Below are 113,341 nucleotides of genomic sequence, written 5' to 3' on the forward strand. Positions count from 1 at the left end.
GCGTTGCGCAGGGCGCCGAGGACGACGACGGCGGTGCCGTGCTGGTCGTCGTGGAAGACCGGGATGTCGAGCAGCTCGCGCAGCCGGCGCTCGATCTCGAAGCAGCGCGGCGCGGCGATGTCCTCCAGGTTGATGCCGCCGTAGCCGGGGGCGATCAGCTGGACGGTGCGGATGATCTCCTCGGTGTCCTGGGTGTCGAGGCAGACCGGCCAGGCGTCCACGTTGGCGAACTGCTTGAACAGCGCCGCCTTGCCCTCCATGACCGGCATCGCCGCGGCGGCGCCGATGTTGCCCAGGCCGAGCACCGCGGACCCGTCGGTGACGACGGCGACGGTGTTGCGCTTGATCGTCAGGCGCCGGGCGTCGGACGGGTTCTCCGCGATCGCCATCGACACCCGCGCGACGCCCGGGGTGTAGGCGCGCGACAGGTCGTCACGGGTGCGGAGGTTCACCTTGGACCGCACCTCGATCTTGCCGCCGAGGTGGAGCAGGAAGGTCCGGTCCGAGACCTTGCGGACCGAGAAGCCCTCGAGCTGCTCGATGGCCGTCTTGATCTCCTCGACGTGCTCGGTGTTGCGGGCGTTGACCGAGATGTCGACGACGAGACTCTCGGTGCGCGCCTCGACGACGTCGAAGGCGGTCACGACGCCACCGACCTGGCCGACGGCGGCGGTGAGGTCACCGGCCGAGGTGGGGTGGGCGGGGGCGTCGACGCGTGCGGTGATGGCGTAACCGGGACCGGGAATGGACACGGCCCGGAACAGTACCGCCGGGAGTGTGGTTACCGTGGCGTCAACGATGTGATGACGCGCGTCACCGCTCGTCGGCGTCGTCCGCGGGGATCCGCGGCAGCGGCCCGGTGGGGGCGTCGGCGACGGCCATCTTGGCCGCCGAGTCGGTCGGGGCGTGCCCCCCGAGGGCGGCCAGCGCGGTCTCGTTGCCGACGTCGGCGCCGGCCCGTTCGGACAACAGCCAGCGCACCTCCAGCAGGTCGCAGTACGCCTGCACCGGATCGCCGGCACCGCCGAGCGCGGTGTGCGCGCGGGCCGATCCGGGCTCGAGGCAGTGGTCGATCCAGCTGCGGGCGGCCGCGCGCTCCGACACCGGGTGACCGGTGCGCCGCTGCATCCAGTCGCGGTGGGCGTTGAGGTCGCCCAGCAGGATCCGGGCCTGGCCCTCCCCCACGCCGACACCGGTCAGCCTGCGCAGCGTCTCGGAGTGGTAGTTGCGGTCGCCGACGGCGATGTGCAGCCGCGACCGGCCGTCGCCGATCGGGAGCAGGGACACCTCGTCGACGGCGAAGCCCAGGTCGTTGAGCTCCCGGATGGCGCCCTCGACGCGGTAGCGGTCGCCGAAGGCGAAGACCGGCGAGGTGTGCAGCGCCTCCCACAGCTCCCGGTAGCGCTCGGGCAGGGCGGTCGCCTCGTCGATGAGCTGCGGGATCATCTCCGGCGGGCGCTCCAGCGAGGTCGCGAGGTCGATCATCCCGGCGGCGACGTTCTCGACCAGGATCGTCACGTCGTGCTCGCGCTGACCGTCGGACAGGCCGTCCGGGTGCACCTCGCTGGTCTCGGCGTCGACGAGGAAGGCCTGCAGGGTCTGCCCGTCGCGGGTGAACAGGGTGTTGTTGAGCGAGCAGTCCCCCCAGAACACGCCGTGCCGGTGCAGCTCGACCAGCAGCGAGATCATCGCGTCGAACAGCCGGGCGCGGTGCCGCGGCCGGTTCGGGGGCAGCCGCAGGAACAGCCTGCGGTACTGCCAGGACCCGGCGAGGTAGCGGGTCACCAGGATCGCGGTCTCGTGCGCCGGCTGGTTCACCAGCCCGGCCGGGCGGACCGCGGGCAGGCACTGGTGCTCGAGGCGCCGCAGCACGTCGTACTCGCGACGGGCGATCCGCTCCGGCATGTCCTTGAGCGCCCACAGTGCACCGTCGGCCTCGACGAAACGGACGAGGTGCCGGCTGGGGCCGACCTCCATGTCGCGCAGCGGGACCCGCATCTCGTCCCACCGTTCCAGCGGCTCGTTCCAGGGCAGCGCGATCAGCTCGGGGCCGGGGGCCCGCAGCACCAGCTCCGGCGGAGCGTCCATTCAGGACACCCCCCGCACGCCGCGGGCCGGTGGGGCGGTGGAGCCGCGGATGACCAGCCGGGTCGGCAGGGTGGCGAGCGGTTCGACCGGCTCGCCGGCCAGCGTCGCCAGCGCCATCCGGGCCGCCACGGCACCCTGCTCGGCCGCCGGCTGGGCCACGGTGGACAGATCGGTCAGCGCGGCCAGCGGGTGGTCGTCGATACCGATGACCGACACGTCGCCGGGCACCGCGAGCCCGGCCCGGCGCAGCGTGCCGACGGCGCCGAGGGCGACCTCGTCGGTGTGGGCGTAGACCGCCGTCGGCGGGTCGGACAGCCCGAGCAGCTCCCCCATCGCCCGCGCCCCGCCCTCCGGGCTCCAGGGCACGCTCACCGTCAGGGCGGCGTCGTGTTCCACGCCGGCGTCGGAGAGCGCCGCCCGGTAGGCGGCGGCACGCCCCTCGGGCTGGCCCGGGTCGAGCTCCGGGTCGGTGGTGACGATCATCCCGATCCTCCGGTGTCCGAGGTGGAGCAGGTGGTCGACGGCCTGGCGACCGGCGACGCACTCGTCGATCGACACCGAGGGGTGATTGCCGATCCGGGTCCCCGCCGACACGATGCCGACGCCGATCCGCTCCAGCCGGGCGCGCTCGGCGTCGTCGACCCCGAACCCCAGCAGCACGACGGCGTCGGCACGCCGGCGGGCGGGCAGCTCGGCGAAGAACGCGCGCCGGGCCGCGGCGTCGCCCAGGTGGTAGAGCAGCACGTCGCGCCCGGCCTCGCGCACCACCTCGGACAGCCCCTCCAGCGCCGCCCCGAACCACCACCGCGACAGGTGCGGGACGACGACGGCGATCCGCCCCGTCGTGCCCCGCGCGAGCCCGGAGGCGTCCGGGCTCACGACGTACTCCAGGGCGCGCGCGGCCTCCCACACGCGGGCGCGGGTGGCCTCGGCGACGTGGGGGTGATCGCTGAGCGCGCGTGACGCGGTGGCCGGTGAGACCTTGGCCAGCCGGGCCACGTCGGCCAGGTTGACCGGTTCGGGCACGACACATGTATGCCCAAAGCTGGAAGCGATTGCAAGAGCGGATGTTATCCGACTGCGCTGGACCATCGCCTGTCGATCAGTAAGGATCGTCGGCTACCAGCCTGACCGATGTGAGTCTTGACACTCCTGGGTGAAAGGCCCACAGTCTCGGTTGGAAACGCTTCCAACGTCGCCGACGAGCGACGGGACCCAAGCAGCGGTATCGGACACGGGAGTTCGGAGTTGACCATGCGTCGCACACGGTGGAGGAGGACGCTGGCCGCCGGTGCGGCCACCGTCGCCCTCGCCCTGCTGGCGGGCTGCGGAGGCGCACCCGCGGGCCCGCCGGTCCTCAACTGGTACATCAACCCCGACGACGGGGGGCAGGCGGAGATCGCCCAGCGCTGCTCGGCGGCGTCGAACGGGCAGTACCAGATCGCGGTGTCGGTGCTGCCGCGCCAGTCCGCGGAACAGCGTCAGCAGTTGATCCGCCGGCTCGCGGCCAACGACAGCTCGATCGACATCATGTCCATCGACCCGCCCTACATCCCCGAGTTCGCCGAGGCGAAGTTCCTGGCCCCGGTGCCCGAGGAGGTCGCGCAGCGGACCACCGCCGGGATCGTGAACTCCGCGAAGGAGGGCGCGAGCTGGAACGGTGAGCTCGTCACGGTGCCGTTCTGGGCCAACACCCAGCTGCTCTGGTACCGCAAGTCGCAGGTCGCCGGCACCGGGCTGGACCTGTCGAAGCCGGTCACCTGGGACCAGGTCGTGCAGACCGCGCAGGCCAAGAACTCGATCATCGCCGCGCAGGGCATCCGCGCGGAGTCGCTGACCGTCTGGCTGAACGCGCTGGTCGAGGGCGGCGGCGGGCAGATCGTCACCAACGCCTCGCCGCAGAACCCGGAGGGCGTCCAGCTCGGCCTGGACTCCCCCGCCGCGACGAAGGCCGCCGAGATCATGAAGGCGGTCTCGGCCGTCGGTGGTCCCGGCTTCTCGACCAACTCCGAGGACGAGAACTCCAACGCCTTCCAGTCCGGTGACGCGATGTTCCAGGTGAACTGGCCGTTCGTCTGGGGCAAGGTCAACAGCGCCGTCGAGGAGGGGACCGTCCCCCAGTCCACGCCGGACGACTTCGGCTGGGCGCTCTACCCGCAGACCGAGGCCGGCAGGCCCTCGGCCCCGCCCTACGGCGGCATCAACCTCGGCGTCGGCGCCTTCAGCAGGCACACCGACCTGGCCTACCAGGCCACCGAGTGCATCACCTCGACCGAGAACCAGAAGCAGTACTTCCTCACCAACGGCAACCCGGCCGCCCGGATCTCGGTGTTCACCGACCCGGACGTGGTGCAGAAGTTCCCGATGGCCCCGGTCATCGCGCAGTCGCTGCAGCAGGCCAAGCCGCGCCCGCAGACGGCGTACTACAGCGAGGTCTCCGAGTCCATCCAGCGCACCTACCACCCGACCGCGGGCATCGACCCGCCGACCGTCGGCCCCGCGACCGCCGCGCTGATCAAGGCGGTCCTCGCCAAGGAGGAGCTGCTGTGACCACGACGACCGAGCGGCCCGGGACCGGGACCGGGGCCTCCCCGGCCCCGCGCGGTGCCAGTGACCGCAGCCGGGCCGAGCAGAAGCTCGGCTGGTACCTCGCGGGCCCGGCGTTCGCGGTGATGCTGCTGGTGACGGCCTACCCGATCATCCAGGCCGTCTACTACTCGCTGTTCGACTACCGGCTGACCGACCCGGACAACATCTCCTTCGTCGGCCTGAAGAACTACGCGGTCATCCTCACCGACTCGATCTGGTGGACCTCCTTCGGCGTCACGGTGTTCATCACCGTGGTCACCGTCGCGGTCGAGCTGGTCCTGGGCTTCCTGCTCGCGCTGGTCATGATGAACGCGCTCAAGGCGATCCGGCCGGTGCTGCGCGCTGCGATCCTGATCCCCTACGCGGTCATCACGGTCGTGTCGGCGTTCGCCTGGCAGTACGCGTTCTCCCTCGACTCGGGCTTCGTGAACTCCTGGTTCGGCTGGCTGCCCGGGATCTCGGCCGACACCGACTGGTTCGGCTCGACCGGCTCGTCGCTGTTCGTGATCTGCCTGGCCGAGATCTGGAAGACCACCCCGTTCATCTCGCTGCTGCTGCTCGCGGGTCTGGCCCAGGTGCCCGACGTGCTGCAGGAGGCCGCCCGCGTCGACGGCGCGACCTGGTGGCAGCGGATGTGGAAGGTCACCCTCCCGAACATGAAGGCGGCGATCATGGTCGCCCTGCTGTTCCGGACCCTGGACGCGTTCCGCGTGTTCGACTCGGTGTTCGTGATGACGGCCGGGGCGAACAGCACCGAGACGGTGTCGTTCCTGGCCTACCGCCAGACCATCGCCCGCGTCGAGATCGGACTCGGCTCCGCGGTGTCGGTGCTGCTGTTCCTGTCCGTCGTGATCATCTGCATCGGGTTCATCAAGGGGTTCAAGGTCGACCTGTCCCAGGCCCGAGGGGAGAAGTGATGTCCACCCGCGAGAGAGTCCTCTGGATCGTCGCCGGCATCGCGATCGTCGTCTACGCCCTGTTCCCGGTGGGCTGGATCGTGTCGCTGTCGCTGAAGTCGAGCGACGACATCGCCAACAAGCAGTTCCTCCCGACCTCGGTGTCGTGGAGCAACTACTCCCAGATCCTCGTCGGGGACGCGGCCGGGCTGTTCCTGCCCGCGCTGCGCAACTCCTTCGGCATCTGCATCATCGCGACGTTCCTGGCGTGCGTGCTGTCGATGTTCGCCGCCTACGCGATCGCCCGGCTCGACTTCCGGGGCAAGAAGCTGATCCTGTCGACCGCGCTGGCGGTGGCGATCTTCCCGGTCATCTCGATCGTGACGCCGCTGTTCAACCTGTGGCGCCAGATCGGGCTCTACGACACCTGGCCCGGCCTGATCATCCCCTACCTGTCGCTGACCCTGCCGCTGTCGATCTGGACCATGTCGGCGTTCTTCCGCGAGATCCCGTGGGAGATGGAGCAGGCCGCGCAGGTCGACGGCGCCACCACCTGGCAGGCGTTCCGCAAGGTGATCGTCCCGCTGGCGACGCCCGGGGTGTTCACCACCGCGATCCTGGCGTTCTTCATCGCCTGGAACGACTTCGCCTACGGCATCTCGCTGACCTCGACCGGCGCGTCCCGCCCGGTCCCGGCCGCGCTGGGCCTGTTCTCCGGGGCCTCGCAGTTCGAGTCGCCCAACGGCCCGATCGCCGCCGCCGCCGTGATCGTGACCATCCCCGTCGTCGTGCTCGTCCTGCTGTTCCAGCGGCGCATCGTCGCCGGTCTGACCAACGGCGCCGTCAAGGGCTGACACCCCGTACACAGAGAGAGGAACCGACCGGCCATGGCGTCGATCGAGATGAAGAACATCGTCAAGAAGTACGGGGACGGCTTCCCGGCCGTGAACGACGTGAGCATGGACATCGCCGACGGCGAGTTCATGATCCTCGTCGGCCCGTCCGGCTGCGGGAAGTCGACACTGCTGCGGATGATCGTCGGTCTGGAGGACATCACCTCCGGCGACATGGTCATCGCCGGCAACCGCGTCAACGACAAGGCCCCGCGGGACCGCAACCTGTCGATGGTGTTCCAGAACTACGCGCTCTACCCGCACCTGTCGGTCTTCGAGAACATCGCGTTCCCGCTGCGCCTGGCCAAGGCGCCCGAGGACGAGATCAAGCAGAAGGTCGACACCGCGGCGAAGGTCCTGGAGCTGGGTGAGCACCTGCAGCGCAAGCCCGCGAATCTGTCCGGCGGTCAGCGCCAGCGGGTCGCGATGGGTCGTGCCATCGTCCGTGACGCCGACGCGTTCCTGTTCGACGAGCCGCTGTCCAACCTGGACGCGAAGCTGCGCGGGCAGATGCGCACCGAGATCGCCCGCCTGCAGCGCCGCCTCGGTATCACCACCGTCTACGTCACGCACGACCAGACCGAGGCGATGACCCTCGGTGACCGGGTCTGTGTCCTGCGCAAGGGCGTCATCCAGCAGGTCGCCTCGCCGCGCGAGCTCTACGAGCAGCCGGTCAACCTGTTCGTCGCCGGATTCATCGGGTCGCCGCCGATGAACTTCCTGCCCGCGACCGTGGCCGGGAACAAGCTGGAGACGCCGTTCGGCCCGATCGAGCTCGACGCCGCGCGCGCCGAGAAGGTCGCCGGACGCGAGCTGGTGCTGGTCGGCATCCGGCCGGAGTACTTCGAGGACGCCTCCCTGGTCGACGAGGCCAAGCGCCACGTCGGGTCGACCTTCACCGCGAAGGTCGACGTGACCGAGTGGCTGGGCGACTCGCAGTACGCCTACATCCCCTACGAGGCCCCGGCCGAGGTGGAGACCAAGCTCAAGGAGCTGTCGCGGGAGCTCGACGCCGATCAGCTGCGTACGCAGGCGATCGTGTCGATCGACTCGACCAGCCGGATCCGGGAGGGCCGCGACGCCGAGTTCTGGCTGGACGCGCGGAAGATCCACGTGTTCGACCCGGAGTCGGGCGAGAACCTGACCCGCGACCCCGAGGCCGGAGCCGAGCTGACCCGGCTCGCGGCCGAGGACCGCGCCGAGCAGGTGGCCCAGGCCCGCAGCCGGGACTGAGGCGCCGCCCCCGTCGCCCCCAGGGGAACTCTCGTGGCTTAGAGCGCTACGAGAGTTCCCCTGGGGGCACCCCGGAGGGGTCAGAGGGCGCGGACGTCGCGCCGGTAGCGGGTCTCGGCGACCCCGGCGAGGGTCCGCGCCATCACGGCGAACACGAAGCGCTGCGACGGGTAGGCCGCCAGCCATCCCAGCCGCCCGGCCATCCCGCGTGGGGTGAACCGCAGGGTCTGGGTGTAGCGGCTGGTCAGCCGGTCGGTCGGGGTGACGGTGAGCTCGAGCCGGGCGTCGCCGGGGAGCCGGTCCGCGGCGCGCAGCACCAGCCGCCGCCCCGGTTCGACGGTCTCGACGGTCCAGCGGTCCAGGGGCTCTCCCGGGACGAGGCGGGCCGGGCCGTCGCCGTGCCGGCGCGGGACGACACCGGGCCCACCGGCGAGGACGTCGAGGTGGCCGGTCAGCGTCGCGACGCCCGGGACGGTGTACCAGCCGTGCGGGCCGCCGAGCGTCTCGATCACCGACCAGACGGCGCGGGCGGGAGCGGCGACGTCGTGGGTGTCGGTCGTCGACCACTCCAGCGGACCGGTGCCGGGCGGGTCGGAGGGCCCCGGCCCGGCCGCGCCGACGCCGTCGAGGGCGCGGCGGACCGCCGTGCGGTACGGGGTCCGGCCGCCGGGCGGGGTGCCGATGAGCGCGTCGAGGGCCGCGAGGTCGTCGGGGTCGGCCACCAGCTCGTGACGCATGGACTCGACCAGCGGCTCGGCCAGCCCGCGGCCGACCGGGGTGAGCGCGGCGACGGCGCGGGCGGTGAGCCGCGGCGCGGACAGCGGGACGGGCACCGGGAACGGCCGCAGCAGTCCTGCCTCGGCGGCGAACTCGCTCATCAGGGACCGGTAGGTGTGCACGTCGGGACCACCGACGTCGAACGCCCGGTCCACCCCGGCGGGCAGGTCGAGGCAGCCGACGAGGTCGTACAGCACGTCGTCGACGGCGATCGGCTGGATCCGGTTCCAGGCGCGGTCGGGCAGCGGCAGGACCAGCGGACCGCCCATCGCGGTCTCGGTGAGGTGCCGGATCATCTCGAAGCTGGCCGAGCCGGTGCCGACGACGATCCCGGCCCGCAGCACGGCGGTCGGGACGGGCCCGGCGAGCAGGATGTCCCCGACCTCGCGGCGCGAGGACAGGTGCTGCGACACCCGCCGGGTGCCGGCCTCGGGCTGCAGCCCGCCCAGGTAGACGATGCGGCGTACACCGGCCGCGGCGGCGCCGTCGGCCAGCGCGTGCGCGGCGGTGCGGTCGCGGTCGGCGTAGCCGGGGCCGTCCATGGCGTGCACCAGGTGGACGACGGCGTCGGCACCCTCGCAGGCCCGGCGCACGTCGGCCGGTTCCCGGGCGTCGCCACGGACCGCGTCGACCGCCTCCCCCCACGGGTGCGCGGCCAGCTTGCCCGGGGTGCGGGCGAGCACCCGGACGTCGTGGCCGGCGTCGAGCAGGCGCGGGACGAGCCGGGAGCCGACGTAGCCGGTGGCGCCGAGGACGAGCACGTGCATGGGTCGATCCTCGCGGGCCCCGGCGCGGGGCGCGCGCCGGGGTGACGACCGGCTCAGCCGATCCCGGCCAGCCGCAGCCCGGCCGTCGTCGCCGCGGCGAGGACGACGACCAGCACGAACGGCACCCGCAGCAGCAGCGCACCGGCGGCCACGGCGACCCCGGCCGGGCGGGCCAAGCCGGCGAACCCGGCCCCCTCGAACCAGGTGCCGGTCGCGACGAGCGCGACGAGCAGCCCGACCGCTCCCAGCTCGACCAGGCGCACGGTGCGCGGGGACAGGGCGACCCGGTCGTGCAGGACCAGCGGCAGCAGCCGCATGAGGTAGGTCCCGCCGGCGAGGACGAGCAGCGCGGCGACGGTCACGGCTGCTCCCCCGTGGTCCGGCCGGCCGCGCCGACGCCGAGCAGGCCGGCCAGCACGGGCAGGCCCGCGGGCAGGAACGGCGCGCAGGCCAGCGACAGGGTGGCGGCGGCTGCGCCGACCCGACGGGCGTCGACCCGGCGCAGCATCGGGACGAGCATGGCCAGCAGCGCGGCCGGGAAGGCTGCGTCGAGCCCGAACGCGGCCGGGTCCGGCACGCTCGCCCCGAGCACCAGACCGGCCGCGGTGCCGAGCTGCCAGCAGAGGTACTTCGCGACGCCGAGGATGCGGAACGCGCGCCATCCCCGCCCGGGGACGTCGGTGCGGGCCAGCACGAACGCCGTCGACTCGTCGGTGACGACGTGCGCCGCGGGCAGCCGCGCCCAGCCTCCGCCCAGGTGACGGGCCAGGGCCAGGCCGAACGGCAGGTGCCGCAGGTTGAGCACCAGCCCCGCGGCGACGGCGGCCCACACACCGCCCCCGGCGGCCAGCACTCCGGTGACGAGCAGCTGGGCGCCGCCCGCGAACACGAGCAGCGACATCGCCATCGTCATGGCCGGGGACAACCCGGCGGCCGGCGCGAGCGCGCCGAAGGAGACCCCGACGACGGCGACGGCCACCGAGATGGTGACGGCGTCGCGGACGTCCCCGCGGGTCGTTCGCTGTATCGAACGCATGCCCGATGCAGTGAACAACAGCGGCTGTGTTCGTCAAGTCGAACGAGGAGACCGATGAATCGAACGCCTGGGCCACCGCTCGCGACGATCGCGGCGGCCATCCGCCGGGAACGGGAGCGCCTCGGCATCTCCTCGGCCGAGCTCGCCCGCCGGGCGGGCATCGCGAAGTCGACGTTGTCGCAGCTGGAGGCGGGGACCGGGAACCCGAGTGTGGAGACGCTCTGGGCGATCGCGGTCGTCGCCGAGGTCCCGTTCAGCGCGCTGGTGGAGCCGCCGTCGTCGACGGTGCGGGTGGTGCGGTTCGCCGACCGTCCCGCGATCCGGTCGGAGGAGGCCGCCTACACCGGAGCACTGCTGTCCCCGTGCCCACCGGGGGCGCGCCGCGACCTGCACCTGGCCACCTGCGAGCCGGGGCCGCCCCGGGCCGCCGACGCGCACTCCCCCGGCACCGTCGAGCACGTGGTGGTGTCGGCGGGCCGGTGGGTGATCGGGCCGGAGGGCGAGGAGGTCGAGCTGGATCCGGGGGACCATCTGACGTTCCCGGCCGACCGCCCGCACTCCTACCGCGCGCTCACCCCGGGCGCGACCGCGGTGATGGTCATGGAGTACCGCTGATCACGTGCCGCTCGCGCCGCGGGTCGCCGAGCCGGGCTCCCGGTCCGGACCGCCCTCGGTGATGCGGTGCAGCAGTCCGTCGAGGAGCCCCTCGTCGTCGCCGCCCGCGTCGCCGGAGCCGTCCCCGCCCTTCCCGGACTCGGGCAGGGCGTACTGGCGGACCCAGTCGACCTGCATCTCCGAAGGCTTCACGTCACCGCCGCCCTTGGGGAACCAGTCGAGCTGGATCGTCAGGTGCATCGGCCCGGGAGGCAGGACCGAGGTGTCGTCGGTGTGCCACCACTGCTTGCCGTCGACGAAGGCGGTCACACCCTTCGGCGTCCACTCGACCGCCCAGTTGTGCCACTGGGTCGCGTCGATGTCGACCGAGCCCTGGACCTGGGAGTTGTCCTCGCCGTAGTGCAGGAACAGGTTGGTCTTCTGCCGGGTGTGGTCGGTCATCTCCATGAAGTCGATCTCACCGCCGACCGGGAAGTCCTCGGCAGTGGGCCAGAGCAGCAGCAGCGCGTTGTACGACGGGTCCGACGCGGGTGCCCGCACCCGGCCCTCCCAGCGGCCGTACTTCTGGCTGCTGTCCGACCAGGCCATGCCGCCGGTGGTGCCGTCGGCGTCGCCGTCGATGGTGAGCAGGCCGTCCTTCACCGAGATCGCCGACGGGGAACGGGTCCCCTTGCCGGCGTGGCCGGGTCCGTCGTAGGGGCTCCAGCCCGTGAGGGCGTCGCCGTCGAAGTCGTCGACCTTGGTGGGCTCGCCCCAGCCGTGCGCGACGGCGGCGGTGGTCGCCGCGCCCGGGTAGGACGGGACCGCCGGGGCCGCGCCGGCGGCGCAGTCCACGGGGGCGGGGGTCGCACCGGGGGCCGGTTCGCCGGCCGGGGTGGTCGCGGCGCCGCCGGGCGCCGTGCCCAGGGTCGCGTTCGCCGAGGTCGTGTCGGCGGGTGACCCCGGGGCGCCGGTCCGGTCGCCCTGGTCGCCGGCCGGACCGCGGTCGCCGTTCGGAGCGCCGTCCCCGCCCGATGTCGTGTCGTCGCCCGACCCCGGGTCGGGGGTCGTGCCGTCTCCGGGGCCCTTGTCGCCGCCGGAACCCTGGTCGCCGCCCGAGCCCTGGTCGCCACCCGAACCGTGATCGTCGCCGGAACCCTGGTCGCCGCCCGAACCGTGATCGTCGCCGGAACCCTGGTCGCCGCCCGGCGTCCGGTCATCGGAGGAGTCCCGCGTCGTGTCGCCGGCGCCGGAGTCGCCCGCGCCCGATGTCGTGTCGCCGGAGTCCCCACCGGAACCCGAGCCCTGGCCGGAGCCGGAGCCTCGATCGTCACCCGAACCGGACCCCGCGTCGTCCCCCGAGCCGCCCGATCCCGACGATCCCCCGTCGCCGCCGGAGCCGGAGTCGTCGCCGCCCGAGCCGCCGTCGCCGCTCCCCGACCCGTCGCCCGAGGAGCCGTGGTCGCCACCGGAGGAGCCGTGGTCGTTCGAGGAGCCCTGGTCGTCGCCCGAGCCGCCCCCGGAGGGGCCGTCCCCCTCGGGCCCGGCCGCCCCGGGGGCGGCGGAGGCGCCGGGCTTCCCCGACCCGGCGCTTCCGTCACCACCGGTGGCCGGACCACCCGAACCGGCTCCCCCACCCGGGGCGGTGCCCGTCGTGGGGCAGTCCGCGGTCGTCGTCGCACCCGGTCGGCCGTCCCCGGTGTCCGCGAACGCCGCAGCCGGAAAGCTGATCAACATCGCGGCGGCGATCGCCACGACCCTCACAGAGCGTCCCATCAGGCTCCTCCGTAACAGTGGTCTCCTGATCCCCACGGAACGCTAGATGCCACAGAGTCACCACGAGCACCTGTGTCACCACATCGAGTAGGCAACCCCTCCACCGAGCGACCGCGGAACGTGGCCGGAACGGACACCCCACGCGTCCGAGGGACCGATCGGGTCACCGGACCGTGGCCCGCACCCGGACCCGTCCCCCGCCACCCGGGGTTCCGGCGTCGCCGCACGGGTCCGGACCCGAGCGGCGCACGGGGACACCTGCGCGGCAGCGGGGCCGGGAACGGCGAGAGCCCCGTCCGGCGGTGTGCCGGACGGGGCTCTCGGAGCGGAGCGGAGGGTGCTTACCAGCCGCGAGCGGCGTAGCGCTGCTCCTCGGGGATGTCGGCGATGTTGATGCCGACCATGGCCTCGCCGAGACCGCGGGAGACCTTGGCGATCATCTCGGGGTCGTCGTGAAAGGTCGTGGCCTTCACGATCGCCGACGCGCGCTGCGCCGGGTCGCCGGACTTGAAGATGCCGGAGCCGACGAACACGCCCTCGGCGCCGAGCTGCATCATCATCGCGGCGTCGGCCGGGGTCGCGATGCCACCCGCGGTGAACAGCACGACCGGCAGCTTCCCGGTGCGGGCCACCTCGGCGACCAGCTCGACCGGGGCGCGCAGCTCCTTGGCCGCGATGTAGAGCTCGGCGGCGTCGAGCGAGGCGAGCCGGCCGATCTCGGCGCGGATCGAGCGCATGTGCCGGGTGGCCTCGACGACGTTGCCGGTGCCGGCCTCACCCTTCGAGCGGATCATCGCCGCACCCTCGGAGATGCGGCGCAGGGCCTCACCGAGGTTGGTGGCACCGCAGACGAACGGGGCGGTGAAGCTCCACTTGTCGATGTGGTGGGCCTCGTCGGCCGGAGTCAGCACCTCGGACTCGTCGATGTAGTCGACGCCGAGGGACTGCAGGACCCGGGCCTCGACGAAGTGGCCGATGCGGGCCTTCGCCATGACCGGGATGGACACGGCCTCGACGATGCCGGTGATCATGTCCGGGTCCGACATGCGGGCCACGCCGCCGTTGGCACGGATGTCGGCCGGGACGCGCTCCAGGGCCATGACGGCGACGGCCCCGGCGTCCTCGGCGATCTTGGCCTGATCCGGGGTGACGACGTCCATGATCACGCCGCCCTTCAGCATCTCGGCCATCCCGCGCTTCACCCGCGCGGTGCCGTGCTGCGGACCGGCGGTGTCGGGGGTGTTCTCAGCTGCGGACACGGGTGATCGGAGCTCCTCACATGACGGTCGGACTGCGTGGCGATTCTACGTGAGGTCGCGCAGGTGAACGCGGCGGTTCCGGATCGGCGATCTCGAAGTACACCGGCTCCGGTGCGGTGCCGTGCAGCCGCAGCAGCCGCACCAGCCGCCGCGACCGCAGGGCACGGGTGTCGCGGACGGCGTCGTTGTGCACCCGGCGGGCCAGCACGACCAGTGCCTCGGCATCGGCGAGGTCGTCGCAGGGCCCCGGCCGGCCCGGCCCCCGCCCGACGACGGCGAGCTGCCTGGTCAGGGCGTTCTCCGCGGCCTCGCGGGCGGCGCGGCTCCCGGCCGGGTCCCGGCCGTCCGGGGCCGGAGCGGGCAGTGCCCGCGCGGCGACGGCGGCCTGTCGCAGGTCCGGCGGTGCGGCGGGACCGAGGGCGTCGGCGACGGCGAGCGCGATCCGGGCCCGGGAGTCCAGCGCCGCGGCGAGCCCGGCCCGGGCGGCGTCGACCCGCACGTGCAGCCGGTGCAGGCGCCGGACCCGTGTCACGCACCACAGGGTGAGAGCCGCCACCAGCAGCGTCGCGAGGACCACTCCCCCGGCGACGACGGCCGCGCTCACCGCGCGCCCCCGCGCACGAGCGGCCGTGGCGCGCCGGCGATCGCGGCCCGGTACACACGCAGCACGTCGGAGGCCACGACCGGCCAGTCGTAGCGCTGCGCCCGGTCCCGCCCGGCGGCGGCGAGCCGGGCGCGGGCGGTCCCGTCGTCGAGCAGGCGGGTGAGCGCGGCGGCCAGGGCGGCGTCGTCGCCGGGTGGGAACAGTGCACCGGCGCGGCCGTCGTCGAGCACGGCACGGAAGGACTCGAGGTCCGCGGCCAGCACCGGGGCGCCCGCGGCCATCGCCTCGGTCAGCACCATCCCGAAGCTCTCCCCGCCGCGGTGCGGTGCGCAGAACACCGCGACCGAGCGCAGCGCGGCGGCCTTGGTCGCCTCGTCGACCGGACCGAGCAGGTCGATCCGACCCGCCAGGCCCGGTCCCGCGGCGCGCCGCAGCCGGTCGCCGTCGCCACGGCCGACGACGAGCAGCCGCACGTCCGGGCGCTCGGCGACGGTCCGGCGCAGCGCCGCCAGCAGCACCGGCATGCCCTTGCGGGGCTCGTCGAAGCGGCCGACGTAGCCGACCCGCACCGCGGGCGGCAGGTCCAGTGCCGGCCCGTGCGCGAACCGGGCGACGTCGACGCCGTTGGGGATCTCGGTGGCGTCGCCGCCCAGGTGCTCGACCTGGACCCGGCGGGCGGTCGCCGACACCGCGATCCGCGCCGTCACCCGCTCCAGCAGGGGGCGCGCCACGGGTCCGAACGCGGCGAGGACCCGGGACCGCTCGGTGGAGGTGTGGAAGGTCGCGACGACCGGCCCGCGGGCGTCGAGCAGCGCGAGCGCCGACACCGACGGGGTCGTGGGCTCGTGGACGTGCAGCACGTCGAAGTCGTGCGCGGCGAGCCAGCGCCGGGTGCGGTGGCGGGTCAGCGGGCCGAACGCGACGCGGGCGACGGAGCCGTTGTAGGGGACGCCGACGGCCCGCCCGGCCGGGGTGACGAACTCGGGCGCGGTGCCGGTCGTCGGGGCCAGCACCTCGACCGTGTGCCCGAGCGCGCGCAGCGCGGCGGCCAGGTCCAGGACATGGCGCTGCACTCCCCCGGCGACGTCGAGGGAGTACGGGCAGACGATCCCGATCCTCATCCCGTGCCGACCGGCTGGAGCATGTGCCAGTCCCACGGGCGGCGGGCGATCATGTCGCCGAACGCGTCGGCGAGGTGCTGGACGGCACCGGGACCGGGCGGGACGGGCGCGCCCACCTCGACGCCCCAGGCGTCGTCGGTGAAGTAGGGGTAGGCCGGGTGGAGCGCGGCGCCGGTGAGCCGGGCGAGCCGCGCAGGGCCGGACGGCAGCCGGGCGGGTCCCCCGAGGAACGTCACGCCGGTCCCGGTGCCGGTCAGGTCGCGGTCGGCGACCAGGCAGACGACCCCGCCGCGGCGCAGCCGCCCGGTCAGCGCGCGGTGCGCGGCGCGGGGGTCGTCGGCGGTCACGACCTCGAACCCGAGCGCGCGCCGGTAGGCGAGGAACCGGCGGAACAGGGCCTCGGGGCGCAGCCGCTGCACGACGGTGGTCAGCGCCGGTTCGAGCCCGAGCCGGTCGAGCTCGCGCAGCAGGTAGAGCCCGGCGAGGTCCCAGTTGCCGGCGTGCGGGAGGGCGAACACGACCCCGCGCCCGGACCGGGTGGACGCCAGCGCACCGGCGACGCCGTGGGCGTGCGGGTGCATCGCGGCGTGCACCGCGGCGGGGTCGAGGCCGGGCAGTGCGAACGCCTCGCGCCAGTAACGGGCGTAGCTGCGCATCCCGGCGGCGACCAGTGCGTCGAGCTCGGCGGGGGTCGCGTCGGGCCGGGCCCGGCGCAGGTTGTGCCGCAGCCGTCGTACCCCGGGGCCGTCGCGGCGGACCGCGAGCGCGGCGCCGGCGTCGAACACCCGTGCGGCGACGCCGGCCGGGAGCCGCCCCGCGACCCGCCAGCCCGCCGCGTACCCGGCGGCGCTCAGCGCAGCGGTGGTGCGCGTCCGCAGGTCAGGCACGCGGTGCCTCGCGGGAGCTGTGCCGTACCGCCAGGATCCGCTGGCCGAGGGTCACCGCCGTCCCGATCGCCAGCACGACGAGGGTGACGGTCAGCGCCCACGGCACCCCGATGCCGGACAGGAACGCCCCGACCAGGCCGAGGATGAGCCGTTCGGCGCGTTCGACGAGGCCGCCCTCGGCGGTGAGCCCGACGGACTCGGCGCGGGCCTTGACGTAGGACACGATCTGGCCGCCGACCAGGGCCACCAGCGCGGCGGCACCCGCCAGGGGCTCGGCCCCGCCGGTCAGCGCCCACCAGGCGAGCCCGGCGAACAGGGCGCCGTCGACGATCCGGTCGCAGGTCGAGTCGAGCACCGCCCCGAACGGGGTGCCGTGCCCGCGGGCGCGGGCCATCGCGCCGTCGATCAGGTCGGTCAGCACGAACAGGGTGACCAGCACCGCGCCGAGGGCCAGCCGGCCGGTCGGCAGGAACGCCAGCGAGCAGGCCACGGCCCCGACGGTGCCGAGCACGGTCACGGTGTCCGGGCTGACACCGCGGTCGATCAGGGCCCGCCCGACGGGGTCGGTGAGCCGGTTGACGTGCGCGCGGGCGAACAGGTTCAGCATCGGCGGCTGCATGCTCCCGTGCAGGACGGCGGCGGTGGGGGACGCTGCCAGCGTAGTCCGACACCGGGTCCGCCCGCCGTCGGCGCGGCCGGAGTCAGCGACGTGGCGGTTCCCACGCCCGCGCCAGCTGGTCACGGGTCTCGGCGAGCAGCTGCGGGATCACCTTCGTCTGCCCGACGACGGCGATGAAGTTCGCGTCCCCGCCCCACCGCGGGACGACGTGCTGGTGCAGGTGCTCCGCCAGCGACCCGCCCGCGACGTGGCCCAGGTTCAGGCCCACGTTGAACGCGTGCGGCGCCGCGACCTTCTTCATGGTCACGACGGCCTGCCGGGTGAACGCCATCAGCTCGCCGGCCTCGGAGTCGGTGAGCCCCTCCAGGTCCGCGACGTGCCGGTAGGGCAGCACCATCAGGTGCCCCGGGTTGTACGGGTGCAGGTTCAGCAGCGCGAACACCTCGTCGCCCCGCGCGACGACGAGGTTGTCCGCGTCCGGGTCCGTCGAGTCGCCCAGGGTGTCCCCCCGGGCGATCCGGCAGAACGGGCAGCCGGTGTCACCGGCGCCCTGGATGTAGGCGAGCCGGTGCGGGGTCCACAGCCGGGCGAAGCCGTCGGGCGTCCCGGTCCCCTCCTGCGGGACCCACTCCTGCTCCATGCGCCGATCCTAGGCGCCGACCCCGAAGCTCTCCGCGGTCGGCGAGGTGTTCGTGCGCGACCGCACCCACTCGATGATCGAGGTGACCGCCTGCTCGACCGGCACCGCGTTGGTCTGCGAGCCGTCACGGAAGCGGAAGCTGACCGCGCCCGCCTCGACGTCGCGCCCGCCGACGAGCAGCAGGAACGGCACCTTCTGCAGCGTGTGGGTGCGGATCTTCTTCTGCATCCGGTCGTCGCCGGAGTCGACGTCGATCCGGATGCCCGCGGCGCGCAGCCGGGCGGCGATGTCGCGGACGTAGTCGTCCTGGGCCTCGGTGACCGGGATCCCCACCACCTGGACGGGGGCCAGCCACGCCGGGAAGGCGCCGGCGTAGTGCTCGGTGAGCACGCCGAAGAAGCGCTCGATCGAGCCGAACAGCGCGCGGTGGATCATGACCGGACGCTGCCGGGAACCGTCGGAGGAGGTGTACTCCAGCTCGAAGCGGTCCGGCAGCATCAGGTCGACCTGGATGGTGGACATCTGCCAGTAGCGGCCGATCGCGTCGCGGGCCTGCACCGAGATCTTCGGGGCGTAGAACGCGGCGCCGCCCGGGTCGTCGCGCAGCTCCAGCCCGAAGCTCTCCGCGGCGTCGCGCAGCGCCTGGGTGGCCTCGCTCCACGACTCGTCGGACCCGATCGACTTCTCCGGGTTGCGGGTGGACAGCTCCAGGTAGAAGTCGTCGAGGCCGTAGTCGCGCAGCAGGTCCAGCACGAACTGCAGCAGGCTGCGGATCTCGCCCTGCATCTGCTCGCGGGTGCAGTAGATGTGCGCGTCGTCCTGGGTGAAGCCGCGGGCGCGGGTGAGGCCGTGCACCACACCGGACTTCTCGTAGCGGTAGACGGTGCCGAACTCGAACAGCCGCAGCGGCAGCTCGCGGTAGGACCGCCCGCGCGAGGCGAAGATCAGGTTGTGCATCGGGCAGTTCATCGGCTTGAGGTAGTAGTCGACGGCCGGCCGCTTCAGCTCGCCGTCGCCGGTGTACTCGGCGTCGAGCTGCATGGGCGGGTACATGCCCTCGGCGTACCACTCCAGGTGGCCGGACTTCTCGAACAGCGCGCCCTTGGTGGCGTGCGGGGTGTAGACGAACTCGTACCCGGCCGCGGCGTGCCGCTCGCGGGACAGGTCCTCCAGCTCCTTGCGGACGACGCCGCCCTTGGGGTGGAAGACGGGCAGGCCCGACCCGATCTCGTCGGGGAAGCTGAACAGGTCCAGCTCGCTGCCCAGGCGGCGGTGGTCGCGCCGCTCGGCCTCGGCGACGCGCTCCAGGTAGGCGTCGTGCGCCTCCTGCGACTCCCACGCGGTGCCGTAGATCCGCTGGAGCTGGGCGTTGCGCTGGTCGCCCCGCCAGTACGCGGCGGCCGAGCGGGTCAGCGAGAACGCCGGGATGAACTTGGTGGTCGGCAGGTGCGGGCCACGGCACAGGTCCGACCAGACGACGGCGCCGGTGTGGGCGTGCACGTTGTCGTAGACGGTGAGCTCGCCGGAGGAGTCGACCTCCATGACCTCGCCGTCGTCGGCGCCGCCCTTGAGGTCGATCAGCTCCAGCTTGTAGGGCTGGTCGGCCAGCTCGGCGCGGGCCTCGTCCCGCGAGGCGTAGCGACGGCGCTCGAAGCGCTGCCCCGCCTTCACGATCTTCTTCATCGCCGACTCGATCTTCTTCAGATCCTCGGGCGTGAAGGGGGTGTCGACGTCGAAGTCGTAGTAGAAGCCGTCGGTGACCGGCGGGCCGATGCCCAGCTTCGCCTTCGGGAACAGCTGCTGGACGGCCTGGGCGAGCACGTGCGCCGCCGAGTGCCGGATGACGCTGCGCCCCTCGTCGGTGTTCGCCGGGACCGGCACGACCTCCGCGTCGGCCTCGGGGGCCCAGGCCAGGTCGCGCAGGACGCCCTCGGCGTCACGCACGACGACGATCGCCTCGGGACCGCTGGTCGGCAGCCCGCCCTCCCGGACACGCGCGCCGGCGGTCGTCCCGGCCGGCACCCGGATCGGGGCGGACGCGGGCGGGGCGGACGGTGCGGACACGGGGGTGCCTCCTCAGGTGGTGCGAACGGATGGACCTCCGATGCTAGTCGGGGGCCGCGAACCGGTTTCGACCGCCGGGAAGACACCCGGCGGGTGCGGGTGTTGGAGCCGTCGTGGTCCCTCTCTCCGTGCTCGACCTGGTCCCCGTGGCCGACGGCTCGTCGGCCACCGACGGGCTGGCGCACAGCACCCGCCTGGTGCGACGGGCCGAGGAGCTGGGCTTCACCCGCTACTGGGTCGCCGAGCACCACGGCATGCCCGGGATCGCCAGCTCGTCGCCGCCGGTGCTGATCGCGCACCTGGCCGGGGCGACCGAGCGGATCACCGTCGGCTCGGGCGGGGTGATGCTGCCCAACCACCGCCCGCTCGTCGTCGCGGAGCAGTTCGGCACCCTCGAGGCACTGCACCCCGGCCGGATCGACCTCGGCATCGGTCGCGCCCCGGGCACCGACCCCCGGACCGCCGCCGCGCTGCGCGGGACCGGGGCGGACCGGCTGCACGCCCCGGACGACTTCCCCGACCAACTCGTGGAGCTCGCGGCCTACTTCCGTGGCGACGCCGGGGTGCTCGCCGTCCCGGCCGCGGGGAACGCGCCGACGATGTGGCTGCTCGGCTCGTCGGGCTACTCGGCGAAGGTCGCCGGGATGCTCGGGCTGCCGTTCGCCTTCGCCCACCACTTCTCGGCCGCGAACACGCTGCCCGCGCTGGAGCTCTACCGCGAGCACTTCCGGCCCTCGGCGATGCTGGCGCAGCCGTACTCGATGATCGCCGCCGCCGTGACCTGCGCCGACACCGACGAGCGCGCCCGCGAGCTGGCACTGCCCTCGGCGCTGCAGTTCCTGCACCTGCGGCTCGGCGACCCGCGCCCGCTGCCCGGCCCCGAGGAGGTCGCGGCCTTCGACTGGACCGACGCGACCCGGGCCTTCGTCGAGCAGCGCCACGCCGACCAGGTCATCGGCTCGCCGGAGACCGTGCGGGCCGGGGTCGAGGAGCTCGTGGCCCGGACCGGGGTGGACGAGCTGATGGTGACGACCTCGACCTTCCGCGGCGAGGACCGGCTGCGCTCCTACGAGCTGCTGGCCGGCGCCGTCGGCCTGCGTCCGGCGGCCGCGGCCGCCTGACCCGGGACGGGTGGGGCATGATCGCCGGCGTGAACGACGCCGCCGCCCGCTTCCGGGCCGCGATCGAGGCCGGAGACCTCGACGCGGCCGTCGCCCTCTGCCGCGACGACGTCGAGTTCCGCTCGCCCGTCGTCCACCGCCCCTACCGGGGCCGGGACGCGTTGCGCCCCATCCTGGGCGCGGTGTTCACCGTCTTCGGCGGGTTCCACTACGTCGCCGAGTACTCCGGCGACGACGGGCACGTCCTCGAGTTCGCCGCGACCGTCGGGGAGCGCGAGGTGCAGGGCGTCGACGTCCTGCGCACCGACGAGGAGGGCCGGATCCGCGAGCTCACCGTGCTCGTGCGGCCGCTGTCGGCCGCGGTCGCACTGCGCGACCGCATGGGCCCGCTGCTGTCCTGACCCGTCGTCGCAGGTCGGCGCCGGGGTTGCCGCCGCCCGGCGATCGACGACGGCCGGTCGTCCCGCCGGATGCGGCCGTCCGGCCGTCCGGCGCTGGGCCGCCCGCGCGTCGTCGCACGCAACCGGCCGTTGCTCGACGCAGTGATCGTATCGCCTGTGCATCCCTTCGGCCGCGGGCACGATGGTCCGCATGCCGCACCATGATCGGGCGATCCGGTCACGGAGCGCGCCATCACCCCGCTGACGTGCCGACATTCGAGTGACGTCGATCAGGTGGGCACAACGCCGCCCTCCGGTCCCTCGTTGACACAGCGAACTCGTTGACCGGGTGAGACCACGCCACCGTCCGGCTCCGCCGGCCGTCGACCAGAAGGGAGAGCCGGTTGCCCGCAGGCCCGCCCCCTCCGCCGCGGTCGCGTCGCTCCCCCGAGTCCGACCCCCACCGATCGTCCGGTTCCGGTCGTGCCGTCGACACCGAGGAGCGCCCGACCGGCCGGCACGGCAGCGACCAGGTCGCCCGCGCCGACTCCGGCGCCCCGGCCCGGCACGGCGCCCCCGCCGGTGGACGGCGCGCGCGGTCCGCCGAGCCGGAGGCCCGTTCCTTCGCCGACGTCGTCCGGGCGACCGGGTCGGCCGGGCGATCCGGCCCGGACGGGGCACGCGGCACCGGGGAGGACGGCGGCACCGGCCGTCGGCGCTCCCGGCGGGCCGGCGAGGCCGCTCCCGCGACCGCCGCCCCCGGTACCGGGGCCACGGCGGACGGCGCCCCCGCACACAGCGCTCCCGCGAACGGCACCCCCGCGAGGAGCACCCCGGCGAACGGCTCGGGCGGCAACGGCCCCGCGGGCAACGGCTCCGCGGGCAACGGCTCCGCGGGCAACGGCTCCGGCGTCAACGGCTCCGGCGTCAACGGCTCCGGGGGCACCACGAAGGTCGGGCTGCGCGTGCGCGGCGGCACCGTGCCCCGCGAGCCCGGCAGCACCCCGCCGCCCGGCGCCACCGGCGCGCCCCCCGCGGGTCCGTCCGCCCCGGCCGAGCCCCGGCACACCACCGGCCCGCAGCGGCGCCCCGGCGCCGGCGCGCCCGGCCGGTCGGGACCCGCACCGTCGTTCCCGCCCACGCCGCGCCCCGCCGCGCCCGGCCCGGCACCGGCCGGTCCCCGCCCCGCCCCGGCGGCACCGGGCGCTTCGGGCCCCGGTCCGCAGGGCGCCGCGCCCCGCCCCGGGCAGCACCCGTCGCTGCCGCCGGTCCCCCGGCCGGCCGTGCCACCGACCGGTGCCGCCCGGCCCGGGCCGGCCTCCGCCGCCACCCCGGCGGCCACCACCGGGGCCACCGGTGCGGCCACCACGGCCGTCGCCGCGCCCTCGGCACCGCTCCCGGGCACGGCGGCCCCGGACGGCACCGGCGCGGCCACCCGCACCGGCCGCCGTCGTCGTCCCGAGCCGGACGAGGGCGCGGAATCCACGATCGACGCCCTGCCCGCACGCGACGGCGGGCGCCGCCGCCGTCCCGGACCCGGCGACGCCGCGACCGCGCTCGCCCCCGCCGCCGAGGCCCCGACCGGGCTCGTGCCCGCCACCGCCCCGCGTAGCGACGGCGGCGCGCCCACCGCCCTGGTCACCGCCCCCGGCGACGGGGCGGACACCGAGTTCGTCGACGCCGCGGCCCCCGGCCCGCGCCGCCGTCGCCGCGCCGAGCCCGACGGGCCGTTCGACCGGGTCATCGCACTCGTCGGGCCGGGCGTGGGTGTCGTGCGCCGCCGCCTCGGCATCCTCGACGCCGACCAGAAGGCCGCGCTCACCCCCGAGGAGCGGCGGACCCGGCGTCGCCGGCAGGTCGTGTACTCGCTGGTCGGGACGGCCGCGTCGATCGTGCTGCTGCCGCTGCTGCTGCTCGGGCTCGGCTGGCTGCTGTTCCCGATCCCCAGCACCGACGACGCGGTGCAGAACCAGATCGCCACCGTCTCCTACGCCGACGGCGGCCAGCTCGCCCGCCTCGTGCCCGAGCAGGGCAACCGGATCAAGGTCGGGATGGACGCCATCCCGGTGCCCGTGCGCGAGGCCGTGCTGGCGGCCGAGGACCGGTCGTTCTACTCGAACCCGGGCTTCGACTTCACCGGCATCCTGCGGGCCATGGTCAACCAGCTGACCGGCGGCGTCGGCGGCGGGTCGACGATCACCCAGCAGTACGTCAAGAACACCCTGGTCGGCAACGACGCGACGTACTGGCGGAAGTACAAGGAACTGATCGTCTCGCTGAAGGTCTCCGGGCAGAAGTCCAAGGACGAGATCCTCAACGACTACCTCAACGCCATCTACTTCGGCCGCGGCGCCTACGGCATCGAGTCCGCCAGCCTCGCCTACTACGGCAAGCCCGCGGCCCAGCTGACCCCCAGCGAGGGCGCACTGCTCGCCGGGATCATCCAGTCGCCGTCCAACTGGGACCCGGCGAACTCCCCGGACCGGGCGAAGCAGCGCTGGAACTTCGTCCTCGACGGCATGGCCGCCCAGGGCTGGATCTCCCAGGCCGACCGGCAGGCAGCAGTGTTCCCGCAGACCATCGCGCCGGCGAACACCTCGCGCTCGTCGTCGCTGACCGACGCCCGCGGCCACATCCTCAACGCGGTCCGCTCCGAGCTGGGCTCGCTGGGCATCTCCGAGCAGGCGTTCGCCCAGGGCGGCCTCCAGGTGACGACGACGATCGACCCGCAGCGCCAGCAGCAGCTCACCGACTCGGTCGAGCAGAAGCTGCGCGGCGAGCCGGAGCTGCTGCGCACCGGCGCGGTCGCGATCGACCCGCGTACCGGCGGCATCCTCGGCTACTACGGCGGGCCGAACGGCACCGGCCTGGACTACGCCCAGGTCATGAAGCAGCCCGGGTCGACGTTCAAGCCGTTCGCCGTGCTCGCCGGGCTCCTGAACGACCCGCCGATCGGCCTGGGCACCACCTTCGACGGGTCCGAGCGGCCGGGGCTGCGCAACGCCGAGGGCGCCAACTGCCCGCGCTGCGACCTCAAGCAGGCGATGACGATCTCCAACAACGTCGTCTTCACCAAGCTCGCCGCGCAGGTCGGCCCGCAGAAGGTCGCCGACGCCGCGCGCCTCGCCGGGATCACCGCACCGCTGGAGAACCCCGACGCGCGGCTCCCGCTGGGCAACAAGGAGGTCACGCCGGTCCAGCTGGCGTCGGCCTACGCCACCATCGCCGCGGGGGGTGTCTGGCACGCCCCGCACATGGTGTCCAAGGTCGTCGACTCCGACGGGCGGGTGCTCTACGAGTACCAGCCGGGCGAGGGCGAACAGCGCTTCCCCGAGCAGGTGGCGCGCAACGTCGCCGAGGCGATGATGAACGTCGTCGACAACGACGGGCTGCAGCTGCCCGACGGGCAGGAGGCCGCCGGCAAGACCGGCACCGTCCAGTCCCGCTTCGAGGGCCAGAACAACGACGCCTGGTTCGCCGGCTTCACCCCCGGGATCGCGACGGCCGTGTGGGTCGGGACCGACCGCAACGACCCGATCCAGGACTCCGCGGGCCGCCCGATCAACGGCGCCGACCTGCCCGGATCGGTGTGGAAGGCGTTCATGTCCGACACCGTGCGCGCCACCGGCACGGCCGAGTTCCCGGCGTTCAGGCCGATCGGCGAGCCGCCCTCCACCCTGGCGCCCAACGAGCCGACCGCCCCGCCGACGCCGACGAGCACGCCGTCGGCCGAGCCCACGCCGGAGCCGAGCGCGGACCCGGTCGCCCCCACCGATCCCCCGGCCCCGGTCGAGCCGACCGGTGTCCCGGAGACGACCGGCGACCCGGTGCCCGCTCAGCAGGACGACACGCAGCCGGGCGCCGACGCGGGCCGCGCCGCCGACCCGACCGTCGGCTGATCCGCCCCGTTCGCGCCGCGGCCGGGCTACCGTGGACGGGTGACCGGTGACCATCACTTCGAGGTGGTGGCCTGGCGGGCGGACCGCAGGCTCACCCTCTACGTGCCGGGCATCGAGGCGTCGACCACCGTCGACGACCCCCGGCAGGCCGAGGACGCGGTCCGCGACCTGATCGCGGACCTCACCGGCGTCGACCGCGGGGTCATCACCTGCGACATCCGCCTCGGACGCCCCTGGCGGTCCGGGATCTGAGACCCCCCGGTCAGCGGGCCGGCGGCACCAGGATCGTCGCCGCCGCCGCGCAGACCGACTCGGTGAGCGCGTCGAGCACCGTGGTGCTGAGCTTCCAGTGCTGCCAGTACAGCGGGACGTCGAGGTGGCGCTCGGCGTCGAGCAGCACGAGCCGCCCGGCGGCCGCGGCCTCCCGGGCCGGGCCGTCGGTGAACATCCCCCAGCCCAGGCCCGCACGGATCGCCTCGTGGTAGCCGTCGGCGGCGGGCACCCGGTGCGCCGGACCGGTGCACGGCCGGTGGGTGAGCCCGCGGACGAACCGGGTCTGCAGCACGTCCTTCGACCCGAAGTCGACCCGCGGGGCGAGCGGGAACGCCTCGGCCGGGTCCCGCCCGGCGAACCACCGGTCGTACACCGGCCGGGCGGCGACGGGCCGGTAGCGGGTCGCGCCCAGCGGCCGGACCGCGCAGCCCTGCACCGGTGCCGACGACGTCGTCACCGCCCCGACCACCGAGCCCTCGCGCAGCAGGGCCGCGGTGTACTGCTCGTCGTCGACGTGCAGGTCCAGCCGGACCCCGTGCCGCGCGGCCAGGGGGACCACCGCGGACAGGAACCAGTGGGTCACCGAGTCCGCGTTCACCGCGATCGGCAGGTGCGTGCCCGCGGTGTCGGCACTGCCGAACCCGGCCTCGACCTCACCCTCCAGCACGGCGATCTGCCGGGCCAGCCGCAGCAGCGCGGCCCCCTCCTCGGTCGCGACGCACGGACGCGTGCGGCGCACCAGGATCCGGCGCGCCTGCCGTTCCAGGGCCTTGATCCGCTGGGACACCGCGGACGGCGTGATCGACAGCCGCGCGGCGGCGGCGTCGAAACCACCCTCCTCCACCACGGCGCTCAGGGTGGCCAGCCGCTCCCGGTCGTACATGAAGCGAATCTACAGTTCATGACGTTCTTTCAGTTCCTGACGTCCTCCTGGCGCGGACGACCTAGCGTCGGTGACGTGAGTGTGCTGGCGGGATTCGGGACGGGACTGTCGCTGATCGCGGCGATCGGGGCGCAGAACGCGTTCGTGCTGCGGCAGGGGCTGCGACGCGAGCACGTCCCGGCGGTGGTGGTGTTCTGCGTGCTGGCCGACCTGGTGCTGGTGACCGCGGCGGTCGCCGGCGTCGGGCTGCTCGTCGACCGCGTACCGGGGCTGGTCGAGGTGGTCCGCTGGGGCGGCGTCGTGTGGCTGGCCGGCTACGGCCTGCTGGCGCTGCGGCGCGCCGTCCGGCCCGGTGCGCTCGACGCCGACCCCCACGGCTCGGCCCGGCCGCTCGTGCCCGTCCTGGGGAGCGCAGCGGCCCTGACCTTCCTCAACCCGCACATGATGCTGGACCTGCTGGTGCTCGGGTCGCTGGCCGCCGCGCACGGCGACGACGGCCGGTGGGCGTTCGGCGCCGGGGTGGTCGTGGCCAGCCTGACCTGGTTCTCCGGGCTCGGCTTCGGCGCGGCGCGGCTCGCGGGGCTGTTCGCCCGGCCGACGGCGTGGCGGGTGCTCGACGGGCTCGTCGCCACGGTGATGCTCGGCCTCGCGGTCGCGCTGGCCGCCGGGTGAGGAGTGGGGGTACAACATCGTCCATGTCCGCCGAGTACGTGCCGGGGCGGCCGCCCGCCGCACTGCGCGGGCACGTGCTGCGCTACCTCGGCTACCGCGAGCACGCCGCCGCTCCCCTGCGTCGTCGCCAGCCGCCGTCCGCCGGGACCGCGCTGATCCTCGGGCTGCACCCGCTGACGCTGTCCGGGCCGGCCGTCGCGACCGGGTCGGCGGCCGCGTTCGTCGGCGGCCTGAGCGACACCTGGGTGCTGACCGAGTTCACCGGCCCGCAGGCCGGGGTGCAGGTGGACCTGACCCCGGCGGCGACCTACACCCTTCTCGGCGGGCGGGCGCTGCCCGGCGGCACGGTGCCCCGCCTCGACGAGCTCGACGACCCCGTGCTCGCCGCGCTGCCCGCCCGCCTGGCCGCCGAGCCGACCTGGGACGGCCGGTTCGCCCTGGTCAGCGCGCTGCTCGCGGACCGGCTCCTGGACGACCGGGCCCGCCTCCCCGCACCCGAGGTGCGCTACGCCTGGGACCGGCTCAGCGCGACCGCGGGCCGGGTCGGCGTCGCGGAGCTGGCCGCCGAGACCGGCTGGAGCCGCCGCCACCTGCAGTCCCGGTTCCGGACCCAGGTCGGTCTCGCGCCCGGCACCGTCCGCCGGGTGCTGCGCTTCGCGCGCGCCGCCGAGCTGATCGGGGGCGGGCGGAACCCGCTCGCACTCGTCGCCGCCGAGTGCGGCTACGCCGACCAGCCCCACCTCTCCCGCGAGTTCCGGGCGCTCGCGGGGATCTCACCCGCCGCGTTCCGCGCCGAACAGTTCCCATTCCTTCACGACGCACCGCCGCGTCCCGGTCAGGATCGTTCGTCATGAGCATCCACCCCACCCTCCGCTACGACGACCCCCGCGCCGCGATCGCGTTCCTCACCACGGCGCTCGGCTTCCGGGAGGTCGCCGTCCACACCGGCGACGACGGCGGGATCGCCCACGCCGAGCTCGCCTGGGACGACGGCGACGACACCGGCCTGGTCCTGATCGGACCGCGCCGCGCCGGGGGCGACCGCTTCGACACCGGTCGGACCGTGATCTACCTGACCTGCGACGACCCGGACGCGGTGCACGCCCGCGCGGCCGCCGCGGGTGCGGAGATCCCCATGGCTCCGCTCGACCAGGACTACGGTTCGCGCGAGTGCGCCGTCGCCGACCCGGAGGGCAACACGTGGAGCGTGGGGACCTACCGGCCGGGGCGCCCGTGACCGCACGCCACCCGGACCCCGCCGACCCGCTGCCGTGGCTGCGGGAGATCTGCCTGTCCCTGCCCGAGGTGACCGAGAAGCAGAGCCACGGGTCGCCGTCGTGGTTCGTGCGGAGGATGTTCGTCTCCTACGCCGCGCACCACCACGGCCACCCGCACCTGGCGTTCTGGTGCGCCGCGGCGCCGGGCGTGCAGGCCGAGCTGGTCGCCGAGGACCCGGCCCGGTTCTTCCGGCCCGCCTACGTCGGGCACCGCGGCTGGCTCGGGGTCGTGCTCGACGGCACCGGCCCCGACGCCGCCGACCGCGACGAGGTCACCGAGATCGTGACCGACGCGTGGCGCTGCGTGGCCCCGGCCCGGCCGGCCGCCCGGCTCGACGGCTGACTCAGGCCGCGGCGCCCGACTCGCGGACGGACCGGAGCAGCGAGGTCAGCAGCCGGGCGTGGTCGGCGTCGGCCTGGCTCGGGTCACGGCGCTCGTCCGCGACGGCGCCGGCGACGCGATGGCCGAGCAGAGCCGGCAGATCTTCGTCACGTGCACGGCCGGCCGCCTCGGGCCACCCGACCATGATCACCGGTTGTGGAGGATGAGGCCCGCGTCGTGAACGGATCGCTCCACAACCGGTGATCTTCCGGCGCCGGTCGAGCCGAGGCGACGTCCGGTCGGGCGTCCGGGTACACCGCGGAGCCGGCCGGACCGCGGGGATGCGGTGCGGACGCCGGACGCTCGCACGGCACCTCACAGGGCCGACCGGCGCCGATGCCGGGCGGACGTCGCTCAGGCGTTCGCGCCGGTGACCGCCGAACCGGCCGGAGCCGGGGACGTGCGCTCCGCGGCCGGCGCCGCGGCCTTCTGCGGGCGACGGGCGCGCAGCTTCGCGAGCAGGCTCCCCTCGGGGCGCTCGGCCAGTGCCGAGGTGAACCGGTCGAGGAAGATCGCCACGATGACGACGGCGAGCCCGCCCTCGACACCGGTCGCGATGTCGAGCTGGGTGACCGCGCTGACCACCGTCGTGCCCAGCCCGTCGGCACCGGCGAGGCCCGCGACGACCACCATGGACAGCGCCAGCATGATCACCTGGTTGACGCCGGCCATGATCGACGGCAGCGCCATCGGCAGCTGCACCTCGCGCAGGATCTGGCGGGGGTGGGCCCCGAAGGCGTGCGCGGCCTCGACGACCTCGCCGTCGACGCCCCGGATGCCCAGCTCGGTGAGCCGGACCGCGGGCGCGATCGAGAACACGATCGTCGCGACGACGCCCGGCACCACACCGATGCCGAACAGCAGCACCACCGGGATCAGGTAGACGAACGCCGGGACCGTCTGTGCCAGGTCGAGGACCGGGCGCAGCGTCCGGCTCGCCGCGCGGCTGCGGGCGGCCCAGATGCCCAGCGGCACACCGATCGCCACCGCGATCAGCGCCGCGACGAGCACCAGGCCGAAGGTCTCCATCGTCTCGGTCCACAGGTCGAACGAGGACACGAGGAGGAAGCCGGCCAGGGTGAACACCGCGAACCCGACCCCGCGCACGAGCAGCGCGAGCGCCACGAGCAGCACCAGCCAGACCCACCACACCGGGGCGGTGAAGAGCGAGGTCACGGCCTCGACGACCGCGGTGATCGCGACCCCGACGGCGTCGAACACGGCCCCGGCGTTCTGCAGCAGCCAGAGGATGAACGCCTCGACGTAGCTCCCGAACTCGAACCTGGGCATCAGGCGTTCCTCCCGTCGGCGGTGGCCTCGTCGTGGGTCGACAGGGCGGCGAGCACGGCACCCCGCGGGACGACGCCGGTGAGGCGGCCGTCGTCGACCACCGCGAGCGGGACCGGGTTGCGTCCGACCTGGTGCAGCAGGTCGATCAGCGGCCGGTCGGGTTCGGTGGTGCGGTACTCCTCGACCAGGGCGGAGCGGTCGATGCCGGTGGCGCCCCGGCCCGCGGCGTGACCGAGCCAGTCGTCGCGGACGACGCCGAGGATGCGGTGGTCGTCGTCGACGACGTAGGCGCCGGTCGCCTCGGCCTTCCCCAGCCGCACGAGCACCTCGGAAGGGCGCTCGTCCAGGGTCACCGTGATGCGGGCCGCACGGATCACGTCGGCGGCGGTGAGCACCCGGCTGCGGTCGACGTCGGAGACGAACTCGGCGACGTAGTCGTCGGCCGGGGACTCCAGGATCTGCGGTCCGGTGCCGACCTGGATCAGGCGCCCGTCCTTGAGCAGCAGGATGCGGTCACCGAGGAGCATGGCCTCGTTGAGGTCGTGGGTGATGAACACGATCGTCTTCTTCAGGTCCCGCTGCAGACGGACGAGCAGCTGCTGCATGTCGCGCCGGATCAGCGGGTCCAGGGCGGAGTAGGGCTCGTCCATCAGGAGCACGTCGGTGTCGCTGGCGAGCGCCCGGGCGAGCCCGACGCGTTGCTGCATGCCGCCCGAGAGCTGACCGGGCAGCGCGTCGGCACGGTCGCCGAGGCCGACCTGCCCGAGTGCCCACTCCGCCTTCTCCCGGCGGGTGCCGGCGTCGACTCCGCGGATCTGCAGCCCGTACTCGGCGTTCTGCCGCACGGTGCGGTGCGGCAGCAGCGCGAAGTGCTGGAACACCATCGCGATCCGCTCGTTGCGCAGCGTGCGCAGGTCGGCGGCGCCGAGCGAGCCGAGATCGCGACCGTCGACGGTGATGGCGCCCGAGGTCGGCTCGATGAGCCGGTTGAGCAGCCGGACCAGCGTCGACTTGCCGGAGCCGGACAGGCCCATGATCACGAACAGCTCGCCGTCGGCGATGTCGAAGGACACGTCGTGCACGGCCAGGGTCGCGCCGGTGCGGCGCTGGATCTCCGGCCGGCCGAGTCCCTCGCCGGCGAGCCGCACGGCCTCGTCGGCGGCCCTGCCGTCGCCGAAGACCTTGGTCAGGTTCCGTACCTCGATCATGCTCCGGCTCCCACCCACTGGCGGACGCGGTCCGGGTGCGCGGCCACGTAGTCGCGCGCCACCACCTCCACGTCCTCGTTGTCCACGTCGACCCGCTGGAGCATCTGCTCCACATCGTCCAGCGGCAGCTCGAACCGGCGCAGCATCGCCGCGAAGCCGGGGCTGCTGCGCGCCAGGTCCGGGCTCACCGCGGTCCAGGCCGAGTACGCCGGCATGGCGCAGGCACCGTCGCCGGTGGTGTAGCAGTCCTCCCGGGCCGGGGTCGGCTCGGTCAGCTTGGTCAGCGCGAGCTCCTCGAAGATGTAGTGCGGGCGGTACAGGTAGACCAGGATCGGCTGGCGGCGCTCGTAGGCGCGGCGCAGCTCGGCGATCTGCGCGGCCTCGCTGGAGGTCACCTGCTCCAGGTCCAGCCGGTACCCGGCGAGGCGCTTCGCGTTGTACTCGGTGGTGAGGAAGCTGGGGTCGGAGTCGACGAGCCGGTTGCCGAGGGCGTCGGCGTAGTCGTTCAGCTGCGTGACGCCGGTCAGCCCGGCCAGCGGCTGACCCGGCTCGACCGCGTAGCTGGGGACGTACCAGCCCTGCTCGGCTCCGGAGTACGTCGGGTGCACCAGCTCGATCCGGTCCTCCGCCTTGGCGGCCAGCTCGGACTGGTTGGGCATCGCGACCTCGGTGAGGGCGTCGACGTCGCCGCGCTGGGCGCCGGCCCAGGCGGTCGCGGGTCCGACCTGGATGGTCTTGAGCCGGCCGACGCCGAGCTCCGGGTGGGCCGCGACGACCTCGCCGAGGATCGCGTTGGTCAGCTTCGCCGCGCTCCACGGGAACTGGGCGAGCCGGACGGTCGGGCCGTCGGCACCGGCGGACGCGCAGCCGGATGCGGCCAGCAGCACCGCGAGCAGGACGGTGACCAGGCGGACCGTCCTGGTCCGGGGTACGGCGACGGGCGGATCGGCCACGGGGGCACGTCCTCTCGGGGGTCGTCGGCTCTCCGCGTCCCGGTCGGCTTCAGGACACGCGGGCAGGCGTCAACGACAGGCGGACGACCACATCCGGCACAGGTCGACGTCCAGACGCGACGTCAGCCGGAGGTCGGGAATCACGCGAGCGACCCTTCACGACCCTTCCGGACGGCGCAACAGCGGGCACTACGATCGTGATGTGCCTGCGACGTCGCTCCTCGAACTGGACGGTCTGCGTCACGAGTACTCCGACACCGGCGATCCCGGCGACGGCCGGGCGCCCCTGCTGTTCCTGCACGAGGGGCTCGGGTCGGTCGGTCTGTGGCGTGGGTTCCCCGAGCGGGTCGCGGCCGCGTCCGGGCGCCGGGCCGTCGCGTACTCCCGGCTCGGGCACGGCCGCTCCGACCGGCCCCGCAGCCCGCGGACCACGGCGTTCATGGCGACCGAGGCGACGACGACCGTCCCGGCCCTGTGTGCCGCGCTCGGCCTGGAGCGGCCGGTCCTCGTCGGACACTCCGACGGCGCCACGATCGCGTTGCTCGCGGCCGCGGCGATGCCGGTGAGCGGGGCCGTCGTGCTCGCCCCGCACGTGCTGACCGAGCCGTTCGCCCTCACCGCGATCCGGGCGGCGCGCACCGCGTTCGACGACGGCGACCTCCGCACCCGTATGGCCCGCCACCACGACGACCCGGACGCCGCGTTCCGCGGGTGGAACGACATGTGGCTGGCCGAGGAGTTCACCGACTGGGACGTCCGCGACACCCTGCCCGGGATCACCGCGCCGGTTCTCGCCGTCCAGGGCGACGACGACCCCTACGGCAGCGCCGTGCACGTGCGCGCGGTCGCCGAACGGGCGTCGGGACCGGTGACCCTCACCGAGCTGTCCTGCGGGCACGAGCCCCACCTGGAGCTGCCCGAGCAGACGCTGTCGGCGGTGACGGCGTTCCTGCGCACCCTCCCCTGACCGGCCCGACCCACGATCACGCGTCCGCGCGCGGGACCGCGGAGCGCGCGCGACGCGACGCGCGCCTGTGCTCACGGGCGGAGGGTGGCGGTCCATGCGGTCCAGCGGACGGGGGTCAGGGCCAGCACCGGGCCCTCGGGTGGCCGGGCGGCGTAGGGGGCGTACCGGGCGGCCAGGGCCGCGACGGCGCGGGAGTGCAGGTCGCCGTCGTCGTGGATCGTCGCGGTGGCGTCCAGGCGCACCCACCACAGCTGCGACCAGTCGTCGTCGTAGTGGTCGGCGAGCAACGCGACGCGTGGGTCGGCCTCGACGTCGCGCAGCCGCGCGAGCCGGCGGTGCCGCTTGGGCTTGACGTCGTCGACGGCCGACACCACCAGCCCGTCGACGAGCGCGAAGGTGACCGGCACCAGGCGCGGGGTGCCGTCGGTGGCGCGGATCGTCGCGAGCCGCGCCACCCGCGCGCCGGTCAGCAACGCGCGGGCGGCGGTCTCGTCCAGGGAGGGCACCGGTCTCAGGCCGCCGGGACGTCCACCCGGACGGCGAGCAGCTGCGCCAGGCGGGTGTCACGGCGCTCGTGCTCGGCGAACCCGGGGGCGGTGCAGAGGAACAGGGTGTGGCCGTCGTCGCCGCCGAGTGCGCAGGCGTAGGTGCCGACCTGGCCGGTGGACACCTCGCCGTCGACCATGCCACCGGGCCGGACCCGGATCGCGCGGTTGCCGATCGCGTCGGCGACCCAGATCGCACCCTCCGCGTCGGGGACGGAGATGCCGTCCGGGGCGACGGTGAGCTCGGCGATCGCCTCGAGCGGGTCCTCCATCGCCGACGGCGGGCCGAATAGCGCCCAGTCCCGGCGCGGGCCGAGCGTGCCGTCGTCGGCGACCGCGAAGGCGGACATCCGGTTGCCGAAGGTCTCGGCGACGACGAGGTTCCCGCCGGACAGCGTGGGTCCGTTCGCGAAGTGCAGCGGCTCGCTCGCGACCGACACGCTCCCGTCCGGCGCGACGCGCAGCAGCGGCGCGGCGGCCCGCGGGGCACCGTTCATCAGGTCGAAGCCGAAGCTGCCCACCCAGAGGCCGCCGCCGTCGTCGACGACCATGTCGTTCAGGACGTGCTCGGCGTGGCCGGACAGGTCGGCGTGGGTGGCGAGGGTGCCGTCGGTCTCGCGGCGCAGGATCCGCCGGTCGCGCATGGACACGATCAGCAGCCTGCCGTCGGGCAGCCAGCCCAGGCCGGAGGGCTGCTGGGGCACCTCGGCCTCGGTACGCAGGTCCGACCCGTCGGCGCGGGCCGACAGCACCCGGTGGGTGTAGAAGTCGCTGACCCAGATCCTCCCGTCGTGCCAGCGTGGGCCCTCGAGGAAGGACATGTCCGACAGCACCGTCGACAGCTCCGTCATGGCGATCAGTCTGGCCCCCCGGGAATCGGGGCGCCAGCGCGGTCGTTGATCATGCAACAACCACCGACCGTGGAGGTCCCGATGCCCGCCGTCTCCGTCGCCGACGTCAGCGCCCTGCCCCGTGTGCCCGTCCCCGGCCCGACCGACCTGGACCGGGGCGTCCGCAGCGTCACCACGGCCCCGCGCGGGTACGAGGGCGAGGGCTTCCCGGTCCGCCGCGCCTTCCAGGGGGTGGACCTGCGCGACCTCGACCCGTTCCTGCACATGGACCAGATGGGCGAGGTCGAGTACGCCCCGGGCGAGCCGAAGGGCACCTCGTGGCACCCGCACCGCGGCTTCGAGACCGTCACCTACATCATCGACGGGACCTTCGAGCACGGTGACAGCCACGGCGGCGGCGGGACGATCACCGACGGCGACACCCAGTGGATGACCGCGGGCTCGGGCCTGCTGCACATCGAGCGCCCGCCGGAGTCGCTGGTGCGCAGCGGCGGGCTGTTCCACGGCCTGCAGCTGTGGGTGAACCTGCCGCGCGCGGACAAGTGGCTGCCGCCGGCGTACCAGGACCTGCGCGGGGGCGAGGTCACCCTGGCCACCACGCCCGACGGCGGCGTACTGCTGCGCGTGATCGCCGGCGACGTGGCGGGCGCCTCCGGACCGGGCTCGACCCACACCCCGATGGCGATGGTGCACGCCACCGTCTCCCCCGGCGCACAGCTGCGGCTGCCCTGGCCGCGGCCGTACAACGCGCTGGTCTACGTGCTGAGCGGGTCCGGCACCGTCGGTGCGGACCGACGCCCGGTCCGCACCGGCCAGCTCGCCGTGTTCGGGCCCGGGGACCTGATCACGGTCGAGGGCGGCACGCGGCAGGAGTCCCGTCACCCGGCGCTGGACGTCGTGGTGCTGGGCGGGCAGCCGATCCGCGAGCCCGTCGCGTGGGCGGGCCCGTTCGTGATGAACACCCGCGAGGAGGTGCAGCGGGCGTTCGAGGACTACCAGCGCGGCCGTCTGGGCGTGGTGCCGTCGGACTACGCGCCGCACGGTTCCCTCCCCGGCTCGTTCAACTGATGGGTTGAACACGAGCCCTCCCGGCGCTACGGTGTATTCAACCGCAAGGTTGAACGAGGAGGAGACGTGGAGGACCGGCTGAACCGGGTCTTCGCCGCACTGGCGGACCCGATCCGGCGCGACATGGTGGCCCGGCTGGCGACGGCCGACGCGACCGTGAACGAGCTGGCCGAGCCCTACGCCGTCTCCGTGCAGGCCGTCTCCAAGCACATCCGGGTGCTGGAGGACGCGGGGCTGGTCCGGCGCAGCCGGCAGGCCCAGCGTCGTCCGGTGCACCTCGAGGCGGAGGTCTTCGACCTGATGACGGCCTGGATCGAGCGGTACCGGCGGCAGGTGGAGGAGCGCTACGCCCGCCTCGACGACCTGCTCGCCGACGAGTCCGCACCCACCGAGCACGAGGAGACGGCATGAGCACCACCGGCACCCGCGGCACCGCCATCGAGACCGTGGACGACCTGCCCGCGATCCGCATCACCCGGGAGTTCGACGCGCCCCCGGACCGGGTCTTCGACGCCCATGTCGACGAGGACAAGGTCGTGCGCTGGCTGGGGCCGCGCGGGCTGACGATGACGGTGCACCGCTGGGACGCCGAGACCGGCGGCGGCTACCGCTACAGCCACGCCGACGACGGCGGCGAGTACCGCTTCTTCGGCTCGTTCCACGAGGTCCGCGCCCCGGAGCGGATCGTGCAGACCTTCACCTTCGAGGGCTTCGGCGACAGCGTCTGCCTGGAGACGATGACCCTGACCCCGCTGTCCGGCGGGCGGACCCGGCTGGTCGCGGAGTCGCTGTACGACTCGTTCGCCGCCCGCGACGCGATGCTCGCCTCGGGGATGGACGTCGGGGTGAACGAGGGCTACGAGCGGCTCGACGAGCTGCTGGCCTCCCGGTAGGCCGCCGGGGTCAGGCCCGTCGCGCGTTTGAACACCTGCCCGAAGTGCGACGGCCCGCGGAACCCCCACCGCGACCCGATGGCCGCGGCGGGCACGTCGGCCAGCGCGGGGTCGGCCAGGTCCCGCCGGCACATCTCGACCCGCCGCGCGCGGATCCAGGCCGCGGCGCTCGTGCCGGTCCCCGCGAACAGGTTGTGCAGGTGGCGCGCGGAGACGAAGTGCGCGGCGGCGATCCCGGCGGGGGCGAGGTCCGGGTCGCCGAGGTGTGCCTCGACGTGGGCCTTGATCCGGTCCAGCAGGTCGCAGTGCGGGGCGGGCTCGGCACCGGCCGTGCTCCGCAGCAGCACCCCGACCAGGTCCACGGCGTGCCGCACCGCGACGGCGGCGTGCGGGCCCATCGCGAGCCGGTGCGCGTCGAGGTGGCGCAGGGTGTCGCACACGTAGCCGGCCAGGCCGGGACCGGCGTCGAAGGCGGTGCCGGCCACCCCGGTGAACGGCTCGCCGCGGGGCTCGACGCGGTCGCGCGGGAACCGCACGCACAGCGCGCGGAACGCGGCGTCCGCGGTGGGCGTGCCCGGGCGGGCCGGGTCCAGCAGCGCCCACCGCCCGGGCACCAGCGGCTCGCCGTCGCCGAGCAGCGCACTGCCCGCGAGTGCCACGACCAGGACCAGCCGGTCGCCACCGGGGGCGGGCAGGTCGCCGGTGACGGTGGTGAAGGAGACGTCGTCGGGCCCGTCGGGTCCGGGGACGGAGCCGGGTCCGGAGTCGGTGGGACGGTCGGCGACGGTCGTCATCGGCGGCTCCTGGTCGTGCTGGTGGCCGCACCCAGCCTAGTCACGCGGTCGCCGCCCGCCGGGCCGGTCCGGGCGTGCACGCGGACGACAGCGGTCTGCGCCCGTCGGCGATGTGCCGCGGTCGCGGCGTTCCTAACGTCTGCGCACGTGGCTCATGTCGAAGGCTCGCACCATGTGACCCTGTCCGTCGCCGGCGCCCAGGAGGACGTCGACTTCCACACGAAGATCCTCGGCATGCGCTTCATCAAGCGCACCGTCCTGTTCGACGGCTCGCTGCCGATCTATCACCTCTACTACTCCAACGCCGACGGCGACCCGTCCAGCGTCGTCACCACGTTCCCGTGGGCGCAGGCGGGCCAGTTCGGCACCCGCGGCACCAACCAGGCCCGCGAGGTCCTGCTGTCGGTGCCGGAGGGCTCGCTGGACTTCTGGGCGCAGCGGCTGCGCGCCCACGACGTCGAGGTCACCGACGTCGAGCGGTTCGACCAGCGGCGGCTCGCGTTCGCCCACCCGTCGGGCATCGAGTACCAGTTCGTCGCGAACGCCGCCGACCCGCGCCGCGGCTACGAGGGCAACGGCGTGTCGGCCGAGCACGCGATCCACGGCATCCACGGCGTCGGGGTGCACATGACCACCCCGGACCGGATGGTCGAGTTCGCCGACACCTCGTTCTTCGCCCAGGGCGCCCCCGCCGAGGACGGCGACGTGTTCGGCCTGCGGATCGGCGACGCGAAGGTCGGCAACCACCTGGAGATCACCGTCAACCGGCACGACGACCAGGGCACCTGGCGCTACGGCGCGGGCACCTACCACCACTTCGCGTGGAACGTGTCGGACCTGGCGAACCAGGACGCGGTGAAGTTCGACATCGAGGGCGCCGGCTACACCGACATCTCCGAGCTCAAGGACCGCAAGTACTTCAAGAGCGTCTACGTCCGGACGCCGAGCGGGGCGCTGTTCGAGCTGGCCGTCACCCACGACGAGGGCGGCTGGACCTGCGACGAGTCCCCGCAGGAGCTCGGCACCCGGTTCCAGCTGCCCGAGCAGTTCGAGCACCGGCGCGAGGAGATCTTCGCCAAGCTGGAACCGATCGAGGGCTGATGGCCACCTGGGGGGATCCGGACGCGCCGCTGGTCGTGCTCGCCCTGCACGGGCGGGGTCGCGACCCCGACGACATGCGCGCCACCGCGGCGCGGTTCGGTGACGTGCCCGCCCGGTTCGTCGCCCCGGCCGCGCCGGACGGCAGCTGGTACCCGAAGCCGTTCCTCGAACCGTTCGACGAGAACCGGGACGCGCTGCTGCGCGCGCTCGACGTCGTCGACGACCGGCTGGCCCGGCTGGCGGACGAGGGGGTCGGCCGGGACCGGGTGGTGCTGTGGGGTTTCTCGCAGGGCGCCTGTGTGGTCGCGCACCACCTGCTGGTGCGCGACCCACGCCCGTGCGCGGGACTGGTCGTGTTCACCGGCGGGTTCGTCGGCCCGGACCCGGTGCCCGCCCCGCCGCCCGGGTCGCTCGCGCCGACCCCGGCGGTGCTGCGGTCGATCTCACGCGACCCGTGGGTGCCCGCGCACCGGGTCGAGGAGACGGCGTCGCTGCTGGCCGCGGCGGGTGCGCAGGTGGACCTGCGGATCGACGACGGCGACGAGCACGTGATCACCGACGAGGCGTGCGCGGCCGCGGCCGGGCTCCTCCACGCGGTCGCTGTCGGGGGTCGCCTCTAGCGTGGGGGTGTGTTCGTCGTCCACGCCCTGCACTCCCCCACCCGGGGCGTCCTGCTCTGGGCGGAGGACGGCGAGCGCGCTCCCCGCACCGACCGCCGATCGCTGCGCACGGCGCGGCCGCACCCGTTCGCGGTGCCGTCGGACGAGCTGGCCGCGATCCATCCGGGCAAGCCGGCGTCGGTGACGGTGCTGCTGCCCTCGCACCCGTCGGGCCCGCAGGACTCCCCCGGCCTGGTCCGGTCCCGGCCACGCACCCGGAGCCGGGGCACGCCGAGGCTGGCGCCGTGGACGGTGCCCGCGGTCGTCGTCGACCCCTCCGAGCTGACCGACCCCTCCGCCGAGGTCCGCTACGGCGCCGGGTTCGCCCACCTCGCCGACCTCGCCCGGCTCGCCGAGGAGCTCGCGGCCCGCGGCCGGGTGCTGCCGGTCCTGCTCACCGAGTCCGGCCGGCCCGCGGCGCGCTGGCGCCCGGTCGTCCAGGGTCTCGACGCGGTCGCCCGCGCCGACCTGGTCCGGCGGCTGCCCCCGGTCGCGCGGGCCGAGCAGCGCCGCCCGGGCGACGTCGCCGGGCAGGACCCGGACACCCTGGTCGACGCCGCGCTCGCCCGGTTCACCGACGCCGCCGTCCGCGAGCGGCTGGGGCGCAGCGCCGCGATGCCCGTCCCGCTGCCCGCCCGCGCGGACGCCCCGGCGGCGCTGCTGCACGCCTTGACCGGCCCGTCGGCGGACCTGCCCGCGACCGGTGCGGGGCTGCGGGTGCTGCGCGAGGCACTGGCCGCGTGGGACGACGTCGGCCGCGAGCAGCCCGGCGCCGCCACCGCGCTGTTCCGGCTCGCCGAGGTCTCCACACTGCACGACCCGGCCGACCCCGGCCCGGACCTCGACGACCAGACCGGCGACGGCACCCGGTGGGAGCTCCAGTTCGCGCTGCGCTCCACCGAGGACCCGAGCCTGGTGTTCGACGCGGCCGGGGTGTGGGCCGGGGAGGCCGACGCCCTGGTCTCCGGCGCGCAGGACGTGCTGCTGGCCGAGCTGGGGCGGGCCGCGCAGGTCCTGCCCGGGCTCGTGCCCGCACTGCGCCGGGCCCGCCCGACCGGGCTCGAGCTCGACGTCACCGGGGCGCACCGGTTCCTCACCCGGGACGCGCCCGCGCTGCTGTCGGCCGGGTTCGGGGTGGCGCTCCCGCGCGGGTGGGACGGGCGCCGCCCGCTGGGGCTGCGACTCTCGACGTCGTCGGCCCCGGCGCCGGGGGTGATCACCCGCGGCGGGCTGGGCCGTGACGAGCTGGCGGAGTTCCGCTGGTCGCTCGCCGTCGGCGACGAGGAGCTGGGCGAGTCCGAGATCGCCGCGCTGGTGGCGGCGAAGGCGCCGCTGGTCCGGCTGCGCGGGCGCTGGGTCGCCGTCGACGCCCAGGCACTGGCCCAGGGGCTGGACTTCCTGCGTCGCCACCGGGACCGGCCGCCCACCGTCGGCGAGGTGCTGGCCGCGGCCCGTGGCGACGCGGGCGCCCCGCTCCCGGTGACCGACGTGTCCGCCCGCGGGCACCTCGGGGCGCTGCTGGAGGGCACCGCCGAGCGGACGCTCACACCGGTGCCGGCGCCGCCGGGGTTCACCGCGACGCTGCGCCCCTACCAGGAGCGCGGGGTGGCGTGGCTGGCGTTCCTGTCGTCGCTGGGCCTGGGGGCGTGCCTGGCCGACGACATGGGGCTGGGCAAGACCGTCCAGCTCCTGGCCCTGGAGGCCCACGACCGGTCCGGCGGGCCGACCGGCGCCCCGACCCTGATCGTGTGCCCGATGTCGATGGTCGGCACCTGGCAGCGGGAGGCCGCGACGTTCGCACCCGGCCTGCGGGTGCACGCCCACCACGGGGCCGCCCGCCCGCGCGGCGAGGCCCTGCACGCCCGGCTCGGCGAGGCCGACCTCGTCGTCACCACGTACGCGACCGCGACCCGCGACGCCGAGGACCTGCGGGCGTGGCGGTTCCACCGCCTCGTCCTCGACGAGGCCCAGCTGATCAAGAACGCGCACGCCGCGGCGTCGCGCACGATGCGGTCGTTCGACGCCGGCCACCGGGTCGCGCTGACCGGCACCCCGATGGAGAACCGGCTGGCCGAGCTGTGGTCGGTGATGGACTTCCTCAACCCCGGCGTCCTCGGGGTGCCGGAGGTGTTCCGGCAGCGGTTCGCGGTGCCGATCGAGCGCCACCGCGACGCCGGGACGGCCCGCACCCTGCGCCGGATCACCCGGCCCTACCTGCTGCGGCGGGTCAAGACCGACCCCACGGTGATCGACGACCTCCCCGAGAAGATCGAGATCGTGGCCGACCACCGGCTCACCCGGGAGCAGGCGTCGCTGTACCGGACCGTCGTCGACGACATGATGGAGAAGATCGAGGGCAGCGACGGCATCGAGCGCCGCGGCAACGTGCTGGCCGCGATGAGCAAGCTCAAGCAGGTCTGCAACCACCCCGCGCAGCTGCTGCACGACGGGTCGCCGATCCACCGCAGCGGCGGGCGGCACCGCTCGGGCAAGGTCGCCCGGCTGGAGGAGATCCTGGAGCCGGTGCTGGCCGCCGGGGACCGGGCGCTGCTGTTCACCCAGTACACCGAGTTCGCCGCGATGCTGCGCCCGCACCTGTCGGCACGGTTCGACACCGAGGTGCTCTACCTGCACGGCGGCACCCCGAAGAAGCGGCGCGACGAGATGGTCGCCCGGTTCCAGTCCGGGGAGGGACCGTCGCTGTTCCTGCTCTCGCTGCGCGCGGGCGGCACCGGGCTCACGCTCACCGCGGCGAACCACGTGATCCACCTGGACCGGTGGTGGAACCCGGCGGTGGAGGACCAGGCCACCGACCGGGCGTTCCGGATCGGGCAGCGGCGCGCGGTGCAGGTGCGCCGGTTCGTGTGCCCGGGGACGGTCGAGGAGCGGATCGAGGACCTGGTCACGGCGAAGCGGTCGCTGTCGGACATGGTGGTGACCGGCGGGGAGGACTGGCTGACGTCGCTGTCGACCTCCGAGCTGCGTGCGGTGTTCGCGCTCGGCTCGGACGCGGTGGCCGACCTCGACGAGGAGACGGGGGACGCCGATGAGTGACCGGCCGTTCTGGGCGCAGGAGGACTTCACCGGTGGGCCGCCGCGCCGCGTCGAGGGCGGGATCCGGATCCACGCGGCGGCGGGCGCGGTCGCCCGGACCTGGTGGTCGGCGCGGTTCCTGGCGGTGCTCGAGCAGCTCGGCGTCGGCGGGCGGCTCTCGCGTGGCCGCAGCTACGCCCGGTCGGGGCAGATCGTGTCCCTCGACGTCGACGCGGGCGCCGTGGTCGCGCTGGTGCAGGGCACCCGGCCGCAGCCGTACCGGGTCCGGATCGGGCTGCGGGTCTGGGACAAGACGCAGTGGCGGCGCGTGGAGCAGGCCCTGGCCGCCGACGCCTGGTACACCGCGGCCCTGCTGTCGGGGACCGTGCCCCCGGAGATCGAGGAGCTGCTCGACGGCCTGGAGCTGTCGTTGTTCCCGGCCGCGGGCGCCGACCTGTCGCAGGACTGCTCGTGCCCGGACCACACGGTGCCGTGCAAGCACCTGGCCGCGGTGTTCTACGTGCTCGCCGAGCGCTGCGACACCGATCCGTTCACCCTGCTCACGCTGCGCGGACGCGACCGGGACGCGCTGCTGGAGCGGTTGCGGGCCGAGCGTGACAGCGGCGACGGCCCGTCCGCCCCGGCCGGTCCGGCGCCGCTGGCGGACCTGCTGGACGGCTTCTGGGAGGGCGCGGCGGGGTCCGCTCCCCCGCGGCCGCCGGACACCGAGCCGGGCGCGGTGCTGGACCAGGTGCCCGAGCCGTCGCTGCGGGCCGGCGGCGGGCAGCTGACCGACGCGTTGCGGCCGGTGTACGAGGCGCTGGCCCACCCGGACGCGTGAGGAACCGGGTGGCCCCGACTTGCGTCGGGTAGACGCGACTTGTGTCGGGTAGACTTGTCGTATGGGCAGGCTCTCCGCCGACGTGCGATCCGACGTCGCCACCGCGCGACGCCGGGCGGGCCTGACCCAGCGACGCCTGGGCGAACTGGTCGGCGTGAGCCGCCAGACCGTGGTCGAGATCGAGGCCGGCGGATACAACCCGTCGACCGCGGTCGCGCTGCGACTGGCGGTGGTGCTCGACACCCCGGTGGAGCAGCTGTTCGCGCTGCCCACCGCGGAGGCCGACGGGATCCGTGCCCGACGTGACGCACCGCAGACGGGAGGCCGGGATGCGTAGTCCGTGGACGGCCCTGCGCACGTCGCAGGAGCAGATCAGGAACGAGACCGACGAGCGCGCGGAGCTGGTGCAGCTGCGACGGCGCTGCCTGGAGCTGCAGGCGGTGGTGGTCGCCGGGGGACTCGGCATGGTCACCCTGCTGGGCCGCCCGCTCGGACTGCGGGACGCATCCGGGGCGACCTGGTCCGGTGCCGTGCTCGTACTGGTGGTGGCCCTGTTCGCCGTGTGGCTGGTCGCGCGGGCGATCGGCCGACGGCGGTACGGGACGCACGTGACGCCCGAGCGGGATCGTGCGGAGACCCTTCGCGCACTGCTGCTGCTGCCACTGTTCGTGGTCGTCGCCGGGGCCGCCCACTGGTGGGTGGGTGGCGGCCTCGCCGACACGGGGTTCTACGTCGTAGTGCTCGCCATCGCCATGGGTGCAGGACTGGGACTGCGTCTGTGGTTGATCCGGAAGCCCGCCCCAGGCGAAGACCGAGCCGGAGAAATGTGAGGGCCCGGTCGCCGTGGTCGAGCGACCGGGCCCTCGTCCCGAACTGACGCGCCGCTCCCACCACGAAGCGACACGTGGAACTTAGCCAAGGCTTACCTATGTTGTCAACGGCCTCCACCGGATTCCCCGACAGCGTTCCCGAACGACCGGCGGGCCGGCCGTGCCGTGGCGCGCGAGCAGACCCGAGCCGACGCTCGTGACCCCGCCGTACCCGCCGGGGGCGCCGCGACACCGGGGACATGGACACCGAGGCGCAGCACCGGCGACACGGCACCCGCACGGACCCCGGAACGCGGGACGGCCCGGCCGCTGTGGTCGATGCGGCCGGGCCGTGTCTCCCGAACTGACGCGCCGCTCCCACCACGAAGCGACGAACTGAAGTTAGCCTAGGCTTACCTCTACCGTCAAGAGCGGCACGGGAATCCGGGAGGACTCAGCCGACGACGGGCCGGCCGCGGGCCGGGTCGAGGCGGCCGGTGGCCCCGGCGCGCCGCTCGAACCAGATCGTCGTCAGCGGCGGGATGCTGGCGAGCAGACCGATCACGGTGGTGCGCAGGTCCCACCGGAACAGCCGGGCGGTCCACAGCGTGACCAGCACGTAGGCGACGAACAGCGCCCCGTGGATCGGCCCCATGACCTGCACCCCGACCTCGGTGGTGGCCAGCACCCACTTGAAGAACATGCCGATCAGCAGGCCGGTCCAGGACAGCGCCTCGGCGACCGCCACGACCCGGAAGGCCTTGGCGACGAGGGTCGGGTCGTTCATGACGGGTGCTTCCTCCAGGCGGGCGGGACGTCGGAGTCCACTCTGCCGTATCCGCCGCACCACCTTCTACCGGGTGTCGAAAGACACGCGGTGCGATGAGTTCCCGCACCGTGGCCGGTCGGAGCAGGCAGGGCCCCGCGACCGTGGGGCGCCGACCCGACCGGAGGTGGCACCCGTGCTCGATCTCGCCCCGACCGCCCGCGCCGTCGCCGACGTCGTCACCGGTGTCCGCGACGACCAGCTCCACGACCCGACCCCCTGCGACGGCATGACCGTCGCCGCCCTGCTCGACCACCTGCACGGTCTGGCGTGGGCGTTCCGGGTCGCCGCGCAGAAGTCCCCCGAGGCCGCGGGTACCGCGCCGAGCGCCGACGCCGCGCACCTCGTCGCGGACTGGCGCACCGCGGTCCCGGCCCGGCTCGACGCACTGGCGCAGGCCTGGCGCGAGCCGGCCGCCTGGGAGGGGTTCACCGCGGCGGGCGGTCTGGACCTGCCCGCCGACGTCGCCGGGGTCATCGCCCTGGACGAGCTGGTCCTGCACGGCTGGGACCTCGCCGTCGCGACCGGGCGCCCGTTCGTCCCCGACGACGACGCCGTCGCCGCCGTTCTGGAGTTCACCACCGCGATGTCCGCGCCCGGGCAGGAGGCGTCCCGGGAGGGCCTGTTCGGGCCGGTCGTCCCCGTCGCGGAGGACGCACCGGCGTTCCACCGGGCGCTCGGCAACAGCGGTCGCGACCCGCGCCGGGGCCGCTGACGCGGGGTAGCGTCGACCGGCGTGGTGACGTCCCCGCACGGCAAGGTCCGCATCGGCGTCGGCTCGGTGGGGCTTCGCGCCACCGACCCCGGCTCGGAGTTCGACGAGTTCGTCGACGCCCTCGAACGCGCGCGCGTCGACTCGCTGTGGCTGCCCGACCTCGTCTCCGCCCCCGGGGTCGACGCGCTGGTCGGCACCACCTGGGCGGCCGCCCGGACCCGGACGCTCAAGGTCGGCACCGGCGTCACGATCCTGCCCGGCCGCAACCCGATGCTGCTCGCGGCCGAGCTCGCGTCACTGGCGGTGCTGGCGCCGAAGCGGATCCTGCCCGCGTTCGGCATCCGGGCGGCGACGCCGTCGGAGCGCCAGCTGTTCCCCGTCCCCGGTACCCGGGCGGCGGTGTTCGAGGAGTCCCTCGTGGTGCTGCGACGGCTGCTGTCCGAGGAGTCGGTGACCCACCACGGCGAGTTCTTCACCCTCGACGACGCGACCGTCGCGCCGCGCCCGGCCCGCCCGCTCGACCTGTGGCTGGGCGGTCGCGCGGAGGTCGGGCTGCGCCGGGTCGGCCGGCTCGCCGACGGCTGGCTGGGCAGCTTCCTCACCCCCGACGAGTCCGCCCGTGCCCGCACCGTCATCGAGGCCGCCGCCCGCGATGCCGGCCGGGCGATCGACGACGACCACTACGGCACCAACGTCACCGTCGTGCTGCCCGGCGACGGGTCCGGCACCGCCGCCGACCACGCGCTGCACCGGGCCGCCCAGCAGCGGCCCGACGCGGACCCGGAGCAGCTGGTCGCCCGCGGCTGGGACGGCGCCGCCGAGCAGATCCGCCGCCACGTCGAGGGCGGGCTGACCAAGTTCGTGGTGCGCCCCGCCGCTCCGGCGCGGGACTGGGCCCGGTTCCTCGACGAGTTCGTCGCCGAGCTGGGGCCGCTGGAGTCCGGGTGAGGCTTGCTCCTCCCCCGACGGGAGGTCCCACACTGCGACCATGTTGAGCATCGGGGAGTTCGCCCGGATCACCGGCCTCACCGTCAAGGCCCTGCGGCACTACGACGAGCGCGACCTCATCAGGCCGACCCGGGTCGACCCGTTCACCCGGCACCGGTCCTACGGCAACGGGCAGCTCGCTGACGCCGTGCTCGTCGCAGCCCTGCGCACGGCGGACATGCCCCTGGAACGGATCCGGGCCGCCCTGACCTCCCCGGCCGACGCCCGCGCGGCGATGGCCGGGTTCCGCTCCGAGCTGGCCGCGGCCCGAGCCGCACAGGACGCCGCCCTCGCCGCCGCGGAGGTGTTCGTCGACGCGTTCGCCGACCCCGGTCCGGTCCTCGAGCGGGACGTCGACGCCCGGCACTGGGCCGGCGTCGAGCTGAGCGTCCCCGTACCCGACGATCCGGAGACCACCGCCGGGGCCGACGCGGCGCTGTCCCGGGCCGCCGGACGGCTGCGCGCCGAGCTCGAGCACGCCGGGGCGTCGCCGCAGCAGCCGATGTGGACGGCGATGGCCGAGGGCGACGACGGCGCGGCCCTGGTGACGCTGTGCTGGCCACTCACCGCACCGGCCCCGCAGGGGCTGCCGACGACCGTCGAGGACCTGCCCGTCCGTACCGGGACCCTGTCGAGGCGTCGTGAGCTCGTCGCACGCTGGGATCGGGGGCCGGAGGACGCGACCGGCCACGGACTGCCGCACCCCGCGATGATCGCGTTGATGCACGAGCTGTCCGCCCGCGAGGCCGCGGGGCTGCCCGACCCGCTGGACGGCACCGACGCCCTGCGCCAGACCGTGTGGCCCACCGACGGACCCGACGGCTCCGCGGTCGTGGAACTGGCCCTCACCCTCGTCGCCCACGAGCGCTGACCGGGCCGGCCCGCGGCACGGCTCAGCGCGTCGTCCAGATCCCCCCGTCGACCGGCAGCACCGCGCCGGTCACGTAGGACCCGGCGGCCCCGGCCAGGAACAGCGTCGCCCCGACGACGTCCGACGGCTTCCCCAGGCGTCCGAGCGGGGTGGAGTCGGCGATCTCGTCGCCCGCCGCCTCCAGCGTGGCGCGCATCATCCGCGACGGGAACGGCCCCGGCGCGATCGCGTTCACGGTGACCCCGCGGCCGGCGAGGTCGCGGGCCAGCACCCGGGTCAGCTGGTGCACCCCGGCCTTGCTGGCCGAGTAGCTGTAGTTCGGCAGCTCGGGGACGCGCAGCCCGTCGATGCTGCCGATGTTGATCACCCGGGCCGGGTCCTCGGCCGACCCGGCGGCCTCCAGCAGCGGCAGGAACGCCCGGGTCAGGAAGAACGGCGCCTTCAGGTTGAGGTCGAGCACCTTGTCCCAGGCGTGCGCCGGGAACTCCTCCAGCGGCGCACCCCAGGTCGCGCCCGCGTTGTTGACGAGCAGGTGCACCCGCTCCTCGCGCTCCCCGACCTCGGCGGCCAGCCGGACGCACTCGTCCTCCGACGACAGGTCCGCGGCGATGCCGGTGCCGCCGATCTCCGCGGCGGTGTCGGCGCAGGCGTCGGCCTTGCGGCTGGACACGTAGACCCGCGCCCCGGCCTCGGCGAGACCGCCCGCGATCATGCGGCCGATGCCGCTGGTGCCGCCGGTGACCACGGCCACCCTGCCGCGGACGTCGAACAGTTCGGTGATCATGACGCACGCTAACCGGAGAGCTGGCACCCTCGCAGCCATGACCCGTTCCCGCGACCGCGACGACCGGGGCCGTGCCCGCAACGCCCGCCCCCGCGACGCCGCCGGGCGCCCGCTCCCGCACGGCGCACCCGGCGTCGAGCGGGTGCCCGAGGACCTGGTGCTCTCCCCCGCGGACGCCGTCACCGAGGCCCAGCGTCTGCTCGACTCGGGCCTGCCCTTCAACGCCCACGAGATCCTCGAGGGTGCCTGGAAGGACGCGGGCGACGACACCCGCGACCTGTGGCGGGCGCTGGCGCAGCTCGCGGTCGGGCTGACCCATGCCCAGCGCGGCAACGCCCGCGGCGCCGTCGCGCTGCTGCGCCGCGGCGCGGAGGGCGTCCGGCTGTGGCGGGTGCTCGACGTCGCCGTCCCGGCCGGGCTGGACCTCGACGGGCTGGTCGGGCACGCGGACGCCCTCGCGGACGACGTCGACCGGGACGGCCCCGGCGCCGTCACGGCGGCGCGGCTCGCCCCGCGGCTGCGGGGGACCCGGGCGCCGGGGAGCCCGGGAATCTGACACAGCGCGGCCGCGCGCCGGGGAGTCCGACGCCACCCCACGACGTCCGTGACTCCGGCCCCTCCCCCGGGCCACCATGGGGCCGTGCCCCACCACCCCGTGTCCCGCCCCGCACACTGACGGTGGCCGCCCGTCCCACCTCCCGGTCCTGGCCCCGCGCGCTGCTGCGTGAGGCCCGGTCGCTGCCCACACTGGCGTTGCTCGGGCTGATCGCCGTCGTCGGCGTCCCGCTGGTGATCCTGCTGACGCCGGAGAACCACGTCGAGGTGTTCGGCCAGGACGTCGGCGTGGGCGCCCGGGTGCCGCCCCTGACGCTGTCGGGGCCCGCGCAGATCGCCCAGCTCGGCAACGCCGAGTTCGACCTCACGACCGTGCAGGTGTGGGGTCCGATCCGGCCGCGGCTGTCGATCGGGCCGTTGAAGCGGCCCGCCGACAACGGCCCGGTGCTGGGCCCGCACACGGTCGACGGCGCGGGCGACGCGGTCCGCGACCTCGGTGAGGGGTTCGTGACCTGGTACCTGTGGGGCGCCGCGGGCATGGTGCTGGTCGCGCTGCTGGGCAGCGGGCTGACGGCGACCGCACGGCTGCTGCTGGCGCTGCGCCGGACCCGCACCCGCCGGTACCGGCCGGTGCACTGGGACGACCTGGCCGGGCCGATCGGTCGGATGACCGTCGTCGCGGTGACCGCCTCGGTGCTGCTGTGGGCGGGCGCCGGGGTCGCCGCGCTGCACGGCACCCTCACCGGTCTGGGGCGGGTCACCTCGCTGACCGACCTGGTCGGGGCGGCGACGGTCACCCCGTCGCCGGTCGGGCCCGCGGTCACCGGGGTCGCGGGCGCGGTGATCGGGGACTCCCGCGCGGCCCGGATCGGCGGCCCGCCACTGCGGCAGGACGACGGCACCGTCACCCCCGAGGACCGCGCCTGCGGGCGCAGCACCGACTCCACCGCCGCCGAGCTGGCCCGGCTGCGCGGCGAGGACGTCCTGAACCTGGCCTGCGCCGGGGCGGGCGTCGCAACCGGGCTGCGCGGGCCGCAGCTGCGCGAGGGCGTCACCGTCGACCCCCAGGTCGGGCGGCTCAAGCAGGTCCGGAACCTGCAGTGGGTGGTCGTCGCGGTCGGCCCGAACGACCTGGCCTGGTCGGACTTCCTGCTGTACTGCTACGGCCTCGCCACCTGCGACGACCGGCTCTCCGACGGCGAGTTCGAGTCCCGCCTCGCCGGGTTCGCCCGTGACGTCGGCGCCCTGTTCACCGACCTCGACACGCTGCCGGGGCGCCCGCGGGTGGTGGTCACCCTGTCCTACGACCCGTTCCCGGCCCGGTTCGACCCGACCTGCGCGGACATGCGCGGCCCGGCCGGCACCCCGGGTCTGGACCAGGCCAAGCTCGACCTGCTCGCCGAGCGGAACCGCCGGCTCAACGACGTGCTGGCCGACGGCGCCGCCCGCTTCGGGTTCGGCACCGCCGCGCCCGCCCTGGCACCGCTGTGCGACCCGGACCGCGACCGGATGCCGCCGGACATCATGGGGCTCGCCACCCCCGACCCGTTCCACCCGACGGCGGTCGGCTCGCTGCGGATCGCGGCGTCGGCGGCGACGGCCCTGGCCGGCCCGCGCCCCGCCGGGACGCCGTGACCCCCTGCCGGGCCGCTCAGGCGTCGGCGTCGCGCAGCACCCGCAACGCGTTGCGGTGGGCCAGCTTCGCCAGGTCCTCCGTGCTCCATCCGCGGTCGGCGAGTGCGTCGAGCAGGCGCGGGTAGGTGGACACGTCGGAGAGCTCGTCGGGCAGGTCGGTGGTGCCGTCGTAGTCCCCGCCGATGCCGACGTGGTCGATGCCCGCGGCCTCGCGCAGGTGCTCGACGTGCGCCACGACGTCGGCGAGGGTGGCGCGCGGCTGCACGGGCCCGTCCCAGGTCTCGACGAACCGGTTGCGGGCGGCGAGGTCGCGGTGGTCGGCCCCGGCGTCGGCCATCGCCTCCCCCAGCCGCTGGTCCCACTCGGTCACGGCGGCGGAGACGAAGCGCGGCACGAACGTCGCCATGGCCACGCCGCCGTTGCCGGGCAGCGCCTCCAGCACGTCGGCGGGCACGTTGCGCGGGTGGTCGGTGACGGCGCGGGCGCCGGAGTGGGTGAACAGCACCGGCCGGGTGGTGACGGCGAGGGCCTGGTGCATCGTCGCCGGAGCGACGTGCGAGAGGTCGACGATCATGCCGATGCGGTTCATCTCGGCGACGACCCCGCGGCCGAACTCCGACAGCCCGTCGAGGCGGGGCGTGTCGGTGGCCGAGTCGGCCCAGTTGTTGTTCAGGTTGTGGGTCAGGGTCAGGTAGCGGACCCCGAGCCCGCGCAGGACCCGCAGCACGGCGAGGGAGTCGGCGATGCAGTGCCCGCCCTCCGCCCCCATCAGGGAGGCGACCCGCCCGGAGCCGACGACGGCGTCGACGTCGTCGGCGGTGTCGGCGAACGCCAGGGCGTCCGGGTGGGCGGCGAGCAGCCGCCGCACCCGGTCCACCTGGTCGAGCACCGCGGTGACGGCCTCGTCGTGGCCCAGCTCGCCGGGTACGTAGACCGACCAGAACTGGGCGCCGACCCCGCCGGCCCGCAGCCGCGGGAGGTCGGTGTGCAGCCGCGGGTCCCCGGCGGCGACGTCCGGCTCGCGCGCCGGGTCGCCGCCGGAGAGCTCGCGCAGCGCCCAGGGCAGGTCGTTGTGTCCGTCGAGTACGTAGACCATGCCCCGGAGCCTGCCAGTGCTCAGTAGCGGATGACGCCCCGGATGTTCTTGCCCGCGTGCATGTCCTCGTAGGCCGTCGCGACCTGGTCCAGTGTGTAGGTGGTGGTGACCAGCTCGTCGAGCTTCAGCGCGCCGGCGCGGTAGAGCTCCAGCTGGCGCAGGATGTCCCAGTTCGGGTTGGACATGCCGAACATCGCGCCCTGGATGCGCTTCTGGAACAGGGTGACGTCGGCCAGCGACACCGGCAGCGGCTCGGTGGAGTTGATGTCACCGAGCGCGGTGACGACGACGGTGCCCGCCTTGCGGATCGAGGCCATCGCCTGCCCGACGTGGTCGGGCTTGACGACGCCGACGGTCACGATGGTCTGGTCGGCGCCCTGACCGTTGGTGAACTGCTTCGCGATCTCGGTGGCCTCCTCCATCGTCTCCACCGCGTGCGTGGCGCCGAGCTCCTGGGCCTTCTCACGCTTCAGCGCGACCGGGTCGACGGCGATGATGTTCGCCGCGCCCGCGTGCGAGGCACCCTGGACCGCGTTGATCCCGATGCCGCCGATGCCCATGACGATCGTGGTGTGGCCCGGTTGCACGCCGCCGGCGTTGACCGCGGAGCCCCAGCCGGTGCCGACGCCGCAGCCGACGAGGCAGGCGACCTCGAGCGGGATGTCGTCGGGGACCTTCACGCAGGAGTCCTCGGAGACCAGGGTGGTCTCGCAGAAGGTCGAGATGCCGCACATCTGGCCGACCGGGGTGCCGTCGTCGGCGAGCCGCAGGCGGGTGGTGGGCTCCTCCCAGCGGGTGCCGGCGAGCAGGCCCGCGCCGAGGTCGCAGAGGTTCTGCATGCCGCTGGCGCACCAGCGACAGTGCCCGCAGGAGGGCAGGAACGAGAAGACGACGTGGTCGCCCTCCTTGAGGCCCTTCTTGTTGGCCCCGGCGCGGGTGACGATGCCGGAGCCCTCGTGGCCACCGGCGAACGGGTAGGTCCCGACCGGGATGTCCCCGGTGGCGATGTGGTCGTCGGAGTGGCACAGCCCCGACGCGACCATCTTGACCTCGATCTCGCCGGCGCGCGGCTCGTCGAGTTCGAGGTCGACGACCTCGTACTTGCCCGGAGCACTCCGGACGATTGCTCCACGGGTGTGTCCCACGGTGGTTCACCTCAGACGTCGTCGTCCAACAGGATGCGCGCGACGATATGAGCCCGGTCACTCCAGGGGAAGTGCCACACGCAGATCGCGGGACACCGTCCGCCTGTAGACCGTGTCGCTAACGGGGCATCCGACGCCAGACGGCGCGGGGCAGCATCCGCAGCCCGAGGAACAGCAGCCGCAGGGTGCCGGGCACCCAGACGTCGGCGTTGCCCCGCCCCCGCCGGACCGCGCGCACCGTCGCGTCGGCGACCTGCGCGGGCGTCGACGACAGCGGCGCCGGGCTCATCCCCTCGGTCATCCGGCCGACGACGAACCCCGGGCGGATCAGCACCAGCCGCACCCCGGTCCCGTGCAGCGCGTCGGCCAGGCCGGAGGCGAACCCGTCGAGCCCGGCCTTGGCACTGCCGTAGACGTAGTTGGCGCGCCGCACCCGCACGCCGGCCACCGAGGAGTAGACGACCAGCGTCCCGCTCCCCTGCGCGCGCAGCACCTGGGCCAGCTCGGTGAGCAGGTGCACCTGGGCGAGGTAGTCGGTGTGCACGATCGCGGCGGCGTGCGTGGCGTCGGTCTCGGCGCGGGCCTGGTCGCCGAGGATCCCGAACGCGACGACGGCGACGTCGATCCGGCCGTGGCGCGCCGTCACGTCGTCGAGTAGCGGGCGGTGGCCTGCGAGGTCGTCGGCGTCGAAGGCGACGGTGTCCACCGTGGCGCCCGCGGCCCGGACCCGGGCCGCCTCCGCGGTCAGCGCCCCGGGGCGGCGCGCGGCCAGCACGACCGTGTCGGTGTCCCCGGCGGCGAGCCGTTCGGCGACCTCCAGCCCGATCTCGCTGCGACCACCCAGGATCAGGACCGTGCGCTCCGAACCACCCACACGGTGCAGCCTCCCACCCGGTGGCGAACCGTCGTCGCCATGGGGGCGGACGGTGAAGCCGGTGCGGTGCGGAGTCGACCCGCACGACGTCGTCGTGGTGCCGGTCGACAGCCGTGCGGTCACCCGGGTGCGCCGCGACCGGCTCGGCGTCCAGCCGGTCCGAGGCCGGTGTGGGTCCGCTCACACCGGACCGGGTGGGGATGGGCGGGGCCGGCCCCGTCGTTGTCTGCTGACACGGGGCGCGCCCGCCGCGTCCGGGAAGGGGACCGTCGTGGACCTCCTGCTGCACCACGGGCTGACCGCGTTCGGGCAGTTCGTGTCGTGGGCCGAGCTCGTCGGGCAGATCGGCGCCATCGCCGTGGTGTTCCTGGCGCGCCGGCGCAGCCTCGCGACCTGGCCGGTGCAGATGGCGGCCTGCGTGCTGCTGTTCACCGTCTACGCCTCGGCTCACCTGGGCGGGCTCGCGTTCCGGCAGGTCATCGTGCTGGCCATCTCGGTGTTCGGGCTCGTCGCGTGGCTGCGCAGGCGCGACCCGGTCTACGGCCTCGCGGTGCGCCAGGCGAGCACCGCGCAGCGGCTCGGGCTGGTCGGGCTGCTCGTCGGCGGCACCGTCGTGATGGCACTGGTCCTCGAGGCGCTCGACGCCAGCTGGGCGCCCTGGCCGGACGCCGCGATCTTCGTCGGCACCGCGGTCGCGTTCCTCGCCCAGGGTCTGCGGTTCATCGAGTTCTGGGTGATCTGGCTGCTGGTCGACGCCGTCGGCGTGCCGCTGCAGCTGGCCTCGGGGCTGTGGTTCTCCGCCGCGGTCTACGTCGTGTTCGCCGGGCTGGTCGTGCACGGCTGGTGGAGCTGGGCGCGGGCCCGGCGCACCGTGGGGGCCGCGCAGCGGGAGCCGTCGCGGGCGGTCTGAGCCGCCACGGGATACTGCTCGGATGAGCACGTCCCCCGTCCGCCGCGCCGCCGTCCTCGGTTCCCCGATCGCCCACTCGCTCTCGCCCGCGCTGCACAACGCCGCCTACACCGCGCTCGGGCTGACCGGCTGGCACTACGACCGGCACGAGGTCGACGAGGCGGGTCTGGCCGGGTTCGTCGCCGGGCTCGGCCCGGAGTGGGCGGGGCTGTCGCTGACGATGCCGCTCAAGCGGGTGCTGCTCGACGTCGCCGACCACGTCGCACCGGGGGCGGCCGCGATCGGCGCCGGCAACACCCTGGTGTTCGAGGGCACCGGTGCGACCGCGCACAACACCGACGTCACCGGCATCGCGCGCTCGCTGCGCGCCGCGGGCGCGGGGGGCGGGCGCGCCGTGGTGCTCGGGGCGGGCGGGACCGCGCAGGCCGCCGTCGCCGCGCTGCACGACATGGAGGTCGACGCCGTCGACGTCCTGGTCCGCGACGCGGGGCGGACCTCTGCGCTGCGCGGGACGGCCGAGCGGCTCGGCACCGAGGTGACGGTGCACGCGGTGCTCACCGACCCGCCCGCCGCGGCGCGGCTGCTCGAGGGCGCCGACGCGGTCGTCTCCACCCTCCCGGCGGGGGCGGCCGACGCACTGGCCGGTGCGCGCTGGCGGCCGGGGACCGTACTGCTCGACGCCGTCTACGCGCCGTGGCCGACGGTGGTCGCGGGCGGCGCGGCGGCGGCCGGGGCGCGGATCGTGTCCGGCCTGGAGATGCTGCTGCAGCAGGCGGTCGCGCAGGTCGAGCTCATGACCGGACGTCCCGGTCCGGAGGCCGCCATGCGCGAGGCGCTCGACGCGGCCGTGCTCGCCCGCAGCTGACCCCCGGCCCGGCGGTGCCGCGGCCCGGGGGCGCTGCTCAGGCCGGGGTCCGGGCCGCGGCGGCCCGCCCGGCGCGACGCCGCGCCGGTGCCCACGGAGTGCGGCCCCACGGCGTCGCGACCGAGGCCCAGGTCATGAACAGGAACGCGGCGATGTTCAGCGCCGCGCCGGTGACGAGGGCCCGCCCGACCGGGCTCGTGGAGTCCCCCGCCGCGAACGCCACCACGCTCTGCTCCACCCACACCCCCACCGCCAGGGTGCTCCACACGATCACCGCGACGGTCAGCACCAGCTTGACCAGCACCCACCAGTACCGGGTCAGGCCCCACGGGCTCACGAGCGCGACGACCACCCCGCTGACCAGCGCCGCGAACGCCAGCGGGATGACCAGCCACCAGTCGACGACGTCGACGAACCGGTACGCGGCGGCCGCCGTGGCCGGGTCCGCGCCCAGCGCGACGCCGGCGAGCACGACGTTCGCCGCGCCCGCGCCCATCCACCCCACCGACACCGCGACGTGCACGAAGACCAGCCACTGCCGTACCCGCTTCCCCACCCGCGCCACGCCCCTGAGAATAAGGCACCTGATAATTCTCGGCGAGCGGAGCGCCGCGGGCGGGACGACCATGGCGGTCGTGGAGGAGAAGAGCTGCGTGGTCTGCGGGCGGCGGATCGAGTGGCGGAAGAAGTGGGCCGACGACTGGGAGCAGGTGCGCTACTGCTCCCAGGGCTGCCGCAGGCGCAAGGTCCGCCCGGTCGACACCGAGCTGGAGTCGGCGATCACCGGGCTCCTCGACCGGCGCCGGGGCGGGGCGACGATCTGCCCGTCCGAGGCGGCCCGCGCCGTCGACCCCGACGGCTGGCGCGACCTCATGGAGCCGGCGCGGATGGCCGCGCGCCGGCTCGTCGACGCCGGACGCGTCGAGATCGTGCAGTCCGGCCGGGTCGTGGACCCGTCGACGGCCAAGGGCCCGATCCGGATCCGCCGCGTGCCCGGCTGAACGCCGTGCCAGGCTGACCCCGTGCCCCGCGACACCTACACCCACGGTCATCCGGGCGTCGTCGTCCGGTCGCACGCGGCCCGCACCGCGGAGGACTCGTGCGCCTACCTGCTGGACCGGCTCACGCCCGGCACCAGCCTGCTCGACGTCGGCTGCGGCCCCGGCAGCATCACCGCGGACCTAGCCGAGCGGGTCGCGCCCGGCCGGGTCCGCGGCGTCGAGGTGGTGCCCGGACCGCTGGAGCAGGCCCGCGCCGGTGCCGCCGCCCGCGGCCTGGAGGTGGAGTTCGCCGTCGACGACGGCTACGCCCTGTCCGACCCGGACGACACCTGGGACGTCGTGCACGCCCACCAGGTGCTCCAGCACGTGTCCGACCCGGTCGCGGTGCTGCGCGAGATGGGCCGGGTCGCCCGGCCGGGCGGCCTGGTCGCCGCCCGCGACGCCGACTACGCCGGGTTCCACTGGTGGCCGCACGACCCGCGGCTGGACCGCTGGCTGGAGCTCTACCGGGCCGTCGCCCGCGGCAACGACGCCGAGCCCGACGCCGGACGACGGCTGCTCGGCTGGGCGCACGCGGCCGGATTCACCGAGGTGACGCCGTCGGCGTCGGTCTGGTGCCACGCGACCCCGCAGGCCCGCGCCGCCTGGGGCGGGATGTGGGCCGACCGCATCCACACCGGCGTCGGCCGGATGGCCGTCGAGCGCGGGCTGGCCGGGGAGTCCGAGCTGGACGGGATCTCCGCGGCGTGGCGGGAGTGGGCGGCGCACCCCGACGGCTGGATCGTCATCCCGCACGGTGAGGTCCTCTGCCGGGTTCCCGACCGGCCCTGAGCCGCCCGGGTCAGGCGCGGCGGTGCAGGGCGACCACGTAGTCGCCGCCGGACCAGGGTGCACGGTCCCAGGTGGACCACCGCGCGACCGGGTCGAGCCCGGCGGAGGCGCACCAGGCGTCGTGGTCGTCGGGGGTGGGCCAGCCCGGCTGCGCGGCGAACCCGGCCAGCAGCAGGCCGCCCGGACGCAGGTGCCGGGCACAGCCCGCGACCACCCCCACGCGGTCCTCGGCGTAGGGGATCACGTTGCCCGCCAGCACGACCAGCCCGAACCGCTCGGGCAGGTCCAGGGTCTCCAGGCCGGTGGTGACCCAGCGCAGCGCGGGCGCCTTGGCCCGCGCCGCGGCGATCATGTCCGGGTCCGGGTCGACGCCGACGACCGCGACGCCGCGCCGGTCCAGCTCGATCGCGACGCGGCCGGTGCCGCAGCCGCCGTCGAGGACGGGGCCGTCCCCGCGCAGCGCGCAGACCAGGTCGGCCTCGCCGTGCGGGTTCTCCCCGGCCGCGGCCATCGCCGCCCACCTGCGGTCGTAGTCGTCGAGGTCGACCCGGCCGCGCCAGGCCTCCCAGTCGTCGGGGAGCCCGCCGGGGCCCGGCTCACCGGGGTCGGCACGGGGTCCGCTGCGGTCGGACAGGGCCTGGTCGTCCGGGGCGGGGTCGTGCGGGGCGGGGTCGTGCGGGGCGGGGTCGTGCGGGGCGTGGTCGTGCGGGGCGTGGTCGGGCACCCCCGCAGGTTAGGCGGCGACCCCGGAGCCCAGCCGACCGCGCAGCCACCGGCCGACGCCCGCCCCGCGCAGACACGGGTGGAGCACCACGACGGGCTCGGGCACGCCGGTGTCGGTGCCGAGCAGCGCGGCCACGCCGACCAGGTCGCCGGCGGCGGTGCGCAGCAGCAGCGCCGGTCCGGCGACGGGCGCCAGCAGCCCCGCGAGGTCGGCGGCCGTCCAGTCCACGGCCGGTTCCCCGGCCAGGCAGGTCCGCAGCAGCACGTCGAGCTCGGCGGTCTCCTCCCCCGCCGCGGGTTCCGCGACGAGCTCGGCCCCGCCGGGCAGCAGCACCGTCGCCCGGGGCGGCGGGGTCGCCGCGCCCGCCCGCAGGAACGCCTCGCCGCGGGCCCGCTCGGTGACGGTGAACGGCGCCCAGTCCCGGGCCGCCAGCACCGGCGGGCCGGCCGGGGCGGTGAGCTCCAGGACGTGCGTCCCGGCCGCGACCGGGCCGGTGCCGACCTCGTCGGCGTGCAGGAGCGCGGCGAGGCCGTCGAACAGCCCGTCGCGGCCGCGGGCGGCGGCCACGAGGTCGAGCGCCCGGGTGGGTCCGTCGACCAGCTCGTGCGGGTCGGCCGGGGTGACCTGCACGGTGTCCGGGCCGGACCCGCGCAGCCGTCGCCGGATCACCCGCGACAGCCGGTCCGCGGTCACCCCGCCGCCGACGAGCATCTCGTCGACGACGGTGCCCGCGTCGCGGCCGTGCACCGACAGCGACAGGATGTTGCCGCCGACCTCGGCGACGGCCGCGGTCAGCCGGGCCAGCGCACCGGACTCGTCGGGCAGCCGGACGCGGACCTTGAGCAGCGGCGCCGGTCCCGGCCCGGCCGCGGTCGCGAGGACCACCGGGTCGAGGTCCGCCGGGCCGGGATCCGTCCTGCCGGGGGCCGCGGCGTCCACCACCCGTAGCACGGGCGGGACGGACGGGCCGTCGACGAGGGTCTGCCCGGGGCCGACGGCGGAGTGCCCGGCCGCACGCAGGGCGGCCCACATCGTCACCTGGTTCGCGGTGAGCACCGGCTTGCCGAGCTCGCGCTCCAGCACGGCGATCGCGTCGTAGGTGGGCAGGTTGGTGCAGGAGACGAAGACCGCCTGCGCGTCGGGGTGGTCCGCGGCGCGCACGGCCGCGGCGACCTGCTCCGGGCTCGTCGTCCAGATGTGGCCGAGCAGGCCCAGGCCGTGCCGGGCGACGGTCTCGACACCGGATCCGGCGAGGAAGTCGGCGAGCAGCGCGGTGAGGTCGTCGACGTAGGGGGTGGCGACGGCGAGCCGGGTGACCCCCAGCTCGGCGCACGCCGCGACCAGCGACCCCGCCGTCGTGACCGCCGCCGGCGCGCCCGCGGCCAGCACCGCGTCGCGCAGCGCGGCCTCCCCCGCCACGCCACCGACGAAGCTGCCCGAGGTGCACGAGTACGCGACCACGGCGGGCCCCGGTGTCAACACGTCGCGGGCGGCCTGCCGGACCATGGCCGGGTCGGAGATCAGCCGGGCCTGCGCGGCGTCGGCCGGGGTCGCGACGAACGGTGTGCGGGTCACGTGCAGGGTGACCCGCTCGGGGACCCACCGCCACATCTCACGGTCGAGGGCGAAGTCGTACGGCACGACCACACCCACCCGGTCCCGATCCCGATCCCGCGGGGACGACAGCTCACCCATACCGGCCTCCATGACGCAACGATCACCGTCCATCGTTGCCGCCACGGGTCGCGGCGGTTTCGCGATGGTGAGGACGCCCGCCGGAGGCCGTGTGGGTACTGCCCGTTCTCGATCGTCCTGCCGGAAGGATGCCAGCGGTGGCGGTGCCGTGACCTCCGTGCCACGCCGACCGGCGCCTGCGGTGCGCCGAGTGCGCTACGCCCCGGCCCAGCCGCGCGGGTCGGACTCCGGGCGCGTCGCGACCGCGCGCAGGAACGCCTGGGCCCGGGCCACCTCGGTGACGGTGAACGGTGCCGCCCGCCGGGCGACCAGCCGGGAGCCGTCGGGCGCGGTCAGCTCCAGGTCGTGCTCGTCGCGCGCACCCGGCTCGTCCGGGCCCGGCGTCCGGACACCCGACGCGCCGAGCAGCGCGGCGATCCCGTCGGCGGGGCTCTGACCGGCGGCGACGATGTCCAGTGCCCGGGTGGGCGGGTCGACCAGGTCGTGCGGGTCGGCGGTCATGACGAGGACCCCGCCGTCGGGGGCCGCCCCGCAGACCGCCACCGACAGCTCGCCGACGCTGCACGGCCCGGACACCAGCAGCTCGTCGACGACGGAGCGCGCGTCCTGACCGTGCACCGACAGGGCGAGGATGTTGCAGCGCACCTGCGCCAGCGCCGCCGTCAGCCCGGCCAGGGCACCGGGTTCGTCGGGCAGCCGCACCCGCACCCGGTAGAGGCCGTTGGTCGTCCCGGGATCGGTGCTCATCACCACCAGCCTGCGGGACCGATGTTGCGGCCCTGTGTCGGGGCGGTGTCGGGTGCGTCGCGGCCGGCGCGCCCGTCGGTCGGGCGCGCCGGCCATGCGGGTCAGCCGCAGACGGCCCCGTCGGCCGCGGACGACACGAGCTTCGCGTACTTGCCCAGCACCCCGCGCCGGTTCGTCGGCTCCGGGCACGTCCACTCCGCGCGCCGCCGCTCCAGCTCGGCGGGCTCGACGCCGATGTCGATCGTGCGGGCCTTCATGTCCAGGGTGATCGTGTCGCCGTCGTGGACGAGCGCGATCGGTCCGCCGTCGGCGGCCTCGGGTGCGACGTGCCCGACGCACAGCCCGGTCGTGGCACCGGAGAAGCGGCCGTCGGTGACCAGCAGGACGTCCTTGCCGAGGCCCGCGCCCTTGATCCGCCCGGTGACGGCGAGCATCTCCCGCATCCCGGGCCCGCCGCGGGGGCCCTCGTAGCGGATCAGGACGATCGTGCCGGGCCCGATCTCGCCGGCGTCGACGGCGTCGAGTGCGCCCTGCTCGCCGTCGAAGACGCGGGCGGTGCCGGTGAAGGTGGTGGCGTCGAACCCGGCGGACTTGACGACCGCGCCGTCGGGTGCGAGCGAGCCGCGCAGGATCGTGAGGCCGCCGGTGGGGTGGATCGGGTCGGCGAGGTCGTGGATGACCGAGCCGTCGAGGCCCGGCGGGTCGAGCTCGGCGAGGTTCTCCGCGACCGTGCGGCCGGTGACGGTGCGGGCGTCGCCGTGGATCAGGCCCGCGTCGAGCAGTGCCTTCATCACCACCGGTACGCCCCCGACCTGGTCGACGGCGTACATGAGGTGCCGCCCGAACGGCTTGACGTCGGCCAGGTGCGGGATCCGGTCGCCGACGGTGTTGAAGTCGTCCAGGGTCAGCGGCACCTCGGCCTCGCGGGCGATGGCGAGCAGGTGCAGCACCGCGTTGGTGGACCCGCCGAAGGCCATGACGACGGCGATCGCGTTCTCGAACGCCTCGCGGGTCAGCACCGACCGCGCCGTCAGGCCACGGGCGATCATGCCGACCGCGGCCTCGCCGGAGGCGCGGGCCACGCCGTCGCGACGACGGTCCACCGCGGGCGGGCTGGCCGAGCCGGGCAGCGCCATCCCGAGTGCCTCGGCGGCCGCGGCCATCGTGTTCGCGGTGTAGAAGCCGCCGCAGGCGCCCTCCCCCGGGCACATGGCCCGTTCCAGGGTGTCGAGCTCGTCGGGGGTGATCAGGCCGCGCGCGCACGCACCGATGCCCTCGAACGCGTCGCCGATGTTGACCTCCCGGTCACCGACCCGGCCCGGCATGATCGATCCGGCGTAGACGAACACCCCGGCGAGGTCGAGCCGGGCCGCGGCCATCAGCATCCCGGGCAGCGACTTGTCGCATCCGGCCAGGAGCACCGTCCCGTCGAGCCGCTCGGCCTCGACGACGGTCTCCACCGAGTCGGCGATGATCTCCCGGCTGACCAGCGAGTAGTGCATGCCCCGGTGTCCCATCGAGATGGCGTCGGACACCGAGATCGTGCCGAACTCCATCGGGTAGCCGCCCGCGGTGTGCACCCCCTCCTTCGCAGCGGTCGCGAGCCGCTGCAGCGACAGGTTGCACGGGGTGATCTCGTTCCAGGACGAGGCGATGCCGATCTGGGGCTTGGCGAAGTCGTCGTCGCGCATGCCGACCGCGCGCAGCATGCTGCGGGCGGCGGTGGCGCCGATGCCGTCGGTGACCTGATGACTGCGGGGCTTGCGGGAACTGGTGGTGGCCATGCGCGCTCCTCGGCCGGACTCCGGTGTCGGGACGGGGCCGATCCTGCCGCACATCACCGGCGCAGGCCCGTTTCCGGCCGCACCGGATAGCCCGTCCGGGCGTACCCGTTGCTACGGGTGATCGTTGGACTCTCCGGCAGCACCGTCATTCACCCGAGAGGACCCGAGCGACGCTCATGGCGCACACGAACGAACCCACTCCCCGTAGTACTCGACGGGTGCGTCGCCGCCGCGCGCTGGTCGTCGCGGCCACCGGACTGGTCGTCGGGCTGGGCGCCGCGGGCACCGCGGTCGCCGCCGGCACCGGCTCCGGCGTCGCCGGCACCCCGTGCTCGGCGACGGCGAAGGCCTGTGTGGACCTGGAGTCCCAGCAGGCGTGGCTGATGAAGGGCGGGAAGGTCACCTACGGCCCCGTCGACGTCGCCACCGGTGGGCACGGCACGGAGACCCCGACCGGGGACTTCGCCGTCTACGACAAGGACCGCGACCACCACTCCGCCGAGTTCGACGGCGCCCCGATGCCGTGGTCGGTCTTCTTCGCCCCCGGCGGCATCGCCTTCCACGAGGGCGACCGCGACTCCGGGTCCGCGGGCTGTGTGAAGCTGCGCAACCAGGACGCGACGGTGTTCTTCGGCAAGCTGGCCCACGGTGACCGGGTCGAGGTGCGCTGACTCTCCCTCCCCCACCGACGACGACAGGGGCCCCGCGCGGATCGCGCGGGGCCCCTGTCGTGTGCCGTGTGTCAGCGGGCGCCGGCGTTGTCCCGGTCGCGACGCACGTTGGCCTTGCGGCCCTTCAGCGTCGTCGCGCCGCGCAGCGAACGCAGCACGTCGTCCGCGGCGTGCTCGGGCACCTCGACCAGCGAGTGGCGCTCGTGGATCTGGATGGCGCCGATGTCGCGGCCGGACAGCCGGGACTCGTTCGCCAGCGCGCCCACGATGTCCTGCGGGCGCACACCGGAGGCACGGCCCGCCGAGACGAACAGGCGGGTCGCCCCGGCCTTCGGCGGACGGGCGCCCTGGCCGCGAGCACCGCCCGGACGGCCGTCGCGGTCGCGGCGCGGGCCACGGTCGCCGGGGCCGCTGTCACGGCCACCGCGCGAGCGGACCTGCGGGATCTCGATCTCGTCGTCCGGCACCGAGTTGCCGGCGCGGGCGAGCCGGATCGCCGCGGCGGCGATCGAGGCGAGGTCGTGGTCGCGGGCCAGCTCGACGACGAGCTGCTCCACGCCGTCCTGCGGCGGGGTGTCGGCGTCCTGACCGGCCTGCTCGCGCAGGGCCAGCGCGGTGCGGGCGAGCCGCACGGTGCGCAGGTCCTCCGGCGAGGGCACCGGCGCGCTGGGCACCGACGCCCCGATGAGGCGCTCGATGTTGCGCAGGTGACGCACCGACCCCGGGGTGACCAGGGTGATCGCGACGCCCTCGCGTCCCGCCCGGCCGACCCGGCCGATGCGGTGCACGTAGGACTCCGGCGACGAGGGCACGTCGTGGTTGACCACGTGGGTCAGCGAGTCGATGTCCAGGCCACGGGCCGCGACGTCGGTGGCGACCAGCAGCTCGGTGCGGCCGGCGCGCAGGCGCTCGACGACCCGGGTGCGGTGCTCCTGGTCCATGCCGCCGTGCAGCGCCTCGGCGCGCAGGCCGCGCGCGGTGAGGGTCTCGGTGACGGCGTCGACGTCGGCGCGGGTGCGGCAGAACACGATCGCCGCGGTCGGCTGCTCCATCTCGAGCACCCGGCCCAGCGCGACGGTGACGTGGCTGCGGGGCACGTGGTACGCGGTCTGGCGGACCCGCGGGGCCTCGCCCTCGGGCGTGGCCTCCTTCTTGATCCGGATGTCGGCCGGGTCGCTCAGGTGGGTCCGCGCCAGGCTCTGGATGCGGCCCGGCATGGTCGCCGAGAACAGCACGGTCTGGCGGCCCCGCGGCGTCGCGCCGAGGATCGTCTCGATGTCCTCGACGAAGCCCATGTCGAGCATCTCGTCGGCCTCGTCCAGGACGGCGACCTCGATCGCGTCCAGGGCGAGCGCGCCCCGGTTGACCAGGTCGATGGCGCGGCCGGGGGTGGCGACGACGATGTCGACGCCGCGGCGGAGCTGGCCCAGCTGCGGGCCGATGGGCGCGCCGCCGTAGACGCAGGCGACCGAGGCGCCGAGCGCGGCACCGTACTTGGAGACCGCGTCGCCGACCTGCATGGCCAGCTCACGGGTCGGGGCGAGCACCAGTCCGAAGGGCTTGGCGCCGCGGGAGCGGGAGGTGCGGCCGTCGGCCAGGCGCTGCAGCATCGGCAGCGAGAACGCGGCGGTCTTGCCGGTACCGGTGGCGGCCTGGCCCAGCAGGTCGCGCCCGGCGATCAGCGGGCCGATCGCGGCGGCCTGGATCGGGCTCGGCGAGGCGTAGCCCAGCTTCTCGAGGGTGTCGAGCAGCTGCGGCGCGAGGCCCAGGTCGGCGAAGGTCAGGCCGGCGGGGGTGTCGTCGACGGGCTCGTCGGCGGTGCCCGCGTCCTCGGTGCCCGCGTCCTCGGTGCGCGCGTCCTCGACACCCACGCCCTCGGCCCCGTCGCCGGAGGCAGTGCTCTCCGCGGCGGCGGTCGTGTCGGGGGTGGTGGCGTCGTCGGTGTCCGTCATGGCGGCGGAAGTGGTGATCTCGTCTCCGGAGTCGTTCAGGTCGGGGTGCTGGTCCAGCAGAATGCTCACTCGGTCCTCAAATGGCGTGCGCAGGGGGGTGCGCTGTGTCGTCGGGCGGCTCTCGCCCGCTCTCCCAGCCCGCCAGGCCCGCGTGCGGCATCTCGATCCAGATGATGTGCCGGTGAACCCAGACCTCCGGGGCTCGCGGCCGTGCGTCGTCGCCGACGGCCGTCGATCGACCAGTGTGCCATGTCCCGGTGCGGTCCGTGCGCCGGGTCCCGCGTGACCGACACCACCGATGCCCCTGGTCACGACCCTCGGCGCGGCCACGGGGAGATCACCGACCCTGGTCGGGTGACGGCATTCCTCTCCAGCGCCGCGGCCCGGCGCCCGGCGAACCTGCGTGATCTCGGTGGTCTGCGCACGACGGACGGCTATCGCGTCCGGCACGGGGTGCTCTACCGGTCCGACGCGCCCCGCCCGGGCGACCCGCGCGACGCTCGGGCCCTCGATCTGCCCGAGAGATCGCCGTGGCCGCCGCGGACCGTCGTCGACCTGCGCTCGGCGGCGGAGACCGGCGAGCCGCATCCGCTCGCCGACGTCGCCGACGTCCGTCCGGTCCCGCTCGGCGCGTCGCTGACCCCGGAGCGGGTCGCGACGGCCGCCGCCGGGAAGAAGGGGCTCGGGTGGGCCTACCGGCTGCTGGCGGCCGAGGCCGGCGCCGAGCTCGCGGGGATCGTGCGGACCGTCGCCGACGCGCCCGCCCCGGTGCTCGTGCACTGCGCCGCGGGCAAGGACCGGACCGGGATCGTGGTCGGGGTACTGCTGGCCGTGCTGGACGTGCCGCGCGCGACGGTCGTCGCGGACTACCTGCGCACCAACGACGTCCTGCCGACGCTGTGGGACCGGCTGCGCGCCTGGGGCCAGCCCGAGCCCGACGACGAGGCGCTGCTCGGGGTGGACGCCGCCGCCCTGGAGGCCGTGCTCGACGACCTCGACGCCCACCCCGCCGGCGCGGCGGGCCGGCTGCGCGAGTGGGGCGTCGGCGACGACGACCTGCGCCGCCTCGCCGAGCGGCTGCTGGAGCCGGTCCTCCCGCACTGACCGCGACCGGGCCCCGCGCACCCGGGGTGCGCGGGGCCCGGTCGTCGGCTCAGGACTTGCCGAAGCCCGCCTTGCGCAGCGCCTCGGCCATCGCGTCGTTGGCGGGGCCGCGGTCCTGCCGGCCGCCGCCGGAGCCGCCGCGGCCACCGCCCTGACCGCCGCGGCCGCGGTCGCCACGGCCACCGTCGCGGCCACCCCGGCCGCGGTCGCCGCCGCCCGGACCGCGCCCGACGCGCTCGCCGCCGTCGCGGCCCCGGCCGCCCTGGCCTCCGGCCTGGCCCTGGCCGGGCCCGCGGGACCGGCCGCCGCGCTCGCCGGCGCCGGGCTGGTCGTCCAGACGCAGGGTCAGCGAGATCCGCTTGCGGGCCTCGTCGACCTCCAGGACCTTCACCTTGACCACGTCACCGGACTTGGCGACGTCGCGCGGGTCGGAGACGAAGTCCTTGCTCATCGCGCTCACGTGCACGAGCCCGTCCTGGTGCACCCCGACGTCGACGAACGCGCCGAAGGCGGCCACGTTGGTGACGACGCCCTCCAGCAGCATCCCCGGCCGCAGGTCGGAGATCTTGTGGACGCCCTCGGCGAAGGTCGCGGTCCGGAACGCCGGCCGCGGGTCCCGGCCGGGCTTCTCCAGCTCGGCCAGGATGTCGGTGACGGTCGGGAGCCCGACACCGTCGTCGACGTAGTCCTTGGGCTTGATCTGGTGCAGTCGTGCGGCGTTGCCCATCAGGGCGGACACGTCGAGCGTGGTGCGCTCCACCATCCGCCGGACGACCGGATAGGACTCGGGGTGCACACCGGTGACGTCGAGCGGCTCGTCCCCACAGCGGATGCGCAGGAAGCCCGCGCACTGCTCGAACGCCTTGGGCCCCAGCCGCGCGACGCCGGTCAGCGCGGTGCGGTTCCGGAACGGGCCGTTCTCGTCCCGGTGGGCGACGATCGCGCCGGCGAGGGACTCGGAGATGCCCGAGACCCGGCGCAGCAGCGGCGCGGACGCCGAGTTCACGTCGACACCGACGGCGTTCACACAGTCCTCGACGACCGCGTCGAGCGAGCGCGACAGCGACGACTCGGGCAGGTCGTGCTGGTACTGCCCGACCCCGATCGACTTCGGGTCGATCTTGACCAGCTCGGCGAGCGGGTCCTGCAGGCGCCGCGCGATGGAGACCGCGCCGCGCAGCGAGACGTCCATGTCGGGCAGCTCGGCCGAGGCGTAGGCCGACGCCGAGTACACCGACGCGCCGGCCTCGGACACCATCACCTTGGTCAGCTTCAGGCCCGGGTTCGCCGCGATGAGCTCACCGGCCAGCGCGTCGGTCTCCCGCGAGGCGGTGCCGTTGCCGATCGCGATCAGCTCGACGGAGTGCTTCGTGCACAGCGCCGCCAGGGTCTTCAGCGACCCGGCGCGGTCCTTGCGGGGCTCGTGCGGGTAGATCACCGCGGTGTCGACGACCTTGCCGGTCGCGTCGACGACGGCGACCTTGACCCCGGTGCGCAGGCCCGGGTCGAGGCCCAGGGTCGCGCGGGTGCCCGCGGGGGCGGCGAGCAGCAGGTCGCGCAGGTTCGCCGCGAACACGCCGATGGCGCCCTCCTCGGCGGCGGTGCGCAGCCGGACCCGGATGTCGATGCCGAGCGCGGTGAGCAGGCGGGTCCGCCACGCCCACCGGACGACGCCGAGCAGCCAGGCGTCGCCGGCGCGGCCGCGGTCGGCGACGCCGTACTCGGCGGCGATCAGGGCCTCGTAGGGGTTCGGCTCGTCGTCGGCGACGCCGGCGTCGAGGGTGACGTCGAGCGCCTCCTCGGACTCGCCGCGGAAGACCGCGAGGATCCGGTGCGAGGGCAGTGTCGTGAACTTCTCGGCGAAGTCGAAGTAGTCCGAGAACTTGGCCGCGGCCTGGTCGTTCTCCTTGCCCTCGCGGACCGTGGTGACCAGCCGCCCGTGCGCCCACATGCGCTCGCGCAGGCCGCCGACGAGGTCGGCGTTCTCCCCGATCCGCTCGACCAGGATCGACCGGGCACCCTCCAGCGCGGCGCCGGCGTCGGCGACCTCGTCGGTCACGTAGGCGGCCGCCGACGAGTGCGGGTCGAGCGTCGGGTCGGCGAGCAGCGCGACGGCCAGCGGTTCCAGGCCCTGCTCGCGGGCGATCATCGCCTTGGTGCGGCGCTTGGGCTTGTAGGGCAGGTAGATGTCCTCGAGCCGGGCCTTGGACTCGGCGGCGAGGATGGTGGCCTCGAGGGACTCGTCGAGCTTGCCCTGCGACCGGATGGAGTCGAGGACGACGGTGCGCCGCTCCTCCAGCTCCCGCAGGTAGCGCAGCCGCTCCTCCAGGGTGCGGAGCTGGGCGTCGTCGAGGCCGCCGGTCGCCTCCTTGCGGTACCGGGCGACGAAGGGGACCGTCGAGCCCTCGTCCAGCAGGGCCACCGCGGCCCCGACCTGGTCCGGCCGGGCGCCGAGCTCGTCGGCGATGCGCTGGTTGATCGAGCGGTGCTGCTGGATGTCCGGGGGTGCCGTGCCTGTCACCGCCCCATCGTGGCGAACGGTGTCGCGGGCGCCACCGCCGGGTGGGGGGTCGCGTCCGCGCCCGTCCGGACGGCGACCCCGTGACCGTCGACGGGTGTCCGACATCCGATGGAGAACCCGGTGGGTGAGCGTCCGCTCACCCGTGCCAGACTGCCGCCCGTGGCTCGCTGTGGATCATGGCCCGCCGGGCGGCCCGCCGTCCGCGGCCAGTGCGGCGAGCCCGGTCGCGAGCGCGTGCACCATGCGGCTGTACAGGTCGGGCGGCGCCTCGCCGGGCACACCGAGGCGGTACTCCCGGACGAGGCCGTGGAACAGCGCGATCATCGCGGTCGCCAGCTCGTCGTCCGGCACGCCGAGGTCCACCCCGCCGGCCGCGCGGCCGCGCGCCACCATCGCCGCGGCCTCGTCCCGGACCCTGCGGTGGTGGTCGGCCACGGCCGCGCGCATCGCCGGGGTGCGCATCGCCACCGCCCAGCTCTCGGCGTCGAGCAGGGTCGCCGGGCGCGAGCGGGCGGTCTCCAGCAGCACCGCCTCCAGCTCGGCCAGCCCCTGTTCGGGGCCCGTGTCCAAACCGGACCGCACCCGGTGCAGGTCGCCCTCCAGGTGGCCGGTCATCAGCGCCCGGAACAGGTCCTGCTTGCTGCCGAAGCGGCTGTAGATCGACCCCACCGACACCCCGGCGGCGCGGGCGATCTCGTCCACCGAGGCGCCGTCGTAGCCCCGCTCGGCGAACACGTCGGCCGCCGCGGCCAGCAGGGCCGCCCGCGTGCGCGCCACGCCGTCGTCCCGTGTCTCCCGGCGCCTGCCCCCGGGCGTCGCTCCCGTCACGTCGTCCCCCCGTCCGCTCCCCCAGGTCCCGGAGGTTCCCATGCGGTCGCGCAGTCTGCTGCTGTCCGTGCTCGTCGGCGTGATCGTCGCCGGAGCGGGGGCGGGTGTCGCGTCCGCCTCCACCTGTGACGACGCCTGCCGGGTCGACGGTGCCCGCGCCTACGTCGCCGCGCTCGCCGACCACGACCCGTCGGCGGTGCCGTTCCACCCGGACGCGACCCGGGTCGAGGCGGGGCTGCCGACCGGGTTCTCCGGCGACCAGCTGCGCGCCGACCTGCGGTTCGGCCCGCAGTACCGGATCATCCGCGCCGTCTCCGACGAGACCTACCACGTGCGCGGGGACGGCGTCGTCGTCGCGGAGTTCACCCTGTCCGTCGGGGCGGGTCCGGTGGGCCTCACGACCGCGCGGGTGCACGAGACCTTCCGCTACGACGACGGCCTGATCCGCGAGATCGTCGCCGACATCCGGATCGGGGGCTGAGCCGGATGCGGGTGACCAGCCGCCGGGGGTTCCTGACCGGGGCCGCGCTCGGTGCGGCCGCGCTGGGTGCCGCCGGCACCGCGACCGCCGCGCCGGCCCTGCTGCGCCGCGAGGTCACCGCGATGTCCGCACCGGCCGTCGTCGTCGGGAGCGGGCTCGGCGGGTCGATCGCCGCGGCCCGGCTCGCCGAGGCGGGCGTGCGCACCCTGGTCCTCGAACGCGGCCGCCGCTGGACCACACCGGCCGCCGACACGTTCCCGCCGTTCCTGCGCCCGGACCGCCGCTCGTCGTGGCTGACGCCCGCGCCGGTGTTCCCCGGCCAGCCGCCGACCCTCTACCGGCCCTACACCGGCCTGTTCGAGAAGGTGTCCGGGCGCGGGATGAGCGTGCTCTGCGGGGCGGGCGTCGGCGGGTCGACGCTGGTGTACGCCGGGGTGTGGATCCGGCCGGACGCGGCGGTGTTCTCCGCGGCGGTCCCCGGCATCGACCACGACGAGCTCGCCGCCGTGCACTACCCGCGCGCCGCCGCCCGGGTCGGGGTCTCGCCGATCCCCGACGACGTCCTGGCCCACCCCGCGCACGTCGGCACCCGGCTGTTCCTGGAGCAGGCCCGCCGTGCCGGGCTGACCGCGCAGCTGCTGCCCAACGCGACCGACTGGGACGTCGTGCGTGCCGAGTTCGCCGGGCGGGCGACGCCGTCGATGTCGGTCGGCGAGTACTTCACCGGTGTCAACTCCGGGGCGCGGCTGTCGGCGGACAAGAACTACCTGCGCGACGCCGAGGCCTCCGGACTGGTCACCGTCGCCCCGCTGCACCGGGTGGTCGACCTGCACGCGGTCGGCGGCGGACGCTACCGGCTCGACGTCGAGCGGATCGACACCGACGGCGTCGTGCGGGAACGGATCGCGCTCACCACCGGCGCGCTGTTCCTCGCCGCCGGGTCGACCGGCACCTCCCGGCTGCTCGTGCGGGCCCGCGAGATCGGGACGCTGCCCGACCTCACCGCCGACGCCGGCCGGTTCTGGGGCAACAACGGCGACCGCATCCAGCTGCGCGTCGGCGTCCCCGAACCGGCGGGCGGACCGCAGGCCGGGCCGATGGCGGCCGGCATCCGCCCACCCACCGACGACCGCGCAGAGGCCGTCACGCTCACCTTCGGTCCCGCGCCGCTGCCGTTCGACGTCCGCGCGATGTCGCTGCCGGGTTTCGGGGCCTGCGACCCGGTGGGCGAGTTCCGCTTCGACGGCGCCACCGGCGAGGCCGTGCTGCACTGGCCGGCCGACGGCGACGCCGACGCCCAGCGCACCGTCCGCGACCTCACCCAGCGGTTGATCGCCCCGGACGCCCCGATCGGCGCCGGCCTCGGACGGGTCGTCTCCGACGTCGCCTCCCGGCTGCCCGCAGGGCTCTCCAGCCTGGTCGCGCGTGCCGCGGACGCACCCTCCGGGGTCCTCGACCTGGGGGCAGCGGACCCGGTCACGTGGCACCCGCTGGGCGGCGCGGTGCTGGGCCGGGTCACCGACGACCGGGGACGCGTGGCCGGGCACCCGGGACTGCACGTCGTCGACGGGGCGCTGGTGCCGGGGACGACGGGGAGCACGAACCCGTCGTGGACGATCGCGGCGATCGTGGAGCGGGCGATGGACGGGATCCTGGCCGACGGGCTGTGAGCCCGTCCCGCGGCGCCCCTGCCCGGTCCGCGGCACCCCGTGCGCGGGTCGCCGCGCGAGGTCGTGGGGCGCCGCGGCACCGGCTCACCAGGTGACCGGCAGCCCCCGCACTCCCCCGGTGACCTGCTCGGCCCGCACGTCCAGGTCCTCCGGGGCGACGGCGAGCCGCAGCCCGGGCAGCCGCCGGAACAGCCGCGCGAACACCGTCGCGAGCTCGGTGCGGGCCAGGCTCGCACCGATGCAGAAGTGGCCGCCGTAGCCGAAGGACACGTGCGGGTTGGGCCGGCGGGTCGGGTCGAAGGCGTCGGCGTCGTCGAACACCCCGGTGTCCCGGTTCGCCGACGCCGTCGAGATCATCACCGCGTCACCGCGGCGGATCGTGACGCCCCCGGCCTCGATGTCGGCGTGCGCGTAGCGCAGCAGCCCGAGCCCGCCGGGGGCCGACATGCGCAGGACCTCCTCGACCGTGCCGTGCAGCCGGCCGTCGACGTCGGCGACGAAGGCGTCCCGGCGGGTGGTGTCGGTGAGCAGCAGGAGCACACCGAGGTCGATGCGCCCGACGGTGGTCTCGTGCCCGGCGAAGAGCAGCCCGGCGGCGAGCCGGGTCAGCTCGGCCTCCCCGAAGCCGGGGTCCTCGGCCTGGGCCCGTACGAGGTCGGTGACGACGTCCTCTCCCGGGGTCTCCCGCTTCGCCGCCGCGAGCCGTCCCATGTAGCCGCGGAACTCGGTCATCGCGGTCTCGGCGTCGCCGCCGGAGCGGATGGTCGCGACCCGCTCGGACAGCCCGCTGAAGTAGCCGCGGTCGGCGAAGGGCACGCCGAGCAGCTCGCAGATGACCAGCACCGGGAGCGGGAACGCGAGGTGGGCGTGCAGGTCCGCGACGCCGTCGGGGGACGTCTCCCGCGCGGCGACGAGGTCGTCGAGGCAGCCGTCGACGAGCTCGCCGACGTGGTCGCCGAGGCGCCGCATCCGCTTGGCCGAGAACGCGGGGACCAGCAGCCTGCGCATCCGGTCGTGCTCGGCCTTCTCGGTCTCCACGGTGCCGGTGGGGCCGGCCAGGACCGCCGCCTCGGACACCCGGGCCGCCTGCTCGGGCGCGGGGTGCGAGCGGCCGAGCCGCGGGTCGGCGAACAGGGAGCGCGCCTCGGCGTGCCGGGTGACCAGCCACGCCGGGTCACCGACGGGGGTGCGCACCGGCACGATCGGCCCCTCGCGGCGGAGTACCGCGTACAGCGGCGCGACGTCGATGACGTTCGGACGGTCGAAGGGCAACTGCGGGGCCTCGGTCGTCGTCACGGCGGAACTCCCTCGTCGTCATGATCGGGACACCGGAACGATAGCCATCTATCGTTTCGCAGCGCAACAGGCAGGTGCGCTCCTCGGCCGCCGCGCGGGCGTCCGGCCGAGGCACGATGCTGAACCCATGGCGACAGGGAAACGCATGCAGCGGGCGGCCGTCCTGGCCCTGGCCCTGTTCACGGTGGGCTGCGCCGCGCCGGCCGACGGCCCGGCCGCACCCGGGCGTGCGGGCACCCCCGCCCGGTTCGCCGAGCCGCTGCCGCCGCCCGCCGAGCCGGGCGTCGCGCCACCGGTGACCGCCACCCCGCCCGGACGGACCGTCGCGGTCGGCGCGGTCCCGGAGGGCATCGTCGCCGACGGGCCGACGCGCCGCGTCGCGGTCGGGGTGCGGCAGCCCGACCGGCTCGTGCTGCTCGACGCCGACACCGCCGCCGTCGTCGGGCGGGTGCCGCTGCCGGGCGTGCTGCGCCACCTGCAGCTCGCCGGGCCGGGCGGGCCGGTGCTGGTCCCGAGCGAGAGCGCGAACGGCCTGCTGCGCGTCTCGCTGCCCGGTGGCCAGGTGTCGTCGGAGGTGATGACCGGCCCGATGGCGCACGACGCGACCGGGACGGCGGCCGGGACCGTGTTCGTCGCCAACGAGGCGGGTGGCAGCGTGTCCGTGGTCCGCGGGGACCGGGTGGTGCGCCAGCTGACCGACGTCACCCAGCCCGCCGGGCTCGCCCCCGTCGGCGACCGGGTCGGACTGATCGACGTCCGCGAGAACACCCTCACCGTCTACGACGCCGCCACCGGCGACGGCATCCGCGAGCTCCCGGCCGGCGACGGCCCGACCCACCTGGTCGCCGACCGGCACGGCCGCATGATCGCGACCGACACCCGGGGCGGGCACCTGATCGTCTTCGACCCGGCGGGCACCCCGGCCGAGGTCGGACGGGTGGACCTGCCCGGCGAGCCCTACGGGATCGCCTACGACCCGGTCCGGGACCGCGTGTGGGTCACCGCGACCGGGGCGAACCTGCTCGTCGGGTACGACATGACCGACCCGACGCCGCGGGAGGTGGCCCGGATCCCCACCGTGCGGCAGCCGAACACGGTCGCGGTCGACCCGGACACCGGACGGCTGTTCGTCACCGGCACCGCCGACGGTGTCGTCCAGGTCGTCGACGGTCCCGCCTAGGAGCGCGCGGAGCTCACGCGCGAGCCCCGAGGGCCGGTAGCAGCACGTCGTCGCAGACCGACCGCAGGTACCCGGCGTCGGCGACGGCGGCCGGCCCGTCGAGCAGCGTCGGCGCCACCACCGCGCCCGCCAGCAGGTAGGGCAGGTGCCGGGCGGCGGGCGGGTCGGCGGGCAGCTCCCCGCGGGCGACGGCCCGCGCCACCACCGCGCGCAGCGCCTCGACCTGCGGCAGCAGCCGCGAGGACAACGCGGCAGGCAGGGCGGGGTCGCGCTGTCCGGCCCCGGCCAGTCCCAGCACGATCGGCACGTCGACCGCGGCCCGCGCGGCCAGCTGGTCGACGACCGCGGCGAGGTCCCCGGCCAGCGACCCGGTGTCGATCCGGTCGATCGCGAGCGGGCTGCCCGCCGAGACGGCCTCCACCACGAGTGCGGCCTTGTCGCCCCACTGCCGGTAGAGCGTGGCCTTGCTGGTGCGGGTCGCCGCGGCGACGGCCTCGACGGTGGTCGAGGAGTAGCCGCGTTCCGCGACGAGGTCACGGGTCGCGGCGAGCACCTCCCGGCGGCGCTCGTCGGGGAAGCGCCTGGTCACTCGCGACGCAGGAAGAACAGGAACGGGTGGGTCAGGCCGCGCATGTCCATGGCACCGAGGACGGTGGCGTCGTCGACGCGCCGGAAGACGTCGTGGATCGGCAGGTCGTCATAGCACATGGTGGCGCTGGCGACCCCGCGGTACTCGGTGGTGCGCAGCCGTGCCTTCGGGGCCCGGGTGGCGAGCGCGGGGCCCGCGGTGCGGGCGATCCGCGCCAGGGTCGCGTTGCGCAGCGCGGCCGGGTGGCGCAGCAGCGCGGGCAGCGGGACCAGGGCGGGGTTGAGCGAGAACAGGCCGCCGCGGGGGTGGTCCATGACGAGCGGGTGGACGTCGTCGACGCCGTCGAACCGCTTGCCGTGCCAGCCGAAACGCCCCAGCAGCCCGTCCATCGGGTTGCCGGTGGGGATCTCGCCGCCCGACCAGTCGCCCAGCATCTCCGCGACCCCGACGGCGGGCAGCGCGTCGAAGAACCCGAGGCCCTCCTCGAGCGTGGCGCCGTGCGCGAGGTGGCGCAGCGTGTCGGCCGGTGCGGTGCTGGTCATCGCGAGCTCTCCATCGAAACGGCGTCGTTTCGATGGAGCGTACCCGGTCAGCGCAGCGCGGAGCCCTTCGTCTCCGGCAGGGTCAGCACCGCGACGAAGGAGATCACGGCCCCGACGGCGACGTAGACGAAGAACAGGATCGCCAGGTCCGCCTCCTGCAGCGAGGCGATGACCAGCGGCGCGGTCCCGCCGAACACCGCAACGGTCAGGTTGTACCAGGCACCGATGCCCAGGGCCCGGACCTTCGTCGGGAACAGCTCGCTCATGATCGCCGGCGCGACCGAGGTCATCGCCGTGTAGAGGGACAACCCGACGACGAACACGACGAACATGTTCCAGAAGCCGGGCCCGATCAGGAACGACAGCGGTACGACGAGCACCGCGGTGGCCGCGGACCAGACCAGCATCTGCGGCTTGCGGCCGTACCGGTCGGCGGCGGCCCCCATCGGGTACTGCAGCAGCACGAAGATCGCCGTGGCGATCGACAGCGCGAGGAAGACCTCGGACGCGTCGGCCCCGCGGGACTTCGTCGCGTACGGGGTCAGCGCGGAGAAGAAGGTGTAGTAGCAGAGCGTGTGCAGGATCGTGAAGCCGACGAGCTGCGCGACCGCCTTCGGGTGCTCACGCAGGGCCAGCATCAGCGGGTTGCGGATCCGGGCCGCGGACTCCTTGTTCTCCTCGAACTGCTCGCTCTCGCTCATCTGGCGCCGCATCCAGAGCCCGATGATCCCGAGCACCCCGCCGAGCAGGAACGGGATCCGCCAGCCCCAGGAGGCCAGCTGGTCCTCGGTCAGCGTCGCGGCCAGCACGAAGCCGGTGAGGGAGGCGAACAGCACCGCGGTGCCGGTGGAGATGTAGAAGAACGACGAGTAGCGCCCGCGCCGCTCGCGCGGGGCGATCTCGGCGAGGTAGGCCGAGGCGTTGGAGACCTCGCCGCCCAGCGACATGCCCTGCGCGATGCGCGCGAGCAGCAGCAGGACCGGGGCGAACCAGCCGATCATCGCGAACGTCGGCAGCAGGCCGATGACGAACGACCCGCCCGCCATCAGCAGGATGGTCACCAGCATCGCGGTGCGGCGGCCCTTGAGGTCGGCGAACCGGCCCAGCAGCAGACCGCCCAGCGGCCGGAAGAAGAAGGCGAGCGCATAGGTTGCGAGCGTCGAGATGAGGGCCAGCGCCGCGTTCTCGGGCGGGAAGATCTGCGTCGCGAAGTAGATCGAGAACGTCGCGTAGATCGTCCAGTCGTACCACTCGACCGCGTTGCCGATGGACGCCGCGACGAGCGTCCGGACCGGGAGACGGTGACGTTCCGTCGTTCCGGTGGTGGGTGCCTGGGACACGGTTCCCCCTGACGTGTCGGCCGAACGGTCGGCGAACGGTAACCGTTACGGCCCGACAATTCGACCGGACGGGTCAGGAGAGGACCAGGCCGACGATCGTCGCGGTCCCGAAGACGAGCGTCACCACGTGCCCGAGGACGGCGAGCCCGCGGCGGCCGCGCCGGGTGCCGAGCACCACCGCCGTCGTCCAGGGCAGGTAGCCGAGCAGGGCGACGCCGAGGAACGGCAGGGTCAGTGCGGCGAGCACCCCGGTCGTCCCGGTGGGCACCGCACGGTCACCGGCAGTGGTCAGCTGCGCCGCGACGACCTCCCCGGCCGACGAGTCCGGCGAGGCGTCGACGGCGATCGGGTCACCGCCGGCGTCCGGCCGGAACAGGCCGTTGCAGTCGTAGCGACCCTCCCCCAGGTCGGTGCAGTCCGTGACCTCCAGGACCCCGGGCGCGCCGACCGCGCCGCTGGCCAGGCGCAGGTCGTCGACGGCGGACCACCCGCACGCGAGCGCGAGCAGCAGCCACAGCGCCAGCAGGAACCCCATCCAGCCCGGGGTGGGGGTCTCCGGGTCGTCCCAGTCGACCTCGACGTCGGGGCCCCGGCGCTCGCTCACACGCGCGAGTATCGCCGTCGCGACCCGGGCGCCCCATCATCATTTCTCGGTACACCGAGCCGCCCGTCCCACGATCCCGGAGGATCCCCGCGATGCCACTGTCCGCCGCGACCGACGGCTTCCGACTGGCCTACGACCGCCACGGCCAGCCCGGCGCGCCGCCGGTCCTGCTGCTGCACGGCTGGCCGGGCGACCGGACGGACATGACCGCCGTCGCCGAGCGGCTGGCCCCCGCGCACGACGTCGTCGTCCCGGACCTGCGCGGGTTCGGCGGGTCCGACTCGCACGACCGCGACCCGGCCGAGCAGTACTCGGCGGCCGCGCAGGCGCTCTCGCTGACCGCGCTGCTGGGAGAGCTGGGCCTGTCCGATGTGGTCGTCGCCGGCTACGACGTCGGCAGCCGCGTCGGCCAGCAGGTCGCGAAGGACCGGCCCGACCTGCTCCGCGCGCTCGTGGTCACCCCGCCCGCGCCGGGGGTCGGGCGGCGGATCCTCGCGGAGCAGCCGGTGCGCGAGTTCTGGTACCAGTCCTTCCACCAGCTCGACCTGGCCCGCGAGCTCGTCGACGGCGACGCCCGTGCCGCCCGCGCGTACCTGCGCCACTTCTGGTCGCACTGGTCCGGCCCGGAGTTCACCCCCGACGACGAGCGCCTCGACCACCTCGCCGTCGCGTACGGGACGCCGGGCGCGTTCGTCGCGTCGATCAACTGGTACCGCTCCGGCGGCGGCGCGGTGGCCCGCTCGCTCGCCGAGACCGCGCCCGACCCGGCCGACCGCGTCACCGTCCCGACGACGTTCCTGTGGCCCGAGCACGACCCGCTGTTCCCGCGCGACTGGTCCGACCGGGTCGGGGAGTTCTTCACCGACGTGACCGTCACCCCCGTCGACGGCGTCGGGCACTTCGTCCCGGTCGAGGCGCCGCAGGTGTTCGCCGACGCGGTGGCCGCGGCGGCCGCCCGGTAGGACCTGTCGTCGCGGCCGCCGCTGTGGTCCGATGATCGTCGTGGTCCGGGGATGGCGGTGGATCGGCGGAGCGGCGGTCGCGGTGCCGGGGCTCCTGGCGCTGCTGTCCTGGGTGCGCTGGGCCGGGCTGCCCGCGGAGGTCGCCGTCCCCGCGACCACCGGCGGTCCCGTCGACGAGCCGGGCACCGTCACGCTGTCGGCCGCGCCGGGGGCACGCGGGATCGGGGTCGCGCTGGTCGTCGCCGCGGCCGGGATCGGCCCGCTGATCTTGGCGATCCTGACGCCGGTCGCGGCCGGCGTCGGCGCGATCGTGCTGCCGGTGCTGGTCCTGGTGCTGCGGCGACGCCCCCCACGCACCGTCCCGCCGCCGTGGACGGTGCACTGATGGGGACTCCGCGGGTGCACGACGACGGCGCGGTCCGGACGGTCACCCTGGACCGTCCCGAGGCCGCCAACGCACTGCACACGAGCGACGTCGACGCGATCACCGCGGCCGTCACCGACCTCCCGGACCGGGTGCGGGTCGTCGTGGTCACCGGGGCCGGGGACCGCGCGTTCGGCGCCGGGATGCACCTCGACGTGTTCCGCGACGCCGCCCCCGGCGACGGTCGCGCGATCATCACCCGGCTCGCGACCTGCCTGCGCGCGGTGCGCACCGCACCGGTGCCGACGATCGCCCGGCTGAACGGCGCCTGCCTCGGTGCGGCGTTCGAGCTCGCGCTGGCCTGCGACCTGCGCGTCGCCCACGCCGGGGTGCGGGTGGGGCTGCCCGAGGTGCGCCTCGGGATCCCGTCGGTGGTCGACGCGGCGCTGCTGCCCCGCTACGTCGGTGCCGCGCTCGCCCAGGAGATGGTCCTGACCGGCAGCGTGCACCGGGTCGACGAGCCCGGGACGGCGCCGCTGGTGAACCGGCTCGTCGACTCCCCCGCCGGGCTCGACGCCGCCGTCGACGACCTCGTCGCGACGCTGCTCGCCCCGACCCGCGAGGTCCTGTCGGCCCAGAAGCAGCTGCTCGAGACCTGGCGCGAGCAGGGCATCACCGGCTCGGTGGAGGCGAGCGTCGACACCTTCGCGGAGGTGTTCGCGCTGCCCGCGACCCGCGACGCGATCGCGCGGTACCGCCCGTAGGGTCGCGCCATGGCCGTCACGACCAAGATCGCCGACCTGACCGGGCCCGGGTACACCGACCGGTTCGGGATCGGCGGCACCGACCTCGGCATCCTCGCCACCGCCCCGGACGGGCGCCTGGTCGCCGTCTTCGGCGACACGTTCGACCGGGCCGGTGTCGGCGGGCCCGGCTGGCGCTCCCCGGTCGTCCTGTTCGCCGACCCCGACGACGTCCGCGGCGGCCTGCGCTGGACCGGCTCCGGCGGCGACGCGGCCGACTACGCCTGCCGCCTGGTCAGCAAGCCGGCGACGAACTGGTTCCGGCTGCACCGGCGCGTCACCACGATCCTGCCGGCCGACGTCATTACCGTCGGCGACACGATGTACCTGCACGTCATGGCCAACAAGGGCCTCGGCAACGTGCTGTGGAGCGAGATCGTCGCCTCCCGCGACAACGGCGTCACCTGGGAGCGGACCGGCTGCGACTGGCCCGGCGACCACCACGACGGCCTGTTCCAGCAGCTGACCTGGTGCGACGGCGGCGACGGCTACGTCTACGCCTACACCACCGGCTTCCAGCGCCGCGACGGCCTGCTGCTGCACCGGGTGCCCGCCGACCGGATCACCGACCGCGACGCGTGGGAGCCGTGGGGCTTCGCCGGGGAGCGCTGGGACTGGGGCAACCCGCCGACGCTGACCCTCCCCGGCGCGTTCGGCGAGCTCAACCTGCGCCGGGTGCCCGGCCCGGACGGTCGCGAGCACCTGCTGCTCACCGTCTTCGACGCCGGGAACTACCGGATCGACACACTGCTGCTCGACCGCCCGAACGCCGACCTGCACCGCGCCCCGCGGACCACGGTGCTCACCGGCTGCGGCTGGGACGACGAGGACCACGCCACCGGCCGCGTCGCACAGCTCTACGGCGGCTACGTCGTCCCCGGCTCGACGCTCGACGACCTGCACCTGGTCGTCAGCCAGTGGAACACCACGACCAACTGGCCCTATCGGGCGATGCAGTTCCGGACGGACGTCACGGAGCTGCTGCGGACGGAGTAACCCCAGGTCTCGGCGTCATGAGAAGTGGGTATCTCCCGGCCGGGACCGCATCCGGACGGGGGCTCCGCTCGTAGGGGACTCCATGAACTCGGAGCACGACGGGACGCGCCCCTTCACCGCGACGGTGGTCGTCGCCGGCTGTCCGCTGACCGCGGGTGAACTGCGTGTGCTGGCGCGGACGCTGCCCGAGCTGTCCCGGGTGCGGACCGCGCGCCACGGGGGCGGGCTGTTCCTGCAGGCGCGCCTCGACGACGTCGACGGCGCCGCCGCCGTGCGACGGCTGCGCCGCGCGGTGCCGCGGCTGCTGACCGGGTTCCCCGGTGTCGTCGTCGCGGCGGGCCCCGGGCCGGCGCCCCGGTCGCGGACGCCGTGGTGGCGCCCGGTGGTCAGCCCGGTTCCCGCTCCCCGGGCGGCAGGAGGCTGAAGTACCAGCGGCCCGCCTCCTCGGTGACCGACAGCGTCACCAGCACCGGTCCCGAGCGCACCTCGACCCGGTCCGGCCCGGTGGGCAGCACGGCGGGCGACCCGGCCGCCTGGAGGCGTTCGACGTAGTCGTCGACGAAACCGCGGTCCGGGGCGTCGAGCAGCAGCTCGTGCAGCCGGGCACCGCCACCGTCGGGGGTCCGCAGCGCGGCCTCGCCCCGCTCGTAGAGCGCGGCCCGGTCGTCGGCACCGCGCTCCCCCGCCGCCGCGATCAGCGTGACGGTCCCGACGATCCACGCCCCGACGAACGCGACGGCGATCCACCCCAGCAGGGTGCGGGTGCGCGCCGGACGTCTCATCAGGCCGAGACTGTGTCACACCGGACACCGTCGTCCGCCGCACACCGGTCGCCGTTCACCGGTCCGTGCCGGTGCTCACCCGAACCCCGCGGGTACCCGCACTCGTAGACCCGGGTGGAGGTGGTCGACGGTGGCCCGATGGTGGCGGCCCGTGCTGCTGGTGACGCTGGTGGCCGCGGGCTCCGCGGTAGTACTGGTCACCGGCTGGCCGACGGTCGAGGGCGTCCGTGCGACGACGGCGTCCGCGGGCTGGGCGGCACCGGTCCTGTTCACCCTGCTGTTCGTCGGGTTCACCCTGGTCCCGGCGCCCGCGACCGTGATGGGCATCGCCGCCGGGGTCCTGTTCGGCCTGCCCGTCGGCCTGGCGACGACGATGACCGCCGTCGCCGTGGGCTCGCTGATCGGCTTCGTGCTGTCGCGGACGCTGGGCCGCGAGGTCGTCGCCGGGATCGGCGGCGCCCGCATCCGCCGTCTCGACGCGCGGCTGCGCCGGGGCGGGCTGTGGGCCGTCGCCGGGGGCAGGCTGCTGCCGGTGATCCCGTTCCCGGTGCTCAGCTACGCCTGCGGGCTGACCGCGATCCGGCTGCGCGACTACCTGGCCGGGTCGGTGCTCGGGGTGGCGCCCTCGGCGGTGGCGTTCGTGACGATCGGCGCCTACGGCGGGGACCCGGCCTCGGTGCCGTTCGTGGCGGCCGTCGCCGGGCTGATGCTGCTGACGGGCGCCGCACTCGTCGCGGGTCGGCGACGGCGGCGACGCACGGAGCCCGGTGCCGCTCCGCCGGTCCCGCCGGTCCCGGTGGGCTGAGGCCCGGCTGCCCGACCCCGCCCCGGCGCCGCCCGGGCTGCGCTCGCCGGCTCCCGGCCGCGCCGACCTCGATCAGTACCTCAGCGCTGTCCCCCCGTCACGCGACCGCCCTGAAGTACTGATCGATCGCCGGACTCGGGTCCGAGGGAGTGGGCGAACGCCCGGAGGTCGTCGAGGAGCGGCTCGGTGAGCGGGGCCCAGGAGGTCGAGGACGTCCGCCGGGGTGGACGGCCAGCCGTGCACCGGCAGCAGCGGTACGGCGTCGGACCGCGTCGAGCGGCGGACCAGCGCGTGCACCCCGGCGTGGTCGGGGGTGTCGACGACGACGGAGTCCGCGGCCGGCCGCTCCTCCACCGCCCGTCAGTCGACGTGGTGCCGCCCGTGGTCGGCGAGCGCGCGCAGATGGTCGGGCGGGACGCCGGAGGACCACCCGGCGCCGGACGGTACGTCGGGCCGGCGGTGTCGTCGAGTCGGGCGTGCAGGCGGTCGATCTCCGCCTGCGGGACGGGGAACGGGTTCGGCGCCACGACACGACCGTGGCACCGGACCCGGACGGATCCGGTCCTCGGAGGTCAGGCCGAGACGACGGTCCCGATGTGCTCCCCGGCCAGGGCCTTCGTCAGGTTCCCGGCGACGGTCCCGTCGACGATCTGCACCGACCGGACGTGCCGGGCGCGCTGCAGCGTGCGCAGCGCCTCCCGGTCGATCGGCAGGGTCCGGGCGGCGTCGGCGAGCAGGTCGGCCGCGGACGCCTCGCGCAGCACGGTGTCCCCGTCGAGCACGCCGCCGACGTCGCGGACGTAGGTCAGCGAGGCCGCGCCCCACGCGTCGGCCAGCAGCAGCGCGCCGGTGTCGGTGCGGTGGGCCGGGATCTTCCCGGCGGCCGTCGGCAGCTCGTGCACGCCGTAGGGCGGATAGCCGTTGGTGACGGCGGCGTTCGACGCGGCCAGGTGCACCGGCAGCTGGTGGGCGACGGTGTCGTGCCCGAGGTAGGCGACGCCCTGCTCGGCGAGCAGCGCGGCGACCAGGTGCCCGTTCTGCTCGGCCTCACGGCCGGCGATCTCGGCGAGCGCACCGGTCGGCAGGCCCAGGTCGAGGCCGACGCCGAGCGCGTGCCGGGCACGGACCCCGGCACCGGTGGCGATCAGCAGCGGGTCGCCGGAGATCGCGGCGCGCAGCTCCTCGACGAGCGGCAGCAGCACGTCGCGGCCGCGGTCGACGATCGAGCGGCCGCCGAGCACGACCACGCGCAGGCGGGGCAGCATCCGGATGACCGGCTGCTGCTGGTCGACGGGGCGGACCTGCTCGCGGTCGAGCAGGGTCTGGCGGGCCAGCGGGGACTCGACGTCCTTGGGGTGGGTGGTGCTCATCGGGCGTCTCCCGCGGTGATGATCGTGCCCACGTGCTCGCCGGCGAGCGCGCGGGTGAGGTTGCCGGGCTTGAGACCGTTGACGATCTGGATCGAGCGGACGTGCGTCGCGTGCCGCATGAGCTCCAGCACCGGGCGCTCGACGATCAGGTCGGGCAGGTCCCGCTCGACGAGCTCGTCGACGGTGATCTCGGGGATCAGGGTCGCCGACGGGTCGTTCTTCGGGTTCGCGGTGTAGAGACCGTCCTCGTCCTTGACGAAGATCATGTTCTTGCAGCCGTAGGTCTCGGCGACCAGGTAGCAGCCGGCGTCGGTGCGGTAGGGCGGGATGACACCCTCGTCGGGCAGCGGCTGCCACATGGCGTACGGCGGCATGCCGGCGAAGATCGCAGCGCGGACCTCGGACAGCGACAGCGGCAGCGCGTCGAACCCGCCCCCGGCGACGACCGGCACCCCGTGCCGGGCCATCAGGTAGCCGAGCATGGTGGCGTTCTGCCCGGCGACGGCGCTGCCGACCGAGCTGAGCACACCGGTGGGCAGGCCGAGCCCGGCGGCCAGGGAGTACGCGTGCCGGGCCCGGGTGCCGCCGCCGGTGCCGATCAGCAGCCGGTGCGCGGACCGAGCCTCCAGCAGCTCCTCGACCAGCGGGAACACCGCCTCGCGGCCGCGGTCCATGAAGCTCTGCCCGCCGACCTTGACCACGGACACGTCGGGCAGGACCCGGATGTCGGGGGTCCGCTCGGTGGCCGCGGCGAGCTCCGGGTCGTCGAGCGACCGGGTCAGCAGCAGCGACTCGAGCTCGGCCGCGCTCGCGGCGTGCGTCATCGCATCTCCTCGTGTTCCGATGCGCGCACCCGGACGGGCGGCGCGTCCGGCGCGAACCTAGCGACTCCGGGTCGCGTCGTGCCCGACGACGCCGCGGACACCCCGACCGGGCTGCGGTACCGGGACCCGGCGCCGCGCCGTCGGCGCGGCCGGTCGTGCACGACCGGCCCGCATCCGCCGGTCACGACCCCATCCGAGTGATCCGCACCACTGTCCGGCGTCCGTTCCGCAGCTCCGACTCATCCCGCGCTCCGGCCCCGCACCCGCGGCACACGCGGCGTCGCACAGGTTCCGGTCCCGCCGCCCATGTCCGGAGGTGTGCGGTGCGGTCGGACCCCGTGCGGTGCGGGTCCGGTGGGGCGGCGGCCGCCCGCCGTCGGACCGGGTACCTCCCGGGCGGCCGGGAGCGGTGGCGCCGGCGGCGCGGCCGGGTGCGGGGGGGGCGCGGACGCGGTCACCCTGGGGTGCGGAGGCGGAAGGTGCCGGTGGGCGCGTCGAAGGCCAGCTCGTCGGTGTCGAACGCCGCCCCCACCGCCCCGGAGGCTGCCAGCTCACCGGGCGTCCCCGTGTGCAGCGCGCCCGCGCCGTCGAGCAGCCAGGCCCGGTCCGCCAGACGCAGTGCCGGCTCCAGGTCGTGGGTGGACAACAGCACCGCGAGGTCCTGCTCCCCCGCCAGCCGGCGCAGCGTCCCGAGCAGCGCGACCCGGGAGGAGACGTCGAGGAACGCGCTCGGCTCGTCGAGCAGCAGCAGCGAGGGCTGCTGGGCCAGTGCGCGGGCGACCATCATCCGCTGCCGCTCGCCGTCGGACATCCGAGCCAGCGGGCGTCCGGCCAGCGGGCCGGCGCGGACCGCGTCGATCGCGGCGTCGACGGCGGCCTCGTCGCCGGCGGTGAGCACGCCGGTGGCGCCGGTGTGCGGCAGCCGCCCCAGCTCGACGACGTCGCGGCCGGTCAGCTGCCCCGGGTCCGGCCGGTCGGTCAGCACCACCCCGACCCGGCGGGACCGCTCCGGTGCGCGCAGCCCGAGCAGGTCGGTGCCGTCGAGGGTGACCGTGCCGCCCAGCGCGGGCAGCAGCCCGGCGAGGGTCCGCAGCAGGGTGGACTTGCCCGCGCCGTTCGCCCCGAGCAGCACGGTCAGCTCGCCCCGTGCGGCGACGGCGTCCACCCCGGACAGCACCGGGCGCACCCGGCCGCGGCGCAGCGCCCCGCCCTCGGCGTACCCGACGTCGAGCCCGGACAGCGCCAGCCCGGCGCTCACCAGGCCGCGCCCAGGCGTCGGGAGCGCAGGAGCACCGCGATCACGACCGGCGCCCCGACCAGCGAGGTCACCACGTTCAGCGGGATCACCGTGCCCAGCCCCGGCGGGTTCGCGACGACCGCGCAGGCCAGCCCGACCAGCGCCCCGGTCAGGGCGGTGGCCGGGACGAGCACCCGGTGCCGCGCGGTGCCGACCGCCATCCGGGCCAGGTGCGGCACGGCGATGCCGAGGAACCCGATCGGCCCGCAGAACGCGGTGACCGCCCCGGCGAGCACGGCGGCGACACCCAGCACGGCCAGCCGTACCCGGGCGACGTCGACGCCGGCGGTGCGGGCGTAGTCGTCGCCGAGCAACAGCCCGTCGAGCGGCTTGGCCAGCACGACCACCGCCAGCAGCCCGGCCGCGACGATCCCGCCGAGGACCGGCAGCTCGCCGCGACCGACGCCGGACACCGAGCCGAGGCCCCACATCAGGTACTGCTGCGCGGTGCGCGGGTCGGTCCAGACCAGCAGCAGGCTGACCACCGAGGTGACCGCCGACCCCAGCATCACGCCGATCACGAGCAGCGCGGTGACCGACCGGGCGAACCGCGACAGTGCCAGCACCAGCGCGAGCACGGCGGCGGCACCGACCGCCGCGGCCGCGACGGTCGTGAGCCGCCCCCCGACGACCGGCGCGGCGCCGAGCCCGCCGGTGGCGAACGCGGCGGTCCCCGCGGCCGCGCCGAGCGTGGTCACCAGCGCGACGCCCAGCCCGGCCCCGGCGCTGACCCCGAGCACGTAGGGCTCGGCCAACGGGTTGCGGAACAGGGTCTGGGTGAGCAGCCCCGCGGTGCCCAGCCCGACGCCGACGGCCGTCGCGGTCACCGCCCGCGGCACCCGCAGGTCGGTGACGAGCAGGTCGAGCCGGGCGTCGGGGGCGCCGATGCCGAGCAGCGCCGACAGCGTCCGATCGAGCCCGATCACCACCGACCCGGTCGAGACGGCGAGGGCGAACAGCACGACGACACCGGCGGCGAGCAGCGCCAGGACCAGCGGCGCCCGGCGTCCCGAGCGCTGTCCGGCCCGGTCCGGGGCCCGGGGCGCCGGAGCGGGCGACGCCGGTGCGGCCTGCCTCATCCGGCGGGCACCTGCCGGTAGTAGGTGAACGCGTGCCCGGGCAGGGCCTGCGGGTGCAGGATCGCGACGAGGTCGGCGAGGATCTCGTCCTGGTGGAGCGCGCCGCGCTCGTAGAGGGCGTTGCCGCCGTCGGCGGTGGTGGCCCGGTCGCGGGTCCACAGCTGCCCGCCGGGGCGGGCCGCGGCGAGCGAGGACAGCCGCGGGTCAAGCGTCGCGACGTCGGCGGTCGTGGCGAACGGGCCGTCGGCGAGCCAGATGCGGGCGTCGCCGTCGTCGGCCAGCACCCGCTCCAGCGACTGCGCCTGGGTGCCGGTGCCGGGCATCCCGGCACCCAGCCAGGTGGCGCCGGCGTCGCGGAACAGGATGCCCGCGGTCGACCCGGCGGCCGCGACGTTCCAGGTGCCCTGATAGGGCTGCCCGGCGACGATCGGGGTGGGCGGCAGACCGCGCACGCGACCGGCGAGGTCGGTGTAGCGGCCCGCGATGCCGTCGAAGACCTCCGCGGCGCGGGCGTCCTGCCCGGTCAGCGCACCGACGACCTTGATCCACTCGGCCTGGCCGAGCGGACCGGTCTCCAGGTAGTCCGCCCAGCCGACCACCGGGATCCCGGCGGCGGCCAGCGCCGGGAAGGCCGGGTCGTCGGCCCCCGCCGACAGCACGACCGGTGGCGCGGCGGCGACGACGGCCTCGGCGTCGATCGTGGCGTTCGGCGCGAAGTCGACGGCGGCACCGGACTCGACGCGACCGCGCACGGCCGGGTCGGTGACCAGCGCGGCCCCGCCGACGCCGCTGATCCGGTCGAGCCCACCCAGCTCGGTGATCATCGGTAGCTGGGTGGTCGAACCGGCGAAGATCCCGCTCACCGGGGTGTGCACCACCGGGGCCCCGGCGAGCGCCGCGGGCAGCGCCGGGTCGCCCTGTCCGCAGCCGACGAGCACGACCGACTGCGGCTGCCCACCCGGGAAGGGCGTGCGGACGGTCAGGACCCGGTAGCCGTCGCCGCCGGTGATCGTGACGTTGGTGGCGTGGCTGAAGGCGACCGTGTCGTCCGGGGCGGATGCGGCGCCGGGCACGCAGTCCTGTGCCGCCGCACCGGCCCCACCGGGGGCCTGCGGTGCCGCGGCGGGTGCCGAGCACCCGGCGACGAGGGACAGTGCGAGCAGGGCCGCGAAGACCCACCGAGGACGCGTCACCTGAACAGTCTCACATATGTGGATCAGGCCCCGACGAAGTCGGAGAGCCCGTCCAGGAGCCGGTCGACGTCGGCGTCGTCGGTATAGCAGGCCAGCCCGATCCGCAGGGATCCGGTGTCCCCCAGGCCGAGCCGCCGCGAGCACTCGAGCGCGTAGAACGACGAGGCGGGCGCCGCGATCCGTCGCTGCGCCAGGTGCCGGTAGGCGTCGGCGGCGTCGCGGTCGTCGAAGGTCACCAGCAGGGTCGGGGTCCGCCGGGCCGCCCGGGAGCGCACCGTGACCCCGGGCAGAGCGGCGAGGTGGGTCTCGATGCGTTCGCGCAGCGGCCGCTCGTGCTCCTCCACCGCTGCCATCGACACCTGCAGCCGCGCCCGGCGGTCCCCGGTCGCCGACGGGTCCAGCGCGGCGAGGAACTCGACGGCGGCGGTGGTCCCGGCGAGCAGCTCGTAGGGCAGGGTGCCGAGCTCGAAGCGCTCGGGCACCGCGTCGCTCGACGGTGCCAGCTTCGCCGGGCGCAGGGTCTCCAGCAGCGCCGGGTCGGCGGCGAGCACCCCGCAGTGCGGGCCGAGGAACTTGTAGGGCGAGCAGGCGTAGAAGTCGGCGCCGGTCGCGGCGAGGTCGATCGGAGCATGCGCGGTCAGGTGCACGCCGTCGACCATGAACAGCGCCCCGGCGGCGTGCACGGCTGCGGCGATCGCGGGCAGGTCGGGGCGGGTCCCGACCAGGTTCGACGCCCCGGTCACCGCGACGAGCCGGGTGCGGTCGGACAACAGCGGCGTCACGTCGTCGAGCTCGGTGGTGGCGGGGTCGAAGTCGAGCCACCGGACCGTCACCCCGGCCGCCTGCGCGGCGGTCACCCAGGGGCGGATGTTCGCGTCGTGGTCGAGGCGGGTCACGACGATCTCGTCGCCCGGCGACCAGGTCGCGGCCAGCGTGCGGGCGAGGTCGAAGGTCAGCGCGGTCATGCTGCGCCCGAACACGATCCCGCGCGGGTCCGCGCCGAGCAGGTCGGCCGTCGCGGCGCGGGCGCCGAGCACGATCGCGTCGGCGGCGCGCTCACCGCTGGTGACCGTCCCGCGGTTGGCCAGCGGGGAGGTCATGGCGGCGGCCACCGCCCCGGCGACGGCGTCGGGGACCTGGGAGCCGCCGGGCCCGTCGAAGTGGGCGATCCCGGCGCGCAGGGCGGGGAAACGGCTGCGGACGGCGGCGACGTCGTAGCTCATGGCCGGAACCCTGTCACGTCGGCGCCCCGGACGCGCCCGGGCAACGATCACATGTCGTCGGGGTGTCGTACCGCCCGTGTGGGTGACATGCGGGCCATCATCCTCGGCATGTCGAGGTCCTGGGAGCACTCGCGCGGGCGCCACACCCCACGCCGGCGGCGACGCTCGGTGCACCGCCGCACCTGGGCGGTGCTCGCGACCTCGCTGGTCGCACTGGTGGTCCTGCTCGCGGGCGGGACCGCCGCGATGGCGGGCGGCCGGATCGGTGACACCGTCGGCGGCGGCGTCGACTCGCTGGCCCGCAACCTCGCCGGTGCCGTCGACCGCCTCCGTCCGGCCCCGGCCGTGCCGCCCGCACCCCCCGTCCCCGAGGTCCTCACCAGCGTCCCGGCCGGCGGTGCCCCGGTCGCCCCGCGCAGCCCGGTCCGCACCGAGGTCAGCACCGGGACCCTCGACGGCGTCGCACTCACCGCCGACGGCGACGACGGGCCGGTCACCGTCGCGGGCACCCTGTCCCCCGACGGCCGCAGCTGGACCGCCACCGAGCCGCTGGACCTCGCCACCACCTACCACTGGTCGGGCAGCTGGGTGCTGGGCCCGCAGGACCGGCGCCCGGTGCCCCCGGCCCCGTTCACCACCGTCGACCCCGACGACACCGTCGACGCCACCATGAACATCCGCGACGGCGGCGAGGTCGGCATCGGCGCGCCGGTCGTGCTCACCTTCGGCGAGAAGCTCCCCGACGCCGCGAAGGCCACCGTCGAGCGGGCGCTGAGCGTCACCGCGTCGCGGACGGTCGAGGGCGCCTGGGCGTGGCTGCCCGACACCGCCGAGGGCTCGCGGGTGCACTACCGGCCGAAGGCCTACTGGCCCGCGCACACGCAGGTCCACGTGCGGGGCGCGCTGCGCGGGCTCGACCTGGGCGACGGCACCTTCATGACGGAGGACCTGGACCGGGCCTTCACCGTGGGACGCAGCCAGATCGTGAAGGCCGACACCCGCAGCCACGCGATCGTCGTCGTCCGCGACGGCACGGAGGTCGCCCGCTACGACGCCTCCTACGGCCTGGAGTCCGACCCGCGCCGGGTGACCCGCTCCGGCATCCACGTGGTCATGGCCAGGTCGGAGAAGGTGCTGATGAGCAACCCCGACTACGGCTACGTCGACGAACCCCAGTTCTGGGCGGTCCGGATCTCCAACAACGGCGAGTTCATCCACGCCAACCCCGCGTCGTCGTGGGCGCAGGGCAACCGCAACGTCAGTCACGGCTGCATCAACCTCTCCACCCGTGACGCGAAGGAGTTCTTCGCGGGCGCCGTGTTCGGCGACCCGGTCGAGGTGACCGGCAGCTCGCAGCCGCTGACCGCCCGCGACGGCGACCTCTACGACTGGACGATCCCCTGGGACGAGTGGCGCTCGTTGAGCGCACTGCCCTGACCGCGCTGCCCCGGCCCCTACCGGATCCGGCGCTCCTGCCCGGCCCACGCCTCGTCGCGCAGCACGAACTTCTGGATCTTCCCGGTGGAGGTCTTCGGCAGCTCGGCGAAGGTGACCCGCTTCGGCGCCTTGAACCGCGCCAGCCGCCCGCGCACGTGTTCGACGATCTCGTCCTCGGTGGCGCTCGCGCCCTCGCGCAGGGTCACCCACGCGGCCGGGACCTCGCCCCACCGCTCGTCGGGGACGGCGATCACCGCGACCTCCAGCACGGCCGGGTGGTCGGCGATGGCCTGTTCCACCTCGACGCTGGCGATGTTCTCCCCACCGGAGATGATCACGTCCTTCGAGCGGTCACGGAGCTCGACGTAGCCGTCGGGGTGCATGACGCCGATGTCGCCGGTCCGGAACCAGCCGTCCGGCGCGGCGTCGCGGGTGGCCTGCTCGTCGTCGAGGTAGCCGAGCATCACGTTGTTGCCGCGCAACGCGATCTGGCCGGTCGTCTCCCCGTCGGCGGGGACGTCGGCGCCGTCGTCGTCGATCACCCGGACGGCGCAGGCGATCATGTTCCCGACGCCCTGGCGGGCCTTCATCCGGGCCCGGGCGTCGGCGTCGAGGTCGTTCCACTCCGGACGCCAGTCGCAGATCATCGCCGGGCCGAAGGTCTCGGTGAGCCCGTAGAGGTGGGTCACCTCGAACCCGAGCTCGGCCATCCGGCGCAGGATCGCCGGGCTCGGCGGTGCTCCCCCGGTCGCGACGGCCACCGGGGTCTCCACCGGCCCGGCCTCCGGCGCGTAGGCAATCATCGACAGCACGGTGGGGGCGCCGTTGAGGTGGGTGACGCCCTGGTCGCGCACGAGCTCCCAGATCCGGGACGGCTCGACCTTCGGCAGGCAGACGTGGGTGGCGGCGGCCGCGGTGACCGCCCAGGGGAAGCACCAGCCGTTGCAGTGGAACATCGGCAGCGTCCACAGGTGCACCGACGACGCGGTCAGCCCGGTGTGGCCGACCATCGCCAGCGCCTGCAGGTAGGCGCCCCGGTGGTGGTACATCACGCCCTTCGGGTTCCCGGTGGTCCCGGACGTGTAGTTGATCGACAGCAGGCCGCGCTCGTCGGCGGGCCGCACCGCGGTGGGTTCCCCCTCCTCGACGAGGCGCTCGTAGTCCGGGCCGACCCGCACCGTGTGCGGCGGGGTGTCGAGGCGGGCAACGACCTCGGCGACGAGGTCGTCGAACACCGGGTCGGCCACCAGCACCGAGGCGTGGGAGTGCTCCAGGATGTAGGCGACCTCGCCCGCCGAGAGCCGGGTGTTGACCGCGACCAGCGCCGTCCCCGACCACGGGACCGCGTGCGCCGCCTCCAGCCCGACGTGGGTGTTCGGCACGAGGACCGCGACCGGGCGCCCGTCGTGCAGCGCGCCGAGCGAGCCCGCCAGGCGCCGGCAGCGGTCCCGGAACTCGGTGTAGGTGAACCGCAGGTCGCCGTCGACGACCGCGACCCGGTCGCCGTGAGCCGCCGCGGCCCGGTCGAGGAACGCCGTGGGGGTCAGCGGCTCGTAGGACAGGTCCACCAGGTCGGCCGGGACACCCGCCGGGTGGACGGGGACGGGAGCCTCGTCGGTCATCCTCCGAGCCTCCCCGGCAGCGCCCGGGCACGCAATCGCCCTGCCCGCCCGGAATCCCGCCGCGCCCGCCCGGGGACACCGTCGACTGTCGGCCCCGTCGACCACCGGCTCGGCGGCGGCCCTGTCCACGTCGTGGCGGGCTGGGTTACGTTCGCAGTGGCAACGAGGCTCGTCGGGAGGCGGACGCGATGGCGTGGGACTTCAGCACCGATCCGGAGTTCGAGGAGAAGCTGAAGTGGATGCGCGGCTTCGTCCGCGACGAGATCATCCCGCTCGAGACCCTCGACCTGGACCGGGAGACCTTCGCCCGGATCACCGCCCCGCTCAAGGAGCAGGTCAAGGAGCAGGGTCTGTGGGCCGCGCACCTGCCCCCGGAGCTCGGTGGCGGCGGGTTCGGCCAGGTCTCCCTCGGGCTGATGCACGAGATCCTCGGCCAGTGCCGCTACGCGCCGGGGGTGTTCGGCAACCAGGCCCCCGACTCGGGCAACGCCGAGCTGCTGGCGATCGGCGGGTCGCCGGAGCAGAAGGAACGCTGGATGCACCCGCTGCTGCGCGGTGAGCTGCGGTCCTGCTTCTCGATGACCGAGCCCGGCGCCGGTGCGGACCCGACGATGCTGTCCACCCGGGCCGTGCGCGACGGCGACGACTACGTCATCAACGGCCACAAGTGGTTCTCCTCGAACGCCACCGGCTCGGACTTCCTGATCGCGATGGTGGTGACCGACCCGGACGCGCCCCCGTACCAGCGGGCCTCGATGATCGTCGTCCCGACCGACACCCCGGGGGTCGACGTGGCGCGCGACATCCCGGTGATGGACCACCCCGACGTCGGCGGCGAGATCTACGGCGGCCACGCCGAGGTGTTCTACCGCGACGTCCGGGTGCCGGCGACGAACCTGGTCGGCAACCCCGGCGACGGCTTCAAGCTCGCCCAGCAGCGGCTCGGCCCGGGGCGCATCCACCACGCGATGCGCTGGCTGGGCCAGTCCCGGCGGGCGTTCGACATGCTGTGCGAGCGCGCGGTGTCGCGGACGGCGAGCGGCACGCGGCTCGCCGACAAGCAGATGGTGCAGGACATGATCGCGCAGTCCGCTGCGGACATGGCCGCGGCGCGGCTGCTGACCCTGCATGCGGCGTGGACGATGGACCAGGTCGGCGCCTCGAACGCCCGGATCGAGATCGGGATGATCAAGTACTGGGGCGCGAGGGTGCTGCACGACGTGATCGACCGCGCGATCCAGGTGCACGGCTCGCTGGGCTTCTCCGGGGATCTGCCGCTGGAGCAGATGTACCGGGCGGCCCGCGCCGCGCGCATCTACGACGGCCCCGACGAGGTGCACAAGGAGTCCGTCGCGCGGCGCATCCTGCGCGGCTACACCCCGGTGGAGGTCCCCACCGAGCACATCCCGACCCGCACCGAGGCCGCGCGCCGGAAGTTCGCGGAGTACCTGGACACCGCGGCGGCGAACGCCTGAGCCCTCAGGCCGGCGTGGACTTCTGCGCCGGCCCGGCGGCGAGGTCGGCGCGGTAGTCCGCGACCATCGCGTTCATCGCGGTGAGGAAGCGGGCCGCGGCGGCGAGCTCGTCGTCGTCGAAGCCGGCGAGCACGGCGTCCATCCGGGCGCCGAGCGGGCCGAAGAACGCCCCACCGACCTCGGCGGCGTTCTCGGCCTGGCGCAGGGTCACCCGCCGCCGGTCGGTGGACTCGCGGCTGCGGCGCACGTGGCCCGCGCGCTCCAGGCGGTCGACGAGCGCGGTCGTCGCGCCCGTGGACAGCCCGAGCCGGGCACCGAGGACGCCCGGGGTCAGCGGTTCGCCCGCGGAGTCCGCGCGCATCACCGCGAGCAGTGCGTGCAGGTCGGTGGGGTGCAGCCGGTGCCGCCCGGCGAACTCCTGGCCGAGCAGCTCGGCCTCGCCCGCGTAGTCCTGCAGCAGCGCGACCAGGTCCTCACGTCGCGTCCGGGCAGGCATGCCGACGAGCCTAGTCGCGTGCGGCGAGACATACCGGGCGCGGGTCAGCGCCCCGTCCAGCGCGGCGGGCGCTTCTCCAGGAAGGCCGCGATCCCCTCGGTCCTGTCCGCGGACCGGTCGATCGCCGCCGAGGCGATCTCGGTGGCGTTCCAGCCGCGCTCGTCCGGCTCGGACACCACACGTTCCAGCGCGCGCAGCGACACCGACACCGCCAGCGGCGAGTTCTCGCACACCGCGGCCGCGAGCGCCAGCGCCGCCGCCTCCGCCCCGCCCGGCTCGACGAGCTCGGAGACCAGTCCCAGGGTGTACGCGCGCTCGGCGTCCAGCGGTCGCCCGGTGACCAGCAGCTGCTTGGCGATGTTGAGCGGCAGCGGCCGCGGCGCCCGGAACAGCGCCCCGCAGTTCGCGACCAGGCCGCGGGCGACCTCGGGCAGCCCGAACCGCGCCGTCGTCGACGCGACGACCATGTCGCAGGCCAGCACGATCTCGAACCCACCGCCGTAGGCGACGCCCTCGACGGCGGCGATCAGCGGGCGCCGCCGGTCGCGCCGGACGACGCCGTAGTTGCCGCCGCGCGGCGTCGGCCCGCCGGAGCCCGCCGCCAGGTCGGTGCCCGCGCTGAACGCCGTCGCGTCCCCGGCGAGCACGCCGCACCACAGGTCCGGGTCGTCGTCGAGGGTGTTGAGCGCCTCGTCGAGCCCCGCCGTCATCGCGGCGTCGACGGCGTTGCGTTTGTCCGGGCGCGTCATCCGGATCAGGAGCACGTGCCCGTGCCGCTCGGTGGTCACCCGTGTCCCCGTCATGCCGTCCGTCACGATCGCGACTGTAGGTGGGGAGCGGGCCCGGGCGTTCGTACTGTGGTGATCGTGTCCCGCAGCAAGCGCGTGCCGACCGCGGCCGTCCTGTCCGTCCCGATCGCCCTGACCGGGGCCCTCGCCGCGCTCGGCGTGCACGTGCGCCGCAACATGGGGGCCCGCGCGGGCGACCTCCACCGGATCGCCTCCGGGTCGCCGAACGCCGTCGACGGCGTGTTCGCCAACACCGAGCCGGGTCTGCCGCGGGCCAAGGCCTCCGCCAGGATGATCCTGAACATGCTGGTGGGCCGCCGGTCCGAGGGCGTCGCGCCGGCCACGGTGCCGCTCGCGCCGCTGCGGACCCCCGACGAGCCCGCCGGGCTGGCGGTGACCTGGCTGGGTCACGCCGGGGTGCTGCTGGAGATCGACGGCCGACGGGTCCTGGCCGACCCGGTCTGGTCGGAGTACGCCTCCCCCGTGCCGCGCTTCGGGCCGCGCCGCCTGCACCCGCCGGTCGGACCGCTGCCCGCGCTGGGGTCCCCGGACGTCGTCGTGATCAGCCACGACCACTACGACCACCTCGACCGTCCGACGGTCACCGCGCTGGCCCGCGACACCTCTGCGGTGTTCGTCGGCCCGCTCGGGGTGGGCGCGCACCTGCGGGCCTGGGGCGTGCCCGGGCACCGGGTCGTCGAGCGCGACTGGGAGGGCGTGGTGACCGTCGCCGGGCTGGAGCTGACCTGCCTGGAGACCCGGCACTTCTCCGGGCGCGGGCTGCGCCGCAACACGACGCTGTGGGCCGCCTGGAAGGTCGCGGGGCCGCGGCACACCGCGTACCTGGGCGGGGACACCGGCGCCACCCGGGCGCACGCGCGCACCGGGGCCGCGCACGGCCCGTTCGACCTGACGGTGCTGCCGATCGGCGCCTACGCCGACCTGTGGCCCGACATCCACGCCGACCCGGAGCAGGCCGTCGCCGCGCACCGCGAGCTGGGCGGCCGGGTGCTGCTGCCGATCCACTGGGCGACGTTCAACCTGGGCTTCCACCCGTGGGACGAGCCCGCTGAGCGGGCCCGCAAGGCCGCCGCCGACCAGGACGTGGTCCTGGCCCTGCCGCGTCCGGGCGAGCGGATCGACCTGACCGGCGTCACGACCGTCGACGACGCTCGCGCCGCGGTTCCCACCGAACCGTGGTGGCCGACCGCGCGCTGATTCACGTCACGTTCACCGCTGACCCTTTTCGCCCATTCCCGTCGCCCGGACGCCGTATCCCCCGACCCGAAACGACGGCGCCGGACTATTTCCGGGCAGGGGTTCGACAGGTCGGTTCGGCATCCTTTATCGTTCTGCCCGAAGAATCGGTTCCGGCTCCGACCGGGCGATTCCCGTCTCCGGCCGATCCGGTGATTCCCCGTGGAAGGAATGACGACGTGGCGCAGCAGACGACCATCACACTGGTCGACGACCTCGACGGCACCGAGGCCGACGAGCAGGTGGAGTTCTCCGTCGACGGCCGCGCCTACGAGATCGACCTGTCCGCCGGGAATGCCGAGAAGCTGCGGGAATCGTTGGCACCCTACGTCGCGGCCGCCCGTCGCGGGTCCGGTCGGCGCGGTCCCGCTTCCGGCGCCTCGTCGTCGAACGGTTCCAGCTCCTCGGAACGCGCCGCGAACCGCGCCGTGCGGGAATGGGCGGTGGCCCAGGGCATGAAGATCTCCGAGCGCGGGCGTATCCCGTCCTCGGTTCTCGAGGCCTATCAGAACGCGCACTCCTGACCGCTGCCGCCGCCGGGGTCGCCCCGGATGGCAGGATCGGGCCGACGAGAGACGTGCGCCGGGCGATCCGCGGCGCGCCCCGACGGAGAGGCCCCGATGTACCCAGGCACGCACGCCGCCACGACCCCCGACAAGCCGGCCGTGATCATGGGGGGCTCGGGCGCGACCCTGACGTTCCGTGAGCTGGAGGAGGGGTCCGCCCGGCTCGCGAACCACCTGCGGGCGGCCGGTCTGCAGCGGGGCGACGTCGTCGCACTCGTCGCGGAGAACACCGCGCGGGTCTACGAGGTCTACTGGGCCGCCCAGCGGTCGGGGCTCTACATCACCGCGGTGAACCACCACCTCTCCGCGCCCGAGGCGGCCTACATCGTGCGGGACTGCGGCGCGAAGGCGCTCGTCGTCTCGGCCGGTGTCGCCGGTCTGGCCGCGGCGATCGAGGACCACGTCGACACCCCGGTGCGGCTGGCCTTCGGCGGTGAGATCCCCGGTGCGTCGCGCTACGCCGACTACGACGAGACCCTCGCCGCGGTGCCGGCCGAGCCGCCGGCCGACCAGCCGCGCGGGGCGGACATGCTCTACTCGTCGGGCACCACCGGCCGACCCAAGGGCATCAAGCCGACGCTGCCCGACCGGCAGGTCGACGAGCCGGGCGACACCTATCAGGCCCTGTTCGGGTCGATGTACGGCTTCGACACCGACACCGTCTACCTGAACCCGGCCCCGCTCTACCACGCCGCGCCGCTGCGGTTCACCGCCACGGTGCAGGCGCTCGGCGGCACCGTCGTGGTGATGGAGCGCTTCGACCCCGAGAAGGCCCTGGCGCTGATCCAGCGGTACTCGGTCACCCACTCGCAGTGGGTGCCGACGATGTTCGTGCGGATGCTCAAGCTGCCGGAGTCCGTCCGCGCCTCCTACGACGTGTCCTCGATGCGGGTCGCGATCCACGCGGCCGCGCCGTGCCCGGTGGACGTCAAGCAGGCGATGATCGACTGGTGGGGTCCGGTCCTGCACGAGTACTACGCCGCGACCGAGTCCAACGGCATCACCTTCATCGACTCGGCGCAGTGGAGCGAACGTCCCGGCTCGGTCGGGCGCGCCGGGCTCGGCACCATCCGGATAGCCGACGACACCGGCGCCGTCCTGGCCCCGGGCGAGATCGGGACGGTCTACTTCGAGCGCGACGTCCGGCCGTTCGAGTACCACAACGACCCGGGCAAGACCCTCGCCGCGACCCACCCCGAGCACGAGAGCTGGACCACCACCGGGGACCTGGGCTACCTCGACGAGGACGGCTACCTCTTCCTCACCGACCGCAAGGCGTTCATGATCATCTCGGGCGGGGTGAACATCTACCCGCAGGAGGTCGAGGACGCCCTCGCGCTGCACCCGAAGGTGCTCGACGTCGCCGTCATCGGGGTGCCCGACGACGAGATGGGCGAGAAGGTCAAGGCCGTCGTCCAGCCCCCGGAGGGCGTGGAGGCGGGTCCGGAGCTGGAGCGCGAGCTGATCGACTTCGTGCGGGAGCGGATCGCGCACTACAAGGCGCCGTCGTCGGTGGACTTCACCGACTTCCTGCCGCGCACCCCCACCGGCAAGCTGGTCAAGCGGGAGCTGCGCGACCGCTACGTGTGACGCCCCACCGTGCTCCCAGGGTCACTTTCGTGGCGCTCTAAGCCACGAAAGTGACCCTGGGAGCACACAGCGCGGGTCAGGTGGCCCGGCGGGCGTAGCGGGCGCGGGTACGGGCGGCGACCAGCGCCAGCGGCACCGAGGCCACCAGGGCGGCGGCGAACAGCGGGGCGAAGCGCCCGGCGTCGGCGAGCGGGGCTCCCAGCGCGGTCCCGGCCGAGCTGCCCAGGAACAGCAGCGTCGCGAACAGCGCGACGGCGGTCGCGCGGGCCTGCGGGACGACCTCGGTCGCCCAGGTCTGCAGGGTCGAGTGCAGGAACGCCCACGCCCCACCCAGGCAGAGCCCGGCCACGGCGACCGTCGCCGGGTGCACGACGACCAGCGGGAACACCCAGGCGATCACGAGGAACCCGCCGCCGACGGCGGCCAGCGCGGCCGGGCGCAGGCGCCCGACCAGGCGTCGCACGACCCGGGAGAACAGCACCGCACCGACGCCGTAGCCCCCGGCGGCGAGCCCGGCCAGCGCGGCGGAGCTGCCCCTTGCCTGCAGCGACGGGGCCAGGTAGGTCAGCACCCCGAGCACCACGGCGCCCTCGACGAAGGCGAGCGCCAGGACCAGCCGCGCCCAGCCGTTCCCGGCGACCGCGGCCAGCGGGCGGAGCACCGCGTCGACGATCCCGCGCGAGGTGGTGCGGGCACCGTCGGGTTCGGGCAGCGCCCGCAGCGCGACGAACAGCACCGCGCAGCCGGCCGCCGTCGCACCGAGGACGACGCGCCACCCGGCCAGGTCGGCCAGCAGGCCCGCCCCGGCCGTGGCGACGGCGGTGCCGAGCGCGGTCGCGGCGAGCAGGTCCGACAGGGGCCGCTGCCGGACCGCGGCGGGCCAGGTGTCACCGACGTACACCAGCGCCGCCGGGATCAGCGCCGCCGTGCACGCGCCGGTGACGACCCGGGCGACGACCAGCACTGCGAGGGTCGGGGCCAGCACCGAGGCGACCCCGCCCAGCACCGCGCCGACCAGGGCCAGGCGCATCACCCGGACCCGGCCGATCCGGTCGGACAGCACCCCCCACACGACCTGCATGAGGCCGTAGGCGAGGAAGTAGCCCCCGGCCGCGCCGGCCGCCGCGGCCAGCGGCGCCGAGAACGACGCGGCGATCGGGACCAGCAGCGGCGCGATCGCGAACCGGTCGACGGTGCTGGTCAGCGACGCCAGCTGCAGCAGCCGGAGCCGCCGGGTGCCGTCGGGGACGGCACCGCCGGGGTCGGCTCCGTCGGGGTCGGCTCCGTCGGGACCGCTGCCGTCGGGGGTCGTGCTCACCGGCGTCACCCTGCACGGCGGGCCGTGATCTTGCCCCACCGGGGTGAGCGGGACCACAGTGGCAGGGCAGTCGAGGCTCGGGAGGCCACCGGTGGGCACGATCACGGGACACGGGATGACCGCGGCGGACATCGTCGCGCGGCACGCACGGACCACACCGGAGGGGCCGGCGCTCGCCGACCCGCGGACGTCGCGGACCTGGTCGCAGCTCGACGACCGGGTGTCCCGGCTGGCGACCGTGCTCGCCGACCGGGGGGTCGACCGCGGGGACCGGGTCGCGGTGCTCGGGCTCAACTCCGTCGAGCTCGTCGAGAGCTACCTGGCGGTGCTGCGCCGCGGCGCGATCTGCGTGCCGCTGAACTTCCGGCTGACCGCGGGCGAGGTCGCCTTCCAGCTCACCGACTGCACCCCCACCGCCGTGCTCTGCGACGACGGGTTCGCCGCGACCGTGGAGGCCGCGCGGGAGCAGGCGCCCTCGGTGCGGACGGTGCTCACCCTCGGCGAGGGCTTGGGCGCGTTGCTCGCCGGGACCGACCCCGGCGACTGGGGCGACGACGTCGCCGACGACGAGCCCGCCTACATCATGTACACCTCGGGCACGACCGGGCGCCCGAAGGGCGCGGTGCTGACCCACCGCAACCTGATGCTGCACGCGTTCCTGTCGATCACGCACCTGGGCACCGCGGGCGACGACCGGGTCTCGCTGTCCGGGGCTCCGCTGTTCCACATCGCCGGGCTGTCCGGGATGCTCCCGACCCTGATCGCGGGCGGCCGGGTGATCATCCCACCGTCGGGCGGCTTCGACCCGGTCGCGACGGTCGACACCCTGGAGCGGGAACGGGTGTCGTCGTGCTTCTTCGTCCCGGCGCAGTGGCAGGCGATCTGCGCCGTGCCCGGCATCGCGCAGCGGGACCTGTCGGCGCTGCGCCGGATCACCTGGGGTGCCGCCCCCGCGTCGACGACGCTGATCCGCACCATGATCGACACGTTCCCGCAGGCCATGGTGGTCACCGCGTTCGGGCAGACCGAGTGCAGCCCGGTCACCTGCGCGCTGCGGGGCGAGGACTCGGTGCGCAAGATCGGCTCGGTGGGGACGCCGATGGTCGGCGTCGAGGTGCGGGTCGTCGACGCGGACATGAACGACGTGCCGCGCGGCGAGGTCGGCGAGATCGTCTACCGCGGTCCGACCGTGATGCGGGAGTACTGGGGCCGCCCGGAGGCGACGGCCGAGGCGTTCCGCGGCGGCTGGTTCCATTCCGGAGACCTGGTGCGTGAGGATCCGGACGGCTTCTACTACGTCGTCGACCGCGCCAAGGACATGATCATCTCCGGTGGGGAGAACGTGTACAGCGCCGAGGTCGAGGAGGTGCTGGCCGCGCACCCGGGCGTCGCCGACGTCGCGGTCGTCGGGGTGCCGGACCCGCACTGGGGTGAGACCCCGCTCGCCGTCGTCGTGCCCGCCGACCCCGCCGCCCCGCCGGACCTGGACACGCTCACCGCGTGGTGCGCCGACCGGCTGGCCCGCTACAAGCAGCCGAGCCGGCTCGCGCTGGTGGAGGCGTTACCGCGCAACCCGTCGGGCAAGGTGCTCAAGACCGAGCTGCGCCGCCTCCACGGGTCCGTGTGAGACGAACCCGCTCGCGTCGGCGGCGGTGGGACGCCTAGCGTCGCGGGGGTGTCCGTCGTGGAGTCCGTGAACACCGGGGTGTCCCGTCCGATCCTCGCCAAGGCGGGGACCTCGGGCATCGACAAGCGGCCGGTACCCGGTCCGGTCCGGGTGGACGTCCCGGCGCCCGCGGCGAGCGGGCTGGCCGGCGACACGATCTGCGACGCCGACCACCACGGCGGCCCGGACCAGGCCGTCTACGCCTACGCCCGGGAGGACCTGGAGTTCTTCGCCCCCGAGCTGGGCCCGCTGCGGGCGGGGATGTTCGGGGAGAACCTCACCACCCGCGGCGTCGACGTGTGCGGCGCGGAGCTGGGCGAGCGCTGGCGGGTCGGCGGGGTGCTGCTGCAGGTGACCGCGCCGCGCATCCCGTGCCGGACCTTCGCCGCGCACCTGGAGCGGACGGGCTGGGTGAAGCGCTTCACCGCGGCCGCCCGCCCCGGCGCCTACCTGCGGGTCCTGTCCCCCGGCGAGATCCGCGCCGGCGACGCCGTGACCGTCGACCACCGGCCCGGGCACGGCGTCACCGTCGCCGACGCGTTCCGGGCACTGCTCGCCGAGCCCGCCCGCCTCCCGGACCTGCTGGCCGCGGGCGAGCACCTGCTGCCGCGGATCCGGGAGACGGTCACCCGGCGGACCGCATCCTGACCCGCCCGTAGCGCATTCCCATGGCCGCGCGGACCTCGTCGAGTGTCTCGTCGGCCAGGTCGTTCGCGCGGGCGTTGCCGCGGGCCAGCACGTCGTCGACGAGCCCGGGGTCGCGGGCCAGCTCGGCGCGCCGCGCGCGGTGTCCGGCGAGGTGGTCGTTGACCGCGTCGGTGGTGAGGCGTTTCAGAGCGGCGGCCCCGTCCAGGGTCGCGGCCAGCTCGTGCGGGTCGCGACCCAGGCACAGGGCCGCGGTCGTGAGCAGCCCGTACACCCCGGGCCTGCCGTCCGGGTCGACGGTGATGCGCCGCTCGGGGTCGGTGCGGGCGCGGCGCACGAGCGCCGCGGTCTCGTCCGCGGTCGCGCCGAGCGGGACGGCGTTGCCACGGGACGTGGACATCTTGTGCCCGTCGAGCCCGGGCAGCTCCGGGGTGTCGGTCAGCATCGGCTCGGGCGGGGTGGACACCGGGCCGTAGCGCTCGGCGAAGCGCCGGGCCAGCACCCGGGTGAGCTCGATGTGCGGGAGCTGGTCCTTGCCCACCGGCACGAGGTCGGCGCGGCAGGACAGGATGTCCGCGGCCTGGTGCACCGGGTAGGTCAGCAGCAGCCCCGACAACGCCCGCCCGGACGCGGCGTGCTCGGCCTTCACCGTCGGGTTGCGGTGCAGCTCGGCCTCGGTGACCAGCGACAGGAACGGCAGCATGAGCTGGTTCAGCGCGGGCACCGCGGAGTGGGCGAACACCGTCGTGCGGTCCGGGTCGAGCCCGGCGGCGAGCTGGTCGAGCACCGCGCCGCGGACGTGGTCCGACAGCCGGTCGGCGACGTCACGGTCGGTGATCACCTGGTAGTCGGCGAGGATCACCAGCACGTCCACTCCGGAGCGTTGCAGCCGGACGCGTTCGGAGATCGTGCCCACCAGGTGCCCGAGGTGCAGAGGGCCGGTCGGCCGCTCCCCGGTCAGCACCCGGTGCGACGACGGGTCGGCGGCGACGGCGGCACGCAGCGCGGGCATCCGGGCGACGGTGGCGGCGAGGGAATCCATGATCAGCTCCTGGGAACGGGGAGCTGCACGAGACACACCGGTTGCCGCCGGGCTGCTCGGGCAGCCCGGGATGACGGTGACGTGCGTCTACGCGGCTGCGGGGAGCAGCCGCCACCAGACCGGACGGGAGGTGCGCACGGGGGCACCCTACACCGATATTATCGACAATGGTTATCGTGAGTCTATGGCCGACCGTCGCGTTCCCGTCACGATCCTGTCCGGCTTCCTCGGCGCGGGGAAGACGACGCTGCTGGAGAACCTGCTCGCGAACCGCGACGGCAGGCGGATCGCCGTCGTCGTCAACGACATGAGCGAGGTCAACATCGACGGCGCCCAGGTCCGGCTGCAGCGCGGCCGGGAGAAGCTGGTCGAACTCACCAACGGCTGCATCTGCTGCACGCTGCGCGAGGACCTGCTGACCACGGTCGGCGAGCTCGCCGCGGAGGGGCGCTACGACCACGTCGTCGTCGAGTCGACCGGGATCTCCGAGCCGATGCCGGTCGCGGCGACGTTCGAGTGGACCTTCGACGACGGCACCGCGCTCTCCGACGTCGCGCGGCTGGACACGATGGTCACCCTCGTCGACGCCTCGACCTTCGAGACGCTCCTGACCAGCGAGGAGTCGCTCGCCGACCGCGAGCTGCAGGCCGCCGAGGGCGACGAGCGGACCCTGTCGGACCTGCTCGCCGACCAGGTCGAGTTCGCGGACCTGCTGGTGCTCAACAAGACCGACCTCGTCGCGCCGCACGCGCTGGGCCGGATCGAGGCGCTGCTGTCGCGGATGAACCCGGGCGCACGCCGCGTCCTCGCGGTGCGTGGCGACGTTCCGGTCGCCGAGCTGCTCGACACCCACCGCTACGACCCGGCGGCGGCGTCCGCGACACCCGGCTGGGCGCAGGAACTCAACGGCAGCCACACCCCCGAGACCGAGGAGTACGGGATCGCGAGCGTGACCTGGCGGGCCGGACGCCCCTTCCACCCCGCCCGGCTGCTCGACGCGCTCGCCGAGTGGCCCGGACTGCTGCGCAGCAAGGGCTTCTGCTGGCTGGCGACCCGGCCCGACGTCGCCGGCCTGTGGTCGCAGGCCGGCCCGAACATGGCCCTGGATCCGGCGGCGCCGTGGTCGTCGTTCGACGGGCCGCGCGGGCAGGAGATCGTGTTCATCGGGCTCGGCCTGACCCGCGACGCCGTCACCGCGCGCCTCGACCCGGCCCTGCTCACCGACGACGAGCTGCTCGCCGGGCCCGGCTCCTGGCGCGACCTGGACGACCCGCTGCCCACCTGGGACCTCGACGACCTGCACGACCACGGGATCCACGAGCACACGCCCGTGGCCGGGTAGCGTCCGGGCGCGTGCCCGACCTCACCCCGGACGAGTTCCGAGCCCTCGGCCACCTGTTCGTCGACGCCGTCGCCGACGCCCGCGCCGGGATCGAACGTCACCCGGTCCGCGACGTCGTCGAGCCCGGCACCGTGCGGGCCCGCTTCCCCCGCGAGGCGAACGAGGACCCCGAGCCGCTCGCGGCGTTCCCGTCGCTGGTCGAGGCCGTCACCGGTGACGCCGACACCCGCTGGCAGCACCCCGGGTTCCACGCGTTCTTCCCGGCGAACGCGTCGCTGACCTCGCTGCTGGGTGAGCTGCTCTCCGGCGGGGCCGGGGCGCAGGGGATGCTCTGGTCGACCTCGCCCGCGTGCACCGAGGTGGAGCAGGCGGTCACCGACCAGGTGGCCCGGGCGCTCGGGCTGGACGAGACGTTCACCCACGACGGCGGCGGGGGCGGCTCGATCCAGGACTCGGCGTCCTCGGCGGCGCTGGTCGCGCTGACCGCCGCGCTGCACCGGGCCGCCCCGGACCCGGACTCCGGCTGGCGCGTGCGCGGGGTGACCGGCCGGGAACGCGTCTACGTCACGGCCGAGACGCACTCGTCGCTGGCCAAGGCGGTGCGGGTGGCCGGGCTCGGCGCGGACGGGCTGCGGACCGTCCCGTGCACCCCGGGCTCCCGGGCGATGGACCCGGCCGCGCTGGCCGACACCCTGGCCGCGGACGTCGCCGCAGGGCTGGTCCCGGTCCTGGTGTGCGCGACGGTCGGGACGACCTCGACCGGGTCGAGCGACCCGGTCGCGGCGCTGGTCACGGCGGCGCGGCCGTACCGAGCCTGGGTGCACGTCGACGCCGCGTGGGCGGGCGTCGCCGCGCTCTGCCCGGAGCACCGCTGGGTGCTCGACGGCGTGAACCCGGGCCCCGGGCCCGGCGTCGACTCCTTCTGCACCGACGCCCACAAGTGGCTGCTCACCGCGTTCGACGCCTCGCTGCTCTGGGTGCGCGACGCCCGCGCGCTGCCGGCCGCGCTGTCGATCACCCCGGCCTACCTGCGCGACGCGCACTCCGACACCGGCGCCGTCGTGGACTTCCGGGACTGGCAGGTCCCGCTCGGGCGCCGGTTCCGGGCACTGAAGCTGTGGGCGGTGCTCCACGGCCAGGGGCTGTCCGGGCTGCGGTCGCACCTGCGCGGCCACGTGGACCTCGCCGCCGAGCTGGCCGAGCGGGTCCGCGGGCACGACGACCTGGAGCTGGCGTGCGCGCCGGTGCTGTCCCTGGTCTGCCTCCGCTCGCGCTCCGGCGACGCCGCGACCACCGCGCTGCTGGAGCGCGCCAACGCCGACGGACGGGTGCTGCTCACCGGCACCGAGGTCGACGGGCACCCGGTGGTGCGGGTGGCGTTCGGCGGGGTCACCACGGGCCGCGAGCACCTCGAGGTCGTGTGGGATGTCCTGTCTGCCCGATCGTGACCGCCGTGGGTAAGGTTCGCCTGTCCACCCGGAAGGGTGTACTGACCTGATCCCCCGGCGCCCGGTGTACCCCGCCCGCACGGGTCCCGTCGAAAGGACCGCCTCCATGCCCCGACCCCTGCTCCGCGCGCTCGCCGCGTGCGTGGTCCTGTTGCTGGCACTCGCCGGCTGCTCCTCCGGGGGCTCCGGCGACGCGGCACAGCCCGCCCCCGCCGACGACGCCCCCACCGGGGCGTTCCCGGTCACCCTCACCCACGCCTTCGGGCAGACGACGATCCCCGCCGCGCCGCAGCGGGTCGTGACCGTCGGCTTCAACGACGCCGACTTCGCCCTCGCCCTCGGCGTGAAGCCGGTCGGGGTCCGCGAGAACATCGGCGACTACGACTACGCGAAGCGCCCCTGGGCGCAGGAGGCACTCGGCGGGACGCAGCCGCAGCTGCTGACCGGGTCCCAGATCCCGGTCGAGCAGGTCGCCGCACTCCAGCCCGACCTGATCCTCGGCGTCTACTCCTTCATGGACCAGGCGACCTACACCGCGCTGTCGCAGATCGCGCCGACCGTCGCCCAGGGCACCCCCGACGGCACGAACGCCGCGGGCTGGGAGGAGCAGACCCGCATCACCGGGCAGGCCACCGGGCGCACCGAGCAGGCCGAGCAGGTCATCGCCGCGACCCGCGCCGAGTTCGACGAGGCCAAGGCGGCCCACCCCGACTTCGCGGGCACGAACCTGAAGATGGACTTCTTCATCGAGGGCGTCCCCTACGACATGGGCACCGACGACCTGCGCGCCCAGATCTTCGCCGGCCTCGGCTTCACCGTCCGGCCGGACTCGCAGACCCTCTCGCTGGAGCGCCAGGGCGACCTCGACAGCGACGTGCTCGTGGTGCTGGGCCGTTCGCGCGCCGAGTCCGAGGCCGACCCGGTGTTCCGCGCGATCCCGGCGGTCCAGCAGGGCCGGGTCGCCTACCTCGGGCCGTTCGAGACCGAGTTCGCCGCCGCGCTGGGCTACTCCAGCCCGCTGTCGCTGCCCTACGCCATCGACACCGTCGCGCCGCAGCTCGACGCGGCGCTGCAGGGCAGGGCCCCCGGCAGCTGAGCCGGCGCCCGCGCACCGGTGCCGTGAACGTCACGTCACCGGTGCGCGCAACCCCTTGTCCCGCCCCGCCGCGCCGACGACTGTGATCGCGGCCCCGTCAGGGCGGCGGGCCACGGTGAGGGGGCTCGGTGACTTCGACGCGGGAACGACGGCGCGGCTGGACCGTGGTGCACGGCGGCAAGGCCCCGCCGCCCGGCGAGGTCGTGGGCCCGCAGGAGCGGCTGTCCTGGCCGCGCACCGTCGGCCTCGGCGGCCAGCACGTGATCGCGATGTTCGGGGCGACGTTCGTCTTCCCGGTCCTCATGGGACTGAACCCGAACATCGCGATCCTGATGTCCGGCGTCGCGACCGCGCTGTTCCTGCTGATGACCCACGGCCGGATCCCCAGCTACCTGGGGTCCTCGGCGTCGTTCGTCGGCGGGGTCGCGGCGATCCGCGCCCAGGGCGGGGACTCCGCGGCCGTGACCGGCGCGATCGTCGTCGCCGGGGTGGTCCTGCTGCTGGTCGGCCTGGTCGTGCACCTGGTCGGCGCCCGCGTCGTGTCCCGGCTGCTGCCACCCGCGGTGACCGGCGCCGTCGTCATGCTGATCGGGTTCAACCTCGCCGGGGTCGCCTCGACCGTCTACTGGCCACAGGACCAGTGGGCCGCGCTGGTGACGATGGTCGTGGTGATCGCCGCCGCGGTACTGCTGCCGGGGTTCTGGGGCCGGATCGGGGTGCTGATCGGCCTGGTCGCCGGGTTCGCCTTCTCGCTGCTGCTCGACGCCACGACCGGTCCGATCACCGCGCCCGACGCGAACGGGGACGTCGGCACCCGGATGCGGGTCGACCTGTCCGGGGTCGGGTCCGCGGACTGGGTGGGGCTGCCGCCCGCCACCCAGACCGGACCGGACGGCATGGAGATCGCCGGCTGGCACTGGCCGACGTTCTCGTTCGCCTTCGCGCTCCTCGTGCTGCCCTCGGTGATCGCGCTGGTCGCGGAGAACGCCGGGCACGTCAAGGCCGTCGAGGGGATGACCGGCGAGCGCCTCGACCCGTACCTGGGCCGGGCGCTGGCCGCGGACGGCGCGGGCACCACGCTGGCCGGCCTGGTCGGCGGCTCCCCCACCACGACCTACGCGGAGAACATCGGCGTGATGGCCGCGACCCGGGTCTACTCCACCGCCGCGTACTGGGTGGCCGCGGCCGTCGCGGTGCTGCTGGGGTTCTGCCCGAAGTTCGGGGCGCTGATCGTCGCGGTGCCGGGCGGGGTGCTCGGCGGGCTCACCGTGGTCCTCTACGGCATGGTCGGGCTGCTCGGGGCGGCCATCTGGATCCGCAACGGGGTCGACCTGGCCCACGCCGCGAACCTGGTGCCGCTGTCCGCCGGGCTGATCATCGGCATCGGCGGGGCGAGCCTGTCGGTGGGCGGGTTCGAGCTGTCCGGGATCGCGCTGGGCACGATCGTGGTGCTCGTCGGCTACCACGCCCTGCACGCGCTGCTCCCCGCCGACCGGCGTCCCTCCGGGGACGGCGGGCCGCTCGGCTGAGGCTCAGGCCGCCGTGCGCACCATGACGACGGCGTCCTTGTGCGGCAGCGCGATCCGCTCGGCCTCGTCGAACCCGGCCCGGCCGAACGCCCCCCGCGCGGCGGTGTTGCGGGCGTCGGGCTCGGCGAGCACCCGCGGGCACCCCGCGGCGGTCAGCGCGTCGGCGACCGCGGCGAGCAGCGCGCCACCGGTGCCACGCCGGTGCGCGGCACCGACGCAGACGTGCACGCCGACGTCGCCCGGGCCGACCGGGAACGCGCGGGACAGCGCGTGCCGCACCGGGCGGTAGATCTCCAGGTACGCGATCGGTCCGGCGGCCGGGTCGCCGGCGGGCTCCACGAGCACGGCGGCGGTACCCGACCCGGCGCCGTGGCCGTCCAGCTCACGAGCCCAGCGCTCGTCGGGCCAGGGCTGACCGAAGAAGCGCACCATCTCGGGCCTGCGCATCCAGTCCCCGACGGTGCGCAGGTCGGCGCCGTGCGGACGGGCCGGACGCAGCAGGTACTCCCCCGCGCGGCCGGGCACCGGCGGGTCGGTCACCGCCGGCGCACCCGCCCGCAGCAGCGGGTTCGGCGTGCGGTGCCACCGGGCCGGGTGCAGGACCGGGCGACGCCACAGGTGTGCCGCGGTCAGCCACTGGTGCAGCAGCCGCCGCACCCGGCCGGGGCGCTCGGCGTCACGGGCCTCGGCGAGCCGCTCGGCCAGCGCGGTGAGCTCCGAGCACTCCGGCCGAGCCGCCGGGCCGGTTGCCCCGACCAGCGGCAGCAGGCCCGACACCAGTACCCGGTCGGTCAGGTCGGCGTCGGAGACGCGACCCGCCTCGTGGTGCAGCAGGGCCAGCGCGACCGCCAACGGGTCGGTGCCACCGACGGGCTCCGGCGGGCCGCCGGCCGGCCCCTGTTCCGGGGCGGGACCGTCGGCGGCCGCCGGGACCGGACCCGGCGGCAGCGGTCCGGGGCCGCCGCGGGCGGCGAGCTCGGTACGCAGCGCGGCGGCCAGCTCGTCGGGACCCGGGTGGGGGTCGACGGCACCGTCGGTCGTGGCCAGGGCGATCCGGGAGAACCGGTGCAGGCCGACCGGCGAGGCGTGCTCGACCTCGGCGACGACGTCCATCCCCACCGCGGGCAACGGCAGGACCAGCGGACCCGGCGCCGGATCGGCGCCGATGTCGAGGAGGGCGTGTCGCAGGATCCGTTCCCGGCGGGCGTCGGGAGTCATCAGGTCAGGTAACCCCCCATGCGGCGGAAGTGGTCGCCGGCGACGTGCTCGACCCCGTCGGCGTCCTTGACCCGCTGCAGGACCAGGCCGTACTGGCCGCCACGCCAGGCGTCCGGCCCGGCGACGACGACCACCCCGCTCCCCTCGCGGGCGAAGATCCGCCCGTTGGTCCCGCCGCAGCGCTCCCGCGACACGGTCGCCTCCAGCACCCGCAGCCGCGCCCCGTCGTGCAGGCACCAGGCGTTCGGGTACGGCCCGGTCTGCGCGCGCACCAGGTTGACCAGGTCGGCCGCCGGACGGTCCCAGGGGATGCGGTTGTCCTCGTCGGCCCGCTTGTGGAAGAACGACGCGTGCGCCGGGTCCTGGGTGAGCCACTCGTGCGGACCGTGCTCGACCCGGTCGAACGCCTCGAGCGCGAGCGGTCCGAACAGGAGCACGGTGCGCTCGAACAGGTCCTCGGTGGTGTCGGTCGGGGTGACCGGCACCGTGCGCTGGCAGATGATCGGGCCGCGGTCGAGCTCGGCGTCCATCCAGTGCGCGGTCACGCCCACCTGGCTCTCGCCGTTGATCAGCGCCCAGTTCAGCGGGGAGAACCCGGCGTAGCGCGGGAGCAGCGAGTCGTGGGTGTTGACCGTCCCGCGGGGCGGGGCGGAGAACACCTGCGGGGAGATCCAGGTGCGCCAGTTGCAGGCCACCCCGATCTCGGCACCGGACCCGGTGATCGCGGTGACCAGCTCGGCGTCCACGGCCTTCTCCCGGTAGAGCACCGGGATCCCGTGCTCACGGGCCAGGTCACCGAGCGACTCCTGGAAGATCACCGGGGACGGCTCGCCCTCCTCCGGGTGGCTGACGACGAGCACCACCTCGTGCCGCGAGTCCAGCAGGTCGGCGAGCAGCCGGGCTCCCCACTTCTGGTATCCGAACAACACGACACGCACGAGGTGTCGACCTCCTCCTGGGACGGGACCCGATGACGGGCGGCGACCGGTGCGCCGACCGGGGAGCGGCGAGACACACCCCGCCCTCATGATCGCCACGCGCTGGTGAGGTTAGCCTCTCTTCATGACCGAGCACAGGGGCACCGGTGACGCACGGGTCACCGCACGCGAGGTGGTCCGCAGCACGATCAGGTCGTTCCGCGGCCGGGTCGCCGCGGCCACCGTCCTGCTCTGCGGGCACCAGGTGGGTGAGGCGCTGGTACCGGTCCTGGTGGGCGTGGTGATCGACCGCGCGGTCGCGACCGGCGACGTCGGCAGCCTGGTGATCTGGCTGCTGGTACTGGCCGCGGACTTCGCGATGCTGTCCTACAGCTACCGGTTCGGCGCGCGGCAGGCCCTGCACGCCGACCTGCGTGCCGACGCCGGGCTCCGCACCCGTGTGGCGGCGCGGCTGCTGGACCACCGGGGCGGCGCCGAGACCGGCAGGCTGCCCGGCTCGGTCACCTCGATCGCCGTCGCCGACGCCAAGCGGGTCGCGGTGATGAACTTCTGGATCCCGACGGCGGCGGCCGCGGCGGCGGCGCTCGTCGTCGCCGCCGTCGCGCTGCTGCGGATCTCGCTCCCCCTGGGCCTGCTCATCCTGCTCGGCACCCCGCCGCTGCTGTGGCTGATCGGCCGGGTCGGCCGGCCGCTGGAGCGGCGCAGCGGCGCCGAGCAGGAGCGGGCCGCACGCGCGGCGGGCACCGCAGCCGACCTGGTGTCCGGGATCCGCGTCCTCAAGGGACTGGGCGCCGGGCCCGCCGCGGCCGAGCAGTACGCGGCCAGCAGCCGCACCGCGCTGGGCGCCACGCTGCGGGCGACCCGCGCCGAGGCCGGTTTCCTCGGCACCGTCCAGCTCGCGAACGGCCTGTTCCTCGCGGTCATCGCGCTCGTGGGCGGCCTGCTCGCCCTCGACGGGTCCATCACCGTCGGCAACCTGGTCTCCGCGGTCGGGCTCGCCCAGTTCCTCGTCGGGCCGCTGCAGACCCTCGGCATCGCCGGGGCGCGCTTCGCCCAGGCGCGGGCCTCGGCCGGGCGGATCGCCGAGATCCTTTCCGCGCCGCCCGCCGTCGGCCCCGGCCACGACGGCCGCGATGCCGGCCCCACCGCCGACCCCACCGACCCCGTCGCCGCGCTGGCGGTCACCGGGCTGCGGCACGGCCCGCTCGACGGCCTCGACCTGCAGGTGCCCGCCGGTCAGCTGCTCGGCGTGGTCGCCCGCGACCCGTCCGCGGCGACCGCACTCGCCCGCTGCCTGGCCCGCGACATCGCACCCGAGGAAGGGCGGATCCTGCTCGGCGGCACCGGCGTCGACGACCTCGCCCCGGCCGCCACCCGGTCCACGCTGCTGGTCGCGGCGCACGACGCGCACCTGTTCACCGGCACCGTCCTGGACAACGTCACCGCCGCGACCCGCGACGGCGCCGCGGGGTCCGCGACGGTCGCGGCGATGGCCGCGGCCCGCGCCGACCAGGCCGTCGAGGCCCTCCCGCAGGGCGCGGACACCCCGGTGACCTCGCGCGGCAGCTCACTGTCGGGCGGGCAGCGCCAGCGGGTCGCACTGGCCAGGGCGCTGGCCGCCGATCCCCCGGTCCTGGTGCTGCACGACCCCACGACCGCCGTCGACGCCGTCACCGAGACCGAGATCGCGGCCCGGCTGCGCGAGCACCGCACCGGCCGCACGACCGTGCTCCTCACCACCAGCCCGGCGCTCCTCGCGGTCACCGACCGCGTGGTGGTGCTGCGCGACGGCCGGGTCGTCGCGGACGCGACGCACACCGAGCTGATGACCGACGACACCGACTACCGCAGGGTGGTGACCGGATGACCACCGGGACCGAGCCGTCCGGACCCCGTCTGCTGCCCGTCGCCGACGGGCGCCGCACCCGCGCCGTCCTCGGCGAGCTGCTCCGGCCGCGCCGCGGGACGGCCGTCGCCGCCCTCGTCGCGCTGGTCGCCGGGTCGGCGGTGAGCCTGGTGGCGGCACCGCTGCTGGGCCGGATCGTCGACCTCGCCGCCCGCGGGGCGGCGCCGTCGGCGCTGACCGCGCCGGTCGCCGCGCTGGCCGGGGTCGCGGTCGTCCAGGGTGTGCTCGCCTTCGCCGGGATCGCGCTGATCGCCCGGGTCGGGGAGACGATGCTGGCCCGGCTGCGGGAGCGCTTCGTCGCCCGCGCGCTGGACCTGCCGCTGGACACCCTGGAGCAGGCCGGATCCGGTGACCTCACCGCGCGCGTCACCGACGACGTCAAGGTCGTCGGCGAGGCGGTGCGCGAGGCGCTGCCCGAGTTCGCCAGGGCCGCACTGATCATCGGCCTGACCCTGGTCGCGCTCGCCGCGCTGGACTGGCGGTTCCTGCTCGGCGCGCTGCTGGCGGTGCCGATCCAGGTGGTCACCGCCCGCTGGTTCCTGCGTCACTCCGGCCCGCTCTACGACGACGAGCGCATCGCGGGCGGGGCCCAGCAGCAGCAACTGCTCGACACCGCGGCCGGGGTGAGCACGGTGCGCGCGTTCCGCCTCACCGACGACCACCTGGACCGGGTCCGTGCCCGCGCCGAGGCCGTCGCCGGGATCGGGCAGCGGCTCGTGGTGCTGCAGACCCGCTTCTTCGGCCGGCTCAACGCCGGTGAGGTCCTCGGTCTGAGCGGCGTGCTGGTCGCCGGGTTCGTGCTGGTCGGCAGCGGCAGCACGACGATCGGTACGGCGAGCGCGGCGGCGCTGTACTTCATCAACCTGTTCACGCCGATCAACATCATGCTGTTCCAGCTCGACGCCGCCCAGTCCGCGGTCGCCGGGTTGCGGCGCATCGTCGGCGTCGCCGAGATCGACCCGCCCGCCCCGCCCGCGGACCCGGCGGTGCCCGCCGACGCGCGGGTGCGGGTGCGCGGCCTGACCCACTCCTACGTCGACGGCCACCCGGCACTGTCCGGGGTGGACCTCGACCTGGCGCCCGGCGCCCGGGTCGCGCTGGTCGGGACCAGCGGGGCGGGCAAGTCCACGCTGGCCAAGCTCGTCGCCGGGATGCACACCCCGGACGCCGGATCGGTCGAGATCGGCGGCGTGCCGCTGGAACGCATCGACCAGCGCGGCGGGCGGCCGCCGGTGGTCCTGGTGACCCAGGAGGTGCACGTGTTCGCCGGGCCGCTCGCCGAGGACCTGCGCCTGGCCCGCCCGGACGCCACCGACGACGACCTGCGCGCCGCCCTGGCCACGGTCGGCGCGGCGCCCTGGGTGGACCGGCTGCCCGACGGGCTGGAGACCGTCGTCGGGGACACCGGGCACGCGCTGACCGTGGTGCAGTCCCAGCAGCTCGCGCTGGCCCGGCTGGTGCTGGCCGACCCGCCGGTGGTGATCCTCGACGAGGCGACCGCCGAGGCCGGCAGCGCCGGCGCGGCGGAGCTGGAACGCGCCGCCGACGCCGCGCTGGCCGGCCGCACGGCCGTCGTCGTGGCGCACCGGCTCAGCCAGGTCGCCGACGCCGACCTCGTGCTGGTGCTCGAGGGCGGGCGGACCGCGGAGACCGGCACGCACGCCGAGCTGGTCGCCTCCGGCGGCCGCTTCGCCCAGCT

General features: G+C 74.9%; 110 protein-coding genes and 1 pseudogene (2 of these 111 cut by a window edge). 56 read left to right on the forward strand and 55 right to left on the reverse strand.

From position 1 onward, the window contains the following. The 3 genes from ZF1_RS15960 to ZF1_RS15970 all read right to left on the reverse strand — a co-directional run. On the reverse strand, positions 1–752 hold the 5' portion of the coding sequence (locus ZF1_RS15960) for an NAD-dependent malic enzyme (protein ID WP_482637644.1). The gene continues 655 nt to the left of window position 1, outside the view; only the first 752 of its 1,407 coding nucleotides appear in the window; it begins with the start codon at positions 750–752; its stop codon lies off the left edge, out of view. 61 nt (positions 753–813) lie between these two features. Next, a complete protein-coding gene (locus tag ZF1_RS15965; protein WP_405416776.1) occupies positions 814–2,088 on the reverse strand; it encodes a DUF4032 domain-containing protein in 1,275 nt (424 codons plus the stop codon). Further along, positions 2,089–3,114, reverse strand: a complete 1,026-nt coding sequence (locus ZF1_RS15970; protein ID WP_482637645.1) for a LacI family DNA-binding transcriptional regulator — start codon at positions 3,112–3,114, stop codon at positions 2,089–2,091. Between the two features lie 228 nt (positions 3,115–3,342). On the opposite strand from ZF1_RS15970, the gene ZF1_RS15975 reads away from it, so the two are divergent. From ZF1_RS15975 to ZF1_RS15990, 4 genes are read left to right on the forward strand one after another with little or no spacing between them, the layout of a single operon-like run. Continuing rightward, positions 3,343–4,638, forward strand: a complete 1,296-nt coding sequence (locus tag ZF1_RS15975) for an extracellular solute-binding protein (RefSeq protein ID WP_482637646.1) — start codon at positions 3,343–3,345, stop codon at positions 4,636–4,638. Then, entirely contained in the window at positions 4,635–5,594 is a 960-nt protein-coding gene (locus ZF1_RS15980; RefSeq protein ID WP_062395722.1) for a carbohydrate ABC transporter permease, read from the forward strand. The genes ZF1_RS15975 and ZF1_RS15980 overlap by 4 nt, the downstream gene beginning before the upstream one ends. Next, on the forward strand, positions 5,594–6,427 hold the full coding sequence (locus ZF1_RS15985; protein ID WP_224402290.1) for a carbohydrate ABC transporter permease: 834 nt from the start codon (positions 5,594–5,596) through the stop codon (positions 6,425–6,427). The genes ZF1_RS15980 and ZF1_RS15985 overlap by 1 nt, the downstream gene beginning before the upstream one ends. Positions 6,428–6,460: 33 nt before the next feature. Then, positions 6,461–7,699, forward strand: a complete 1,239-nt coding sequence (locus tag ZF1_RS15990; RefSeq protein WP_482637647.1) for an ABC transporter ATP-binding protein — start codon at positions 6,461–6,463, stop codon at positions 7,697–7,699. 80 nt (positions 7,700–7,779) lie between these two features. Here the strand turns inward: ZF1_RS15990 and ZF1_RS15995 are convergent, their stop codons facing one another. Genes ZF1_RS15995 through ZF1_RS16005 form a run of 3 tightly spaced genes read right to left on the reverse strand, consistent with a single transcriptional unit; the run spans position 7,780 to position 10,279 of the window. After that, positions 7,780–9,243, reverse strand: a complete 1,464-nt coding sequence (locus tag ZF1_RS15995; RefSeq protein ID WP_251782335.1) for a DUF2867 domain-containing protein — start codon at positions 9,241–9,243, stop codon at positions 7,780–7,782. Positions 9,244–9,296: 53 nt separating this feature from the next. After that, entirely contained in the window at positions 9,297–9,605 is a 309-nt protein-coding gene (locus ZF1_RS16000) for an AzlD domain-containing protein (protein ID WP_482637648.1), read from the reverse strand. Beyond that, on the reverse strand, positions 9,602–10,279 hold the full coding sequence (locus tag ZF1_RS16005; protein WP_346107225.1) for an AzlC family ABC transporter permease: 678 nt from the start codon (positions 10,277–10,279) through the stop codon (positions 9,602–9,604). The genes ZF1_RS16000 and ZF1_RS16005 overlap by 4 nt, the downstream gene beginning before the upstream one ends. 54 nt (positions 10,280–10,333) lie before the next feature. Here ZF1_RS16005 and ZF1_RS16010 point away from each other — a divergent pair, with 54 nt between their 5' ends. After that, positions 10,334–10,894, forward strand: a complete 561-nt coding sequence (locus ZF1_RS16010) for a helix-turn-helix domain-containing protein (protein ID WP_405416773.1) — start codon at positions 10,334–10,336, stop codon at positions 10,892–10,894. Here the strand turns inward: ZF1_RS16010 and ZF1_RS16015 are convergent, their stop codons facing one another. The 8 genes from ZF1_RS16015 to thrS form a co-directional block, all read right to left on the reverse strand. After that, positions 10,895–12,649 (reverse strand): glycoside hydrolase family 16 protein, encoded by a 1,755-nt coding sequence (locus ZF1_RS16015; protein ID WP_482637649.1) that lies wholly within the window; start codon positions 12,647–12,649, stop codon positions 10,895–10,897. 341 nt (positions 12,650–12,990) lie between these two features. Then, positions 12,991–13,908, reverse strand: coding sequence for a pyridoxal 5'-phosphate synthase lyase subunit PdxS (gene pdxS, locus ZF1_RS16020; RefSeq protein WP_073574636.1), 918 nt, complete (start codon positions 13,906–13,908; stop codon positions 12,991–12,993). Between the two features lie 16 nt (positions 13,909–13,924). Then, positions 13,925–14,512 carry an NUDIX hydrolase gene (locus tag ZF1_RS16025; RefSeq protein ID WP_482637650.1) on the reverse strand — a complete coding sequence of 196 codons (588 nt, stop codon included), beginning with the start codon at positions 14,510–14,512 and terminating at the stop codon, positions 13,925–13,927. Next, positions 14,509–15,633: a glycosyltransferase family 4 protein gene (locus tag ZF1_RS16030; protein WP_482637651.1), complete on the reverse strand. Its 1,125-nt coding sequence runs from the start codon at positions 15,631–15,633 to the stop codon at positions 14,509–14,511. Before ZF1_RS16030 ends, ZF1_RS16025 begins: the two co-directional genes overlap by 4 nt. Next, positions 15,630–16,520 carry a phosphatidylinositol mannoside acyltransferase gene (locus ZF1_RS16035; protein WP_482637652.1) on the reverse strand — a complete coding sequence of 297 codons (891 nt, stop codon included), beginning with the start codon at positions 16,518–16,520 and terminating at the stop codon, positions 15,630–15,632. The genes ZF1_RS16030 and ZF1_RS16035 overlap by 4 nt, the downstream gene beginning before the upstream one ends. Further along, positions 16,513–17,127 (reverse strand): phosphatidylinositol phosphate synthase, encoded by a 615-nt coding sequence (pgsA, locus tag ZF1_RS16040; protein WP_208823641.1) that lies wholly within the window; start codon positions 17,125–17,127, stop codon positions 16,513–16,515. The genes ZF1_RS16035 and pgsA overlap by 8 nt, the downstream gene beginning before the upstream one ends. 94 nt (positions 17,128–17,221) lie before the next feature. Further along, the gene (locus ZF1_RS16045) at positions 17,222–17,779 is read right to left on the reverse strand and encodes an HIT family protein (protein WP_208823639.1); all 558 of its coding nucleotides are present in this window, start codon (positions 17,777–17,779) and stop codon (positions 17,222–17,224) included. A 9-nt stretch (positions 17,780–17,788) separates the two neighbouring features. Then, the gene (gene thrS, locus ZF1_RS16050) at positions 17,789–19,843 is read right to left on the reverse strand and encodes a threonine--tRNA ligase (protein WP_482637653.1); all 2,055 of its coding nucleotides are present in this window, start codon (positions 19,841–19,843) and stop codon (positions 17,789–17,791) included. Positions 19,844–19,956: 113 nt separating this feature from the next. On the opposite strand from thrS, the gene ZF1_RS16055 reads away from it, so the two are divergent. The 4 genes from ZF1_RS16055 to ZF1_RS16070 all read left to right on the forward strand — a co-directional run bounded on the left by ZF1_RS16055 (position 19,957) and on the right by ZF1_RS16070 (position 25,495). Further along, the gene (locus ZF1_RS16055) at positions 19,957–20,964 is read left to right on the forward strand and encodes an LLM class flavin-dependent oxidoreductase (protein WP_482637654.1); all 1,008 of its coding nucleotides are present in this window, start codon (positions 19,957–19,959) and stop codon (positions 20,962–20,964) included. Positions 20,965–20,993: 29 nt separating this feature from the next. Next, positions 20,994–21,365, forward strand: a complete 372-nt coding sequence (locus ZF1_RS16060) for a nuclear transport factor 2 family protein (RefSeq protein ID WP_224402283.1) — start codon at positions 20,994–20,996, stop codon at positions 21,363–21,365. Between the two features lie 383 nt (positions 21,366–21,748). Then, positions 21,749–25,243 carry a transglycosylase domain-containing protein gene (locus ZF1_RS16065; RefSeq protein WP_482637655.1) on the forward strand — a complete coding sequence of 1,165 codons (3,495 nt, stop codon included), beginning with the start codon at positions 21,749–21,751 and terminating at the stop codon, positions 25,241–25,243. A 39-nt stretch (positions 25,244–25,282) separates the two neighbouring features. Continuing rightward, positions 25,283–25,495 (forward strand): hypothetical protein, encoded by a 213-nt coding sequence (locus ZF1_RS16070; protein ID WP_062395739.1) that lies wholly within the window; start codon positions 25,283–25,285, stop codon positions 25,493–25,495. 10 nt (positions 25,496–25,505) lie between these two features. Here ZF1_RS16070 and ZF1_RS16075 read toward each other — a convergent pair whose 3' ends face one another. Next, positions 25,506–26,399: a LysR family transcriptional regulator ArgP gene (locus tag ZF1_RS16075; protein WP_179762600.1), complete on the reverse strand. Its 894-nt coding sequence runs from the start codon at positions 26,397–26,399 to the stop codon at positions 25,506–25,508. A 75-nt stretch (positions 26,400–26,474) separates the two neighbouring features. Between ZF1_RS16075 and ZF1_RS16080 the strand changes: the two genes are divergently transcribed. The 4 genes from ZF1_RS16080 to ZF1_RS16095 are packed head-to-tail and all read left to right on the forward strand — an operon-like array spanning position 26,475 to position 28,691. Continuing rightward, positions 26,475–27,071, forward strand: a complete 597-nt coding sequence (locus ZF1_RS16080; protein ID WP_178373619.1) for a LysE/ArgO family amino acid transporter — start codon at positions 26,475–26,477, stop codon at positions 27,069–27,071. 23 nt (positions 27,072–27,094) lie between these two features. Continuing rightward, a complete protein-coding gene (locus ZF1_RS16085; RefSeq protein WP_482637656.1) occupies positions 27,095–27,925 on the forward strand; it encodes a helix-turn-helix domain-containing protein in 831 nt (276 codons plus the stop codon). Next, a complete protein-coding gene (locus tag ZF1_RS16090) occupies positions 27,922–28,308 on the forward strand; it encodes a VOC family protein (RefSeq protein WP_482637657.1) in 387 nt (128 codons plus the stop codon). Before ZF1_RS16085 ends, ZF1_RS16090 begins: the two co-directional genes overlap by 4 nt. Next, positions 28,305–28,691 carry an MmcQ/YjbR family DNA-binding protein gene (locus tag ZF1_RS16095; protein ID WP_346108760.1) on the forward strand — a complete coding sequence of 129 codons (387 nt, stop codon included), beginning with the start codon at positions 28,305–28,307 and terminating at the stop codon, positions 28,689–28,691. Before ZF1_RS16090 ends, ZF1_RS16095 begins: the two co-directional genes overlap by 4 nt. Position 28,692: 1 nt before the next feature. Here ZF1_RS16095 and ZF1_RS16100 read toward each other — a convergent pair whose 3' ends face one another. The 4 genes from ZF1_RS16100 to ZF1_RS16115 form a co-directional block, all read right to left on the reverse strand. Next, positions 28,693–28,881 (reverse strand): hypothetical protein, encoded by a 189-nt coding sequence (locus tag ZF1_RS16100; protein ID WP_476651662.1) that lies wholly within the window; start codon positions 28,879–28,881, stop codon positions 28,693–28,695. A gap of 203 nt (positions 28,882–29,084) precedes the next feature. After that, the gene (locus ZF1_RS16105) at positions 29,085–30,020 is read right to left on the reverse strand and encodes an ABC transporter permease (protein WP_482637658.1); all 936 of its coding nucleotides are present in this window, start codon (positions 30,018–30,020) and stop codon (positions 29,085–29,087) included. Beyond that, complete coding sequence (locus ZF1_RS16110; protein WP_062395747.1) at positions 30,020–31,228, reverse strand: quaternary amine ABC transporter ATP-binding protein; 1,209 nt, start codon at positions 31,226–31,228, stop codon at positions 30,020–30,022. Before ZF1_RS16110 ends, ZF1_RS16105 begins: the two co-directional genes overlap by 1 nt. Further along, a complete protein-coding gene (locus tag ZF1_RS16115) occupies positions 31,225–32,181 on the reverse strand; it encodes a glycine betaine ABC transporter substrate-binding protein (RefSeq protein ID WP_482637659.1) in 957 nt (318 codons plus the stop codon). The genes ZF1_RS16110 and ZF1_RS16115 overlap by 4 nt, the downstream gene beginning before the upstream one ends. Before the next feature lie 202 nt (positions 32,182–32,383). Here ZF1_RS16115 and ZF1_RS16120 point away from each other — a divergent pair, with 202 nt between their 5' ends. Then, positions 32,384–33,148, forward strand: coding sequence for an alpha/beta fold hydrolase (locus ZF1_RS16120; RefSeq protein WP_482637660.1), 765 nt, complete (start codon positions 32,384–32,386; stop codon positions 33,146–33,148). Between the two features lie 71 nt (positions 33,149–33,219). Here the strand turns inward: ZF1_RS16120 and ZF1_RS16125 are convergent, their stop codons facing one another. Both ZF1_RS16125 and ZF1_RS16130 read right to left on the reverse strand, forming a co-directional pair. Next, positions 33,220–33,654: a TIGR03668 family PPOX class F420-dependent oxidoreductase gene (locus ZF1_RS16125; protein WP_308818969.1), complete on the reverse strand. Its 435-nt coding sequence runs from the start codon at positions 33,652–33,654 to the stop codon at positions 33,220–33,222. 5 nt (positions 33,655–33,659) lie between these two features. After that, the gene (locus ZF1_RS16130; protein ID WP_482637661.1) at positions 33,660–34,544 is read right to left on the reverse strand and encodes an SMP-30/gluconolactonase/LRE family protein; all 885 of its coding nucleotides are present in this window, start codon (positions 34,542–34,544) and stop codon (positions 33,660–33,662) included. Positions 34,545–34,625: 81 nt separating this feature from the next. Between ZF1_RS16130 and ZF1_RS16135 the strand changes: the two genes are divergently transcribed. The 3 genes from ZF1_RS16135 to ZF1_RS16145 all read left to right on the forward strand — a co-directional run bounded on the left by ZF1_RS16135 (position 34,626) and on the right by ZF1_RS16145 (position 36,505). After that, complete coding sequence (locus ZF1_RS16135) at positions 34,626–35,612, forward strand: pirin family protein (protein WP_482637662.1); 987 nt, start codon at positions 34,626–34,628, stop codon at positions 35,610–35,612. Positions 35,613–35,678: 66 nt separating this feature from the next. Then, entirely contained in the window at positions 35,679–36,023 is a 345-nt protein-coding gene (locus ZF1_RS16140) for an ArsR/SmtB family transcription factor (RefSeq protein WP_308215782.1), read from the forward strand. After that, positions 36,020–36,505, forward strand: a complete 486-nt coding sequence (locus ZF1_RS16145; protein WP_062395753.1) for an SRPBCC family protein — start codon at positions 36,020–36,022, stop codon at positions 36,503–36,505. Before ZF1_RS16140 ends, ZF1_RS16145 begins: the two co-directional genes overlap by 4 nt. Here the strand turns inward: ZF1_RS16145 and ZF1_RS16150 are convergent. Further along, positions 36,469–37,299 (reverse strand): helix-turn-helix domain-containing protein, encoded by an 831-nt coding sequence (locus ZF1_RS16150; RefSeq protein WP_308818967.1) that lies wholly within the window; start codon positions 37,297–37,299, stop codon positions 36,469–36,471. The two genes, ZF1_RS16145 and ZF1_RS16150, sit on opposite strands and share 37 nt — an antisense overlap. A gap of 147 nt (positions 37,300–37,446) precedes the next feature. Here ZF1_RS16150 and ZF1_RS16155 point away from each other — a divergent pair, with 147 nt between their 5' ends. The 6 genes from ZF1_RS16155 to ZF1_RS16180 all read left to right on the forward strand — a co-directional run bounded on the left by ZF1_RS16155 (position 37,447) and on the right by ZF1_RS16180 (position 43,763). Further along, entirely contained in the window at positions 37,447–38,400 is a 954-nt protein-coding gene (locus tag ZF1_RS16155) for a VOC family protein (RefSeq protein WP_062395755.1), read from the forward strand. Next, positions 38,400–39,020 (forward strand): alpha/beta hydrolase, encoded by a 621-nt coding sequence (locus ZF1_RS16160; protein ID WP_062395756.1) that lies wholly within the window; start codon positions 38,400–38,402, stop codon positions 39,018–39,020. Before ZF1_RS16155 ends, ZF1_RS16160 begins: the two co-directional genes overlap by 1 nt. Before the next feature lie 9 nt (positions 39,021–39,029). Beyond that, positions 39,030–42,113, forward strand: a complete 3,084-nt coding sequence (locus ZF1_RS16165) for an SNF2-related protein (protein WP_482637663.1) — start codon at positions 39,030–39,032, stop codon at positions 42,111–42,113. Further along, complete coding sequence (locus tag ZF1_RS16170) at positions 42,106–42,933, forward strand: SWIM zinc finger family protein (protein ID WP_482637664.1); 828 nt, start codon at positions 42,106–42,108, stop codon at positions 42,931–42,933. The genes ZF1_RS16165 and ZF1_RS16170 overlap by 8 nt, the downstream gene beginning before the upstream one ends. A 61-nt stretch (positions 42,934–42,994) precedes the next feature. Continuing rightward, complete coding sequence (locus ZF1_RS16175; protein WP_208819176.1) at positions 42,995–43,270, forward strand: helix-turn-helix transcriptional regulator; 276 nt, start codon at positions 42,995–42,997, stop codon at positions 43,268–43,270. Beyond that, positions 43,263–43,763 (forward strand): hypothetical protein, encoded by a 501-nt coding sequence (locus ZF1_RS16180; protein ID WP_482637665.1) that lies wholly within the window; start codon positions 43,263–43,265, stop codon positions 43,761–43,763. Before ZF1_RS16175 ends, ZF1_RS16180 begins: the two co-directional genes overlap by 8 nt. Positions 43,764–44,196: 433 nt before the next feature. On the opposite strand, the gene ZF1_RS16185 is transcribed toward ZF1_RS16180, so the two are convergent. After that, positions 44,197–44,529, reverse strand: coding sequence for a DUF3817 domain-containing protein (locus tag ZF1_RS16185; protein ID WP_208819174.1), 333 nt, complete (start codon positions 44,527–44,529; stop codon positions 44,197–44,199). Positions 44,530–44,704: 175 nt separating this feature from the next. Here ZF1_RS16185 and ZF1_RS16190 point away from each other — a divergent pair, with 175 nt between their 5' ends. From ZF1_RS16190 to ZF1_RS16200, 3 genes are read left to right on the forward strand one after another with little or no spacing between them, the layout of a single operon-like run. After that, positions 44,705–45,283: a TIGR03086 family metal-binding protein gene (locus ZF1_RS16190; protein ID WP_482637666.1), complete on the forward strand. Its 579-nt coding sequence runs from the start codon at positions 44,705–44,707 to the stop codon at positions 45,281–45,283. 21 nt (positions 45,284–45,304) lie between these two features. Beyond that, positions 45,305–46,231, forward strand: coding sequence for a TIGR03854 family LLM class F420-dependent oxidoreductase (locus ZF1_RS16195; protein WP_482637667.1), 927 nt, complete (start codon positions 45,305–45,307; stop codon positions 46,229–46,231). Positions 46,232–46,271: 40 nt separating this feature from the next. Further along, positions 46,272–47,141 (forward strand): MerR family transcriptional regulator, encoded by an 870-nt coding sequence (locus ZF1_RS16200; RefSeq protein WP_482637668.1) that lies wholly within the window; start codon positions 46,272–46,274, stop codon positions 47,139–47,141. Between the two features lie 22 nt (positions 47,142–47,163). Here the strand turns inward: ZF1_RS16200 and ZF1_RS16205 are convergent, their stop codons facing one another. Further along, positions 47,164–47,925, reverse strand: a complete 762-nt coding sequence (locus ZF1_RS16205) for an SDR family oxidoreductase (RefSeq protein WP_482637669.1) — start codon at positions 47,923–47,925, stop codon at positions 47,164–47,166. Positions 47,926–47,962: 37 nt separating this feature from the next. Between ZF1_RS16205 and ZF1_RS16210 the strand changes: the two genes are divergently transcribed. Both ZF1_RS16210 and ZF1_RS16215 read left to right on the forward strand, forming a co-directional pair. Next, a complete protein-coding gene (locus ZF1_RS16210; protein WP_482637670.1) occupies positions 47,963–48,481 on the forward strand; it encodes a DUF309 domain-containing protein in 519 nt (172 codons plus the stop codon). A 122-nt stretch (positions 48,482–48,603) separates the two neighbouring features. Then, the gene (locus ZF1_RS16215) at positions 48,604–50,115 is read left to right on the forward strand and encodes a GDSL-type esterase/lipase family protein (protein ID WP_482637671.1); all 1,512 of its coding nucleotides are present in this window, start codon (positions 48,604–48,606) and stop codon (positions 50,113–50,115) included. Positions 50,116–50,131: 16 nt separating this feature from the next. Here the strand turns inward: ZF1_RS16215 and ZF1_RS16220 are convergent, their stop codons facing one another. The 3 genes from ZF1_RS16220 to dprE2 form a co-directional block, all read right to left on the reverse strand. Next, positions 50,132–51,211 carry a dipeptidase gene (locus tag ZF1_RS16220; protein WP_482637672.1) on the reverse strand — a complete coding sequence of 360 codons (1,080 nt, stop codon included), beginning with the start codon at positions 51,209–51,211 and terminating at the stop codon, positions 50,132–50,134. A gap of 20 nt (positions 51,212–51,231) precedes the next feature. After that, positions 51,232–52,356, reverse strand: coding sequence for an NDMA-dependent alcohol dehydrogenase (locus tag ZF1_RS16225; protein WP_482637673.1), 1,125 nt, complete (start codon positions 52,354–52,356; stop codon positions 51,232–51,234). 118 nt (positions 52,357–52,474) lie between these two features. Continuing rightward, the gene (dprE2, locus tag ZF1_RS16230; protein WP_482637674.1) at positions 52,475–53,230 is read right to left on the reverse strand and encodes a decaprenylphospho-beta-D-erythro-pentofuranosid-2-ulose 2-reductase; all 756 of its coding nucleotides are present in this window, start codon (positions 53,228–53,230) and stop codon (positions 52,475–52,477) included. Between the two features lie 271 nt (positions 53,231–53,501). Between dprE2 and ZF1_RS16235 the strand changes: the two genes are divergently transcribed. Then, entirely contained in the window at positions 53,502–54,140 is a 639-nt protein-coding gene (locus ZF1_RS16235) for a nicotinamide mononucleotide transporter family protein (RefSeq protein WP_226357436.1), read from the forward strand. 22 nt (positions 54,141–54,162) lie between these two features. Beyond that, on the forward strand, positions 54,163–55,005 hold the full coding sequence (locus tag ZF1_RS16240; protein ID WP_482637675.1) for a shikimate dehydrogenase: 843 nt from the start codon (positions 54,163–54,165) through the stop codon (positions 55,003–55,005). Between the two features lie 37 nt (positions 55,006–55,042). On the opposite strand, the gene ZF1_RS16245 is transcribed toward ZF1_RS16240, so the two are convergent. After that, positions 55,043–55,570, reverse strand: a complete 528-nt coding sequence (locus tag ZF1_RS16245; RefSeq protein WP_208819165.1) for a hypothetical protein — start codon at positions 55,568–55,570, stop codon at positions 55,043–55,045. A 70-nt stretch (positions 55,571–55,640) separates the two neighbouring features. On the opposite strand from ZF1_RS16245, the gene ZF1_RS16250 reads away from it, so the two are divergent. Together ZF1_RS16250 and ZF1_RS16255 are read left to right on the forward strand one after the other, a co-directional pair. After that, complete coding sequence (locus ZF1_RS16250; RefSeq protein WP_238590033.1) at positions 55,641–56,006, forward strand: DUF2256 and DUF3253 domain-containing protein; 366 nt, start codon at positions 55,641–55,643, stop codon at positions 56,004–56,006. A 21-nt stretch (positions 56,007–56,027) separates the two neighbouring features. After that, complete coding sequence (locus ZF1_RS16255) at positions 56,028–56,837, forward strand: methyltransferase domain-containing protein (protein WP_482637676.1); 810 nt, start codon at positions 56,028–56,030, stop codon at positions 56,835–56,837. A gap of 10 nt (positions 56,838–56,847) precedes the next feature. Here the strand turns inward: ZF1_RS16255 and ZF1_RS16260 are convergent, their stop codons facing one another. The 4 genes and pseudogenes from ZF1_RS16260 to ilvD all read right to left on the reverse strand — a co-directional run bounded on the left by ZF1_RS16260 (position 56,848) and on the right by ilvD (position 61,787). Then, positions 56,848–57,561: a class I SAM-dependent methyltransferase gene (locus ZF1_RS16260; protein ID WP_482637677.1), complete on the reverse strand. Its 714-nt coding sequence runs from the start codon at positions 57,559–57,561 to the stop codon at positions 56,848–56,850. 975 nt (positions 57,562–58,536) lie between these two features. Continuing rightward, positions 58,537–59,256, reverse strand: a pseudogene (locus ZF1_RS16265) (maleate cis-trans isomerase family protein); the annotation flags it as partial. Between the two features lie 195 nt (positions 59,257–59,451). After that, positions 59,452–60,003: an ACT domain-containing protein gene (locus ZF1_RS16270; protein WP_251782292.1), complete on the reverse strand. Its 552-nt coding sequence runs from the start codon at positions 60,001–60,003 to the stop codon at positions 59,452–59,454. Positions 60,004–60,104: 101 nt separating this feature from the next. Then, complete coding sequence (gene ilvD, locus ZF1_RS16275; protein WP_482637678.1) at positions 60,105–61,787, reverse strand: dihydroxy-acid dehydratase; 1,683 nt, start codon at positions 61,785–61,787, stop codon at positions 60,105–60,107. A gap of 218 nt (positions 61,788–62,005) precedes the next feature. Here ilvD and ZF1_RS16280 point away from each other — a divergent pair, with 218 nt between their 5' ends. Further along, positions 62,006–62,458 (forward strand): L,D-transpeptidase, encoded by a 453-nt coding sequence (locus tag ZF1_RS16280; protein WP_346108707.1) that lies wholly within the window; start codon positions 62,006–62,008, stop codon positions 62,456–62,458. A 71-nt stretch (positions 62,459–62,529) separates the two neighbouring features. On the opposite strand, the gene ZF1_RS16285 is transcribed toward ZF1_RS16280, so the two are convergent. Further along, the gene (locus ZF1_RS16285; protein WP_482637679.1) at positions 62,530–64,479 is read right to left on the reverse strand and encodes a DEAD/DEAH box helicase; all 1,950 of its coding nucleotides are present in this window, start codon (positions 64,477–64,479) and stop codon (positions 62,530–62,532) included. Positions 64,480–64,764: 285 nt separating this feature from the next. On the opposite strand from ZF1_RS16285, the gene ZF1_RS16290 reads away from it, so the two are divergent. Further along, entirely contained in the window at positions 64,765–65,514 is a 750-nt protein-coding gene (locus ZF1_RS16290; RefSeq protein WP_482637680.1) for a tyrosine-protein phosphatase, read from the forward strand. A gap of 49 nt (positions 65,515–65,563) precedes the next feature. Here ZF1_RS16290 and ZF1_RS16295 read toward each other — a convergent pair whose 3' ends face one another. Next, complete coding sequence (locus ZF1_RS16295) at positions 65,564–68,035, reverse strand: Tex family protein (protein ID WP_482637681.1); 2,472 nt, start codon at positions 68,033–68,035, stop codon at positions 65,564–65,566. Between the two features lie 174 nt (positions 68,036–68,209). Further along, positions 68,210–68,812, reverse strand: a complete 603-nt coding sequence (locus ZF1_RS16300) for a TetR/AcrR family transcriptional regulator (RefSeq protein ID WP_476651678.1) — start codon at positions 68,810–68,812, stop codon at positions 68,210–68,212. Positions 68,813–68,903: 91 nt separating this feature from the next. On the opposite strand from ZF1_RS16300, the gene ZF1_RS16305 reads away from it, so the two are divergent. Beyond that, the gene (locus tag ZF1_RS16305; protein ID WP_476651679.1) at positions 68,904–69,344 is read left to right on the forward strand and encodes a DUF8021 domain-containing protein; all 441 of its coding nucleotides are present in this window, start codon (positions 68,904–68,906) and stop codon (positions 69,342–69,344) included. Positions 69,345–69,349: 5 nt separating this feature from the next. After that, positions 69,350–71,014 carry a GMC oxidoreductase gene (locus ZF1_RS16310; protein ID WP_482637682.1) on the forward strand — a complete coding sequence of 555 codons (1,665 nt, stop codon included), beginning with the start codon at positions 69,350–69,352 and terminating at the stop codon, positions 71,012–71,014. 84 nt (positions 71,015–71,098) lie between these two features. Here the strand turns inward: ZF1_RS16310 and ZF1_RS16315 are convergent, their stop codons facing one another. Then, entirely contained in the window at positions 71,099–72,310 is a 1,212-nt protein-coding gene (locus ZF1_RS16315) for a cytochrome P450 (RefSeq protein ID WP_482637683.1), read from the reverse strand. Positions 72,311–72,437: 127 nt separating this feature from the next. Here ZF1_RS16315 and ZF1_RS16320 point away from each other — a divergent pair, with 127 nt between their 5' ends. After that, positions 72,438–73,490 carry a YncE family protein gene (locus tag ZF1_RS16320; protein WP_482637684.1) on the forward strand — a complete coding sequence of 351 codons (1,053 nt, stop codon included), beginning with the start codon at positions 72,438–72,440 and terminating at the stop codon, positions 73,488–73,490. A 13-nt stretch (positions 73,491–73,503) separates the two neighbouring features. Here ZF1_RS16320 and ZF1_RS16325 read toward each other — a convergent pair whose 3' ends face one another. The 4 genes from ZF1_RS16325 to ZF1_RS16340 all read right to left on the reverse strand — a co-directional run bounded on the left by ZF1_RS16325 (position 73,504) and on the right by ZF1_RS16340 (position 76,565). Beyond that, positions 73,504–74,079, reverse strand: a complete 576-nt coding sequence (locus ZF1_RS16325; RefSeq protein ID WP_482637685.1) for a TetR/AcrR family transcriptional regulator — start codon at positions 74,077–74,079, stop codon at positions 73,504–73,506. Then, entirely contained in the window at positions 74,076–74,621 is a 546-nt protein-coding gene (locus tag ZF1_RS16330; protein WP_482637686.1) for a DUF4334 domain-containing protein, read from the reverse strand. The genes ZF1_RS16325 and ZF1_RS16330 overlap by 4 nt, the downstream gene beginning before the upstream one ends. A gap of 47 nt (positions 74,622–74,668) precedes the next feature. Then, positions 74,669–75,961 (reverse strand): MFS transporter, encoded by a 1,293-nt coding sequence (locus ZF1_RS16335; RefSeq protein ID WP_482637687.1) that lies wholly within the window; start codon positions 75,959–75,961, stop codon positions 74,669–74,671. A gap of 73 nt (positions 75,962–76,034) precedes the next feature. Then, positions 76,035–76,565 (reverse strand): hypothetical protein, encoded by a 531-nt coding sequence (locus ZF1_RS16340; protein ID WP_482637688.1) that lies wholly within the window; start codon positions 76,563–76,565, stop codon positions 76,035–76,037. A gap of 92 nt (positions 76,566–76,657) precedes the next feature. Between ZF1_RS16340 and ZF1_RS16345 the strand changes: the two genes are divergently transcribed. The 5 genes from ZF1_RS16345 to ZF1_RS16365 all read left to right on the forward strand — a co-directional run bounded on the left by ZF1_RS16345 (position 76,658) and on the right by ZF1_RS16365 (position 80,114). Then, complete coding sequence (locus ZF1_RS16345) at positions 76,658–77,527, forward strand: alpha/beta fold hydrolase (protein WP_179762562.1); 870 nt, start codon at positions 76,658–76,660, stop codon at positions 77,525–77,527. Between the two features lie 31 nt (positions 77,528–77,558). Then, positions 77,559–77,912 carry a hypothetical protein gene (locus ZF1_RS16350; RefSeq protein WP_482637689.1) on the forward strand — a complete coding sequence of 118 codons (354 nt, stop codon included), beginning with the start codon at positions 77,559–77,561 and terminating at the stop codon, positions 77,910–77,912. Continuing rightward, the gene (locus ZF1_RS16355) at positions 77,912–78,655 is read left to right on the forward strand and encodes an enoyl-CoA hydratase-related protein (RefSeq protein ID WP_482637690.1); all 744 of its coding nucleotides are present in this window, start codon (positions 77,912–77,914) and stop codon (positions 78,653–78,655) included. The genes ZF1_RS16350 and ZF1_RS16355 overlap by 1 nt, the downstream gene beginning before the upstream one ends. Before the next feature lie 9 nt (positions 78,656–78,664). Next, entirely contained in the window at positions 78,665–79,690 is a 1,026-nt protein-coding gene (locus ZF1_RS16360; protein ID WP_179762559.1) for a DUF4185 domain-containing protein, read from the forward strand. A gap of 82 nt (positions 79,691–79,772) precedes the next feature. Next, positions 79,773–80,114 (forward strand): hypothetical protein, encoded by a 342-nt coding sequence (locus tag ZF1_RS16365; protein WP_482637691.1) that lies wholly within the window; start codon positions 79,773–79,775, stop codon positions 80,112–80,114. Here the strand turns inward: ZF1_RS16365 and ZF1_RS16370 are convergent. Then, positions 80,077–80,472 carry a hypothetical protein gene (locus tag ZF1_RS16370; RefSeq protein ID WP_073574577.1) on the reverse strand — a complete coding sequence of 132 codons (396 nt, stop codon included), beginning with the start codon at positions 80,470–80,472 and terminating at the stop codon, positions 80,077–80,079. The genes ZF1_RS16365 and ZF1_RS16370 overlap by 38 nt on opposite strands. A 130-nt stretch (positions 80,473–80,602) precedes the next feature. Between ZF1_RS16370 and ZF1_RS16375 the strand changes: the two genes are divergently transcribed. Beyond that, on the forward strand, positions 80,603–81,277 hold the full coding sequence (locus ZF1_RS16375; protein WP_482637692.1) for a TVP38/TMEM64 family protein: 675 nt from the start codon (positions 80,603–80,605) through the stop codon (positions 81,275–81,277). Positions 81,278–81,349: 72 nt separating this feature from the next. On the opposite strand, the gene ZF1_RS16380 is transcribed toward ZF1_RS16375, so the two are convergent. From ZF1_RS16380 to ZF1_RS16410, 7 genes are all read right to left on the reverse strand, one after another. After that, on the reverse strand, positions 81,350–81,631 hold the full coding sequence (locus ZF1_RS16380; RefSeq protein WP_357458082.1) for an epoxide hydrolase N-terminal domain-containing protein: 282 nt from the start codon (positions 81,629–81,631) through the stop codon (positions 81,350–81,352). 218 nt (positions 81,632–81,849) lie between these two features. Then, complete coding sequence (locus tag ZF1_RS16385) at positions 81,850–82,647, reverse strand: amino acid kinase family protein (protein WP_073574575.1); 798 nt, start codon at positions 82,645–82,647, stop codon at positions 81,850–81,852. Then, a complete protein-coding gene (locus ZF1_RS16390) occupies positions 82,644–83,471 on the reverse strand; it encodes an amino acid kinase family protein (RefSeq protein ID WP_073574574.1) in 828 nt (275 codons plus the stop codon). The genes ZF1_RS16385 and ZF1_RS16390 overlap by 4 nt, the downstream gene beginning before the upstream one ends. A gap of 454 nt (positions 83,472–83,925) precedes the next feature. Beyond that, a complete protein-coding gene (locus ZF1_RS16395; protein WP_073574573.1) occupies positions 83,926–84,729 on the reverse strand; it encodes an ABC transporter ATP-binding protein in 804 nt (267 codons plus the stop codon). Next, on the reverse strand, positions 84,726–85,847 hold the full coding sequence (locus ZF1_RS16400; RefSeq protein WP_179762554.1) for a FecCD family ABC transporter permease: 1,122 nt from the start codon (positions 85,845–85,847) through the stop codon (positions 84,726–84,728). The genes ZF1_RS16395 and ZF1_RS16400 overlap by 4 nt, the downstream gene beginning before the upstream one ends. Beyond that, entirely contained in the window at positions 85,844–87,040 is a 1,197-nt protein-coding gene (locus ZF1_RS16405) for an ABC transporter substrate-binding protein (protein WP_482637693.1), read from the reverse strand. Before ZF1_RS16405 ends, ZF1_RS16400 begins: the two co-directional genes overlap by 4 nt. A 23-nt stretch (positions 87,041–87,063) precedes the next feature. After that, complete coding sequence (locus ZF1_RS16410) at positions 87,064–88,263, reverse strand: cysteine desulfurase-like protein (protein WP_482637694.1); 1,200 nt, start codon at positions 88,261–88,263, stop codon at positions 87,064–87,066. 108 nt (positions 88,264–88,371) lie between these two features. On the opposite strand from ZF1_RS16410, the gene ZF1_RS16415 reads away from it, so the two are divergent. Continuing rightward, on the forward strand, positions 88,372–89,700 hold the full coding sequence (locus ZF1_RS16415; RefSeq protein WP_482637695.1) for a L,D-transpeptidase: 1,329 nt from the start codon (positions 88,372–88,374) through the stop codon (positions 89,698–89,700). Between the two features lie 17 nt (positions 89,701–89,717). Here the strand turns inward: ZF1_RS16415 and ZF1_RS16420 are convergent, their stop codons facing one another. Beyond that, on the reverse strand, positions 89,718–91,322 hold the full coding sequence (locus ZF1_RS16420) for an AMP-binding protein (protein ID WP_482637696.1): 1,605 nt from the start codon (positions 91,320–91,322) through the stop codon (positions 89,718–89,720). Between the two features lie 188 nt (positions 91,323–91,510). Here ZF1_RS16420 and ZF1_RS16425 point away from each other — a divergent pair, with 188 nt between their 5' ends. Continuing rightward, positions 91,511–92,797, forward strand: a complete 1,287-nt coding sequence (locus ZF1_RS16425) for an acyl-CoA dehydrogenase family protein (protein ID WP_482637697.1) — start codon at positions 91,511–91,513, stop codon at positions 92,795–92,797. A 4-nt stretch (positions 92,798–92,801) separates the two neighbouring features. On the opposite strand, the gene ZF1_RS16430 is transcribed toward ZF1_RS16425, so the two are convergent. Together ZF1_RS16430 and ZF1_RS16435 are read right to left on the reverse strand one after the other, a co-directional pair. Beyond that, a complete protein-coding gene (locus tag ZF1_RS16430; protein ID WP_482637698.1) occupies positions 92,802–93,293 on the reverse strand; it encodes a MarR family winged helix-turn-helix transcriptional regulator in 492 nt (163 codons plus the stop codon). 44 nt (positions 93,294–93,337) lie between these two features. After that, positions 93,338–94,108: an enoyl-CoA hydratase-related protein gene (locus ZF1_RS16435; protein ID WP_224402240.1), complete on the reverse strand. Its 771-nt coding sequence runs from the start codon at positions 94,106–94,108 to the stop codon at positions 93,338–93,340. A gap of 51 nt (positions 94,109–94,159) precedes the next feature. Here ZF1_RS16435 and ZF1_RS16440 point away from each other — a divergent pair, with 51 nt between their 5' ends. The 3 genes from ZF1_RS16440 to ZF1_RS16450 all read left to right on the forward strand — a co-directional run bounded on the left by ZF1_RS16440 (position 94,160) and on the right by ZF1_RS16450 (position 97,494). Beyond that, positions 94,160–95,299, forward strand: coding sequence for an MBL fold metallo-hydrolase (locus ZF1_RS16440; protein WP_482637699.1), 1,140 nt, complete (start codon positions 94,160–94,162; stop codon positions 95,297–95,299). 218 nt (positions 95,300–95,517) lie between these two features. Next, positions 95,518–95,862, forward strand: a complete 345-nt coding sequence (locus ZF1_RS16445) for a histone-like nucleoid-structuring protein Lsr2 (protein ID WP_179763148.1) — start codon at positions 95,518–95,520, stop codon at positions 95,860–95,862. Positions 95,863–95,958: 96 nt separating this feature from the next. Then, positions 95,959–97,494: an acyl-CoA synthetase gene (locus ZF1_RS16450; RefSeq protein ID WP_482637700.1), complete on the forward strand. Its 1,536-nt coding sequence runs from the start codon at positions 95,959–95,961 to the stop codon at positions 97,492–97,494. Positions 97,495–97,570: 76 nt separating this feature from the next. Here the strand turns inward: ZF1_RS16450 and ZF1_RS16455 are convergent, their stop codons facing one another. Further along, positions 97,571–98,812, reverse strand: coding sequence for an MFS transporter (locus tag ZF1_RS16455; RefSeq protein ID WP_482637701.1), 1,242 nt, complete (start codon positions 98,810–98,812; stop codon positions 97,571–97,573). Positions 98,813–98,927: 115 nt separating this feature from the next. Between ZF1_RS16455 and ZF1_RS16460 the strand changes: the two genes are divergently transcribed. Continuing rightward, positions 98,928–100,439, forward strand: a complete 1,512-nt coding sequence (locus ZF1_RS16460; RefSeq protein WP_482637702.1) for a long-chain-fatty-acid--CoA ligase — start codon at positions 98,928–98,930, stop codon at positions 100,437–100,439. 48 nt (positions 100,440–100,487) lie between these two features. Next, complete coding sequence (locus ZF1_RS16465; protein WP_482637703.1) at positions 100,488–101,126, forward strand: MOSC domain-containing protein; 639 nt, start codon at positions 100,488–100,490, stop codon at positions 101,124–101,126. Here the strand turns inward: ZF1_RS16465 and trpS are convergent. After that, a complete protein-coding gene (gene trpS, locus ZF1_RS16470) occupies positions 101,104–102,165 on the reverse strand; it encodes a tryptophan--tRNA ligase (RefSeq protein WP_482637704.1) in 1,062 nt (353 codons plus the stop codon). The two genes, ZF1_RS16465 and trpS, sit on opposite strands and share 23 nt — an antisense overlap. 184 nt (positions 102,166–102,349) lie before the next feature. Here trpS and ZF1_RS16475 point away from each other — a divergent pair, with 184 nt between their 5' ends. The 4 genes from ZF1_RS16475 (at position 102,350) to ZF1_RS16490 (ending at position 107,580) form a co-directional block, all read left to right on the forward strand. Further along, a complete protein-coding gene (locus ZF1_RS16475; RefSeq protein ID WP_482637705.1) occupies positions 102,350–103,507 on the forward strand; it encodes a GTP-binding protein in 1,158 nt (385 codons plus the stop codon). Positions 103,508–103,518: 11 nt separating this feature from the next. After that, positions 103,519–104,955: a pyridoxal phosphate-dependent decarboxylase family protein gene (locus tag ZF1_RS16480; protein ID WP_073574563.1), complete on the forward strand. Its 1,437-nt coding sequence runs from the start codon at positions 103,519–103,521 to the stop codon at positions 104,953–104,955. A gap of 106 nt (positions 104,956–105,061) precedes the next feature. After that, a complete protein-coding gene (locus ZF1_RS16485) occupies positions 105,062–106,051 on the forward strand; it encodes an ABC transporter substrate-binding protein (protein ID WP_179762542.1) in 990 nt (329 codons plus the stop codon). A gap of 128 nt (positions 106,052–106,179) precedes the next feature. Next, positions 106,180–107,580 (forward strand): uracil-xanthine permease family protein, encoded by a 1,401-nt coding sequence (locus ZF1_RS16490; protein ID WP_482637706.1) that lies wholly within the window; start codon positions 106,180–106,182, stop codon positions 107,578–107,580. A gap of 3 nt (positions 107,581–107,583) precedes the next feature. Here the strand turns inward: ZF1_RS16490 and ZF1_RS16495 are convergent, their stop codons facing one another. Beyond that, entirely contained in the window at positions 107,584–108,798 is a 1,215-nt protein-coding gene (locus ZF1_RS16495) for a GNAT family N-acetyltransferase (protein ID WP_482637707.1), read from the reverse strand. Continuing rightward, complete coding sequence (locus ZF1_RS16500; protein WP_073574560.1) at positions 108,798–109,736, reverse strand: methionyl-tRNA formyltransferase; 939 nt, start codon at positions 109,734–109,736, stop codon at positions 108,798–108,800. The genes ZF1_RS16495 and ZF1_RS16500 overlap by 1 nt, the downstream gene beginning before the upstream one ends. A 124-nt stretch (positions 109,737–109,860) precedes the next feature. On the opposite strand from ZF1_RS16500, the gene ZF1_RS16505 reads away from it, so the two are divergent. Further along, positions 109,861–111,603, forward strand: a complete 1,743-nt coding sequence (locus tag ZF1_RS16505; RefSeq protein ID WP_482637708.1) for an ABC transporter transmembrane domain-containing protein — start codon at positions 109,861–109,863, stop codon at positions 111,601–111,603. Beyond that, positions 111,600–113,341 carry the 5' portion of an ABC transporter ATP-binding protein gene (locus ZF1_RS16510; RefSeq protein WP_337825988.1) on the forward strand. 55 nt of this gene lie beyond the right edge of the window, so the window shows 1,742 of its 1,797 coding nt (coding positions 1–1,742); the start codon lies at positions 111,600–111,602; its stop codon lies beyond the right edge, outside the window. Before ZF1_RS16505 ends, ZF1_RS16510 begins: the two co-directional genes overlap by 4 nt.

It is taken from the genome of Pseudonocardia sp. ZF1 (genome assembly GCF_056835605.1).

Bases quoted from the DNA above. Each gene is read 5' to 3' on its own strand.
- ZF1_RS15965 (WP_405416776.1), bottom strand. From the start codon at position 2,088: ATGGACGCTCCGCCGGAGCTGGTGCTGCGGGCCCCCGGCCCCGAGCTG.
- ZF1_RS15975 (WP_482637646.1), top strand. From the start codon at position 3,343: ATGCGTCGCACACGGTGGAGGAGGACGCTGGCCGCCGGTGCGGCCACC.
- ZF1_RS15985 (WP_224402290.1), top strand. From the start codon at position 5,594: ATGTCCACCCGCGAGAGAGTCCTCTGGATCGTCGCCGGCATCGCGATC.
- ZF1_RS15990 (WP_482637647.1), top strand. From the start codon at position 6,461: ATGGCGTCGATCGAGATGAAGAACATCGTCAAGAAGTACGGGGACGGC.
- ZF1_RS15995 (WP_251782335.1), bottom strand. From the start codon at position 9,243: ATGCACGTGCTCGTCCTCGGCGCCACCGGCTACGTCGGCTCCCGGCTC.
- ZF1_RS16005 (WP_346107225.1), bottom strand. From the start codon at position 10,279: ATGCGTTCGATACAGCGAACGACCCGCGGGGACGTCCGCGACGCCGTC.
- ZF1_RS16010 (WP_405416773.1), top strand. From the start codon at position 10,334: ATGAATCGAACGCCTGGGCCACCGCTCGCGACGATCGCGGCGGCCATC.
- ZF1_RS16015 (WP_482637649.1), bottom strand. From the start codon at position 12,649: ATGGGACGCTCTGTGAGGGTCGTGGCGATCGCCGCCGCGATGTTGATC.
- ZF1_RS16030 (WP_482637651.1), bottom strand. From the start codon at position 15,633: ATGAGGATCGGGATCGTCTGCCCGTACTCCCTCGACGTCGCCGGGGGA.
- pgsA (WP_208823641.1), bottom strand. From the start codon at position 17,127: ATGCTGAACCTGTTCGCCCGCGCGCACGTCAACCGGCTCACCGACCCC.
- ZF1_RS16045 (WP_208823639.1), bottom strand. From the start codon at position 17,779: ATGGAGCAGGAGTGGGTCCCGCAGGAGGGGACCGGGACGCCCGACGGC.
- ZF1_RS16075 (WP_179762600.1), bottom strand. From the start codon at position 26,399: ATGTACGACCGGGAGCGGCTGGCCACCCTGAGCGCCGTGGTGGAGGAG.
- ZF1_RS16085 (WP_482637656.1), top strand. From the start codon at position 27,095: ATGTCCGCCGAGTACGTGCCGGGGCGGCCGCCCGCCGCACTGCGCGGG.
- ZF1_RS16090 (WP_482637657.1), top strand. From the start codon at position 27,922: ATGAGCATCCACCCCACCCTCCGCTACGACGACCCCCGCGCCGCGATC.
- ZF1_RS16105 (WP_482637658.1), bottom strand. From the start codon at position 30,020: ATGCCCAGGTTCGAGTTCGGGAGCTACGTCGAGGCGTTCATCCTCTGG.
- ZF1_RS16110 (WP_062395747.1), bottom strand. From the start codon at position 31,228: ATGATCGAGGTACGGAACCTGACCAAGGTCTTCGGCGACGGCAGGGCC.
- ZF1_RS16130 (WP_482637661.1), bottom strand. From the start codon at position 34,544: ATGACGGAGCTGTCGACGGTGCTGTCGGACATGTCCTTCCTCGAGGGC.
- ZF1_RS16135 (WP_482637662.1), top strand. From the start codon at position 34,626: ATGCCCGCCGTCTCCGTCGCCGACGTCAGCGCCCTGCCCCGTGTGCCC.
- ZF1_RS16145 (WP_062395753.1), top strand. From the start codon at position 36,020: ATGAGCACCACCGGCACCCGCGGCACCGCCATCGAGACCGTGGACGAC.
- ZF1_RS16150 (WP_308818967.1), bottom strand. From the start codon at position 37,299: ATGACGACCGTCGCCGACCGTCCCACCGACTCCGGACCCGGCTCCGTC.
- ZF1_RS16160 (WP_062395756.1), top strand. From the start codon at position 38,400: ATGGCCACCTGGGGGGATCCGGACGCGCCGCTGGTCGTGCTCGCCCTG.
- ZF1_RS16170 (WP_482637664.1), top strand. From the start codon at position 42,106: ATGAGTGACCGGCCGTTCTGGGCGCAGGAGGACTTCACCGGTGGGCCG.
- ZF1_RS16175 (WP_208819176.1), top strand. From the start codon at position 42,995: ATGGGCAGGCTCTCCGCCGACGTGCGATCCGACGTCGCCACCGCGCGA.
- ZF1_RS16180 (WP_482637665.1), top strand. From the start codon at position 43,263: ATGCGTAGTCCGTGGACGGCCCTGCGCACGTCGCAGGAGCAGATCAGG.
- ZF1_RS16185 (WP_208819174.1), bottom strand. From the start codon at position 44,529: ATGAACGACCCGACCCTCGTCGCCAAGGCCTTCCGGGTCGTGGCGGTC.
- ZF1_RS16200 (WP_482637668.1), top strand. From the start codon at position 46,272: ATGTTGAGCATCGGGGAGTTCGCCCGGATCACCGGCCTCACCGTCAAG.
- ZF1_RS16205 (WP_482637669.1), bottom strand. From the start codon at position 47,925: ATGATCACCGAACTGTTCGACGTCCGCGGCAGGGTGGCCGTGGTCACC.
- ZF1_RS16210 (WP_482637670.1), top strand. From the start codon at position 47,963: ATGACCCGTTCCCGCGACCGCGACGACCGGGGCCGTGCCCGCAACGCC.
- ZF1_RS16220 (WP_482637672.1), bottom strand. From the start codon at position 51,211: ATGGTCTACGTACTCGACGGACACAACGACCTGCCCTGGGCGCTGCGC.
- ZF1_RS16240 (WP_482637675.1), top strand. From the start codon at position 54,163: ATGAGCACGTCCCCCGTCCGCCGCGCCGCCGTCCTCGGTTCCCCGATC.
- ZF1_RS16270 (WP_251782292.1), bottom strand. From the start codon at position 60,003: ATGAGCACCGATCCCGGGACGACCAACGGCCTCTACCGGGTGCGGGTG.
- ilvD (WP_482637678.1), bottom strand. From the start codon at position 61,787: ATGGCCACCACCAGTTCCCGCAAGCCCCGCAGTCATCAGGTCACCGAC.
- ZF1_RS16305 (WP_476651679.1), top strand. From the start codon at position 68,904: ATGCGGTCGCGCAGTCTGCTGCTGTCCGTGCTCGTCGGCGTGATCGTC.
- ZF1_RS16310 (WP_482637682.1), top strand. From the start codon at position 69,350: ATGCGGGTGACCAGCCGCCGGGGGTTCCTGACCGGGGCCGCGCTCGGT.
- ZF1_RS16320 (WP_482637684.1), top strand. From the start codon at position 72,438: ATGGCGACAGGGAAACGCATGCAGCGGGCGGCCGTCCTGGCCCTGGCC.
- ZF1_RS16330 (WP_482637686.1), bottom strand. From the start codon at position 74,621: ATGACCAGCACCGCACCGGCCGACACGCTGCGCCACCTCGCGCACGGC.
- ZF1_RS16345 (WP_179762562.1), top strand. From the start codon at position 76,658: ATGCCACTGTCCGCCGCGACCGACGGCTTCCGACTGGCCTACGACCGC.
- ZF1_RS16350 (WP_482637689.1), top strand. From the start codon at position 77,559: ATGATCGTCGTGGTCCGGGGATGGCGGTGGATCGGCGGAGCGGCGGTC.
- ZF1_RS16355 (WP_482637690.1), top strand. From the start codon at position 77,912: ATGGGGACTCCGCGGGTGCACGACGACGGCGCGGTCCGGACGGTCACC.
- ZF1_RS16360 (WP_179762559.1), top strand. From the start codon at position 78,665: ATGGCCGTCACGACCAAGATCGCCGACCTGACCGGGCCCGGGTACACC.
- ZF1_RS16365 (WP_482637691.1), top strand. From the start codon at position 79,773: ATGAACTCGGAGCACGACGGGACGCGCCCCTTCACCGCGACGGTGGTC.
- ZF1_RS16370 (WP_073574577.1), bottom strand. From the start codon at position 80,472: ATGAGACGTCCGGCGCGCACCCGCACCCTGCTGGGGTGGATCGCCGTC.
- ZF1_RS16385 (WP_073574575.1), bottom strand. From the start codon at position 82,647: ATGAGCACCACCCACCCCAAGGACGTCGAGTCCCCGCTGGCCCGCCAG.
- ZF1_RS16390 (WP_073574574.1), bottom strand. From the start codon at position 83,471: ATGACGCACGCCGCGAGCGCGGCCGAGCTCGAGTCGCTGCTGCTGACC.
- ZF1_RS16400 (WP_179762554.1), bottom strand. From the start codon at position 85,847: ATGAGGCAGGCCGCACCGGCGTCGCCCGCTCCGGCGCCCCGGGCCCCG.
- ZF1_RS16410 (WP_482637694.1), bottom strand. From the start codon at position 88,263: ATGAGCTACGACGTCGCCGCCGTCCGCAGCCGTTTCCCCGCCCTGCGC.
- ZF1_RS16415 (WP_482637695.1), top strand. From the start codon at position 88,372: ATGTCGAGGTCCTGGGAGCACTCGCGCGGGCGCCACACCCCACGCCGG.
- ZF1_RS16420 (WP_482637696.1), bottom strand. From the start codon at position 91,322: ATGACCGACGAGGCTCCCGTCCCCGTCCACCCGGCGGGTGTCCCGGCC.
- ZF1_RS16425 (WP_482637697.1), top strand. From the start codon at position 91,511: ATGGCGTGGGACTTCAGCACCGATCCGGAGTTCGAGGAGAAGCTGAAG.
- ZF1_RS16430 (WP_482637698.1), bottom strand. From the start codon at position 93,293: ATGCCTGCCCGGACGCGACGTGAGGACCTGGTCGCGCTGCTGCAGGAC.
- ZF1_RS16450 (WP_482637700.1), top strand. From the start codon at position 95,959: ATGTACCCAGGCACGCACGCCGCCACGACCCCCGACAAGCCGGCCGTG.
- ZF1_RS16460 (WP_482637702.1), top strand. From the start codon at position 98,928: ATGACCGCGGCGGACATCGTCGCGCGGCACGCACGGACCACACCGGAG.
- trpS (WP_482637704.1), bottom strand. From the start codon at position 102,165: ATGGATTCCCTCGCCGCCACCGTCGCCCGGATGCCCGCGCTGCGTGCC.
- ZF1_RS16475 (WP_482637705.1), top strand. From the start codon at position 102,350: ATGGCCGACCGTCGCGTTCCCGTCACGATCCTGTCCGGCTTCCTCGGC.
- ZF1_RS16485 (WP_179762542.1), top strand. From the start codon at position 105,062: ATGCCCCGACCCCTGCTCCGCGCGCTCGCCGCGTGCGTGGTCCTGTTG.
- ZF1_RS16495 (WP_482637707.1), bottom strand. From the start codon at position 108,798: ATGACTCCCGACGCCCGCCGGGAACGGATCCTGCGACACGCCCTCCTC.
- ZF1_RS16505 (WP_482637708.1), top strand. From the start codon at position 109,861: ATGACCGAGCACAGGGGCACCGGTGACGCACGGGTCACCGCACGCGAG.